This is a genomic window from Corallococcus sp. M7 (assembly GCF_054512695.1).
Window position 1 is genome coordinate 2567356 of the sequence record NZ_CM137252.1, and the last position, 114356, is coordinate 2681711.

Below are 114356 nucleotides of genomic sequence, written 5' to 3' on the forward strand. Positions count from 1 at the left end.
ACCGCGTAGCTGCCGTGGTCCGCCCACGTCTGGCCCGCGGCCTCCACGGCCGCCTTCGTCTCCTGGCGGATCTTCCGGGGCAGCGTCAGCGTCAATTCGTCCACCAACTGGAGCGGGGCGGCGGGGTAGCCCGCCTGGAGTCCCGCCTGCTCGATGGACGCGGGCGCGATGCCCTCGCCCACCATGGCGATGGCCTCGTTGAGGAACGTGCCAATCACGCGGCTGGTGAAGAAGCCCCGGCTGTCATTGACGACGATGGGCGTCTTGCCAATCTGCACCGCGATGTCGATGGCCTTCGCCAGCGTCGCGTCACTGGTCTGCTTGCCGGCGATGAGCTCCAAGAGCGGCATCTTGTCCACGGGGGAGAAGAAGTGCATGCCGACGAAGTCCGGCGGCCGGTTCACGCCCTCCGCGAGCAGGGTGATGGGCAGGGTGGAGGTGTTGGACCCCAGCACCGCGTCCGGAGCCACCACGCCTTGAATCTCCTGGAAGACCTTGTGCTTGAGCTTCACGTCCTCGAACACCGCTTCGATGACCAGGTCGCAGCCCGCGAGCGCGGCGGGGTCCTCCGCGGGGGTGATGCGCGCCAGGAGCGCGTCGCCCTTCTCCTTCGTGACGGAGCCCTTGGAGACGGCCTTCTCCACCAGCTTGACGGAGTAGCCCTTGCCCTTCTCCGCGGCGGCGAGCGTCACGTCCTTGAGCACCACGTCGATGCCGGCCTTGGCGCACACGTAGGCGATGCCCGCGCCCATCATGCCCGCGCCCAGCACGCCCACCTTCTTCGCGGTGTGCTTCGGGATGCCCTTGGGGCGGCCGCCGCCGGAGTTGATGTGCTGCATGTCGAAGAAGAACGCCTGGATCATGTTCTTCGCGACCTGGCCGACGACCAGCTCCGTGAAGTAGCGCGACTCGATGGTGAACGCGGTGTCCACGTCCACCTGCGTGCTCTCCACCGCCACCGCCATGATGGCGCGCGGCGCGGGCATGTTCGTGCCCTTGAGCTGCTTGCGCAGGTTGGCGGGGAACGCGGGCAGGTTCGCCGCGAACGCCGGGTGGGACGGCGTGCCGCCGGGGATCTTGTAGCCCTTCTGGTCCCAGGGCTGCTGCGCCTTCGGGTTCGCCTTCACCCACGCCTTCGCCGCGGGCAGGAGCGCGTCCACGGAGGGCACCACCTCATGCACCAGCCCCAGCTCCTTCGCCTCCTGGGGGCGGTACTTCTGGCCCTGGAGCAGCACCTTCATCAGCGCGTCCGTGATGCCCAGCATGCGCACGGTGCGCACCACGCCGCCGCCGCCGGGCAACAGGCCCAGCGTCACCTCGGGCAGGCCCACCTGCGCGCCCTTCACGTCCGCGAGGATGCGGTAATGGCACGCGAGGGCGATCTCCAGCCCGCCGCCCAGCGCCGCGCCGTTGATGGCCGCGACCACGGGCTTGCCCAGGGTCTCCAGCGTGCGCAGCTGCGCCTTGATCTCCTGGCCCAGGTCGAAGACCTGCTTCGCTTCGCTCTTCTTCACGTTGCGCAGGTCGTTCAGGTCGCCGCCCGCGAAGAAGGTCTTCTTCGCGGAGGTGATGACGACGCCGGTGATGCTGTCCTTCTCCTTCGCCAGCCGGTCCACCGCCGCGCGCATGGACTTCACGTAGGCGGCGTTCATCGTGTTGGCGGACTGGGAGGGGTCGTCCATCGTCAAGACGACGATGCCGTCCGCGTCCTGTTCCCAGCGCAGGGTGTTCTGTTCGCTCATGGTGTTCGCTCGAAAGTCTTTGAAAGGGGAGGGAAGGGTCAGACGCGCTCGACGAGGGTGGCCACACCCATGCCGCCGCCGACGCACAGGGTGACGACCGCGCGGCGCGCGTTGCGCCGCTCCAGCTCATCCACCACGGTTCCAAGGATCATGGCGCCGGTGGCACCCAGCGGGTGCCCCATGGCGATGGCGCCGCCGTTGACGTTGAGCTTCTCGTCCGGGATGTCCAGGTCCTTCTGGTACTTGAGGACCACGGAGGCGAAGGCCTCGTTGAGCTCGAAGAGGTCGATGTCCTTCACGGACAGGCCGGCGATGTCCAGCAGCTTGCGGGTGGCCGGCAGCGGGCCGGTCAGCATGATGGTGGGCTCCGCGCCGGACGTGGCCACGGCGGCGATGCGCGCGCGAGGCGTGAGGCCCAGCGTCTTGCCCACCTTCTCCGAGCCCACCAGCACCAGCGCCGCGCCGTCCACGATGCCGGAGGAGTTGCCCGGCGTGTGCACGTGGTTGATGCGCTCCACCGCGTGATACTTCTGGAGCGCCACCGCGTCGAAGCCGCCCATCTCACCCATGGTGGTGAAGGACGCGCTCAGCTGGCCCAGCGAGGCCACGGTGGAGTCCGGGCGCATGTGCTCGTCGCGGTCCAGGATGGTGAGCCCGTTCTGGTCCTTCACGGGGACGACGGACTTCTGGAAGTAGCCGTTCTTCCACGCGTGGGCGGCACGCTCCTGCGAGCGCACGGCGTAGCGGTCCACGTCCTCGCGAGTGAAGCCCTCCATGGTCGCGATGAGGTCCGCGGAGATGCCCTGCGGCACGAAGTAGGTGTCGTAGTTGGTGGCGGGGTCCATGGCCCACGCGCCGCCGTCGGAGCCCATGGGGACGCGGGACATGCTCTCCACGCCGCCCGCGATGACCAGGTGCTCCCAGCCGGAGCGCACCTGCTGCGCGGCCATGTTCACCGCCGTCAGGCCGGAGGCACAGAAGCGGTTGAGCTGCACGCCGCCGGTGGTCTCCGGCAGGCCCGCGGCCAGCACCAGCGTGCGCGCGATGTCCGCGCCCTGGTCACCCACGGGGGACACGACGCCCAGCACCACGTCGTCGATGTGCTTCGGGTCCAGGTTCGGGTGGCGCTGCTTGAGCGCGTCCACCAAGCCGACGAGCAGCGACACCGGCTTGGTGCCGTGCAGGGCGCCCTTCTTGCCCTTGCCGCGAGGGGTACGGACGGCGTCGAAGATGAATGCTTCCTGGCTCACGGGGAGCCTCCTTGTGAGAAGGGAGGGGGCTACAGGGACCGGGCGACGAGCTCCTTCATGACCTCGTTCGCGCCGGCGAAGATTCGCAGGACGCGGGTGTCCGCGAACAGATGGGCGATGGGGTATTCCTTCATATAACCGTACCCACCAAACAGCTGGAGGCAGCGGTCCACTACGAGGCAGGCCTGGTCGGACACCCAGTACTTCGCCATGGCCGCCGTTGTCACATCGAGTCCGCCTTCCAGGTGGGACGCAATGCAGTCATCCACGAAAGTGCGGCAAACCCGTTGGAGGGTGGCGCACTCCGCCAGCTCGAAGCGGGTGTTCTGCAGGGCGAAGAGCGGCTTGCCGAAGACGTGGCGCTGCTTCGTGTAATCGACCGTGAGCTGGACTGCGCGCTCCAGGCTCGCCACCGCGATGATGGCCGTGGTCAGCCGCTCCTGGGGGAGCTGCTGCATGAGCTGGGCGAAGCCCCGGCCCTCCTCTCCGCCCAGCAGGTTGACGGCGGGGACGCGCAGGTCGTCGAAGAAGAGCTCGGTGGTGTCCTGACCCTTGCCTCCCAGCTTGTCGAGGATGCGGCCACGCTGGAAGCCGGGCGTCGTGTCGGAGACCTCCGCGCACAAGAGGGAGATGCCCGCGTGGCCCGGCTGCCCCGTGCGCGCGACGATGATGATGAAGTCGCAGACGTGGCCATTGGAGATGAACGTCTTCGCGCCGCTCACCCGGTAGAAGTCGCCTTCACGCACCGCGCGGGTGGTGATGGCCTGGAGGTCGGAGCCCGTGCCCGGCTCCGTCATGGCGATGGCGCCCACCCATTCGCCGCTGGCCAGCCGGGGCAGCCACTTCTCCTTCTGGGCCTCCGAGGCGTAGGCCAGCAGGTAGTGCGCGACGATGGCGCAGTGGACGGGGAAGCCCATGGACGGGTCCCCGGCGCGGATCTGCTCCTCGATGAGGACCGCCTCGTGCGCGAACGTGCCGCCCGCGCCGCCGTAGGCCTCCGGGATGGACATGCACAGGAGGCCCAGCTCTCCGGCGCGGCGGTAGAGCGCCTTGTCCGGGTAGCCCTGCTCCACGTGCTTGGGGACGTTGGGGAGGACTTCCTTCGTGAAGTAGGTGGCCGCGAGCGTGCGCACCTGCTCCACGTCATCCGAGCTCCACCGGGGACGTGCCGTCGTCATGATGTCTGTCTCCTAGAGTCCGAAGGTCTTGCCGATGATGTCGCGCTGGATCTCGCTGGTGCCGCCGTAGACGGTGGAGATGACCGTGGCGCGCAGGTGCGACTCCATGTCGTATTCCGTGGCGTAGCCATAGCCGCCCATCATCTGCATGCCCTCCAGGGCCACGCGCTTGGCGGTCTCCGTCGTCTTGAGCTTCGCCATGGAGGCCTCGCGGGGGAGCATCCGGTCCGGGTGCTCGTCCGCCATGGCCGCCACGCGGTAGACGAGCAGCTCGCAGCAATCCAGTTCCGTGGCCAGGTCCGCGATGCGGTGCTTGAGCGCCTGGAAGGAGCCGATGGCGCGGCCGAACTGCTTGCGCTCCTTCACGTAGGCGACGGCGTCGTCGAACGCGCGCCGTCCCCGGCCCAGCATGGACGCGGCGAGCAGGAGCCGCTCGCTGTTGAGCCCCGACATCAACTGGGGCCAGGCCTGGTCCACGAGGCCGACCACGGAGGACTCCGGCAGGAAGCAGTCCGTGAAGAAGACGTCGTTGACCTCCTTGCCGCCCATCGTGGGGATGCCGCGGATCTCCATGCCGGGCGTGCCCGCGGGGACGCAGAACATGGTGAGGCCCTCATGCCGCGAGCCCACGGTGTTCGTGCGCGCCACGAGCAGCACGTGGTCCGCGAAGTGCGCGTTGGAGCACCAGGTCTTCTGTCCGTTGACGACGAAGCCCCCGTGCGTGCGGACCGCGCGGCAGGTGATGGCGGCGGCGTCGGAGCCGGCCCCGGGCTCGGAGATGGAGATGGCCTCCACCCGGCCGCGTGCGATGCCGCCGAGGATGGTCTCCTTCTGCGCCAGGGTCCCGAACTTCGCGTAGGGGCCCGCCGCCACCGCCGTGGTGATGTAGCCGCCCACGGGCGCGAGCCCATAGGCGGTCCGCTCCGCGAAGAGGCACATCTCGGACATGCCTCCGCCAGAACCGCCGTACTCCGAGGGGAGGCCCACGCCCAGCCAGCCCAGCTCGGCCATCTGGGCATAGAGGCCGGGGGCGTGTGCTTCCTTGCCGTCGTGGGTCAGCGCGTCCCGCTGCGCGCGCGTGCCCGTCCTGGCGCGGCAGAACGCGTCGATGGCATCCGCGAACGAGGCTTGCTCCGGGGTTCTCACGTGCATGGCTGTTCTCCGAAGGGGCGTCAGGTGTTCGCGTAGAGCGCGGCGATGCGTTCGGCGTACTGCGCGAGGATCACGCGGCGCTTGAGCTTGAGGGTGACCGTCAGCTCGCCCGTCACCGGGGACCACGCCTCCGGGACGACGTGGAAGCGTTTGATCTGCTCCGAGCGGGAGAGCCGGACGTTGGCCGCGGCGACGAGCGATTCCAGCTCGGCCTGGACGGTGGGGTCTCGCGAGAGGTCCTGGACCGACACGGAGGACAGGCCCCTGGCCCTGGCCCAGACGGGCGCGGCTTCTGGATCCAGGGAGACGAGCGCCGTCACGTAGGGGTGGCCGTCGCCAATCGCGATGGCCTGGGCCACCAGCGGATGGGCGCGCAGCATGCCTTCGAGCTTGGAGGGGGCGATGTTCTTCCCGCTCGACGTGATGATCAGCTCCTTCTTGCGGTCGGTGATGCTGAGGAAGCCGTCCGCGTCGAGCGTGCCGATGTCTCCGGTGGCGAGCCAGCCGTCCGCGTCCGTCGCGCGGACAATCTGGCCGTCCGGCGCGAGGTAGCCCATGAACACCACCGGGCCGCGCACGAAGATTTCGCCGTCCTCCGCCAGCTTGAGCTGGAGCCCGGGGATGGGCCGGCCCACGGAGCCGACGCGGAAGTCGGTGGGGATGTTGATGGTGGCGCAGCCGGTCGTCTCACTCATGCCCCAGACCTCCAGCACCTGGATGCCGAAGCCGCCCAGGTACTCGAGGATGTCCACGGGGATGGGCGCGGAGCCGCTGCTCGTCCAATGCAGCGCATCCAGCCCCATGGACTTGCGCAGCGGTTCGAGCACGCGCGCTTCGGCGTCCGCGGCCCTCTGCTGGACCTCCGGCGGCACGGGCCTGCCAGCGCCGCGCAGCCGGAAGGACTCCAGCGCGGCGGCGTGGGCGGCGAGCAGGGGCTCACGCTGCGCGGGCGGGAGCGCGTCCACCTTCAGGCGCAGGCTCGACGCGAGCTTCTCCCAGAGGCGCGGCACGCCGAAGAACGCGGGCGCGCGCGAACGGGCGAGCAGCGGCACCACGCCCGCCGGGTCCGTGCACAGGTGCATGTGCAGCGCCTTGTAGAGCGCGCGGTACAGCCCCAGCTCGCGCTCGGCCACGTGGGCCAGCGGGAGATAGGCGATGGAGGGGACCCGCATCGGGATGGGGACGCACTGGTCCACCGCGACGGCTTCATAGAAGGCGTTGAGGTGGCTCAGCACCACGCCCTTGGGGTCACCGGTGGTGCCGGACGTGTACATCATCGCCAGCGGATCCTCCGGGCGGATGTCCTTCCAGGCGTCCTCGAAGGCCTGGGGGTTGGCCTCGTGGAGGGCACGGCCTTCGGCTTCGAGCTCCGCGAAGGAGATGAACCGCGAGTCCCCGCGCGGGAGGGCGGACGCGTCCACCACGACGATGCGCTTGAGGGCAGGAAGAGATTCGAGCACCGGCCACCACCGGGTCAGCTCCTCCGCGCCCTCCAGCACCACCACCGTGGCCGCGCTGTGCCGGGCGACGTAGCCCACCTGTTCGGTGCTCAGGGTCTGGTACGCGGTACAGGAGATGGCGCCCAGGTGGGCCGCCGCATAGTCGATGATCCAATGCTCCGGCCGGGCGGACATCATGATCATCATCCGCTCGCCACGCTGGAGCCCCAGCACGCAGAGCCCCCGGGCCAGCGCGGCGGTGCGCTCGCGGAGTTGTCCCCAGGTGAGGGTGCTGTTCCCGGAGGTGAGGGCGGGCGCGTCCGCGTACTCCGTCGCGTTGCGCTGGAGGAGGCGCGGCAGCGTGAGCTGCGCCGCGAGGGACAGGCACTGCGCTTCCAGGTTCGCGTCGAACGCACCCATGGACACACCTCCGCCAAGGTCAAAGGTCAATCAAGCTGTCTGTCGTGCTTCCTCTTCAGGGGTCGACGTACAGGTCGAGCGCCACATCCGGGCCGCCGCCGTAGCGGCTGAAATCGGTGACTCCGTTCGCGCGCAGGACGTCCTCGTCGATGAAGGTCTGTCCGGTGCACTCGCGCGGCGAGCGCTGGAGGATGGCCACGGCCGCGTCCGCCATGATCTCCGGCGCGCGGGCCCGCTGCATCGAAGCCTCTCCCCCGAGCAGGTTCTTCACGGCGGCGGTGGCGATGAGCGTGCGCGGCCAGAGCGCGTTCGCGCCGATGCCAGCCTCCGCCAGCTCCGCCGCCCAGCCGAGCGTGAGCAGCGTCATGCCGTACTTGGCCATCGTGTACGCCGGGTGCAGGCCCATCCAGTGGGGCGCCAGGTTCACCGGCGGGGACAGCGAGAGGATGTGCGCATGGGACGAGCGCCGCAAGTGCGGCAGCGCCGTGCGCGTGAGCAGGAACGTCCCGCGCAGTTGAATCTGCTGCATCAGGTCGAAGCGCTTGAGCGGGAGCTCCTCGGTCTTGAGCGGGGCCAGGGCGCTCGCGTTGTTGACGCAGAAGTCGATGCCGCCGAAGCGCGCCACTGTTTCGTCCACGGCGCGCTGCACGTCCGCCTCTTCCCGCACGTCGCCCACCACCGCGAGCGCCTTGCCTCCCGCGGCTTCAATCTCCGCGGCGGCGGTGTGGACCGTGCCCGGGAGGCGCGGGTCCGGCGTGCCCGTCTTCGCCAGGAGCGCGACGTTGGCGCCCAGCCGTCCGGCCGCGACGCCGATGGCCAGCCCGATGCCACGGCTTCCCCCGGACATCAGCAGCGTGCGTCCGGTGAGCGGGCCCGGACCGGCCATGGGCCCCGTCACTTCTGGGCCTTCGGCTTCGCCGGGGTGGCGCGTCCGGGCGTGGCCGTCCGGGCGAGCTGGGGGAGCAGGTCGCGCACGATGAGCAGGAGCGACTCGCTCAGGAGCAGGTGCGTCTCCTCGCGGCTGAGCGTCCCGTCGCGGAGCCACTCACGGATGGAGGACTTCACCAGCCCGCCGTAGGAGCGGATCATCGCCCGCTGCCGCGAATCGTTGCCGACCTCGGCCTTGAGCCCCAGGAACTCCAGCGTCCGCGACGCGGCCACGTCGTCCGCCTCCGCGATGATGCGCTCGACGTCCGGATCCGCGCCGATGCCGCCGCTCCCGATGACGGCCAGGTATGTCTTGCCGTGGGTCGCCACGGTGTCCAGGTACCACTCGACGCTGCGCTCCACGCGCTCTCGCAGGGTTCCGGTCATGGGGACGCTCTTTTCGATGCCGGGCATGAGCAGCATTCGCTTCACGACCTTCAGGTAGAGATCCCGCTTCTGCCCGAAGTAGTGATTGAGGAGTCCCCGCGCGACACCCGCCTCCTTGGCGATGTCGGTGGTGGAGACCTCCGCGTACGGGCGCTCGCCGAACAGGCGCATGGCGCAATCGAGGATCTGCTGCCGGCGCTCATCTGGTTCCAGCCGCTTCCAGCGAGGGGCCACGGCGCTCATCGGCGGGCCTCCTGCCAGGGGAGGAACGTGGGCAGGTCCTGGGTCACCGTCCGGGAGAACCGCGCGGGTCGCTTTTGCATGAAGGCCATGACGCCTTCTAGCGCGTCCGGGCTCTCTCCGAGGCTCGCGATGAGCTGGCTGTCCAGGGCGAACGCGGGCTCTGGCGAGGGCAGGGCGCTCATCCGGTAGAGCGCCTGACGGATGACGGCCACGGACACCGGCGCGGTCGAGTCCACCAGCTCCTTCGCGAGCGCCTGCGCGGCGCCGGCCAGGGCCTCGGGTTCATGGAGGGATTGGACCAGCCCCGCGCCGAGCGCCTCTTCCGCTGGCACGAGCCGGCCACTCACCATCCAGTCCATCGCGCGGCCCAGGCCCACCAGCCGGGGCAGGAACCAGCTGGAGCCCGCTTCCGGGTAGATGCCCCGCCGGCTGAAGACAAATCCGAAACGGCTGTTCCTGGCCGCGAGCCGGAAGTCCGCGGGGAGGACCATCGTGGAGCCCACGCCCACCGCCGCGCCCTGGATGGCGGCGATGACAGGCTTTCTCAACATGAACAACTGGCGCGCGACGCGGGTCGCGGGTTCGACCCACGCGCCCCCGGGAATGTCTGTGTTGGTGACCTCCAGGGACTGGCCACTCAGGTCCGCCCCCACGCAGAAGTCCTTGCCAGCGCCCGACAGGATGACCACCCGCACCGCTTCGTCCGCGTCCGCCGCGGCGAGCGCGGCCGCCAGCTCGTCCGCCATGAGCACGGTGAAGCCATTGCGCGCTTCAGGCCGGTGCAGTTCCACATTGGCGACCCGGTCCGCATGGGAAACGCGGATGTGTTGGTAGCTCATGGTTGGAAATCCTGGCTCATGTGCTGGGTATAGTGGAGACTTGTTGGCGCGGCGTCAACAACAAGAATCGCCAGACATCCCCGGGAATTTTCGACGTTTCGCGTCATCGATTGCCTGCCCTGGAGCCGGTTCATGAGTGTGGTTGCGTTGGGTCTGGAGGGACGCCGTGCGCTGGTGACGGGCGCCTCCGGAGGGTTGGGTTTGCACTTCGCCGAGGTGCTGGCGCGGGCGGGAGCGGAGGTGGTGTTGGCGGCGCGCCGCGCGGACCGGCTGGCGGCGGAGGTGGCGCGCCTGCGGGAGCTGGGGCTGCGCGCCCACGCGGTGTCCATGGACGTGACGCTCGCGGCCTCCGTGCAGGAGGCCGTGGCCGAGGCGGAGGCGCTCACGGGGGGAGTGCTGGACGTGCTCGTCAACAACGCGGGCGTGTCCGGCGAGGGCTTCTTCCTCCAGGTGGAGGAGGCGGACTGGGACACGGTCATCGATACGAACCTCAAGGGGGCGTATCTCGTGTCGAGGACCGTGGCGCGGCGGCTGGTGGAGCAGGGCTCACCGGGCAGCATCATCCACATCGCGTCCATCCTGGGGTTGCGGGTGGCCGGTGGCGTGGCGCCGTACTCCGCCTCCAAGGCCGGGTTGATCCACCTGACCAAGGCCATGGCGTTGGAGCTGGCGCGGCACCGGATCCGCGTGAACGCGCTGGCTCCCGGCTACATCGAGACGGACTTCAACCGTGACTTCTTCGGGAGGGACGCGGGCCAGAAGCTGCTCGCTCGCATTCCCTTCCGGCGGCTCGGCCACATGCGGGAGCTGGACGGCCCGTTGCTGCTGCTGGCGTCGGAGGCCGGCAGCTACATGAGTGGTTCTGTCATCGAGGTGGATGGTGGCCACCTCTGCTCGACCCTGTAGTGCTCCAGGAGCCCCTGATGGACTTCTCTCTCTCCCCTGAAATCGAAGCGTACCGGCTGCGCGTGCGTGAGTTCGTGGCCACGCACGTGCTCCCGCTGGAGAAGCAGCCGGACGCGTTCGACGCGCACGAGAACCTCCGCGAGGAGGTGGTGGCTCGGGTGCGTGAGGTGGCCCGCGCGCAGGGGCTCTGGGCCTTCCAGATGCCGAAGGCGCGCGGAGGGCAGGGCCTGGGCGTGGTGGGCATGGCGGCCTGTTACGAGGAGGCCGCCCGTTCGCCCTTCGGGCCCGTGATGTTCAACGCCGCGCCTCCGGATGACGGGAACATGATCGTCCTGGAGAAGGTGCTCGCGACGGAGGCGCTCAAGCAGCGCTGGTTGCAGCCCATCATCGACGGCCGGGTGCGCTCCGCCTTCGCGATGACGGAGCCCGACGGCTGCGGCTCCGACCCGTCCCTCACCTATACGCGGGCGGAGAAGCAGGGCGATGAGTGGGTGCTCACGGGCCGCAAGTGGTTCATCACCGGCGCGCAGGGAGCGCAGCACTTCATCGTGGTGGCTCGCACCTCCGACGATGAGCGCAAGGGGCTGACCGCGTTCCTCTTCGATGCCAGCCAGCCGGGATGGCGCATCGAGCGGCGCATTCCCATCATGGGCCCCGAGGAGCACGGCGGCCATTGCGAGCTCGTCTTCGAGGGGCTGCGCATCCCGGATGAGCAGCGCCTGCTGGGCGTGGGGGATGGCCTCAAGGTGACGCAGATCCGCCTGGGCACGGCGCGCCTCACGCACTGCATGCGCTGGCTGGGACTGGCGAAGCGGTGCCTGGAGGAGGCGGGCGGTTACGTTTCACGGCGGATGAGCTTCGGGGAGACCCTGGCCCGGCACGAGGGCGTGCAGTGGATGCTGGGCGACGCGGCCAAGGACATCCACATCGGGCGGCTGCTGACCATGAGCGCCGCCTGGAAGCTGGACCAGGGGGACTTCGCGCGCACGGACATCTCCATCGCGAAGATCCACGTGGCGGATGCACTGCACAAGGCCGCGGACACGGCCATCCAGCTGATGGGCGCGCGGGGCTACTCCAAGGACACGATCGTCGAGTGGATCTACCGGTACGCGCGGCAGGCGCGGCTGGTGGATGGGGCCAGTGAGATCCACAAGATGGTGCTGTCGCGTGCGTACCTGGCGGAGGGCGCGGACTTCTTCCGGTGGGGCGTGGAATGACGATGCGCGAGGAACACAGGCGCGCGCTGGAGTCCTTCCTGGCCACGAAGGCGGAGTCCCGCGAGGTACGGCTCCGCGATGCGCGCCTGCTCTCCGGGGGCGCTATCCAGGAGAACTGGCTGCTGACGGCGGTGGTGAGCGGAGGGCCGCATGACGGCGTGCTGGAGTGCGTGCTGCGCTCCGACGCGGCGTCGGGCGTCTCCGTGTCGCACGGCCGTGCCCAGGAGTTCGCCCTGCTGCGAGAGGCCTTCCGGGCGGGCGTGACGGTGCCGGAGCCGCTGTGGCTGGGAGATGCTTCCGTGTTCGGGCGCGCGTTCTTCGTGATGCGCAAGGCCCGGGGGACCGCCGCCGGGCATCGCGTCGTGAAGGACCTGGGGCTGGGCGGAGACCGCGAGGCGCTGACCGAACGGCTGGGCGAGGAGCTTGCGCGGCTGCATGCCATCCGCCCTCCCGTGGAGGCCTTGTCATTCCTCCCGGTGCCGGCGCTGTCGCCCGCGCTGCGGGGCGTGAAGGAGTTCCAATCCTTCCTGGACGGCCACCACACGGCGTTCCCCGCGCTGGAGTGGGGCATCCGCTGGCTGGAGCGTCATGCGCCGCGGACGCAGGAGCTGGTGCTGACACACCGGGATTTCCGCACCGGCAATTACATGCTGGACGAGGCCGGCCTCACGGCCGTGCTGGATTGGGAGTTCGCGGCGTGGTCGGACCCGCTGGAGGACATCGGGTGGTTCTGCGCGCGGTGCTGGCGCTTCGGCCAGCTCGACAAGGAGGCGGGCGGCATCGGCTCCCGTGAGGCGTTGGCGCGGGGCTATGCGCGCGTGAGCGGACGCCGGTTGGACTGGGAGGCGGTGCGGTACTGGGAGGTCTTCGCCCACGCGCGTTGGGCGGTCATCGCCGTGCAACAGGGGGAGCGCCATGTGTCCGGACGGGAGCCCTCGCTGGAGCTGGCGCTGACAGCGCATGTCGTGCCGGAGCTGGAGCTGGAACTTCTTTCGATGACGGGAGGACGGAATGCGTGAACAGCCGGACGGGGCCGCGCTGCTGGCGATTGCCCGCGAGGTGCTGCTCCGGGAGCTGCTGCCCGGGCTGCCGGAGGACAAGGTCTACGCGGCGCGGATGATCGCCAACGCGATGGGCATCGCCGAGCGACAACTGCGCGCGGGTGAGGAGCCCCAGCGGGAGGAGGGCAGGGCGCTTGTGGCATTGCTCCACCGCGAAGGAGAGCTCGCGGAGCTGAACCGCGAGCTGGCGGCGCGGATCCGCCAGGGCGGGTTCGACGAGAACCGCGAGGCCTGGTCGCTGCTCTGGGACTCCACGATTCAGCGGGTGAGGGAGAGCGCACCGAAGGCACTGCCGCCGTCCGACCGGTTGGGGTAGAGGTCGGGCCATGAAGAAGAAGGCGTCCAAGTCTCCCGCCGTCGACCTGCCCTTTGAAATCCTCACCTGGTCCCAGGTTCGCGACGAGGTGAAGGCCCCCGGCAATCGCGAGGATGACTCGGACCTCGTGCTCGTCCTCACCGGGAATGTCGTCATGCCCCACGACCTGGGGCTGGACTTCCACCAGGGAATCTTCGCGCAGGATGACGAGGACGCGCCTCCGTTCACCGGCCTCATCGTGCGAGGCGACCTCACCGTCGAAGGCTGCGTGCTCAACTGGGAGAACGACTTCGGACCGTTCCTCCAGGTGCACGGCAACCTCGTCGCGAAGCGCATCGCCATTGGCGGTGCCCGGCTCCACGTCACCGGCGACGTGACGACCGAAGACCTGGTGGCGGTCTACAACCACGGCAGCGTCTTCGTGGGCGGCAACCTCAAGGCCCGCACGATCGCCTCGCATTACGCCTTCAGTGGGTCGGGTGCCGTGGATGCGCATCGCTACCTGGGCCAGGACTCGAAGGTGTTCAAGGTGGCCGGCGGGGTGGAGGACGTGAAGGACCCCTACGAAGGGAAGGGCGTCTTCGTCCCGGCGGTGGTGAGGGACGGCCGCGTCGATCTGGAGAAGGTGCGAGCCCGGCTGGCGGCGGGCAAGCCCGTTGCCCGCGACGCGTTCACCAGCATCCGGGAGGCGTTCCGTCAGCTCGTCGCGAAGAAGCTCGCGGAGCCCGACAAGGTCAAGAGCCTGACGCTGGAGGACAAGGGGCTCACGTCCCTGCCGGAGGAGCTCTTCCTGTTCCGCAAGTTGGAGAAGCTCAACCTGCGCCGCAATGAGCTCCGCGTGCTCCCGGAGGCGCTGGGGCAGCTCACGGAGCTGAGAGAGTTGGACCTGAGCAGCAACGGTCTGCTGGAGCTGCCGGAGTCCATCGGCGAGCTCAAGAAGCTGCGGGACCTGAACGTGGAGTACAACTGCCTCTGGCGGCTGCCGGAGTCATTGGCCGGATGTGTCGAATTGCGCAGGGTGAACCTGATCAACAACCCCTACGCCTACGTCCGGCGGGCCTTTGGGAGCTGGCGGCAGGTGAAGCTCATGTTCGACTTCCCGGAGGTCCTCACGCGGCTGCCGAAGCTGGAGGTGCTCACCTTCGAGGGAACTCCGCTGCGCACGCTGCCGGCGCGGCGTTTCGACAGCACGGCCTTGAGCAAGGCTACGGTCCTCAGGTCGCTGGTGACGCAGGTGGATCCGGAGCTGCACGCCCAGCTCCAACTGGACGTGGAGCGCAGCCGCGAGAAGGCGGCGGCCTATATCGGCTACTGGTTCAAGCCGGAGACCGTGCGCCTGGAGTCCTTCTACGACGCGAAGACGGACCGCTACGACTTCGCGGAGCTCCTCGCGCTGCTGGCGCTGCTCTTGCGCATCAACATCCCCACGGCGGCGCCCTACGAAGCGTCGCTGGCGAAGTTCCGGGTGCAGAGCCAGGAGATCGCCCGGCACCTGAACTGGGACGGCGACAAGCCCCGGCACGTCCACGCGCTCTTCGGAGCGCTGCGCGACGCGCTGGGGCCGCTGGGCGAGCCGTATCCCGGCGACGCGCTCATCGCGGGCCTGCGGGACGTCTTCGCGGCCCTCGCTGGCTGAAGCCCCCTGGTGACGCCAGACATCAACTGGTGAATGGCGTCATCGCGATGGGCGGGGCGTGCTCGGCCCAAGTGACTGATTTCACGGGGGCCGGGGGATGGCATGCGTCCTGCTCTTGGGCCCCGGCATGTCCATCTCCTCCCTGAACCGCGCGTCCTCCTTCCAGCCTTCCTCGAGCATCTCCCAGCTCAAGCCGGCCGCCGCGCCGACTCAGGGAGTGGAGGGCTCCCAGGCGCAGCAGCCTCGCAACGACCTGCGCCGGATGTTCATGGCCGACTCCTTCGAGGCGGGGCCGAGCCGGCTGGGCGGCGCCTCCGGGGACTTCCAGAAGCAGCTGTCGGAGGTCGTGGCCCAGCTCACGCAGTTGGTGAAGATGCTCCAGACGCAGTCGCCCGCGGCGCTGGGCCAGGGCGCCGAGGGTGCCGCGTCCGCGGTGGGCGGCGTGGGCGGTGCGGCTCCGGCGCAGCAGGCGGCTCCCGCGCCCTCCGCCTTCGAGGCTCCGGCGGCTTCCAGCGGGGCTGCTCCGGCGCACCCCACGTACAACAGTGATGCGGGCCCCGGCTTCGGTCCGCCGTCCGCCGGCTCCACGGAGCCCGCTCCCGCGAACGCGCCGTGGCTCGCGAAGAACAACGTCGGGTCGCCCTACAACAGCAACATGCAGCTCATCGACGAGAGCCAGAAGGGCCAGTTCAAGTACACGAACACCTTCACCAACAAGACGAACGAGCCGCGGACCATCACGCTCTGGAACAAGACGGGCGAGAACGGCAACCCGAACGACGGGCAGAACTTCGACAAGAGCACGCCCAAGACGTTCACGCTCCAGCCCGGCCAGTCGCAGGTGGTGGCGTTCGACAGCAACACCAGCGTGGCGTGGGCCGCGTCGAAGGACGGCACGGCGAAGCCCGGCGCGAACTCCGGTCAGACCTGGGGCGAGGCCACGTTCGCCAACTCCGGCACGGGCTGGAGCGGCTTCGACACGAGCCAGATTTCCCCCGCGGGCCACAACGGCAAGATGTCCATCACCAACGAGGCGACCGGCAAGACCGTGACGGAGGCCAACGCCTGGCAGACGGAGAAGGACGACCCCGCGCTCCACGACGTGGGCGTTCCGGCCGGTCCGCTGAACCTGCGCACGGAGATCGGCTGAGGGCCATCCAGCCCGCGCTGACTCAAAGGCCGAGCGCCGCCTTGCACGTCTTCACATACAGGTCCCGGAAGAGGTTGTCCGGGTCCGTGCGCTGCTTCACGGCCTGGTACGTCTCGCGGTTCCAGATGCTCCAGAAGGTCTCCTCGTCGTAGTAGTTGTAGGAGATGAGCGTCTTGGTGCCGTTGACGCGCTGGAGCTCGTCCTCCAGCTCCTTGTAGACGTTGCGCCCAGGAGGCTGCGGCATGCCGTACACGGCCAGGTCCAGGAACAGCGGGTCCTTCATCCCGGACCACCACTGGGGCGTCAGCCACTCGTAGTCCCGCGTCCGCCGGAAGGGCACGCACCAGACGGGGTAGTGCCGCATCTCGCGGTGGTACCAGTCCATGAACGCGGCCGTGCGCGAGAAGGGGACGAACACGTCCACGATGACCGGCGGGTCCTTCTTCGGCAGCAGCTGCGTGAAGCGGTTGGCGGTCCTCAGCACGCTGTCGGAGTGGATGAGCCTGCCGAACAGCGCCCTCGCGAGGAGGTTCTTCGGTCTGACGTGCGTGACGCCCCGGTTGTAGCGGAAGAGGTAGTCGTACGTCGTGAGGTAGTCCTCGCTCCGGCGCGGGATGCTCTCGCAGTACGCGGTGAGCCAGTCGTAGCGGTTCACGTACGGCGCCCGGTCCACGAAGTGGCCCACGCACAGCACGTGCTTCGTGGGAGAGAAGATCTGCCCGTCCAGGTAGTCCGCGCCCGGCTCCTGGAAGTGGTGCCAGATGCCCTCCTGGAAGGACTCCAGCGTCGAGTGCGTCTCGTTCGTCACCCGCACGTAGGGTGCGCAGCGCGTGAGCTTGAAGCGCACCCTGGACAGGATGCCCAGCGTCCCGAATGAGCCGTGCATCATCTGGAAGAGGAGCGGCTCCTCCGTCGGAGAGCAGCTCAGCACGTCTCCCTTGGCGGTGATGACCTCGTACTCCAGACACGTGTCGTGGAAGCCGCCCTGGCGGAAGGACATGGACTCGATGGAGCACCCCGCGATGGCGCCCCCGAGCGTGATGGTCTTGTGCTCGGGGACGATGAACGGGATGAGCCCGTGCGGCAGCGTCGCTCGGACGACCTCGTCGAAGGTGACCGCGGGCTCGGCGGTGCAGGTCATCCCCACGGGGTCGATGTCGAGGATGGCGTCCAGGTCTCCCAGGTCCACCTTCTCGTCGCGGCGCCGCGCATCGAACCGCTTGGGGACGCTGTGGGGTGGGGACTTCTTCTTGAAGGACGCAGGGCCCTTGCCCTTGCGCTGACGCAACTGCTGGCTGATGGCTTCGACCTTGGCTTCGTGAAGCGCCCTGGCCTGTGAGGGGAGATCCACCCGGGGACCGCCTGTGACTGACTCCGTGAGCATCCAGCTCCTCCGTTGGGGGAAGGGTGGGGATGCCGCGGCGCGTGGTGAGCCCTCACCTGTCGGAGCGGGGCCAACCCGGACGCCCACCCACCGGGCGGGCGTCCGGGCAAAGGGGACGGCTCAGGTGGCTTCGAGCCGGCGGCGCAGCTCGGTGGTGCTCACTTCTGGCGTACCGTCCCGGCCCATCAGGGATTGCCCATCCTCGGAGTAGAGCGCTGGACGCCGGTACAATGTGCGCAGGGCGTGCAGGTGCGGGTAGACGATGGATGCCCGGGGGCTCAGCTCGCGCAGGTGCTTGCGCAGCAGGGGGGCGTACTTCGGGCTCTGCGCTGGGAAGATATGATGCTCCTGGTGGTAGCTGAAGTTGAAGTGCATCCAGTTCATCAGCGGGTGGGTCTCCACGCTGGCGGTGTTCACGAAGGGGTTGTCCGTCTCCTCCGCCGCGGGCTGCATCCAGTGGTTGGTGGCGATGTAGATCATCAGCGTGACGTTCCCGATGAGCAGCGGGAGCACCAGCGCGTAGAACGCCGCGCGAGGCCCCAGGGCCCACCCGAGCCCCACCCAACCCGCGGTGACGAGCACCGTGAGCACCCGCTCCCGGGTCCGGTGCATGTGCACGTGCTGGAACGCCGGCAGCCGGCAGTGATGCCACAGGAAGGCCTGGCCCTGCGCGGTGAAGAAGACGCTGAAGCTGATGAAGCTCAGCCAGTGTCCGGAGCCGGGGGACATGGCGTGGAACAGCTTCGCGAACCCCTGGGTGTGCCAGTCCGTCCTGCGCGGGAGGATGTCGGGGTCGCGCACGAGGACATTGGCGGCGCTGTGGTGGGCCTGGACGTGCCAGGCCCTCCAGTTGCCCGGCGTCACCAGGAAGGGCGCGAAGCCCACCCAGCCCAGCAGGCTCTCCCACTTGCGGCCGTGGAACACCGAGTGGTGCAGGGCTTCATGCGCGGCGAGCCCCACGGCGGTGACGAGCTGGCCCAGCACGAAGGCGATGAGCAGACACGCCCAGTGGGGCAGCGTCCACGTGCCGAGCACCCAGATGAGCGCCGCCTCCACGGGCACCAGGCACAGCGCGACGATGCCGCGCAGGGGTTGTCGTTCGAAGGCCTCCGGGGGCAGCAAGCGGCGCAGCTCCGAGCGGAGCCGCTTGGCGTCATCCGGGGGCAGGGGAAGGGACGAAGAGAGGTCGGTCATGGCGGTTGCCTGAGCGGAAAGGGGTTCAAGCCATGGGGCGGGCGATGCCGCCTTCGACGAGCATCCGCAGGCGGCCGGCTTCGTCATGGGCCGCCACGGTGCCGCACTGGAGCAGGTCGCCCTCCACGCGAGGCGCGAGCGACTTCAGCGTGAGGCGGCGAGGAGCCCTGGCGTCATGCGCCACCAGGTCCCGGTCGAACGTGGCCCGCTGGACGCCCACGGGAGCGAACACGTCATTGGACACGCCCTCCACGTGCATCGCGCTCAGGCGCAGGGCCGCGTCCAGCACGAGCGCCGGCACGCCGTGGCCCGCTTGCAGTGGCACCTCCGGCAGCCCGAGCTTCGCGAAGCGCGCGTCCTGCTCCAGGCGGATCTCCTCCAGGCAGTCGAACATCCTGCGCAGCTCGATGGGCGAGCCCGAGGCGCAGTGCGGGTCGTGCACGGGCATGCCATGGCCCGAGGCGCGGGCCGCCTCCAGCCGGGGCGGGGGCCGAGGTGGTTCGGCCGTCAGCGTGAAGCGGGCCTCGGCGTAGACGAGGTCTTTCTCCAGCACCACGCCGGAGGCATGGACGATGTCGCCGGTGAGCTTCACCTGCACGCTGTGCTGTCCCGGGGCATCGGTGAGGGGAGTGCACTCGGCGCGCAGGGACTGCTGGCCTCCGGGCTTCACGCGGATGAAGCGGGAGAAGCGCACGTCCTCGATGGTGACGGTGCGCAGCTCGGGGCGCGTGTCGTCCAGGGCCGCCTGGAACATCAGGTCCAGGGCCCAGGCGCCGGGCAGGGTGGGCGTGCCTCGGACGAGGTGGTCCTCCAGGCATGGGACGCTCGCCGCGTCGACGGTGAGGTCCCTCCGCGTGGGACGCGGCGGTTCCGGAGTAGGCGAGGGCGGGGCGAGCACCTCCAGGCCGTAGAAGCCGCGCTCGCTCTCCGTGAGCTGGACGTTGATGGGCTGGACGGGCTGTCCGTCCACCAACTGGAGGAAGAGCGCCTCGCCCTCATCCGCGCGGATGCCGCGCAGGCGGCGGCTGGCTCCGAGCACGCGGTACTCCGAACCGCGCGTCATGCCGATGCCGTCCCAGGCGAGCCAGCCCACGCTGCACCACTGCACGTCCTGGCGCGCGTCGCTGACCCAGGCGCAGAGCCGGTCCAGCGCTTCGTTCGCCGCGCCGTAGTCCGCCTGTCCGTCGTTGCCGATGTAGCTGAACGCGGAGGTCAGGACATGGAAGGGCACGGGAGCCGTAAGGCGGCGAGCGCAGGCCTCGCGCAGGTTGCGCAGCCCCAGCAGCTTGGTGTCCAGCGTGCTCCGGAGCTCCGTGAGCCGGCGGCGGTGGAGCTTCTTGGAGACCTGCGTGCCCGCGCCATGGACCACCAGGTCGAGCCGCCCGTGTTCGCGGATCAGCTCCTCCACCACGCGGTCCACGTCCTCGGGACGCGTGACGTCCGCGGCGCGGTAGGTCATCTGACCGGGAAGCCGCATGAGTCCATCGAGCGTGGCCCGCAGCTCACGCACGGCCAGGTGACGCTCGAAGCGTGCACGCAGCGCGGGCATGCGCACCGTGTTGTCACGGGCGAGCTCGGATGCGTAGAACTCGCGCTCCACGGTGCCCAGTTCCTCGTCGCGCGCCTGGAGCACGCGCTCGGGAGCATCGGAAGGGTCGCTGCGGCCCAGGAGGATGACCTTGCAGCCGTACCGCTTGAGCAGCGCTCCGGCGAGGACGGCCGTCACGCCGCGTCCACCGCCCGTGAGCAGGACCACCGAGCGGGAGTCGAGCGTGACGGCGGGCCGTGCCGGGACGTCCGTGGGCTGGAGCAGCCGGACGCAGCGGACGGCTCCGTCGAAGCAGACCTCCACGGGCGAGGTGTCGTCACCGGTGCCCAGTTCGGAAGCGACATGGTCGAGCGCCGTGCGGAGCGGAAGCGGACCCGTGGCGATGGCACGGATGCCACGCGCAGGGACTTCGCGGCCCAGGGACTTGAGCAGGCCGGCGAAGAGGCCGGTGACAGGGTGCAGCGTCCGGCGCGCACCGACGCCGCCGACGCACAGGCTCGCGAGCGTCACGGTGCCGGAGGACAGACCCTCATAGGCGCGGCGGGCGGATAGGAAGAGCAGCTCCAGCGCCTCGTGGCGAAGGGCCGTGTCCGCGACGACGGAGGACTCGCTCTCCTTCGAGGGCATCCGGCACACCGCGACGATGACCTGAGGCGCGAAGCCCAGCGAATCCAGGCCCGCCTCCGCGGTCTCCTCCTGTGTCAGGTCGATGCCATGGATCCGCGCGCCCGCATCGGATGCGCCGGCGTGGAGGATGCGGAACTCAGGGCCGCAGACGTCGTGTGCCAGGGCCGAAAGCTCACGGGCCACGGCCTCGTCTTGAGCGATGAACAGCACCCGCTGGCCACGCAGCTGCGACGCTCCGGTCGTCAGGGCCGGACGCTCGACGAGCACAGGCGCGTGGTAGCGGATGGGCGCCGAGTGGTCGAAGCCGTCAGCGGCCTCCGGGATGGGAGCGGAGGCTGACGGCGAATGTCCCGCATCCGAACGACCCGCACTGGCCCGTGTTTGCACGGCACTGGTATCCCTGGCGGAAGACTCGGGGTCGGAACGCGAGGGGAGCGCAGCCCTGGCGCTTGGTGCAAACGGAGCGCCAGGCCCACGGACATCCAAGGCGCCCGCCGTCGGACCGGAGCGGCCCAAACCTGTCCGACTGTCGGACAAGTTTCCGCCGCTCGGCTGAAGGGGGAGCCCCTCGCGGTCGTGGCGCTCAAAACCTGTCCGACTGTCGGACAAGTTTCCGCGGCTCGGCTGAAGGGGGAGCCCCTCGCGGTCGTGGCTCTCAAAACCTGTCCGACTGTCCGACAGGTTCCCGTGGTTCGACTGGCGCGGGAGCCCCTCCTGGCCGTGGCTCTCCAAACCTGTCCGACTGTCGGACAAGTTTCCGTGGCCCGGCTCAAGGGGGAGCCCGTGCCGGCCAACAGGGTTCGCCAAACCGGTCCGACTGTCGGACAAGTTCCCTTGGCTCGACTGGAGCGGGAGCTCCTCCCTGCCGTGGTTCTTCAAACCTGTCCGACTGTCCGACAGGTTTTTGCGACTCGACTCAAGGGGGGGCCTCTCCCGGCCGGAGTCCTCCAAACCTGTCCGACTGTCCGACAGGTTCGTGCGGCTCGCCGCCACCGGGGCGGCCCCTTCTTGGTCTCGATTCTCAGCACTGGGGACCGAGGCCTTGGCCGAGGACGTGGCGAACATCTCCTGGGCGCTGCGGTTCGCGGACGGGGACCTTGCCGCCTCTGTTTGTTCCTTCGGTGCTCCAGCTCGGGCGCTGAGGCCAGGATGAAGCTGGAGAACCAGCCGGGTTCCGGTCGCGGCATCCGGATGGATGCGCAGCGTGATGGCCTGCCCTTCAGCGGCGGCCCGTACCGCGCTCAGTACCTCCTGTGCTTCCCGGGCGGAGTGGGGGGGCAACGTGACTCCCGGCCCCGCGCTGGAGCCCGCTTCTTCGGACATCCGCAGATGGCACAGGGGCTTCAGGCCTCGCGCTTCAGCCTTCGCGGCCGTGGTCACCGCCAGCATCGCCATGCCCTCTTCGGGCGTGGATGCAGCGGGGGCTTCCCCGGGCCTCTTCACGTGCGCGCTGCCTACGAGCACCAGCTCGAAGCCGCTGTCCAACAGGGCCCTTGATGCCCGCAGCGACGCGGCCAGCGTGCCTGCCCCCGCGTCCACCACGAAGTTCGGCCCCTTGGTGTCGAGCGCCCCCGCCACCCGCCCCGGCGTGACGTTGGGCATCATTCCCTGGAGCGTGTACGGCCCGGACGGCTTCAGCGCGCCCACCGCCGCGTGGAGCCGGTCCACCAGTGGCAGGAGCCGCGCGGCGTCCGGTGCCCGCTGGATGTGTTCGCGCAGCCTGCGCCTCGTGGAGTCCGCCATCACTCGCTGCGTGGCCTCCACGCCCCGGCGGGTCTTGCCCTCCAATCCCAGGACGATGGCCGTCCCCGTCCGCAGCGAATCGAACGCCCCGAGCTTCTTCACGACGTCACTCGCGACGATGAGCCCCAGGTGCTGCGTGAGGTCCATGTCCTCGGTGATGTCCGGAAGCAGCCGCACGGACGCGGGCAGACGCATCCCCTTCGCGTCGAATCGCACCTCCGGGAACATCCCCTCCGCGGCCACCACCACCAGCTCTTCGTGCGGAGAAGTCACGGCCCGGGCGTGTGTCGCCAGCGGACCTCCCCGGTACTCCTCCAACACCAGGTGCGCATTCGTGCCGCCAAAGCCGAAGCCGTTCGTGGCCGCCCGGCGCGGATGCTCCCCGTTCTCAGGCCATGGCTGCTCCCGCGTGCTCACCTCGAAGTCCGGCCCGAGTGCTCGCAGCCCCGCGCCTGGACGGTCGAAGTGGGACTGCGGCGGGAAGCTCCGGTGCTCCAGCGCCTTGCACAGCTTGATGACCGATGCCGCACCCGCGGCCCAGCCGACGTGGCCAATCAACGCCTTCACGCTGGCGAGCTGGAGACCCTTGCGCTTGCCGCCGAAGACACGGCCAATCGACTGCAACTCCGTGGTGTCTCCGGCCGGCGTGGCCGTTCCATGCGCTTCGATGTACTGGATGGACGCAGGTTCGACGCCCGCCGCCGCGTAGCACGCCTCCATCGCGGCCACCTGTCCGTCCGCTCGCGGAACATTGGCGGAGCTGCTGCGCCCGTCGCTGGAGAGCCCCGCGCCACGGATGACCGCGTGGACCTTCAGCCCCGCGGAGACGGCATCCTCCAGGCGCATCAGGCCGACCACTCCCGCGCCCTCGCCGAAGATGACGCCATCCGCGCGCTCGTCGAACGGCCGGCTCCCTGTCGCGGAGAGCCCCTTGAACTGGGAGAACAGGCAGCTGTTGCCCGGGCCCGGGGAGAACACTCCGCCCGCGAGCACCAGGTCGGCCTCGCGGCGCTCCAGTGCCTTCATTCCCAGCGCGATGGCGTAGAGCGAAGAGGCACATGCCGCGTCCAGCAGCACCGTGGACACGCTCGGGCCCACCACGTCCGTCACCACCGCCTGGAGGGTGGGGTGTGGTGCCAGTTCGGAGGACGTCGCGGTGATGCCCAGGGCCTCACGCATCAGCGTGGACAGCTCTCGCGCCGTTTCTCCGCGTGCACGCAGCAGGGCCTCTCCCGCCTCCACGCACAGCGCGTCGTCGTACTCGGGCGAACCGTCCGCGGTGGACCCGAGCAGACACTGGATGCGCCTGGACTCGCGCGGCGCGGTGGACCGCAAGGATTCCATCGCCTGGCTGAGCGCGATGGCCAGCAACCGCTGCTCACGGCCATAGCGCTGGAAGCGCTCCGGCGTGACTCCCGGAGGCGCAATGAGGTCGCTGTCCAGGACCCGCCCGGTGAGCAGCGTGTACGTGCGGTCCGGAGTCACCGCAGGACCCACGAAGTCCACGACCTGGTCCGGATGGCTCACACCCGTGTCGACGATGCCGCTGATGCCCCGCTGGATGTTCCGCCAGTACGTCTCCGGATCCTTCGCGCCACCTGGGAGCATGCAGCCCAGCGACACCACCGCGATGGCCGGAGCCATGGGCGCTGCCGCCTGCGCGACAGGCAGCGAATGGTCCACGGACGTCAGCGCCACGGACGTGTCCTTGGGGAGGATCCGCTGGACGATGCGCGTCAGCCGTCCCCCCGTGCCGCAGTCCACGAACCGCGCGCAGCCCGCGCCCACCAGCGTCTCCACCGCACCCGGGAAGTCGAAGGGACGCACCAGGTGGGACGCGAGCGCCCCCGCCAGCTCGGACCCGCCACGTCCGTACACCCGCCGCTCGATGGGCGAGTAGATGGGCCCACGTGCCGGATGCACGGCCAGGTCCGCGAGGCTCGCTCGGAACGCGGTGACCGCGGGCGCAAGGCTCGGGTGGTGGAACGGGTAGCGGCTGGAGATGAACGTGAAGCCCTTACCCTGCCGCTCCAGGAACGCGCGCAACCGCTCCAGTTCCTCACGAGGCCCCGCGACCACCGTCTGCCGCGAATGATTGCGGCCCGCGATCTCCAGCGTCCTGGCCCCACTCTCCGCCACGGCCCGGACGGTCTCCGGCTCCGACAGGGCGACCGCCGCGAGCGTGCCCAGGTCGTCCGGCACCGTCTGGAGCGCCCGGATGCGGCGGCACACCACCTCCGCGCCCGTGCGCAGGTCCATGGCTCCGGCCGCGGTCATCGCCGCGATCTCCCCGAAGCTGTGCCCCACGAACACATCCGGCCGGGTGCCCTGCCGCTCCATCCACCGCGCCCCCAGCACCCCGGACAGGAAGATGCCGAGCTGATCCAACAGCGGCGCCGCGTCCAACGCCCGGCCCACCTGGGCGACGTCCTCCGCCGCGAGCAGAGGACCCACGTCGATGCCCTGCGAACGGCAGGACTCCGACACCGCCAGCAGTTCGTCACGCAGCTCCGGCTGGAGCGCCTTCAACTGGAGGAAGAGCGCGGGCTCGAACGTGCCCTGTCCCGCGAACAGGAACGCGGTCGCACCGGCCGGCAGTTGAAGCGCCGGCACGCTCACCGGATCCGGAAGGGGCACCGTCCGCGCAACGCCGCGCGGAGCGGTTGTCTCGGCGGATGACCGGAGCTCCGGCGCGGAGCCTGACGCCACCTTCGAGGCCTCCGCGGACGCCGGCTCGGGAAGGCGAACCGTCCGCGAAACGCCGCGCGGAACGGTGTCCGCCAGCAGCGTCCGCGCCAGCTCGCGCACGGCCTCTGGGAACAGGGCCTGGACGCCTGCCCCTCCCTGCAAGGCGAGGTCTCGGAAGCTCTTCGGTCCCGTGGGCTCATGCAGTGCCGCCAGCGATTCGAAGCTGCGCTGGAAGGACGCCGGAAATGCGCGCAGCACTCCCTGCCGGTCCGCGCAGAGCACGGTCTGGTAGCCACAGGCCACCGGCGTTCCGTCGCTCTTCAGCGTGCGGAAGCAGAAGCGCAGGGACACCTCTCCGCGCTCCTCCAGCGACGTCAGGATGATCAGCCGGTCCCCCAGCGCCGCCGGGGCGAGGTTGCGCGAATAGCCCTCGTAGGTGAGCAGGAGCACCTGATCGAAGTCGCGCCGGAACTCGGGCTCCTCGAACGCGTGCGGGCTGAAGAGCAGGTGCTCCCGGCCGGCGCACTGGAACTTGAAGTTGGTGAGGAAGTGATGGCTCCCGTAGGCCATCGTGTCGTCGAAGTGGATGTCGTACGGGACGGCGAAGAAGTCCATGGTGATGGCTCCTGGAAGGTGAGGGGTCAGGACGCGCGCGCGGCCGGCAACAGGCCGTCCACGGTTCCAGAGAGGCCGGCGTCCACCACCCAGATGGCGCCATTCACGCGCTGGGTCTTCGGTCCCAGCAGCAGCTCGGTCACGTCCGCGACGTCATCCGCGGTGCACAGACGTCCACCGGGCGTCGCGGACTCCCAGCGCGCCACCCGCTCCGGCGCGTCCGGGAACATCCCCAGCAGGTCCCCGTGCACGGGACCCGCGGACACGCAGTTGGTGCGGATGCCATCCGGCGCCAGCTCCGCGGCCAGATAGCGCGTGAGGGACTCCACGCCCGCCTTCACCACGCCCTGGCAGCCCAGGTCGTGCATGTACCGCTGCGACATGGACGTGGACATGGTCACGATGCTCCCGCCCCCACGCGCGGCCATCAGCGGACGGGCGCGCATCGCGCACTCGTAGGTGCCGGTGATGCAGGTGCGGAACGCCTTGTCCCAATCCCGGGGCGCGATGCGATCGAACGGACCGATGAGCCCGTTGGACGCGTTGCACACCAGCAGGTCGAGCCCGCCCAGTTGCTCGCGGATCGCCGCGAACATCCGCTCCAGGTGCTCCTCCTGCGCGACGGAGCCCCACAGGTGGACCGCCTTGCCACCCGCGTCGACGATGTCCCTCGCCGTCTTCTCCCCGTCCTCACGGGAGTGGAACGAGTTGACGACCACCGTCGCGCCCGCGCGAGCCAGCCGCGTCGCGATGACCCGGCCGATGCCCTTCCCCGAGCCCGTGACGAGCGCGACCTTCCCCGCGAACGGCAGCTCCGTGCGCGACGGGGCAGGCGCGGGCACCGCGTGGACGACGGGAGCGCGAGGCCTGGCTTCCACGGCGGGCGGCGCGGCCGGCAGCAGCGCACGGGCCGCGTCGGCGATGGCGGCCATCGTGCGCAGGCGCTGCGATGGCTTCGGCGCGTCACCCAGCCCCAGTTCCTTCATGAGCACGGCCATCACCTCCGCCTGCTTCACGGAGTCGATGCCCAGCTCGTCCTCCAGGTCCGCGTGCGGCGTGAGCAGTTCCTCCGGGTAGCGCGTCACCCGCGCGAACACGGCGCGCACGCGTGGCAGGAGGTCCTGCGTGGCCGGAGCACCGGTGCTCGCCTTCACGTCACCGATGCTCGGCTTCGCATCACCGATGCTCAGCTTCGCATCACCGATGCTCAGCTTCGCTTCGACGACAGCGGGAACAGGCGCGACGTGGAGCGACGGAGCCGTGTCCAGCGCCTCCGCCACCGCCCCGGCGATGGCGCCGAGCGTGCGCGCCTTCCCGTTTCGCGGCAGCCGGTCCGGCGGCAACTGGAACTCGCGAGCGATGACTGCGGCGATCTCCGCGAGCTTCACGGAGTCGATGCCCAGCTCATCCTCGAGTTGCGCGTTCTCCGTCAGGATGTCGAGCGGATACCGCGTGACGGACGCGGCGCACTGCCGCACCTGCTCCAGGATGTTCGAAGGCGTGGATGTATGGGATTGGGAAGAACGCGCGGACATGATGGCCCCTGTCGGTTCAATGCGTGACGGGGCCGACTGTAATTGGGGGTCTGACACGTGCCGCGAAGCGACGTGCACAGCTCACAGCAATCAAGGAGGCAGTGAAGACTCCTCGCGCGCGGGAATACGCGCGTCCTGTTCGCGAGCCACTCGAGCACGCTTCCATCCCAGCCATAGAGGAATGAGCAGCGACGGCAGCGTGAGCAGATCCGTGATGTCCACCGTGTGCACCGTGAGACGGACCGAGGGAATGCGCGCACCCGCGAGCACCGCGCGCAGCGCGTAGAAGGGCCACTGCAGCGCGCCCAGCGCCCAGCGCCACGCATCCCCGGCGTCGGATGAGAGCTTCGTCGCGGCGAAGCACACCCCCGTCAGCACCACCGCTCCCACGAGCACCGGGAACGACGGACGGAATTCCCTCACGCGGCGCTGGAACGCCTGCTCCCACAGCGCCTGGAGGAGCACCGGGAACATCGCGAGCCCGGCGACGTCGGAGAGCTTCCCCGTCCACCACGACGGCCAGCGCGCCTTGAACACGTGGTCGTTCAGCACGAGCAGCACCACGGCCACGAGCACCGCCGGGTGTAGAAGTCCGCTGGCTGGAGAAGGCTTCGTCCCGGTGGAGGTCACGCCCGCGTACATGCGGGGCACTGTCACATTCGCGGCCGGGACATGGGAAGCCCCGTGATTGCGAGGGGTTGGAAGACCCGGCGGGAAAATAAAAAGGCCGTGTCGATTTTCCCCAGGCCCATTCGTTGCGTCCATGAAGGCAGGAGCAGCACACCCCCCGCGGCCCCAGGGCGCGCGGCAGGAGACACGACCGTGCGATTCATGATCATCCGCAGGGCGGACAAGGACACCGAGGCCGGCGTGATGCCGGACGAGAAGCTGCTGGCCGCCATGGGCGCCTACAACGAGGAGATGGTGAAGGCGGGCGTGATGCTCCAGGGCGAGGGCCTGCACCCCAGCCGCAATGGCGCGCGCGTGAAGTTCACGAACGGCAAGCCGGCCATCATCGACGGTCCCTTCACGGAGACGAAGGAGCTCATCGCCGGTTTCACCCTCATCCAGGTGAAGTCGCGGGAGGAGGCCCTGGAGTGGCTCAAGCGCTGGCCGTCCATCGACGCGGGCGGCAACGTGGAGCTGGAGCTGCGGCAGGTCTTCGAGGACGACGACTTCGGCGCCGAGTTCACGCCCGAGCTGAGGGAACAGGAAGCGCGCATCCGCGAACAGGGCGCGAAGAACCGCCGGTAGTCGCGATGGCGCCTCCGCGTGACATAGGCTGCCGCGCTTCCAGGGCCGGAGCGAAGGCAGGTGCAGTGATGTTCCAGCGGAGGGTGCTGCTGTGCGCGGTGTGGCTCATGGCGTGCGGAGGCAAGCGGGTGCCCACGGGTCCGGGCTCGCCGCCGGACCGGATTGATGATGGCTGGGCCGTGGCCTCTTTCGAGGACACGGGAGTGCAACGCCCCTGGTTCGACGCGCTGGAGCACGACGTGTCCGAGGGCTCGGTCGAAACGCCAGACGCGGTGCTCGTCGCGAAAGGGGGCCAGCTCGTCTACGAGCGCTACTGGAACGACTTCACGCGGGAGAAGGCGCACGACCTGAGGTCCGCCACGAAGAGCGTCACGTCGCTGCTGGTGGGCATGGCGCACGAGCGAGGCCTGCTGCCGGACCTGGACTCGCCGGTGCTCCCGCTCCTGCCGCACCTGGCGCCGGTGAAGAACGCGGATCCGCGCAAGGAGCGCATCACGCTGCGCCACCTGCTCCAGATGCGCTCCGGGCTGTCATGCGACGACTGGGACCCCGAGTCCCCCGGCAACGAAGAGCGGATGTACGACACGGACGACTGGGCCCGCTTCATCGTGGACGTGCCCATGCGGGACGAGCCCGGCACCGTGACCCGCTACTGCACGGGCGGCGTGGTGCTGCTGGGCGCGGTGCTGGAGCACGTCAGCGGCCGCTCCATCACGGACCTGTCGCGCGAGTGGCTGTTCACGCCCATGCAGGTCCAGGATGTCAGCTGGCAGCCCGCGGGCAAGAGGGGCACGGATACCGGCGGCCACCTGCGCCTGCGTCCGCGAGACTTCCTCAAGGTGGGGCAGCTCATGCTCGACGGTGGCGCGTGGCAGGGCGACCGCCGGGTCTCCGAGGCGTGGGTGGCGGAGTCCAGCAAGGCGCTGGGGCCGCTGGGCGACGTGAACTACGGGCTCCTGTGGTGGAGCGCCCGCTTCGTCATCCAGGGCACGCCGGTGGAGGTGTCCTTCGCGCGCGGCAACGGAGGGCAGTACGTCTTCGTCGCGCCCTCGCTGGGCCTCACCGCGGCCTTCACAGGCAGCCACTATAATGATGCGGGCTCGGCGCTCCCCCTGGTCCTGTTCGGACAGTACGTGCTGCCGGCGGCGCTCGGGCTGGAGCGGCCGGGGGCCCGGAGCTACCGGGACGCGCAGTAGCCCAGGGTTCGCCCTTCGCAGGCCTTCTGCTTCAACGTCCTGGCGCGCTCGACGTTCCGCTCCACCCCACGGCCCTTCTCATAAAGGTCGCCGAGCATCCCGCAGATCGCGGCCTCTCCCGAGTCACAGAGCGCGGTGATCAGCGCGGCGGCCCGGGGGGCGTCGGTCTGCACGCCGACGCCGCCCAGGAGCGCCTGCGCGAGGGAGAGGCAGCCTTCCGGCAGCTTGAGCGCGCAGGACTTCTCGAAGAGCCCGGCCGCCTTCGTCTTGTCATGCGTCACGACGCGGGAGGCTCCGTCGTAGGCCATGCCCAGCTCGAAACAGGCCCGGCCGTGGCCGCCGTCACAGCCCTGCTGGAGCAAGCGGTGGGCACGCGCGTCGTCCTGCTCCACGCCACGGCCCAGCGCGTAGAGGCCGGAGAGCGCGAAGCAACCCGAACCCGCCCCTTCCGTGCAGGCGCGTTCGAGCAGTTTGACGCCGCTGGCGAAGTCCGGCCCCTCACTGTTGCCCCCGACCTTCAGGACGCCCAGGGATGCGCAGCCGGAGGCGCTGCCGCCATCGCAGGCCTTCCGGGCGAACTCCTCCCCGCGCTCGTCGTTCCTGTCGTCGCCTTCGAGGTAGTACGCCGCGACCAGTGCGCAGCTGGGGGCGTGTGAGAGCTCGCAGCCCTTCTTGCCGAACTCCAGGAGCCGCCGGCGGTCGTGGAGCTTCCCGCCCACCTCCGCCGAGAGCTCCGCCACGCGGAAGCACGCCCCTGCGTGCCGTCCCTTGTTGCAGCCGCGCGCATAGAGCTCGGCCGCGCGGGTGAAGCTCTTCTGGGGGCTTGGATCCAGCTCCACCTTCCGGGCCTCCTCGAAGCACGCCGAGGGGTCGTCCCCGCAGGTCGCGGTGGCCGGTGCCACGGGAGCGGGGGACGTAGGGGCAGGCGGGGAGGCGCTCGGGCTGGAACAGGCCGCGAGCCAGCCCACGAGCGCACAGGTCGTGAACAGGGCGACGTGGCGAGGCGGAATTCGCTGTCCTCTGCCGAACGATGAAGGCATGGGACCCATCAAATCCCGACGGGCCCGCCGTGTCATGGATGACCGTGACCCGGGCAATGGGCAACGTCCGCCACGGCATGGCCACTCCGAAAGCACCCCGCACCCGCAAGACCCCCGACCCCACCGGCTTCGTCCGCGTTCGGGGCGCCCGCGAACACAACCTGAAGCACGTGGACGTGGACATCCCGCGCGACGCGCTGGTGGTCTTCACCGGCGTGTCCGGCTCCGGCAAATCGTCGCTGGCCTTCGGGACGCTCTACGCGGAGGCGCAGCGGCGCTACTTCGAATCCGTGGCCCCGTATGCCCGGCGCCTGATTGATCAGGTGGGCGTGCCGGAGGTGGACACCATCGATGGGCTGCCCCCGGCGGTGGCGCTCCAGCAGCACCGGGGCGCTCCGACGTCGCGTTCTTCGGTGGGCAGCGTGACGACGCTGTCGAACTCCGTGCGCATGCTGTACTCGCGCGCGGGCCACTATCCGCCGAAGCTGGAGCGGCTGGACTCGGATGCGTTCTCCCCGAACACGCCCGCGGGCGCGTGCCCCAAGTGCCACGGCATCGGCCGCGTGTTCGAAGTGACGGAGCGCTCCATGGTGCCGGACGACTCCTTGAGCATCCGCGAGCGCGCCGTCGCCGCGTGGCCGCCCGCGTGGCACGGCCAGAACCTGCGCGACATCCTGGTGACGCTCGGGTACGACATCGACAAGCCCTGGCGCGACCTGCCGAAGAAGGACCGCCAGTGGATCCTCTTCACGGATGAGCAGCCCACGGTCCCCGTCTACGCGGGCTTCACGTCCGCGGAGGTGAAGCGGGCCATGGCCCGTAAGGAGACGCCCAGCTACATGGGCACCTTCACGGGCGCGAAGCGCTACGTGATGACCACCTTCGCGACGACGCAGAGCGCGATGATGAAGAAGCGCGTCGCCCGGTACATGGTCGCCAGCGACTGCTCATTGTGCGAGGGCAAACGCCTGAAGCGCGAGTCCCTGTCCGTGACGTTCGCGGGCCGCGACATCGGCGAGCTGTCCCGCCTGCCGCTGGAGCAGGTCGCGGACCTCATCCGGCCCACGGCGGAAGGGAAGGGGAAGGACGCGGACGTCATGGCCCGCGAGCACCCGGAGAAGCTCATCGTCGCCCAGCGCATCACCAAGGACCTGCTCGCGCGCATCCAGGTGCTGACGGACCTGGGCCTGGGCTACCTGTCGCTGGAGCGCAGCACGCCCACGCTGTCACCGGGTGAGTTGCAGCGGCTGCGGCTGGCCACGCAGGTGCGCTCCAACCTCTTCGGCGTGGTGTACGTGATGGACGAGCCGTCCGCCGGCCTGCACCCCGCGGACACGGAGGCGCTGCTCACGGCGTTGGACCGGCTGAAGGAGGCGGGCAACTCGCTGTTCGTGGTGGAGCACGAGGTGGACGTCATCCGCCACGCGGATTGGATCGTCGACGTGGGGCCCGCCGCCGGTGAGCACGGCGGACGCGTGCTCTACAGCGGCACGCCGGAGGGGCTCGCGAAGGTGGAGGCGTCCCGGACGCGGCGCTACCTCTTCGAGGAGGAGGCCCTGCGCCGCCGCGAGCCCCGCAAGCCCACGGGGCGGCTGCGCCTGGAGGGCGTGAAGCGCAACAACCTGCGCGACCTGGACGTGGACTTCCCGCTGGGGATCTTCACCACGGTGACGGGCGTGTCCGGCTCCGGCAAGTCCAGCCTCGTGAGCCAGGCGCTGGTGGAGCTGGTGGCGGCGCGCCTGGGCCAGACGCTGGCGCCGGAAGAGGAGGAGGGCGAGCCGCTGGACCGCGAGCCGGTGATGGCGAGCGAGGGCCATATCAAGGAAGGGATGGAGGCCATCCGCCGGCTGGTGACGGTGGACCAGAAGCCCATCGGCCGCACGCCGCGCTCCAACCTGGCGACGTACACGGGCCTCTTCGACCACGTGCGCAAGCTGTTCGCGGCGACGCCGCTGGCGAAGTCGCGCAAGTACAGCGCGGGGCGCTTCTCCTTCAACACGGCGGGAGGCCGCTGCGACACGTGCGAGGGCGAGGGCTTCGTGAGCGTGGAGCTGCTCTTCCTGCCCAGCGTGTACGCGCCGTGCCCCACGTGCCACGGCACCCGCTACAACGCGAAGACGCTGGAGGTGCGCTACCGCGAGAAGAACATCGCGGACGTGCTGGGGCTGACGGTGGACGGCGCCTTCGACTTCTTCACCGAGGAGCCGCCGCTCCAGCGAGCGCTCAAGGTGCTGAAGGACGTGGGCCTGGGCTACCTGCGCCTGGGCCAGCCCGCGACGGAGCTGTCCGGAGGCGAGGCCCAGCGCATCAAGCTGGCCACGGAGCTCCAGCGCACGCAGCACGGCGACACGCTCTACGTGCTGGATGAGCCCACCACGGGCTTGCACCCGGCGGACGTGGACAAGCTGATGACGCAGTTGGAGGGGCTGGTGGACGCGGGCAACACGGTCATCGTCGTGGAGCACGACCTGCGCGTCATCGCCGCCAGCGACCATGTCATCGACGTGGGGCCCGGCGCGGGCAACGCCGGAGGCCGCGTGGTGGCTCAGGGCACGCCGGCGCAGGTGGCCAGGGTGAAGGAGAGCCGCACGGCGCCCTACCTGGCGCGGGTGCTCGCCAGATGAGCCTCACATTCGCCCGCGTTTCCCGTAAATAGGCGGGGTCCCGACCTCCTCCTTGCCCCACGAAGGTGACGACGTGAACGACCGACTCCTGCGCACGGCGCGCCGCCAGCCCACCGACACCACCCCCGTGTGGCTGATGCGTCAGGCGGGCCGCTACCTGCCCGAGTACCGCGCCATCCGCGGCAACATCGCGTTCCTGGACCTCTGCAAGGACCCGGACCTGGCCGCGGAGGTCACCGTCCAGCCCATCACCCGCCTGGGCGTGGACGCGGCCATCATCTTCTCCGACATCCTCATCCCCGTGGAGGCCATGGGCATCCACCTGGAGCTGGGCGACAAGGGCCCCCACTTCCCCAACCCGCTGCGCACGCCCGCGGACATCGACAAGCTCGGCGTCCCCGACCCCGTCGAAGGCACCGGCTTCGTCGCCGAGGCCATCCGCCGCACGCGCAAGGCCCTCAATGACTCCGTGCCCGTCATCGGCTTCGCGGGCGCGCCCTTCACCCTGGCCGCGTACATGGTCGAGGGCGGCGGCTCCAAGAGCTACATCCAGATCAAGCGCCTGCTCTTCGAGCAGCCCGAAGTGGCCCACCGCCTCTTCCAGAAGCTCACCGACACCCTCATCCCGTACCTCAAGATGCAGGTGGAGGCCGGCGCGAAGATTGTCCAAATCTTCGACTCCTGGGGCGGCGAGCTGTCCCCCTGGGACTTCGAGCGCTTCAGCCTCCCGTACCTCACCCGCATGGTGACGGAGCTCAAGGGCACCGGCGTCCCCGTCATCCTCTTCGGCGTGAACATGACGCCGCACCTGCCGCTCCTGAAGCGCACCGGCGCGGACGTCATCGGCTTGGACTGGCGCTGCCCCGTGGACGAGGGCCGCCGCATCCTCGGGCCGGATGTCGCCACCCAGGGCAACCTGGATCCGCTCCACCTCTTCCTGCCCCGCGAGGAACTGGACGGTCGCGTGAAGGACATCCTCCGCCGCGCCGGCCCCACCGGGCACATCTTCAACCTGGGCCACGGCATCCTCCCGCCCACCGACCCGGACGCCGCCAAGTTCCTCGTGGACGCCGTCCACAAGCACGGCGCCGCCCTCCGCCAGGGCACGCTCGACTGAACAAGTCCCCGCCCGGCCGACTGGCGAGCAGTTGACTCAAGAATCAATCCGACATTGACGCGGTGCATTGCCCGCCGTTAGAAGCGCCTCACTCGTTTCACAGAGGGTGAGGCACACATGGCAAGCGAGAAGCGCAACGGCCACCGGCGGGTGGCCATCGTCCGAGGGCTGCGGACGCCGTTCGCGAAGGCGGGCACCGTCTTCGCGAACCTGACGGCGCTGGACCTGGGCCGCATGGTGGTCCAGGAGCTGGTGCAGCGCAGCGACCTGGACCCCAACGAAATCAACCAGGTCGTCTTCGGACAGGTCATCCCCACGCTGACCGCGCCGTCCATCGCGCGCGAAGTGGTGCTGGCGGCGGGCCTGCCCAAGCGCATTGACGCCTTCACGGTGGCGCGCGCCTGCGCCACGTCCATCCAGTCCATGGTGGCGGGCGCCAACGCCATCGCGCTGGGTGACGCGGACGTCGTCATCGCCGGTGGCACGGAGTCCCTCTCGGACGCGCCCATCTTCACCAGCCGCCCGCTGGCCCACGCGCTCGCCGCGTCGTCCAAGGGCAAGAGCCTCCCGGACAAGCTCAAGCCCTTCCAGAAGCTCAAGGCCAAGGACCTCATCCCCGTGCCCCCCGCCATCGCCGAGTACTCCACCGGCGAGACGATGGGCGAGAGCGCGGAGAAGATGGCCAAGGAGAACGGCATCACCCGCGAGGAGCAGGACCTCATCGCGTTCAACTCGCACCAGAACGCGGCCCGCGCCTGGAAGGAGGGCCTGTTCGACGGCGAGGTGATGCACGTCACCGTGCCGCCCAAGTACGAGCAGACCGCCACCAAGGACAACATCGTGCGCGAGGACACCAGCCTGGAGGCGCTCGCCAGGCTCAAGCCGGTGTTCGACCGCCGCTATGGCAGCGTCACCGCCGGCAACGCGTCCCCGCTGACGGACGGCGCCGCGGCGCTGCTGCTGATGAGCGAGGAGAAGGCGAAGGCGCTGGGCTACGAGCCGCTGGGCTTCCTGCGCTCGCACGCCTTCGCGGCCACGGACCCGGGCGACCAGCTGCTCCAGGGCCCGGCCTACGCGGCGCCCGTGGCGCTCAAGCGCGCGGGGATGAAGCTTTCGGACATCGACCTGGTGGAGATGCACGAGGCCTTCGCCGCGCAGGTGGCGAGCAACCTCCAGGCGCTGGCGTCCAAGGAGTTCGCGAAGAAGGCGGGCTTCAACGCGCCGGTCGGTGAAGTGGACCGCTCGCGGCTGAACGTGACGGGCGGATCCATCTCCATCGGGCACCCGTTCGGTGCCACGGGCGCGCGCATCATCACGCAGGCCCTCAACGAGCTGAAGCGTCGGAACAAGAACACGGTGTTGTGCACCGTCTGCGCCGCGGGCGGCCTGGGCGCCGCGGTCATCCTGGAGCGTGCGTGATGGCGACCAAGCAAGAGGCAGTCGAAGCGAAGCAGGGCTTGAGCTACGACGTCACGAACGGCGTCGCGGTCATCACCGTGGACCAGCCGGGCGCGCCGGTGAACACGCTGTCCCCGGACGTGGGCACCGCGTTCTCGGACCTGCTGCTTCAGGCGGAGCGGGACCCGGAGGTGCGGGCCGTCGTCTTCATCTCCGGCAAGAAGGACAACTTCGTCGCCGGCGCGAACATCGACTTCCTCCAGACCCTGAAGACGCCCGCGGACGTGGAGGCCATCAGCCGCGGCGCGCACGAGCAGTTCGACCGGCTGGAGGCCTTCTCCAAGCCGGTGGTCGCGGCCATCCACGGCGCGTGCCTGGGCGGCGGCCTGGAGTGGGTGCTCGCATGCCACTACCGCATCGTCACGGACAGCCCCAAGTCGGTGGTGGGCCTGCCGGAGACGCAGCTGGGCCTCATCCCCGGCGCAGGCGGCACGCAGCGGCTGCCCGCGCTGATTGGCGCGGAGGCCGCGCTGGACCTCATCCTCACCGGCAAGAACGTCAAGCCGTCCAAGGCGAAGAAGCTGGGCATCGTGGATGAAGTCGTCCCCGTGCCCATGCTCAAGGACCTCGCGCTCAAGCGCGCGGCGGAGCTGGCGGCGGGCACGCTCAAGGTGGAGCGCTCGCACCAGGGCTTCAAGGCCGTGGCCCAGAGCGGCAAGAAGAAGGGCATCGCCGGCATCTTCCAGGGGCTCATCAACAAGGACCTCTGGAAGGAGGCGGCGCTGGAGGACAACCCGCTCGGCCGCAAGGTGATGTTCGACCAGGCGAAGAAGCAGCTCCTGAAGAAGACGCGCGGCAAGTACCCCGCGCAGGAGAAGGCGCTCCAGGTCATCCGCGTGGGCCTGGAGTCCGGCCGCAAGGCGGGCCTGGAGGCCGAAGCGAAGGCCTTTGGCGAGCTGGTGTTCACGGACGTGTCGCGGCGCCTGGTGGAGATCTTCTTCGCCACCACGGCGCTGAAGAAGGAGAACGGCACCGCCAACCCCAACCTGAAGCCGCGCGAGGTGAAGAAAGTGGGCGTGCTGGGCGGCGGCCTGATGGGCGGAGGCATCGCCTACGTGGCCGGCGTGCTCCAGGGCGTGCCCGTGCGCGTGAAGGACCGGGACGACGCGGGCGCGGGCCGCGCGCTCAAGCAGGTGCAGACGGTGCTGGATGAGCGCGTGAAGCGCCGCTCGCTCACGCGGCTGGAGTCCAACGCGAAGCTGTCCAACATCACCGCGGGCACGGACTACAGCGGCTTCAAGTCGGTGGACCTGGTCATCGAGGCCGTCTTCGAGGACCTGAAGCTCAAGCACCAGGTCATCGCGGAGGTGGAGGCCGTCACCGGCGAGAACACCATCTTCGCGTCCAACACCTCCAGCCTGCCCATTGGCGAGCTGGCGAAGGGCAGCAAGCGCCCCTCGCAGGTGATTGGCATGCACTACTTCAGCCCGGTCCACAAAATGCCGCTGCTGGAGATCATCACGCACCCGGGCACCGCGGAGTGGGTGACGGCCACCTGCGTGGACGTGGGCAAGAAGCAGGGCAAGACGGTCATCGTCGTCAACGACGGGCCGGGCTTCTACACGTCGCGCATCCTCGCGCCGTACATGAACGAGGCCGCGTACCTGCTGGCGGAAGGCGCGGACATCGTCCAGTTGGACAAGGCGCTGGTGGACTTCGGCTTCCCGGTGGGGCCCATCACGCTCTTGGACGAGGTCGGCATCGACGTGGCCCAGAAGGTGGGGCCCATCATGGAGGCCGCGTTCGGCAAGCGCATGGCGGCGCCCAAGGCGCTGGAGGGCGTGGTGTCCGACGGCCGCCTGGGCCGCAAGACGAACAAGGGCTTCTACCTGTACGAGAACGGGAAGAAGAAGGAGGTGGACCCGCAGGTCTACCTGCTGCTGCCGCACGGCAAGGACCGCAAGTCCCTGGACCCCGCGGAGATGGCCGAGCGCGTCGCGCTGCAGATGGTGAACGAGGCCATCCGCTGCCTGGGTGAAGGCATCCTGCGCAGCGCGCGCGACGGCGACGTGGGCGCCATCTTCGGCCTGGGCTTCCCGCCGTTCCTGGGCGGCCCGTTCCGCTACGCGGACGCCCTGGGCCCGGCCAACCTGCTGCGCAAGCTGGAGCACTACCAGGACAAGTACGGCGAGCGCTTCACGCCCGCGCCGCTGCTCGTGGAGAAGGTGCGCGCCGGCAAGGGCTTCTACGAGTCCTGAGCGCCTGACGCACCGGGGCAGGGGAGGGGAGGGCTCGCGGTCCTCTCCCCGTTTCCGGACCTGACTTGACGCGAGGGGCGGTTCTGGACCAAGGGCATGACCCGCATGGTCCGTTCCGCTCCTCGTGTTGTCCTGACCGCCGGGCTCGCCGCCCTGGCGGTATGCACCGCGCTGGTGACGCTGTCCGCGATGGCGTTCCCGCAGGGCTACAGCCCCGCGCGGCTGACGTGGCCGGGTGCGCCCCTCCTCCTGGGCTGGACGCACTTCGACGCCGGTTGGTACGCGCAGATCGCGCAGTCGGGCTACAGCTACACGCCCGGCCAGCAGAGCTCGGTGGCGTTCTTCCCGCTGTACCCGCTGGTGCTGCGCGGCCTGGGGCTCTTGCAGGTGGACACGTTCCTCGCGGGCGTGCTCGTCACCATGCTGTGCGGCCTGGGCGCGCTGTACGTCTTCACGCTGTGGGCGCGCACGCGGGCGGATGAAGAAGCGGCGAGGAACGCGGGGCTCTTGCTGGCGTTCTATCCGTTCGCGTTCTTCCTCTACGGGGCGATGTATTCGGACGCGCTGTTCCTGTTGCTCATCATCGGAGCGTTCCTGCTGTTGGAGCGGGGGCAATTGGGGTGGGCGGTGCTGCTCGCGGCGGTGGCCACGGCGGCGCGGCCGGTGGCGCCCGCGCTGGTGGTGGGGCTGCTGGCGCGGCGGCTGGAGTGGAAGCACGAGCGCGGCCTGAAGTGGAACCTGATGGACCTGTTGCCGGTGTTCGCGGCGGCGGGCTTCGTGCTGTACGTGCTCTACCAGTGGAAGGCGTTCGGAGAGCCGTTCGCGTTCGTGAAGGTGCAGTCCGCGCCGGGGTGGGACCAGAAGCCGGGCTGGCGCACGTGGGCGAAGCTGCGCTGGTTCCAGGGCTTCAGCCGGGACATGTCGCTGTCGGACGGCTTCCGGCTGGTGGGGCACGCGGCCGTCACGCTGGGGGCGCTGGCGCTGGTGTGGCCCACGGCGAAGCGGCTGGGGTGGGGCTATGGCGTGTACACGCTGGCCATCGTGGGATTGCCCGCCCTGTCCAGCAAGGACTTCATGGGCATGGGGCGCTACCTGCTGGCCGCCTTCCCGCTGTTCCTCACGCTGGCGCTGCTGCTCCAGGAACGGCCGCGCGTGAGATGGGGCGTGCTCGCGACCAGCGCCTGCGTGATGCTGGCGCTGGCGGCCGCGTACGGAGCGGCGGAGTACGTGTCATGAGCGGTCTCATGTCCCAGGCGCTGGAGCTCTACGCGCACCTGCCCGCGAGCGAGCGCTTCCACGTGCACGCGCGGGCGTCCTCGGCCCCGCTGCTCGCGGTGGCGTCGCGCCTGCCCTCCGGGACGGTGGCGGACATCGGTTGTGGGCACGGCCTGCTGTCCGCGGTGATGGCGCTCGCGGTGCCGGAGCGCCGGGTGCTCGGAGTGGACCTGGACGAGCGCAAGGTGCACTGGGCGAAGCACGCCCTGTCGGGGCTGCCCAACGTGACGCTCGACGTGGGCTCCGTGGAGGAGCTCGCGAAGACGCAGCCGCACACCCTGGACGCGGTGGTCGTCTGCGACGTGCTGTACCTGCTGCCCGAGGAGAAGTGGCCCGGCTTCCTCCAGTCCGTGCGGAGCCTGCTCAAGCCCGGAGGCCGCTTCCTCCTGAAGGAAGTCGAGGGCGACCGCTCCTGGAAGCACGCCAAGGCGCTCGCGCAGGAGTGGGTGATGGTGTCGCTCCTGGGGCGCACCAAGGCCAGCGGCGGCATGGTCCTCAAGCCGCGAGTCGACGGAGTCCGGCTCCTGCGCGACGCGGGCTTTGAAGTACGCGAAGTCGTGGGCCTGGGCGCGGGCTACACCACGCCCCACCTGCTCTACGACGCCGAGGCCCGCTGAAGAAGCCCACGCGTGCGTGGCGGGCCGCCTCCAAACCTGTCCGACTGTCGGACAGGTTTCCCGCGGCCCGTCAGCCCAGCTCGCCGTAGTTCGCGAGCGTGATGTCCCGCTCCACGAGCTTCGCCTTCACGCGGGGACTGGTGAGCGCGGCCAGCTCCGCCTCCCAGCCATAGGTCCACGCCGGATCCTCCGGCACCCGCGGAGCCCCCTCACCGGGGTGGCACCCCAGCTCGAAGTCCCCCGCCGGCAGCGAGTCCAGCACGGCGAGCAGCGCGGGCTCATTCAGCCGGCCCGCCTCGAACACGCCCCCAGCGCTGACCCGCCGCACGCCCGACCGGGCCCGAGGCGCCGTGCGCGCGAGCACCGCCAGCACCGTCGTCTTCAACGCCGGCCCGGGAGCCCGCAGCCACGACGCGCGAGGCAGCGCATCCGGCCACCGCAGGGGCAGGCCCTCGCGCGCGGCGATGCCCTCCACCACCGACCGAACCCCCGGCAACAGGTGCAGGTGCTGGTGCCCGTCCAGGTGGTCCACCTTCGCGCCCAGCTCCCGCGCGCGGGCGAGCTGCGCGGACAGCTCCCGCTCCAGCTCTTCTCTCCGCACCCGCCCCGTCATCCACGCCTTCGCGAACTCCGCCCAGTTGCCCATGAGCCGCCCGCCCGGCGCCACCGTCCGCACGGCCTCCGCGGGAGCAGCACACGGAAGCCGCGTGGACAGCGCCAGGTGCACGCCCACCGCCAACCCCTGCGCCTGCGCCAGGCCCACGGCCTCCGCAGCGGAAGGCCCCATGGCCAGCAGCGTCGCGCTGGTCACGATGCCCTCGCGGTGCGCCTTGAGGATGCCCGCGTCCAGCGACGGGTGCAGGCCCAGGTCGTCCGCGTTGACGATGAGGCGGGTGCGCATGGCGTCCTACCCGCGCCCCGCCTGGCCCGGCACCGAACGCAAGGGCTGCACGGACGGCGGCAGGCGCACCGGCCTGGCCGTCGGGGACGGCGAGCGCGTCTCCGGGTACAGGCTCACCAGCTCCTTCACCATCTTCAGGATGACGGACGGCGACGCCAGCGTGGAGACGCCGCGCGTGCGCGGGAAGTAGTCCACGCCCATCTGGAACACGCGGAAGCCCTTGCGGATGGCCTTCACCACCAGCTCCGCGTCGATGAACGAGCCCTGGCTCTTGAGCTCCATCGACTCCAGCACCTGGCGGCGCATCAGCTTGAAGCTGAAGTTCACGTCCTTGATCTGGATGTCGAACAGCGCCCGGATGAGCAGGTTGTAGACGAACGAGTACACGATGCGCTTGGCGCCCTCGCTCGTGCGGTCGAACCGGAAGGCGCAGATCATGTCCGCCTCCAGGTAGTCCATCAGGTGCAGCGCCCGCTCCAGCTCGCGCATGTCCCACGGCAGGTCGATGTCCGAGTACAGCACCAGGTCCTTCGTGCTCGCCGCGAGCCCCGTGCGCATCGCGCCGCCCAGCTTCAGGTTCACGGGGTGGGTGATGACCCGCAGCTGAGGCACCTTCGCCGCCAGCGCGTCGCAGACCTCCTGGGTCCGGTCCGTGGAGGCGTCATTGACGACGATGATCTCGAAGTCGTCGGTGAGCCTCGGCAGCACTTCCAGTGCGCGGCTCACCGCGCGCTCCACGTAGTCCTCTTCGTTCCAGGCGGGGAAGAAGAGGCTGATGCTCGGGTACTTGGCCACGGTCGTCATGTCGCGCGCGTTCCGTCAGGAAGGAAACGCGGGCTCGCTAGCAGAGGGCCCCCTCGCTGGCAAACCTCTTGGCCCTTCTTACGGGAAACCCTTATAGTACCGCGTAGCCATCATTTTATGGGGACACGGTGAAAACCCAGCCCTACACACTTCTGGTCGTGGATGATTCGCAGGCGCTGCTGCCGCAGCTGGTGCGCACACTCGGCCCGGAGGACTTCGCGCTCCGTGTCGCCCGGTCCGGGCCGGAGGCGCTGGGGCTGACCCAGGAGGTAGACGGCGTCCTGCTCTGCTCCGGCGGCCTCGACGGGGCGCAGGCCCAAGGCCTCCTGGAGGCCCTCACCCCACCACAACCGGCGCCCCGACCTGCCGTGGTGGTCCTTGCACCTCAAGAGGATCGCGCCCTGCGCCTGGCCGCGCTGCGGAGGGGGGCTGAGGTGATTTTGACCCCATGGGACGACGAAGAGCTGCGTTTGAGGCTCTACCGGAGCCTGGAGACGCACTCGCGGTTGAGGTCACTTCACTCCCAGGTGGAGGAGCTGCGGCGCCTGGCGGTGACGGACGGGCTGACCCAGGTGCACAACCACCGCTACTTCCAGGAGCGGCTGCGCGAGGAGTTCCGCCGCTCGCAGCGCTACGACGAGAGCCTGTCGCTCATCCTGGTGGACCTGGACCACTTCAAGAACATCAATGACGCCCACGGCCACGGGGCGGGGGACCGCGTCCTGCGAGAGGTGGCGGCCTCCCTCCAGCACAGCGTGCGTGAGACGGACCTCGTGGCCCGCTACGGCGGAGAGGAGTTCGCCATCCTCCTGCCCTGCACCCACCTGCCCGGCGCCCTCACCGTGGCGGAGCGAATCCGCAAGGGAATCAACGAGTTGCACGCGGGCCCGGAGGGCGCGCTGCGCGTCACCGCGTCCCTGGGCGTCTCCAGCTTCCCCCACCGCGCCATCCTCACCCCGGAGCAGCTGCTGCTCACCGCCGACGAGGCCCTCTACCGCGCCAAGCGGGAGGGTCGCGACCGCATCTGCCTGCACCCTCCCGCCCCCCTGTTTTCCACGCCGCCCTCAAGGGCCGGCTGACCCAGAGGGTCAAAAACCCGGGGTCGCATTTGACCCCATTGGGTCCGGTGGGTCTACAATGACCTTGCCCCTTTTTGTCATGCCATTGAAAAAGGGCGTGATTGCCGGGGTTTATCCAAATCTCCGGTTTGGCAAGGCCATTGCAAATGTCTATTCCCGGAAAGTTCATGGGAACCCTCGGAGCTCAAGCGCAGGCGCAGGACCCGGTCGCCCGCGGCCGGTTGCTGCTCGTGGACGACGAGGAGAACATCCTCAAGTCCATCCGGCGGGTGCTGCGGCGCGGTGAGTGGGACATCGAGACGGCGACGGACGCCGAAGCCGGCCTGCGCACGCTGGAGCGCTTCCAGCCGGAGGTCGTCATCTCCGACTTCCGCATGCCGGGGATGAACGGGGTGGAGTTCCTCACCCAGGTGAAGCTCCAGGCGCCGCGCGCCCAGCGCATCATGCTGACGGGGCAGGCGGATCAGCAGGCCATCGAAGAGGCCATCAACCGCTCGGAGATCTTCCGCTTCATCTCCAAGCCCTGGAACGACAGCCACCTGGTCCTCACGGTGAAGAGCGCCTTCGAGCAGTACGCGCTCCACGCGGAGAACGACCGGCTCTACCGCGTCACCCAGGAGCAGAACGCGGAGCTCAAGCACCTCAACGCGGACCTGGAGGAGCGCGTCGCGCTGCGCACGCGCCTGCTCTCCACGGCCAAGCGCGAGTGGGAGCTGTCCTTCGACTGCATGGAGACGCCGCTCGCGGTGGTGCGCGCGCGGGACTTCGCGGTGCGCCGGGCCAACGTGGCCTACGCGCAGGTGGCCCGCCGCTCCATCGAAGAAGTGCCTTCCGACGTCCCCTGCCACCAGTACCTCTTCGGCCGGGACACGCCGTGCACGGGCTGCCCGCTGCCCTCCGCCATGGAGACGGGCAAGGGCGCTCGCGGCGAGGTGCAGCAGGGCGGGCGCAGCTACGTGGTGGCCGCGTACCCGTTCGCGGGCGACGACCGCGCGGTGTGCACCTACCGCGACGTCACCGAGGAGCAGGCGATGACGCGCCGGCTCATCGAGACGGAGAAGATGGCCGCGGTGGGCCAGCTCGCGGGCGGCGTGGCGCACGAAATCAACAACCCGCTGGGCGGCATCCTCGCCTTCGCGCAGCTGATGTCCCGCGACGCGGGCCGCAGTGAGAGCGACCTGGAGTCGCTGAAGCTGATTGAAGAGAGCGCGCTGCGCTGCAAGCGCATCGTGGAGAGCCTGCTGAAGTTCAGCCGGCACAGCCGCGTGGAGGACCGCCGCCTCTTTGATCTGTCCAAGTGCGTGGAGGACGCCGCGGTGCTCTTCCGCGCGCAGCTCAAGTCCATGCCCAAGGTGGAGATGAAGCTGGGCCTGAAGGACGGGCTGCCCAAGGTGTACGGAGACCCCGGCACGCTCGCGCAGGTGGTGCTCAACCTGCTGCAGAACGGCCTCCAGGCGCTGCCCAACGCGGAGGGGCGCCTGTCCCTGGAGACGGGGCGCGAGGGCGACCGGACCTTCTTCGCGGTGACGGACACCGGCTCGGGCATCGAGGAGAAGCACCTGCCGCGCATCTTCGAGCCGTCCTTCACCACCAAGCCGCCCGGCGAGGGCACCGGCCTGGGGCTGTCCATCGCCTATCGCATCGTCCAGGACCACGGGGGCACCTTCCAGGTGGATACCCACGTGGGTCAGGGCTCCCGCTTCACCGTCTACCTGCCTATTCCCCTGCAGCTCGAGAGGTTGCCGTGAACCAAGTCAAGCGCGCCAAGGTCCTCGTTGTGGATGACGACTCCGTCGTCCTCAAGGCCGTCACCCAGATCCTCCAGCGGGAAGGCCACCCGGTCGTTGCCATCGACGACGCGGTGGAGGGGCTCGCGGCGGCCAAGGACCCGTCCATCGACGTGGTCGTGCTCGACATCAAGATGCCGCACCTGTCCGGCATGGACCTCTTGCGCGCCATCAAGGCGGACCGCCCGGACGTGGAGGTCATCATGATGACGGCCTTCGCCACCGTGGAGACGGCGGTGGAGGCGGTGAAGGCGGGCGCGTACGACTACCTCACCAAGCCCTTCGAGAACATCGACGAGGTCAGCCTCACGGTGGCCAAGGCCGCCGAGCGCAAGGCGCTGAAGGACCGCACCCGCGCGCTGGAGGAGGCGCTCACCGCGCGCAGCCAGTTCGAGGACCTCATCGGTCAGTCCTCGCAGATGCGCGCCGTGTTCAAGCTGGTGGAGACGGTCAGCCACTCCACCGCCACGGTGCTCATCCAGGGTGAGAGCGGCACGGGCAAGGAGCTCGTCGCCCGCGCCATCCACTACCGCAGCGCGCGCCGCGACAAGCCCTTCGTCGCCGTCAACTGTTCCGCCCTGACGGAGACGCTGCTGGAGAGCGAGCTCTTCGGCCACGTGAAGGGCAGCTTCACCGGCGCCACCGGCAACAAGAAGGGCCTCTTCGAGGCGGCCGACGGCGGCACCATCTTCCTGGACGAGATTGGCGACGTGCCCCCGGCCACCCAGGTGCGCCTCTTGCGCGTCCTGCAGGAGGGTGAAGTCAAGCGCGTGGGCGCCAACGAGCCCGTGAAGGTGGACGTGCGCGTCATCGCCGCCACGCACGTGGACCTGTCCCGCGCGAAGGAGCAGGGCAAGTTCCGCGAGGACCTCTTCTACCGCCTCAACGTCATCACCATCGACCTGCCGCCCCTGCGCGACCGCCCGGAGGACGTGCCGCTGCTCGCGCACCACTTCCTCAAGGTCTACGCCGCCAAGGCGGACAAGAAGGTCACCGGCATCAGCCCGCGCGCCATGGAGGCGCTCACCTGCAACCGGTGGACGGGCAACGTGCGCGAGCTGGAGAACGTCATCGAGCGTGCGGTGGTGCTGACGGCCAACGACGCCATTGACGTGGAGGACCTGCCGCCCGGCTTCCAGGCCGCGCCCCAGGCCGACTCGGCGGTGGAGGTGTTCAGCCTGGCGCACCTGCCGTACGCCCAGGCCAAGCGCCTGGCCATGCGCGCCTTCGAGCGCCGCTACCTCTCCGCGCTCCTGGAGAAGAACAACCACAACGTGTCCAGCGCGGCGCGCGCGGCCGGTGTGGACCGCTCCAACTTCCGCCGCCTGCTCAAGCAGTACGAGGTGGCCGGCCGCAGCATGAAGCCGCGCTCGCCCAAGGGCCCGGACTCGGACAGCGGCCCGGGCCCCGTCCTTGAAGCGGTGTCCTGAAGACGCCGTGTCCTGACGGGGCCCCTCGGGGAGTGACGACGCTTCAGCCGTCCTCCCCGGGCTCGCGCTCGCTGCGCCGTGCGGCGAGCTGCTGTTGGATGGCTTCGTAGCGCTCGGACAGCTCCGCCTCGAAGCCGTTGCGCGTCGGGGTGTAGAAGCAGCGCGAGCGCAGCGCCTCGGGCAGGTAGTCCTCCGGGACGTAGTTGCCCTCGAAGTTGTGCGGGTACTTGTACCCGCCGCCGTAGCCCAGCGACTTCATCAGCTTCGTGGGCGCGTTGCGCAGGTGCATGGGCACCGGCAGCGCGCCCTCCTTCGTCACGGCCTCGCGCACGGCCGCGTACGCGGCGATGACGGCGTTCGACTTGGGCGCGAGCGCCAGGTACGTCACGGCCTGGGTGAGGGGCAGGGTGCCCTCCGGCAGGCCCATGAGCTGGAAGGCCCTCAGCGCGTCCACCGCCACGCCCAGCGCGCGCGGGTCCGCGTTGCCCACGTCCTCCGACGCGAAGATGACCATGCGGCGGAAGATGAAGACGGGGTCCTCGCCCGCCTCCAGCATGCGCGTCATCCAGTACAGCGCGGCGTCCACGTCGCTGCCGCGCATGGATTTGATGAACGCGCTGACGACGTTGTAGTGCTCCTCGCCGCCCTTGTCGTAGAGCAGCATCTTCTGCTGGAGCGCCTCCTCCGCCACCTTGCGGTCCACCGCCGTGCGGCCGTACGCCGCCGCGGCCTCCAGCGCGGTGAGGGCCTTGCGCGCGTCGCCGCCCGCCGCGTCCGCGATGAACTCCAGCGCCGCGTCGTCCACCGTCACCTTGCCGCCCAGGCCCCGGGGGTCCGCGACGGCGTGGCGCATGACGGCGATGAGCTCCTCCTGCTCCAGCCCGCGCAGGGTGATGACGCGGCAGCGCGACAGGAGCGCGGCGTTCACCTCGAAGGACGGGTTCTCCGTGGTGGCGCCAATCAGCGTGACGGTGCCCTTCTCCACGTGGGGCAGCAGCGCGTCCTGCTGCGACTTGTTGAAGCGGTGGATCTCGTCGATGAAGAGCAGCGTGCGCTGACGCTGGAGCTTCCAGCGGTCCTGCGCGCGGGCCACCGTCTCGCGGATGTCCTTCACGCCCGCGAGCACGGCGGACATCGTTTCAAAGGCGGCGCCGGTGGAGCGCGCGATGAGCTGGGCGAGCGTCGTCTTGCCGGTGCCCGGCGGGCCCCAGAGGATGAGGCTGGGCACCTGGTCGCTCTCCAGCGCGCGGCGCAGGAAGCGGCCCTCTCCGGTGAGGTGCTCCTGGCCCAGGTACTCGCTGAGCGAGGTGGGGCGCATGCGCTCGGCGAGCGGCGCCAGGACGGCCTGTTCCTTCTGGCTGGCGTGGTCGAAGAGGTCCATGGGGCCTCCAAACCTAGCGCCCCGTCCGCCCTGTCGCGCCCCCTTGTGATGTCCAGGGCCGAGCAGGTGCGTCATTTTCCTGCGGAGGACGGTTGGCCGGCTGGACTAGAACCCGGGGGGCGTGCAGACCCTGGTCATCGTCGCGAAGCGAGACACCCCGCAGGCCGTGGCCCTGGCGGCGGAGATTCAACAGCGCCACCCGAACCTGACGGTGCTGGCGGACCGTGCCCTGGCGCATGCGCTGAACTGGCCGCGCATCGAGGACCGGGAACTGGCGGCCCGCGCGGACCTGGTGGTGGTGCTGGGCGGTGACGGCACGCTCATCTACGCGGCGCGCCTGTTGGGCGGACGCAACGTGCCCATCATCGGCGTGAACCTGGGCAGCCTGGGCTTCATGACGGAGGTGTCCGTGGAGGAGCTCTTCAGCCGGCTGGATGACGTGCTGGCGGGGAACTTCCACGTGGACTCGCGGATGAAGCTGTCCTGCCGGCTGCTGCGCGGGGGCAAGGTCCTCATCGAGGACGAAGTCCTCAACGACGTGGTCATCAACAAGGGCGCGCTCGCGCGCATCGCGGACCACGAGACGTCCATCGACGGGGTGCCCATCACCACGTACAAGGCGGACGGCATCATCCTGGCCACGCCCACCGGCTCCACGGCGTACTCGCTGTCCGCGGGCGGTCCCATCGTGCACCCGTCGGTGGACTGCACCATCCTGTCGCCCATCTGCTCGCACGCGCTGACCCAGCGGGCCATCGTGGTGCCGGCGGACCGCACCATCCGCGTCACGCTGAAGAGCGAGACGGCGGACACGTACCTCACGCTGGACGGGCAGACGGGCCACTCGCTCCAGGGCGGGGACTGCATCGAAGTGGTGCGCTCGCCCAACCGCGTGGGCCTGGTGCGCAACCCGCGCGTGGCCTTCTTCACCATCCTCCGGCAGAAGCTCCACTGGGGCGAGCGCTGAGCCTCCGGGCCCTTGGGGTGGGGCTCCCCTCGGGGGTGAGCGGTGGGGTAGCGTCCGGCCCGTGACAACGGGCGGGCACAGGACGCGTTTCGGCAAGTACGAGCTGCAGGAGCGCCTGGGCGCGGGCGGCATGGCCGTGGTGCACCGCGCGCGCTACACCGTGGCGGAGGGCGTGTCCCGGTCCGTGGTCATCAAGCGAGTGAGGGACCCGTACGCGCAGGACCCCGCCTTCGTGCGGATGTTCCTCAACGAAGCGCGCATCTCCATGGGGCTGTCGCACGGCAACATCGTCCAGGTCTTCGACTTCGGGCAGGAGGAGGGGGAGTACTTCCTCGCCATGGAGTGGGTGGACGGGCAGCCCCTGTCCAAGGTGCTCAAGCGCCTGAAGCTGAAGGGGGTGGCGCACCTGCCGGCGCCGCTGGCCGTGCAGCTGATGGTGGAGGTCTGCAAGGGCCTGCACCACGCGCACACGCGCCGCGACGACGAGGGCCGCTCGCTGGGGCTGGTGCACCGCGACGTGTCTCCGGACAACGTCCTGGTGAGCTACGAGGGCGAGGTGAAGCTCACCGACTTCGGCATCGCGAAGGCGCAGTGGGCCGGGCGGCAGGACACGGACGCGGGCGTGGTGCGCGGCAAGTTCCTCTACCTGTCACCGGAGCAGACGCGAGCGGAGGCGCTGGACGCGCGCTCGGACGTGTACACGGCGGGCGTCGTCCTCTTCGAACTGCTCACCGGCCGCAGGCCCGCGGAGGGAGACCAGGCCTCGGTGATGGAGCGCATCGCCACGGGTGACCTGACGCCCCCGCATGCGCACGTGCCGGACCTGGATCCATCGCTGGGGGCGCTGGTGTCCCGCGCGCTGGCGCTGAGGCGGGATGATCGCTTCACGAGCGCGGAGGACTTCCAGCGCGCGCTGGCGGAGTGGCTCGCGTACCGGGCGCCGCTGTTCCCCGCGTCCACGCTGCGCCACCTGATGGGCTGGCTGTTCGAGGAGGAGATGAAGCTCGCGGGTCAGCCGCCGCGGATTCCGGAGTCCTTCCTGCGCCAGGTGGCGGTGTGGACGGGGGAGGGTGGCCCGGCGGGAATGGACGAGCCGGAGCGGGCGTCCTCGGTGCACCGCGCGCACGCCGAGGCGTTCCCGGAGGAGCACGTGCCCGGGGCGCTGGTGGGCGGAAGCCCCGCGGCGGACATGGGCGCGGGAGTGCCCGGCTGGGTCTGGGCGGCCATCATCGCGGCGGCGGCGATCTTCTTCGTGGGGCGCGCGGTGCTGCCCGACATGTCGGAAGCGCCGGGGCGCGATCTCCAGGTGGTGTCGGTGCCTCCGGGCGCGGAGGTGCGCTGGGATGGCAAGTACGTCGGGATGACGCCGACGGTGCTGAAGGTCGCTCCAGGAGAGGACTCGCACCAGTTGGAGCTGCGCTACGTGGGGCACCATCCGTGGTCGACCACCGTGTCGCAGGCGGCGGTGCCGGAGCGCGTGCAGGTGACGCTGGAGCGGCTGCCGCCCCCGCCTCCTCCGCCGGAGCCGGTGGTGGACGCACGGGTGCCGGAGCCGCAGAAGGCGGGCAGCCGGAAGGGTGTGCCGAGCGTCAACGCCCAGAGCGAATCGCGGGAGGCGCTGGATTGGATCGCGCAGTCCCCGGGCGCGGGGGCGGAGTACACGCTGGGCGTGGAGCTGCTCGTGGCGGGCAAGCCGGGGCAGGCCAGCGGGAAGTTCGGGACGTGCCTGAGGCTGTTGGAGACGGCAGCGGAGTGCCATCTGGGGATGGGGCGGGTAGGAGCGCGGACGGCCCGGGCGGGCGTGGCCGTGGAGCACTACCGGCGCTACCTGCAGTTGCGGCCGCGAGGGGCCGGCGCGGCCGAGGCCCGGCAGTACCTCAAGTCCCGGTCGGGTCGGTAGCGGCGCGCTGCGATGTTCCTCGTCCTGTCGAAGGTGTTGGACCTGCTGCTGTCCCCGCTCACCTGGGCGCTGTTGTTCGGCGTGGCGGGGCTGCTGCTGCGCCGGTGGAAGCGCGTGTCGGTGGTGTCCCAGCTTCTGGCGCTGGCCGTGCTGTACGTGTTCTCCATCGAGCCGACGGTGGCGCTGCTGACGCGCGCGACGGAGGCGGACGCGGTGAGCACGTACCGGCCGGACACCGTCTACGACGCGGTCATCCTGCTGGGCGGAGGGCTGGACGCGGCGGCCACGGAGCGCTCGGGGCAGCCGGAGTACAACGCCGCGCCGGAGCGGATGATGCGCACCTTCGAGCTGCTGCGCGACGGCCGGGCACGTCAGGTGTTGATCACCGCCGGCAACCTGGACGCAAGGCCGGAGGCGGTGGTGGAGGCGGACGTGCTGGCCGCGCAACTGGAGCACTGGGGCATCGCGCCCGAGCGCATCGTGAAGGAGGGGCGCAGCCGCAACACCCGCGAGAACGCACTGGAGTCAGAGCCGCTGGTGCGCCAGCACGGCTGGAAGTCACTGCTCCTGGTGACAAGCGCCGCGCACCTGCCCAGGGCGGCCGGCTGCTTCGCGGCGGTGGGGCTGCGCGCGGACACCCTCGCGGTGGACCTCCGCTCCTCGACGATTCCCCCCGCGAAGCTGAGCTGGTTGCCGCGCTCGGGAGCGCTCAACCAGAGCACGGACATGCTGCGCGAACTGGCGGGACGCATCGTCTACCGGGCCCGAGGCTGGACCGCGCCCTGGCGGTAGCGCGGCAGGGGACTCGCGGACCCGCTGCGCTGCTGCCGGTGCCCCGCAGCGAAAACCTGTCCGACAGTCGGACTGGGTTGGCGCAAGGCGCCCGGTAAGCAGCTCCCGCACGGACTTGTCCGACAGTCGGACCGAGTTGGCGCAAGGTGGCTCCAACGAGCGCCACCAGCACGGACTTGTCCGACAGTCGGACCGAGTTGGCGCAAGGTGGCTCCAACGAGCGCCACCAGCACGGGCTTGTCCGACAGTCGGACCGAATCGGCGCAAGGCGGCCCCCGCGAGCGCCTTCATCACGAACTTGTCCAACAGTCGGACAGGTTTTGCAGCAGTCGCGTCCGGTGAGAGCCTCCAGCACGAATCTGTCCGACAGTCGGACAGGTTTCGCGGAAGTCGCGCCCGGGAGGGGAGCGTGCTCCAGCCCGCGAGCTACTTCATCGTCGGCTGCGCGCGCAGGCCGCCCTTGGGTGCTCCGATGACCGTGATGCGGCCCTGGGGCTTCGCGCGGGGCGCGGGCTTGCCGGTGCTGAAGGCCTTGCCGAGCGCATCCCACGGCGACACGGTCGTGCTCGCGGGCAGCACGGGCACGTCCTTGAACATCGCGTAGCCGTCGTTGCCCTGCGCCACGAAGCTCAGCGTGGCCAGCCGGTACTTCGCCGCGTCGTCCAGCGGCCTGCCCTTCACCTCCACCTTCGTCACCCGCGCGCCCGGCGCCTTGCGCAGGTCGTAGGTGAAGCGCAGGCCGGACACCTGCGGGAATCGGCCGGGCGGCTTGGCGTCCGGGCCGCTCAGGCTGACACCGTTCTCCAGCGCCGCGCGCAGCGTGGCCCCCGTCACCTCCAGGACGACCAACTCATTGCGGTAGGGCATGAGCGAGTACAGCTCGCGCCGGGTCATCGTCCCCGCGGGCAGCACCCGGTCCGCGCGGATGGCGCCCCCGTTCACGAGCGCCACGTCCGCGCCCATCGCCTCGCGGAACGCATCCGCCAGGAACGAGCCCAGGTTCGTCTCCCCCAGCCGGTTCTGCGCGCTGCGCGCATCCAGCGTCACCGGCGAGCGGCCCACCCGCTCCGCCAGCGTGGCCAGCAGCGGCGCGTAGGGCTTCATCTGCTCATCGAACGCCGCGTCGTCCGGCGTCTTCGCGGTGATGGGAATCACCTTCCACGCGAGCTTCTTCACCGCGCCCGTCTTCGCATCCAGGTCCAGCGTGACGCGGCCCAGGTCGATGGCGTCCTCGTCCAGCTTGAAGATGGGCGTGCCCGCGACGGTCTCCTCCACGCGGTCGTGGTCGTGCCCGCCGATGATGAGGTCCACGCGCACGCACTTCGCCAGCTCCCGGTCCTGGTCCACCGCCAGGTGCGTGAGCCCCACCACGAACTGCGCGCCCGCGGCCCGCAGCTCGTCCACGGAGCGCTTCGCCGCCTCGCAGTACGGCGTGATGCGCGTGTCCTTGCCCGGCTTGGACGAGGTCTGCGTCTCCGGCAGCACCACGCCGAAGATGCCCACCTTCACGCCGCCCACGTCGCGGAGGTCCCACGCCTTGAGCCCGTCGAACACCTGCCCCGACTTCACGCTCATCACGTTGGCGCCCAGCCACGGGAAGCGCGACTGCTGGAGGCGCGCGCGCAGCACGTCGTCCCCGAAGTCGAACTCGTGGTTGCCCACCGTGGAGTAGTCCAGACCGAGCGCGTTCCACGCGTCGATCATCTGCTTGCCCTTGAGCGCCTCGCCCGCCACCTCCGCGGAGGACTCCACCGAGGGTGAGATCGTGTCACCCGCCAGCAGCGTGAGGACGTGCGGCGACTCCTTCAGCGCCTGTTGCTTGAGCGTGGCCACGCGCGACAGGCCGCCCCGGTTCTGGGCGGTGGGCTGGAATTGATAGACGTCGTTGAGGTGGAGGATCGTGAGGCGGACGGTGTCGGCGGGAGGCGTCGGCTCGGCGGCCCCGGCTGAACGAGTGGCCAGCACCACTGCGAGCGGCAGCAGCACCGCCCAGGTGCTCACGGTCTTCTTCATCATCGGAAAGTCGTTCTCTTGCAGGGACACAGGGGGAGCGCCAACCCGTCTCGGCCTAGCGCACTCGGCGCATGAAGGCGAGCGGACCGGACATGGCGCAACGCGCAAGCCCCAAGCCCTTCTTCCCGGAGGATGAAGGGCATCCAGCCGGCCGCACGCTCCGTCCTCAGACGGTGTAGCGCCGGCCCTGCACCAGCGGCTCAATCACGCTGCCGCTCGAGTCGAACAGGTCCGGATAGTGGATGAGGCGCATCTTCGCGCGAGTCGCCTCCGGCAGCGCCGCCAGCTTCTCGTACGGGGTGTGCACGCCGTAGTTCGTCTCGTGGATGACCAGGTCCGCCTCGGACAACCAGGAGATGAGCCCCTCGTCGAAGGCCGTATCCGCGCTGTAGCCCAGGCACCGTCCCCCGGCGCGGATGCGGAACGCGGTGGTGGGCACGTGGTGGTAGGTGAAGCGGCACTCGACTTCGAACGGGCCGTGCTTCACCGCGCGCTCCAGGTGCAGCGGCGTGTGCGTGAAGTAGTCCTCGAAGTGCTTGTGGTTGGGCCCCGCGCCCTGCTGCTCGATGAGGCACTCCATGCCCGCGGCCAGGTGGCCCTCCCAGAGGCGGCGCGTGACGCTCGGATGCGCCAGCAGCTCCATCTTCCGCTGCAGCACGAAGAAGGAGAAGTACGCCAGGCTCTCCAATCCGGAGGCGTGGTCCGCGTGCAGGTGCGTGAGGGCCACGGCGCTGACGCGCTCCACGTCCAGGTGCACGCCGGAGGAGTCGGACGCCTCGCGCATCATCTTGCGGATGGGGTGCGGACAGTCGATGAGCAGCACCTGTCCTTCCGCCTCCAGGGCCAGGCACGACGAGTAGTGGAGCGCGGAGAAGGCATCACCGACGCCCAGGGGAATGAAGGACAGGCTCATGGATGGCTCCGGAGGGAAGGGGACAGCCGCTCGCGCAGCTTCGCGGCGACGGCGGGAGGGCAGAAGGCGGACACGTCCTCGCCACGCGTGAGGCGCTCTTTCAAGGCGCTGCTGGACACCTCCGCCAGGTGCGCCTCCGCGGGTAGGAAGAGGGTGGACAACTCAGGCGCGAGAGCGCGGTTCATCTGCGCCAGCTCCGTCTCGAACTGCGCGTCGGTGGCGCCGCGCACGCCGCGCAAGAGGACGCTCGCGCCAATCTCCCGCGCCAGCTCCACGATGAGCCCTTCGGTGAAGGTGACGGAGACGTTGGGGTGCTTCGCCACGGCCTCGCGGATGAGCGCCATGCGCTCCTCGGCGGTGAGCAGCGTGCGCTTGTTCGGGTTGACCGCGACCACCACGACGACGTGGCTGAAGAGGCGCGCCGCCTGCCGCACCACCGACAGGTGTCCCGCCGTCACGGGGTCGAAGCTGCCTGCATAGATGGCGATGGTCATCACGACACCTCACGGTCCGGTGAAGAAGAAGTCGCCGCGTCCAACAGGCCCGCCGCCATGCGCTTCACGGTGCCCGCCGCGGAGCCCGAGGGCACCAGTCCGGGTGCGCTCGCGGACAGCACGAAGTAACCCTGGATGGCGGCGAACAGGCCCGCGGCCAGCGCACGCGCGCGGCGCTTGCCCACCACCGCCGCGACCAGCGCCTCCAACTGCTCCAGGTCCGCGCGCACCACCTCTTCGTAGGCGGCGCGCACCTCCGGCTGCCGGATGGCCTCCGCGCTGATGGTGACCCAGCCCGCCACCGCCGCCACGTCCGCGTCCGGCCCGGTGGCGAGGAACGCGTCCACGAACGCCTCCACCCGCCCGCGCGCATCGTCCGCGGCCAGCTTCGTGGCGCGGGTGGCGAAGCGCTGCCGCGCGCGCGCGGCCAACGAGCGCACCAGGGTCAGCAAAATCTCCTGCTTGTCCTCGAAGTGGTAGTGCACCAGCCCCGCGCTCAGGCCCGCCGCCCGGGCGATCTCCGCCACGGAAGCGCCCTCGTAGCCGCGCTCGGCCATGGCCTTGAGCAGCCCGGCGACAATCTGTTCCCGGCGCGCTTCGGTATTGGAGGGACGAGGCATGGCGAGGTCTTGTTTCTAGGTTGTGTGACCAACTTATAAACAGGGCCGGCGCGGGCGTCAACCGGACCTGAAGTCCAGTGACGCCGGGCTTGAGGGCTAGAAGCGCAGGACGGACGTCACCTTGTCCGGCCCCAGCCGCTTCGCGCCTTCGAGGAAGTCGAGCGTGATGAGGAAGCTGTAGCCGACAATCTGCCCACCCAGCCGGCTGACGAGCCGGCCCGTGGCGTCGGCGGTGCCGCCGGTGGCGAGCACGTCATCCACCACGAGGACGCGCTCGTCCTTGAGGATGGCGTCCTCGTGCATCTCCACGCCGTCCGCGCCGTACTCCAGCGAGTAGCGCTCCACGATGCACTTGTGCGGCAGCTTGCCGGGCTTGCGCGCGGGCACGAAGCCCGCCTCCAGCGTCAGCGCCATGGGGGCGCCGAGCAGGAAGCCGCGCGACTCCACGCCCACCACCTTGGTGATGTGCTGTCCCCGGAAGGGCGCGGACATGGCGTTGACTACCCGGCCGAACAGGCGCGGGTCCGCCAGCATGGGGGTGATGTCCTTGAAGACGATGCCGGGCTTGGGGAAGTCCGGCACGTCCCGCAGGACGGCCTGGAGGTCGGAGACGAGCGTGGGGTCGAGGGACATGGGGTGGAGCTCCGAGGGGGACGGCGGCGTTTTTCAGCCCGGGGGGATGACACCCGGGGTGGACCTGGGACTCAAGGGTACCCGGCCCGGGTGACAGCCGGCCTGGCGGGCGCCCGGACGCGGAGTCCCAGGGCCAACGGCCGGAGGAGGGGCGGACTGGGACGGGACCGGGGCATGGCGGACGTTGATGATCTCACAGCTTCGCGCCGCCCGGCCGCATCGGCTGGCGGACGCCGTATTTTTTCCCGCGCGCGGGGATCCCCTCACTGTGTTAAGCGAGGCGGTTCCCCCCGACCAAGGAGTCTGGGGCCCTTGCAAGCCGTGCAAACCACCGCTGACACCCGAGACCCTCTCTCCCCCCAGGACGGACTCTGGCTCCGCGCCCTCAAGGCCGAGGTCGAGCCCGCCACGTTCAAGAAAGGCCGCGAGGTGGCCGAAGGCCGCCGCGTCTTCGGCCTCACGCGTGAACCCGAACGCATCCGCGCGCAGGTCGCGGGTCCGTCCGGCGAGCGCTACGACGTGGCCCTGATTCCAGGAGAGGGAAAAGTCGTTTCCTCCTGCACCTGCCCGGTGTGGAACACCACGGGCCCGCATTGCGAGCACGTGGTCGCCGTGGCACTCATCTACGCGGCCCGCTTCCGGCCACCGCCGCCACCGCAGAAAGCCGCGGCGCCGCCGCCTCCTCCGCCCGAACCCGAGGACATGGGGCCGGACGACGAGGAGATTCCCGGAGGCGGAGCGCCGGGGATGGAAGGCGTCAGCCTGCCCGCACTCGCCAAGGTGGAGAGCTGGCTGGGCCTGTCCTCACTGCCCGACTACGAGTTCCTCTACCGGCTCACCCCCGCGAGCACGGGGGCGGGCGGCTCCAACAACCGCCACTGGGTCGTGGACGTGCGCCGTCAGGACGCGCAGACCAAGGGCCCCGTGCACGTGAAGCGCCTGCTCCAGGCGGGCAGCCGCATCGCGCCTGCGGACGAGCGCATCTTCATGGTGCTGTCGCGCCACGAGCACCGCTACGACTCGCGCATCGTCCTCTCCGACGAGGACCTGTGCGAGGTGCTGGAGTTGCTGCGCCAGCGCCGGGTCATCTACCGGGGCACGCCGCTCGTCTACATGGACCAGCCCGTGCGGCCGCAGATCCACCTGGAGTCGCGTCCGGACGGCGCCACCGCGCAAATCGAGCTGCTGTTCCCGGATGGCGTGGGCTACCCGCTCAAGGACGTCATCGTGCTCGCGGGCCGGCGCACGTACGTCATCCAGGCGCAGAACCTCCACGCCGTGGAGCCGGACTTCCCGCCGCGCCTCCTGCGCAAGTGGCTGCTGGAACCGACCATGGCCTTCCCGTCCGGGCAACTGGACCGGGTGCTGACGTTCTTCGCCGCGCACCTGCCGCGCTTCCGCATGTCGTTGAAGGCGGACGACATCGAAGTGGACGAGTCGGTGGAGCCGCGCTTCGTGCTCACGCTGGAAGGCGCCGCCGAGCGCGTGAAGGTGCAACTGGCCGCGAGGTACGGCCAGACGACGGTGGCGGTGTCCCCCACGGCCACGCACCTGGGCTACGCCAGCGGCGTGGGCGAGGACGCGCGCAAGCTGTACCGCCGCCGCGACGAGGTGGAGCGCGCCGCGGGCAAGCTGCTGCTCGACCTGGGCCTGCGCTTTGATCAGGCCGCGCAGGCGTTCGACGCGACGGGCGACGTGGCCCTGGAGTTCTGGGCGCGGGGCCTGGCGAGCCTGCCCGCGGAGTGGGAGCGCTACGGCGTGCAGGCGCCCAAGGTGCGGCTGCGCCCGAAGCTCAAGCCGCGCATCCGCGTGGGCATGAGCGGCGTGCAGTGGTTCGACCTGGACGCGGAGTTCGTCACCGACGACCAGGCCGTGGACCTGGGCGCCGTGCGCATGTGGCTGGACTCCGGCCGCAAGTTCGTGCCGCTGAAGGACGGCTCCTTCGCGGAGGCGGACGTCGCGGAGATCAAGCGCGTGGCGGACCTCCTGGAGGAGGCCGGCGCCATGCCGGGCCGCACGCGCACGCGGCTGCCGCTGCACCAGGCCGTCGCCCTGGACCTGCTCGCGGACCTGGGTGAGTTCACCGAGGTGGAGGCCAAGGCCCGTCAGGCCATGCTCTCCCTGCGCGAGTCCTCCGGCGTGCCGAAGGTGGCCGTGCCGGAAGGGCTGCAGGCCACGCTGCGCCACTACCAGGAGGCGGGCCTGTCCTGGCTCTGGTTCCTCAGGCGCCACGGGCTGTCCGGCATCCTCGCGGACGACATGGGTCTCGGTAAGACCATCCAGTCCCTGAGCCTGATGCAGAAGGTGGCCAACGACGAGGGCCGCAAGCCTTCGCTGGTGGTCGCGCCCACGAGCGTGCTCGCCAACTGGGAGCGCGAGGCGGAGCGCTTCACGCCGGGCCTCAAGGCCATGGTGTGGCACGGGCAGGACCGCCGCGAGCGCGCGGAGGACCTGAAGGGCATGGACCTGGTGCTCACGTCGTACGCGCTGGTGCGCCGCGACCTGGAGCAACTGTCCCAGGTGGGCTTCCGCTACGTCATCCTGGACGAGGCGCAGAACATCAAGAACGCGGACAGCGCCACCGCGCAGGCGTGCAAGTCGCTGCCCAGCGAGACGCGCCTCGCGCTCACCGGTACGCCGCTGGAGAACCGCCTGTCGGAGCTCTGGAGCATCTTCGACTTCCTGATGCCCGGCTTCCTGGGCAGCGCGGAAGGCTTCAGCGACCGCTACGAGCAGCCCATCCAGGTGGCCAACGACGCCACCGCGAAGGACCGGCTGCGCCGCCGCATCCAGCCCTTCATCATGCGCCGCCTCAAGACGGAGGTGGCCAAGGACCTGCCGCCGAAGACGGAGAGCGTCGCGTGGTGCGAGATGGAGCCCGGCCAGGCCGCGCTCTACCGCGAGGTGCTGGAGGAGAGCCGCCGCAAGGTGAACGAGTCCATCGAGAAGGTGGGCTTCAAGCGAAGCCGCGTCTCCATCCTCGCCGCGCTGATGCGCCTGCGTCAGGTGTGCTGCGATCCGCGTCTGCTCAAGATGCCGCCCGGCACGCTGCTGCCGTCCAGCGCGAAGCTCGAGCGCTTCATGCAACTGGTGGACGACCTGGTGTCCGAGGGCCACCGCGCCCTCGTCTTCAGCCAGTTCACGGAGATGCTGGAGCTCTTGAAGCAGGAGGCGGACAAGAAGGGCCTGCGCTACCTCTACCTGGACGGCCGCACCAAGGACCGCATGGGCAAGGTGGACGAGTACAACCGCCCTGACGGCCCGCCGCTCTTCTTCATCAGCCTCAAGGCGGGCGGCACCGGCTTGAACCTCACCGCCGCGGACTACGTCATCCACTTCGATCCGTGGTGGAACCCCGCGGTGGAGGATCAAGCCACGGACCGTACGCACCGCATCGGCCAGACGCGCGCGGTCATCAGCTACAAGCTCATCACGCGCGGCACGGTGGAGGAGAAGATCTTGAGCCTCCAGCGCCGCAAGCGCGAACTCGCCGCCGGCGTGCTGGGCGCGGACGGGGACGACATGGGCCGCAACCTCACCGAACAGGACATCCAGGAGCTGTTCACCGAAATCTGATGTCGGCCTGAAGAGTGGGAGATGGTTGTGGCGCCAACAGGCCACGCCCTCCCACTCGCCCTCCCACCGTCCGCACGACCCGAACACCTGTGCAGTGTCAGCAAGACCTGCTAGGGTGTTCAGGTGTTGGGGCCGTCGTACGGACCGCGGAGGGCGCGCGTGCTGCTGGGTCTTCGGATTTCGAACGTAGCGGTGATTGAGGAGGTGGAGGTCGCGTTCGGCGCGGGCCTCACCGTCCTCACGGGTGAGACGGGGGCCGGCAAGTCCATTCTGGTGGACGCGCTGGGCCTCCTGCTCGGGGGCAGGGCGGATGCGGACGTCATCCGTGCGGGCTGCGAGGATGCGGCGGTGGAGGGCGTGTTCGCCCGCACTCCCATCCTGGCCGCCAGACTGGAGGAACTGGGCCTTCCGGACCTGGGAGAAGAGGTGCTCGTGCGCCGCGTGCTCGGGCGCACCGGGCGCGGCAAGGTCTACGTCAACGGCGCGCTGGTGACGCTGGGCGTGCTGGGCAAGCTCACGCGGGGCGCGGTGGACATCGCGGGCCAGCATGAGCACGTGAGCCTCTTCGACTCCGGGCTGCACCGGGTGCTGCTCGACAAGTACGGTGGCCTGGAGGAGACGCTGGCCGCCTACGGCCGCGAGTGGGCGAACCTGCGCGAAGTGGATTCGCGCATGGACGCGCTGGGCGGCGACGACGCCAAGGTGCGCGAGCGCGCGGAGTTCCTGCGCTTCCAACTGGACGAAATCACGCGCCTGGATCCGGAGTCCGGCGAGGACGTGAAGCTGGACGCGGAGCGCCGGCGGCTGGGCAGCGCGCAGAAGCTCAAGCGTCAGGGCGCGGAGGCCGAGCTGCTGGTGTCCGGCGAAGCGCCGTCCGCGGTGGAGATTGTCGGGCGCGCGCTGGGGCTCGTGCACGAGGGCGTCAAGTGCGACGCGACGCTCGCGCCGGTGGCGCAGTCGCTCTCCACGGCGCTGTCGGAACTGGAGGAGGCCTCGCGCCTGCTCAACCGCTACGTGGAGGGGCTGGAGTCCGACCCCGGGCGGCTGGGCGAGGTGGAGGAGCGGCTGGACGCGCTCAAGCGGCTGTGCCGCAAGCACGGCACGACGCTGGACGGCGTCCTCAAGAAGCGCGACGAGCTGGAGACGGAGCTGGGCACGCTGGAGAACCGGCGCGAAATCCTGGAGGAGCTGAACCAGGAGCGGAAGCGGGTGGAGGAGCGGGCGCGCAAGGCGGCGCTGACGCTGTCCCGCGCGCGCAAGACGTCCGCCGGGGCCTTCTCCCAGCAGGTGCGTGAGGGCCTGGGCGGGCTGGCCATGGGCAAGGCCGCCTTCGAGGTGCGCGTCACCGCCGGGGAGAGCTTGCGTCCGGACGGCCTGGATGAGGTGGAGTTCTTCTTCAGCGCCAACCCGGGTGAGCCGGCGCGGCCCCTGGCCAAGGTGGCCTCGGGGGGTGAGGCGAGCCGGCTCCTGCTCGCGCTCAAACGTGCACTGGCGGACAGTGACGCGTGCGGCTGCTACATCCTGGATGAGGCGGACGCGGGCGTCAGCGGCGCCATCGCGGACGTGGTGGGCCGGATGATTCGCGAGGTCAGCTCCCACCGCCAGGTGCTGTGCATCACGCACCTGCCCCAGGTCGCGGCCTACGCGGACGCGCACCTGCTCATCAAGAAGAGCGTGAAGGGCGAGCGCACCGTGTCCCAGGTGCTGCCCCTCTCGGCGGGCGCCGAGCGCACCCAGGAGCTGGCGCGCATGATGTCGGGCGTGGAGGTGACGCGCGAGGCGCTGGGCGCGGCGGAGGCGCTGGTGCGTTCGGCCCACCGGGCCACGCCCCGCGCGCGCCGGGAGTCCGGCCCGGAAGGCAATAGCCCCCGGGGCCGGCTGCGCCGGACGGCCTGAAATGGGGGCCTACAAGGTAGGGGTGACCCAGGGAGGGGGGCATGACGCACCGGGAGTTTTCGTCCGCGTCCTTGCCCCCACTTATGGGCTCACATAGCATCCGGCGCGTGTCCAGCACCGCAGGGCAGACCGCGGCCCCCCGCCATAAAGTCATCTCCGCTGGCCTGACGGACGTCGGGCGCAAGCGCAATCACAACGAGGACAGCTTCCTCATTGACGATGAGCTCCAGCTCTACGTCGTGGCGGACGGCATGGGTGGGCACGCGGGTGGCGGTACCGCGTCGCGCATCGCCGTCGAGACCATCGACAAGGAGCTGCGGCGCGCGCGTGAAGGGCGGGACAACCCCTTCGTCAGCGTTCCCAACCTCCAGGATTCGCCCATTCCGGAAGCGCTCCGGGGCGCGGTGGAGAAGGCCTGTCAGGCCATCTACCTCACCGCCCAGGATGACGCGCGCCTGTCCGGCATGGGCACGACAGTCATCTCCCTGGTGGTCCGCGACGAGCACGCCTTCTTCGCCCACGTGGGCGACAGCCGCGCGTACCTCATCCGCGGGGACCTCATCCAGCAGATCTCCGAGGACCACTCGCTGGTCAACGAGCAGATCAAGGCGGGGATGATCACACCGGAAGAGGCCAAGCACTCCCGGTACAAGAACATCATCACCCGCTCCGTCGGCTTCGAGGAGGAGGTCCAGGTGGATGTCATGGGGCTCGTGTCGGAGCCCGGTGACGTGTTCCTGCTCTGCTCGGACGGCCTCGCCAACATGCTGGAGGACCGGGAGATCCACGACACCGTCGCGCGCCACGCGAGCCTGGAGGAGGTGCCCAAGCACCTCATCGACCTGGCCAATGAGCGCGGCGGCGACGACAACATCAGCGTCATCGTCGTGCGCATGCAGGGTGGCTGAAAGAGGGCCGGACTCGGGGCGCGATTGGGGCGTGCCCCGGAGTCTGTTGACCTTGACACTCTTCAAATGCGGATGATAGCTGCCCCAACCTTTCCATCCACTGAGAATCGCCAGTGGGTGACGGTGCGGGAGGGGCGGCGGGTGGGGGAGGTGTTGCGAGCGCGGGGAGCGACTTAGCTTCTGGCGCCGGAAGTCCCACGTTGCGAAAGAGTTTCCCCAGGAGTGGTCCGTGGCCAAAAAGTCCTTCACGCTGATGGTCATCCCGGACCACGACGCTCCGGTGAAGCGGTACACCATCCAGCGCTCCTGGCTGGTTCAGGTGGGCATGGGCCTGATGCTGGTGGCGGGCCTGGGCGCCGGTGCGAGCATCCACTACCTCCAGGTGGCGGCGGACGCGTCGGAGAACCGCATCCTGCGTGAGGAGAACCTCACGCTGCGTTCGCAGCTCAAGTCGGTGCGTGAGCGCATCGAGCACATCGGTTCGACGCTGGACCGCGTGGAGCGTTTCGACCAGAAGCTGCGCGCGGTGACGTTGCTTTCCGACCCGCAGCGCAACCTGGCCATGGGCCCCACGGAGCCGGAGACCGGCACCACGGCGCCCGCGACGGACACGCAGTTCACCCAGCTGACCACCACGGACACGCCCAAGATGATGCTGGGCCGGCTGGACCGGCTCTCCGCGGAGGCGACCCGTCAGGAGCTGAGCCTCCAGGACCTGCAGGCCTACTTCCAGGACCAGAAGTCGCTCTTGGCCTCCACGCCGTCGGTGTGGCCGGCGCGCGGCTGGGTGACCAGCGATTTTGGTCAGCGCCTGGATCCGTACACGGCGGACCGCGTGACGCACGCGGGCCTGGACATCGCGGCGCCCCACGGCAAGGAGGTCACCGCGCCGTCTGACGGCACGGTGGTGTTCGCGGGTCTGGAGGGCGGGTACGGCAACGTGCTCGTCATCGACCACGGCTACGGCATCAAGACGCGCTACGGCCACCTGTCCAAGATCCTGGTGAAGGCCGGGGACCGGGTGAAGCGCGGCTCGCCCATCGCGGCGGTGGGCAACACCGGCCGCTCCACCGGCCCGCACCTGCACTACGAAGTGCGCGTGAACGGCGTGCCGCAGAACCCGCGCAAGTTCATCCTGGAGGAGTAGTCCTCAGGTTCCTTCCGGCTCTGGAAGGAACGCGTCCAGGCGCAGGCGCCGCCGCTGCAGGCCGTGCGTCCGCCCGGTGCGCTCCATGATGTAGGCCCGCTCCACCTCCGCCCACAGGAGCGGCCCCAGCACCTGCCAGTGTGACGGCTGGTGCACCGTCAGCTCCAGCAGCGCCACGGTGAAGCCCGGCACGTCGGTGTCGGAGGCACCCGGAGGCAGCGCGGGGCGCAGGTCCTCCGCCAGCTTCGCGCGCGTTGCTTCCGCGCTGTCCTCGCGCACGGTGAGCTGGGACGTGGGCAGCAGCAGCACCGCGAAGCCGTCCGGCTGGAAGCGCACGATGCGCGCGCCCGGGTACTGCGCGCCGAGCGACGCCACGACGCCCTTGAGCAGCGCGTCTCCGGCGGGGAAGCCGAAGCGCGCGTTGAAGTGGATCATCTCCTTCACGTCCACCATCAGCGCGCCCACGCGCCAGCCGTCATGGTGCGCGTGCGTGGACAGGTCGAACTCCTCCTTGAGGAGCGTGCCCTGCGTGAGCGCCAGCACGTGCATGGCCCCGGTGGCGTCCGGTTGGCCTCGCCGGCGCTGCTCGGCGGCGATGAGCTCCTGGGCTGCGGCCTGCGGCGCCTCCTGGGCGTGCCCCGGGCGCGCGGCCCGGGGATGGAGTGCGACGAGGGCGGTGGCGGTGGCGTCGTCGAGTGTGTAGGGCATCGTGTCCGCGTGTGTAGCGCGGACCGGCCCGGGGCGCAGGAAAGCTTCTTGCCCGCGCCCGCTCCGTCGCCCTCAGCGCATGCGATGCGCTGTCACGGTGACCTCGTCCCGGTCATGGTAGAGCTGGCGGACGGTGAGGCCCTCCCAGCCCCCGTCCTCCACGAGTATCTGGCGCACCCGCAGGAGCAGCGGGTTCTTGTCCTTCATGGGCAGCTTGATGTTCGCCACCAGGTTGCGCGCCCAGCGGCGCCGGCCCCACTTGGCCAGCAGCTGAGCCACTTCCAGGGGCCGCCACGCCATGTCGCAGAAGAGCCAGTCCGCGGACTCCTCCGGGGCGTAGGCGAAGGCGCTCTCCTGCACGTGCTGGACGCGCGGGTTCTTCGCCAGCTCCGGCATCAGCTTCGCCGGGTCCACCGCCACCACCCGCGCCCCTCGGGCCACCAGCCGCTGCGTCCAGCCGCCCGGCGCCGCGCCCAGGTCCACGCAGACGTCGCCGCGCCCGGGCTCATGCGCCAGCCCGTCCAGCGCCTCCTCCAGCTTCATGGCCGCGCGGGAAGGGGACTCGCCCGCGCGCTTCATCCGCCGCCGCCCGCCCGGCGCGAGCGACAGGGCCTCACGGGCGCTCACCGCGCCCAGGCTCAGCACGCCGTCCGGAGCGACGCACAGGCCCACCAGCAGGGCACCCGCCTCGCGAGCCCGTCCGTCGTCCTCCAGGACGCGACCCGCGGGGAGGGCGGCGCGCACCGCCGCCTCCAGGGCCTCCGCGCGGCCCGCCTGCGTGTTGCCCTTCGCGCTGTCCGGCGTGTAGGCCCTCAGGAGCCACGGCACCCGCGAGGGCAGGCCGGACATCGCCGCCACGATGTCCTCCACCGGCACCTGGGCTCCACCCGGGGGCGCCCAGGTCGAGACGACCCTCTCTACGGCCCGGCCGAAGGCGGGAGGGACTTCAGGGCGTTGCTCGGACTCCACCAGGGCCGGCCCCAGGAGGCGGGGACCCGCTCCCGCCCAGGTCAGCTCCTCGAAGAGGTGCGACTCGAAGCCCTCCCGGCACGTCCACAGCCACCGGCCCGGTTGGGCCGCCAGCGTCTGTGCGGGCATGGAAGGCACGCGCGCCCGAGGTGGGATGCGCGGCGCGGGCGAGGCGATGGGGGCCGGGGCGGAGCGTCCGGGGCCACCGGCACGGGGCGTGGGGGCGGGCTTGCCGCCGGGCTTGGGGCCGGATTTGGGGCCGGGCTTGCCGCCCGCGCGGGGGCCGGGCTTCGGGCCCCCCTTGCCGTTAGAGGGAGGACCGGCGCGACCGGGCTTGCCGGGCCGGGAGGGGGTGCCTGGCCGGCGGGGGCCCGGGGAGGAGCGGCCGGAGGAGGTCTTCGCGGCGCGGGGACGGTGAATCTGTTTAGGGGACATTGCGTGGACTCGGTTCCGCTTTACTCTGGGCCACCGCGCGCCGGGCGGCCAGCCGAGAGGAAGTTTCGGGGGGCGCGCGTGGTTTTGGTCTGGTTCTCCCTTACATCTCCTGGGAATTCCCTTCACTCGCCGCGCTCCTTCGAGGATCCTCCGGCGAGAGAGCCAACATGATTGAATGGACGCTAAAGAAGCTCATCGGGACGAAGAATGAGCGCGAGCTCAAGAAAGCCCGCGTGAAGGTCGCCCGCATCAACGAACTGGAGGGCAAGATGAAAGCCCTCGAGGACGGGGATTTCGCGCGCGAAACCGCCCGGATGAAGCAGGAGATCGCGAACGGCCGGCCGCTCGACGAGCTGCTGTTCGACGCCTTCGCCCTCACCCGTGAAGCGGCGCGCCGGGTCATCGGCCAGCGCCACTATGACGTGCAGCTCATCGGCGGCATGTTCCTCCACGAGGGCTGCATCGCGGAGATGCGCACCGGTGAAGGCAAGACGCTCACCGCGACGCTGCCCTCCTACCTCAACGCCCTGTCCGGCCGAGGCGTTCACGTCGTCACCGTGAACGACTACCTCGCCCGCCGCGACGCGGAGTGGATGGGCCGCGTCTACAAGTTCCTGGGCATGACGACGGGCTGCGTGCTCCACGAGCTGTCCGACAAGCAGCGCCAGGAGGCGTACCGCTCGGACATCACGTACGGCCAGAACAACGAGTTCGGCTTCGACTACCTGCGCGACAACATGAAGTTCCGTCTGCAGGACTACGTCCAGCGCGAGCTCAACTACGCCATCGTCGACGAGGTGGACTCCATCCTCATCGACGAGGCCCGCACGCCGCTCATCATCTCCGGCCCCACCGAGGACAGCACCGACAAGTACTACCGGGTGGATCAGGTCATCCCGGGCCTCGTGCCGGACCAGGACTACACCCTGGATGAGAAGCACCGCTCGGTGGCCCTCACCGACGACGGCATCGACAAGCTCCAGAAGCGCCTCAACGTCGGCAACCTCTACGACCCGGGCGAGATTGAGACCCTCCACCACGTCGAGCAGGCCCTGCGCGCGCACACGCTCTACAAGCGCGACAAGGACTACGTGGTGAAGGACGGCGAGGTGCAGATCGTCGACGAGTTCACCGGCCGCCTCATGCAGGGCCGCCGCTGGTCCGACGGCCTCCACCAGGCCATCGAGGCCAAGGAGGGCGTGAAGATCGAGAACGAGAACCAGACGCTCGCCACGGTCTCGTTCCAGAACTACTTCCGCATGTACTCCAAGCTGTCCGGCATGACGGGCACCGCGGACACGGAAGCCGAAGAGTTCGCGAAGATCTACAACCTGGACGTGCGCGTCATCCCGACCAACCGTCCGCCGCAGCGCCGCGACGACCAGGACGTGGTCTACAAGACGGAGCGCGAGAAGTTCGAGGCCGTCGCCGCCCAGATCGAAGAGCTGCACAAGGCCGGTCAGCCGGTGCTCGTGGGCACGGTGTCCATCGCCAAGAGCGAGGTGGTGTCCAACTTCCTCAAGAAGCGCGGCGTGGCCCACAGCGTCCTCAACGCCAAGGCGCACCAGCGCGAGGCGGACATCGTCGCGCAGGCGGGCCGCAAGGGCGCGGTCACCATCTCCACCAACATGGCCGGCCGCGGCACGGACATCCTCCTGGGCGGCAACGCGGAGGTCATGACTAAGGGCGAGATGGGTCCGCCGCCGGAGCCGCCCGAAGCCGTGGACGGTCAGCCCCTGGATCTCACCGCCTACCAGGCGGCCCTGGCGGACTACGAGAAGCGCTTCGCGGAAGTGAAGGCGAACAACGAGGAGCTCACCAAGCGCGAGCGTGAAGAGGTCATGGCCGCCGGCGGCCTTTACATCATCGGCACGGAGCGCCACGAGTCCCGCCGCGTGGACAACCAGCTGCGTGGCCGCGCCGGCCGCCAGGGTGACCCGGGCGCCAGCCGCTTCTTCCTGTCCCTCGAAGACGACCTGATGCGCATCTTCGGGTCCGAGCGCATCCAGATGCTGATGGAGCGCCTGGGCATGGAGGAGGGCGAGGTCATCGAGCACGTGTGGCTCTCTCGCGCCATCGAGAGCGCGCAGAAGCGGGTCGAAGGCCACAACTTCGACATCCGCAAGAACCTGCTCGAGTACGACGACGTGATGAACCAGCAGCGGCGCACCATCTACAAGCTGCGCCGCCAGGTGCTCGCGTCGGGCGCGGGCATCCCCCTCGTGGAGTACGAGGAGGACCTCAAGACGCGCGTGAAGACGCGCTCCGAGCGCGTCATCTCCTGGGCGGACTTCCGGGAGATGGTGCTGGACGCAGTGGAGGACGTCGTCGTGTCCATGACGGACACCTACGCCCCCACGCGCAGCTCCGACACCTGGGACATCGCCTCGCTCTCCAACTCCGTGAAGGAGTCGCTGAACCTGGAGATGAACTTCGAGGGCGTCGGCAACCGCGACGAGCTCCAGGAGCAGATCTACGCGGCGGCGGAGAAGGTCTTCACCGCCCGCGAGCAGGAGTTCGGCGAGGACTTCATGCGCTTCCTGCAGTACCGCTACCTGGCCACCATCGACCAGCTGTGGAAGGACCACCTGCTGGCCATGGACCACCTGCGCCAGGGCATCGGCCTGCGCGGCTACGGCCAGAAGGACCCGAAGCAGGAGTACAAGAAGGAAGGCTACACGGGCTTCATCCAGATGCTGGGCGCCATCAAGACGCAGTTCGTCAGCCAGATGATGCGCGTCCAGGTCCGCTCCGCCTCCAACGCCGCGGAGGAGACCGCCCGCATCCAGCGCCAGCTGGCCCAGCAGCAGAAGAAGGCCGTGGAGGGCCGCGCGGACGCCGAGGGGAAGATCGAGGAGGCCACCGCCACCCCGGTCGCCCAGCGCGAGGCCGCGGCGGGTCCCAAGCCCGTGGGCCGCAACGAGCCCTGCCCCTGCGGCAGCGGCCGCAAGTACAAGAAGTGCCACGGCGCCAACGAAGCGAACCCGTAGGCCGCTGAACACCTGACGGAAGCGCCCTCCGGCGCGGTCGCCCTCCCTGGAAAAGGGGAGCGGGGGCCGCGCCGGTCGTCTTCCTGGCTGACTGGAGGGGAGGGGAGCGGCCTCCGGACGGTGGGACCCGGACGGACGGTGTGCCGAAGCTTGCGCCCCTCTCGAGCGTTCTGCTAAGGACGCCGCGCCCCGTTATGTAGAGGGGCCGGGCTTCACCGCCCGAGGCAGTCGGCAGCACCGCGGCACCCACTACTCACACGCGTGTCACCGGTCCCCGGTGCCCCTCCACGGTGGAAGGGCCAGGACTGGCAGCTGTCTTAAACGCGCGTGGCGGAACAACCGGAAGGTACACGCACCATGGACATCCAGCAGGATACGCAGACCCAGGCCCAGGCGATGGCCGCCGCGAGCGGCATCACGATGCGCCAGCTCCTCGAGGCCGGCGTTCACTTCGGCCACCAGACCAAGCGCTGGAACCCGAAGATGAAGCCCTACATCTTCGGTGCCCGCAACGGCATCTACATCATCGACCTGCAGAAGACCGTGACCATGGCCCGCGCGGCCTTCCGCTTCGTGGCGGACATCACGGCGCGCGGCGGGTCCGTGCTCTTCGTCGGCACCAAGAAGCAGGCCCAGGACGTCATCCACGAGGAGGCCGGCCGCGCCGGTCAGTTCTTCGTCACCAGCCGCTGGCTGGGTGGCACGCTGACGAACTTCAAGACCATCAAGCAGGGCATCGACCGCCTGAAGACGCTCGAGAAGATGGCCGAGGACGGCACGTTCGAAGTGCTGCCCAAGAAGGAAGTCGCCCAGCTGGAGCGCGAGCGCGAGAAGCTGGAGAAGAACCTGGGCGGCGTGAAGAACATGGCGAAGCTGCCCCGCTGCGTGTTCGTCATCGACCCGAAGAAGGAGCACATCGCCATCCACGAGGCCACCCGCCTGGGCATCCCGGTGATCGGCCTGGTGGACACCAACTGCGATCCGGACGGCATCGACTTCGTCATCCCGGGCAACGACGACGCCATCCGCTCCATCAAGCTCTTCACGTCCAAGATCGCGGACGCGTGCCTCGAGGGTGCGGCGCGCTACCGTGCGTCCGGCGCCGCCGAGCGCGACGAGCAGGAGGAGCGCGAGGGCCGTGACGACCGCGGCGACCGCCGTGACGACCGTCGTGGTCCCCGCCGTGGCGACCGCGGCGACCGCCGTGACGACCGCCGGGGCGGTGGTGACCGTGGCGGTGACCGCCGCGGCCCCGTCGTGGAGATGAAGGGTGGCGCGGCCTCCTCCACGGAGCAGGCGCCCGAGGGCGGCGGCGAGGGCACGGCGGCGGAGTAACCGCCCGGCCTCTTCGCTTCCCAACGCGGTATCCGGAGTTCGGCCGGGCGGCACCTCTCAAGGCCCGCTGTCCGGCCGTCTCCATTTTCTACGTCCCAGGCTTCAGTACCCCAGAGAACCCCAGTCCTCCGCCCCCTGCGCACGCCGCCGGGCTCGGAGCCGATGAAGAAAGAGATACGACATGGCTGAGATCACCGCCCAGATGGTGAAGGACCTCCGCGAGCGCACCAACGCGGGCATGATGGACTGCAAGAAGGCGCTGGCCGAGTCCGGTGGCGACTTCGAGAAGGCCGCGGAGTGGCTGCGCAAGAAGGGCATCTCCAAGGCCGAGGGCAAGGCCGGCCGCGTCGCCGCCGAAGGCATCGTGACCTCCTACATCCACGGCGGCCGCATCGGCGTCATCGTGGAGGTCAACTGCGAGACGGACTTCGTCGCCCGCAACCCGGACTTCCAGGACCTGGCGAAGGAAGTGGCGATGCAGATCGCCGCGGCCAACCCCAAGTACGTCCGCCGCGAGGAGGTCCCCTCCGACGCGATGGACAAGGAGAAGGAGATCCAGCGCGAGCTGCTCAAGCAGCAGGGCAAGCCCGAGGCGATGCTGGAGAAGATCCTCGTGGGCAAGATGGAGAAGTACTACGAGGGCGTCTGCCTGGTGGACCAGCTCTGGGTGAAGGACGACAAGAAGAAGGTCGGCGAGATGATCAACGAGCGCGCCGCCAAGATTGGCGAGAAGGTCTCCGTGCGCCGCTTCGTCCGCTACGAGGTGGGTGAGGGCATCGAGAAGAAGAAGGACGACCTGGCCGCCGAAGTGGCCAAGACGCTGGGCCAGGCCTAAGCGCCTTCCCGCCGCACCGCAGTGCCTCTCAGGGCCGCGTGCCTGGGGCTCTTCCTCACACAGGAAGGGCGCCGGGAACGCGGCCCTTGGTATTCCAGGACCTGTTTTCTTCGCGTCCGTCCGCCCGGCATCTGACGGTGCGGCGCGCGTCACGACTTCCGTCGTTGCCTGGGCGCGGGGCGGGGGATAGAAGCGGTCGCGTATGTCCGAATCCACCTCTCCCTACAAGCGCATCCTCCTCAAACTGTCGGGCGAAGCCCTGATGGGCGAGGGGAAGTACGGCATCCACCCGCCCACCCTCACGCGCATCGCGGAGGAAGTGGCCGAGCTGTCGCGGACGGGCTTGGAGATCGCCCTCGTGATTGGCGGCGGCAACATCTTCCGCGGCGTCGCGGGCGCCACGGAGGGCATGGACCGCGCGAGCGCGGACTACATGGGCATGCTCGCCACCTGCATCAACTCCATGGCGCTGCAGGACGCGCTGGAGAAGCAGGGGCTGAAGACGCGCGTGCAGTCCGCCATCAAGATGGAGCAGATCGCCGAGCCCTATATCCGCCGGCGCGCGGTGCGGCACCTGGAGAAGGGCCGCGTCGTCATCTTCGCTGCGGGCACGGGCAACCCCTACTTCACCACCGACACGGCCGCGTCGCTGCGCGCGATGGAAATCAACGCGCAGGTCATCCTCAAGGCCACCAAGGTGGACGGCGTCTACAACGCGGACCCGAAGAAGGACCCGACCGCGAAGCGCTACCGGACGCTCACGTACATGGACGTCCTCAAGCAGAACCTCAACGTGATGGACTCCACGGCCATCTCGCTGTGCATGGACAACAAGCTGCCCATCATCGTGTTCGACCTGGGCACGCGCGGGAACATCCAGCGCGCCGTCACGGGCCACGGTGAGTTCGGCACCGTCGTCGGCGCGGCCGAGACGGCCTGGGCCTAGCGGCACCACGGACGGGACTCCAACAACCCCACTTCTGACAGGAGACGCACAATGGCTGACGCGGCGGATCTGAAGAGCCGTATCGACAAGTCGGTGGAAGACCTCAAGCGGGAGCTGGCCAAGGCGCGCACCGGCCGCGCGAACACCAACATCCTGGACGGCATCAAGGTGAACCAGTACGGGACGCCCACGCCGCTCAATGGCGTGGCCAGCATCAGCGCCCCGGAGCCCCGCCTCATCGTCATCAAGCCCTGGGACAAGGGCGTGCTGAAGGACATCGAGAAGGCCCTGCGTGAGGCGAACCTCGACGTCAACCCGATGAACGACGGCGAGATGATCCGCCTGCCCTTCCCGCCCCTCACCGAGGAGACGCGCAAGAAGATCGCGAAGCAGGTGAAGGAGAAGGGCGAGGAGCACAAGGTCGCCATCCGCAACATCCGCCGCGACGCGAACGAGGCCCTCAAGGCTCAGCTGAAGGACAAGAAGATCACCGAGGACGACCTCAAGCGCCGCACGGACGAGGTCCAGAAGGCGACCGACGCCGGCATCAAGGCGGTGGACGACCTGGTCTCCAAGAAGGAGAAGGAAGTGATGACGGTTTGAGCCGTCTCACCCCTGGAAGCCCGTGGCCCTCGAGCCACGGGCCTTCAGGACGGCCTCTTCAGGACGGCCTCAGGACGGATGGACGAGCGGCTCGCCGGTGAGGTGCCGCACCACGTCCGAGACGAACGCGAACAGCTCCAGCCCCTTGCCCTTGTCGTCCTTCCAGGCGCGGGTGGCGTCGTCGTGACTGAAGTGGATGCCCTGGCCCTGGCCGGCCACCCAGATCTGCCAGACGGCGCGCTGGGTGTTGATGATGCACTTCTCGCCGGACGCGGCCGTGAGCGTCACCTTGTCACCGGTGGCTTCGGCTTCCAGCACGTCCGGGTCGAAGGTGTCCGCGGCCGCCAGGATGCGCTTGAACGCGGCGGCCACGAGGGAGTTGTAGCGGGCTTCGTCCATCATGGCCGCGCTCCCGGACGTCACTGGATGACGTCGAGGACCTGCTGGCCGGGGGCGGCGTAGAACAGGAACTTCAGGTGCTGCGCCGGGGGGTTCTCCCCCTTCTCGCCGGGCACCTGGTCTTCCGTGCTGGTGGGCGTGTCCGGCCACTCCATGGCGATGACCGTGCCCGGGTTCACCGGCTTGGGGAAGGACTGCATCCCCAACAGGTGCGCCGCGAGCGCGCCCATGGAGGGCTGGTGGCCCACCAGGACGAGGTTCTCGTCGGAGTACTCCTTGAGCACGGGCTCCACCGCGCCCACCGGCATGTCCGGCAGCAGGCAGCGGTGCACGCGCAGGAGGCCTTCATGCTTCACGGAGTTGGAGAGGATCTGCGCCGTCTGTACCGTGCGCACCAGCGGGCTGGTGAGGATGAGGCTGATGGGCCCCATGCGCTCCGACAGCGACGCGAAATGCGCTGCGACGTTCGTACGGGCCTTCGCGGTCAGCGCGCGCGCCTCGTCGCCGAGACCCTCGGGGATCTCCGCGTCCGCATCGCCGTGCCTTACCAGGAAAATCCTCAAAGTCCCTCCACCGATCGCGACAGGACCGCGGTTCGTACATGACCGTGGCCCGGTTGGTCAAAGGTAATGAGTCGAATGTTCAGTGCCCGGAACAGCCTGCCCATCGCGGGCGTTCGGGAACCGCCGTTCGTGGGGGCCAGCCGGAGCATACACTGGGCACCCACTGGCGTTCACGGGAGGTGGCATGCGCAAGTTGTTGGGGTGTCTGGCCGTCGTCCTGGCCCTGTCCGCCTGCCGCAAGGATGCGGCGGAAGGGGGGCCGGGAGGGGACGGTGACACCCGGGAGACGGTTGCCCGCCTGGAAGGCGGGGAGGCCGGTGAGGGCGCCGAGGACGCGCCGTCCGGCCCCTACACCCTGACGAAGGAGAAGCTGGAGGCGTACGTCGGCTATCAGCGCAAGATGCTGGAGGTGTACGGGTCGCTGATGCGCAGCCTGCAGGACATGGGGCCGCTCCTGGACGCGGGCACGCCCCAGGCGATGGAGAAGGCCAAGAGCGGCCTGAAGCTCATCGAGCGCAAGGCGCAGGCGGAGGCCGACGCGCGCCAGGCGGCCGGCCTGTCCACGGACGAGGTCAACCGCATCGCGGAGGTCGTCACCGCCGTCATCAGCCAGCGGCAGATGGGGCGCACGCTCCAGTACGAAGAGGAGCTCAAGAAGCTGGAGGCGCTCCAGGCCCGCATGCCGGAGGAGCAGCAGAAGGAGCTGGCGCCGCAGGTGGAGTCCATGCGCCAGCAGGTGGAGACCTTCCAGAAGCTCCCCGAGGCGCGCCGGGAGTTCGGCGACGCCAACGTGGACGTGGTGCTGTCCCGCGAGGCCGACCTGACGAAGAACTACCAGGACATGCTCAAGGCCTTCGCGGGCGTGCGCCGGTAGCTACACGCGCTTGAGCCCGGGCGCCTTCTTCAACAGCTGCGCGAGGAAGGCGTCGCCCTGCTTCTCCAGCACGGTGTTGCCGCGCAGGCGCTGGTTCAGGTTGACGAAGTCCACGTGGTCCAACCGCTGGTCCTGGTTGTAGCAGGAGAAGACCCACGTCTCCTTGCCGGTGACGGGGTCCACGTGCCGCTGGAGGCACTGGGCGCAGATCTCCTTCATCATGCACTGCATGGGGGAGTTGATGGACCCGATGGCCTCGTGGCCCGGCTTGAGGAACGGCTGGAGCACGCCGTGCCGCGCCTCCGCCACCGCGCGCATCATCCGGTCCGAGCCGATGGCGATGATGCGGTCCACCTCGCTCAAGGAGACGACGGGCTTCACGCCCAGCTTTCCTTCCGCGTAGGCCACCATGGCCTGCACCACGTTGCCCCGGAAGGCCGCGTCCTGTGGGCGGCGCACGTCCAGGAGCTCTCCTGAGTCCACGGACCAGATGACCTGGTCGGTGCCGGCTTCAATCTCGTCCTGCTTGAACGAGTCCGACTTCAGCCGGTAGCCCGCGAAGTACACCACGCGGCAGCCCGCGGCCTTGAGAGAGCGCGCGATGGAGAAGAGCACCGCGTTGCCCAGGCCGCCGCCCACCAGCACCACCGTCTCGTTGTGGCCAATCTCCGTGGGCGCGCCCGTGGGGCCCATCAGCACGACGGGCTCGCCGGGCTTGAGCGCCGCGCACAGGCGGGAGGAGGAGCCCATCTCCAGCACGATGGTGCCCATCAGCCCCTTCTCCTTGTCCACCCATGCGCCCGTGAGGGCCAGGCCCTCCATGGTGAGGCGCACGCCGTCCACGAGCGGCGCGTTCCGCTCGAAGTTCTGGAGCCGGTAGAACTGGCCGGGGGAGAAGTGGCTGGCGGCGAAGGGCGCCTTCACCACCACCTCCACGATGGTGGGCGTGAGCCGGTTCACCCCGACGACGGTGGCGAGGAAGGCCTCGTCCAGCTTCGCGAAGTGGGCGGCGCGCTGCGACTCGCGCGCGGCCTGCGCGGCCGTGTCGTGGAAGTCCAGGCCCGCGACCTCCTTGGCGAACAGGCGCGCCACCTGCGGGTGGCCGTCCTTCGCGCTGGCCATGGCCTTCACCACGTTGCCCGCGTAGGTCGGGTGGTTGTCGCCGTAGAAGGACACGAAGCGGCCATCGCGCTGGTAGGACGTGAAGAAGCCCACCTTCGCCTCGGGGTCCTCCTGGGCCTCCACCGGTTGGAGCGTGAAGCCGCTGCCGTCCTCCACCAGCTCGTGGCCCTGGAAGTACTCCTTCGCCTCGTCGAGCTGGAAGGTGCCCGGGTACTCCTTCTCGTAGGTGACGTTGGGGGACGTGCCCGCGGCCACGCAGACCGTCTTCGCGGGCAGCTCGAAGAACTGGCCGCTTCCCTTGAGCTTGCCGTCCACCGTCACCATGCGCTCGAAGCGGATGGCGCGCACCGCGCCCGTGTCGTCCGGCAGCGCCTCCGTGGGGCTCATCCGTTCGATGAAGCGGATGCCTTCCTCCAGCGCCTTGGACACCTCTTCGTGGTTGAGGCGGTACGCGGGGGACTCCGTGAGGCCCCGGCGGTACACCAGGCTCACGCCGCCCCATGCGCGCACCAGGTGGATGAAGTCCGGAGCGCGGCCTTCCGCGTGGGCCTTCTGCCGCTCAGCGCGGACGGCGCGGCCGTGCTCCAGGAAGGTCTGGTAGGTGGCGCGCTCTTCTGTGTCCAGGCGCGCGAGGACCGTGGCCTCGCCCAGGTCCGCGACCAGCTTCTCGTGGCGCTCCAGCGTCTTCTCCACCTGCACCGGGTAGTACGCCATCAGCTCCGTGGCGGTGTCGATGCCGGTGAGGCCGCCGCCGATGACGATGGCGGGCAGCTGCACCTGGAGGTTCGCCAGCGAGTCGCGCTTGAAGGCGCCCGTGAGCTGTAGCGCCATCAGGAAGTCGGACGCCTTGCGGATGCCCCGGATGAGGTTGTTCTTCATTCCGATGATGGTGGGGCGGCCCGCGCCCGCGGCGATGGCCACGTGGTCGAAGCCCAGCGCCCACGCATCCTCCACCGTCAGCGTGCCGCCGAAGCGGATGCCGCCGTAGATGCGCATGCCCTCGCGGCGCGCGAGCGTCAGGTGGATGAGCGTGAGGAAGTTCTTGTCCCAGCGCACGGTGATTCCGTACTCAGAGACGCCGCCGAAGCCTTCCAGTACGCGCTCATCCAGCTCACGCGTCAGCTTGCTCCAGTCGTGGATGGGCTGGAGCGCGTGGCCGTTCCGGCCCACCAACTCGTCGGGGAACGGCTCAATCTTGAGGCCGTCCACGCCGGTGACGGCGAAGCCTTCGTTGAGCAGGTAGTGCGACAGCGTGTAGCCGGCGGGGCCCAGGCCCACCACCATCACGTTGCGGCCCACGTAGGGCAGGGCGTACGGGCGGCGGACGTTGAGCGGGTTCCAGCGCGTGAGCAGGCCGTGGATTTCGAAGCCCCACGGCAGCGCCAGCACGTCCGTGAGCGTGGCCGTCTCCGCCAGCGGGATGTTCACCGGCTCCTGCTTCTGGAAGATGCAGGCCTTCATGCAGTCGTTGCAGATGCGGTGGCCGGTGCCCGCGCACATGGGGTTGTCCAGCGTCACCATGGCCAGCGCGGCCACGGAGTCACCCTCGCGCTTGAGCGCGTGTGCTTCGGAGATGCGCTCGTCCAGCGGACAGCCGGTGAGCGGGATGCCCAGCGGGTTCTTCTTGAACGAGTGCCCCTCCGCCACCGGATCCTTCGCGGGGAAGCCCTTGCTGCACGAGTCCTTCTGGCGCTCGTGGCAGATGACGCAGTAGTCCACCTCGTTCATCACGTCGCGCGGGGTGCCCCGGCGGTCGGTGAGCTTGAAGCCGTCGCGGTGGCGCAGGTGGTGCTCCAGCCCTTCCGTCTTCTCCTCCATCTGGGCGTCCGGGCGCTGCAACTGCACGAGCTGGTCGAACACCAGGGGCTTGGGCAGCCGCAGCGTGGGCCAGGTGTGGAAGAGGGCCTTGGTCTCCGGGTGCAGCGCGCGGGCGTACGTCCACCGGTCCGCCAGCGACAGCAGCGCGCGCACGGCCTGGAGCTCCGCCGCGTCGTCGCCCTTCGTCACCAGGCTGGAGCCGAACGCGTCCGTGCCCTCGGGCGTGGCGGTGAGCGCGGCGCGCAGGGTGGTCCAGCGCTCGCGCAGGGCGGGGGCGCGCTCCTGGTTCGCGGGAGGCAGGTTGCCGGAGTAGAGCCGCTCCAAATCGAGCAGCGTGAGGATGGACTCCGCGAGGCCCCGCTCCAAGTCGCCGTGCGCGAGCGCGTCCGGGAAGCCCAGCCGCATGAGCAGGCGCATGCGCTCGTCCAGCGACGGGAACTCCGCGAGCGTCGGGCGGTCCTGCGCGCCCTTCTTGAAGACGCGGCGCGTGATGAACTCGCGCTTGAAGTCGAAGAGGGGCAGCTCGTCGCGCAGGTGGCGGGCCAGCCGCTCGGACTCCGGCGTGATGCCGAAGAGCGTGGCGACGAAGCGCGAGACGTGGCGGGCCACCTGGATGAGCAGCTCGGACTCCGCCGGGCCGGAGAGGCTGGTGCCGCCGGACCCGCGGTAGGCGTCGAATGCCTGGAACAGGTCGGGCGCGTCGCCCTGGAGTCGCGCGTCGAAGCGCTCCGCCAGCCGGCGCAGGCCGCTGGGGCGGTACAGGTCTTCGAAGGAGAAGCCCGGGAGGCCCAACTGGAGCGCCGGGGCAGGGGAGGCGGGGTCGTTCAATGCGCGCATGTCACGGGACTTCGGGGAGGCTGGGAGGCAGGGAGCTTAGGGCCTGGAGGCTGCCTGGTGCGATGGACGTCATGGGCTGGATTTGCCCTGCCCGACGTGTTGAGGCGGTGGGCCTCTGCGGCTACGGTGCGCCGCCATGATGGACAACGCCGCCCGTCGCGCCTCCGAACCGCACCTGGCCCCCGTGCCGGATGCCTGTTACCTGTGCAAGGGAGGGCGCCTGCGGCTGCGTCACCGGGCGCGCGGCGGAACCCAGGCCCAGGGCGCCGCGGCCTACAACTGCACGTCCTTCGGCCACCGCAGCCACCCGCCCATCTGGGGCTGCGAGGACTGCGGGATGATGTTCCAGTGGCCCCTCCTGTCCCCGGACACGCTGCTCCAGGCGTACCAGGACGTGGAGGACCCGCTCTACGTCGCGGAGAAGGACAACCGCTACCACACCTTCCGCCGCGTGCTGCGCGAGCTGGGCCGGCCCAGGACCGCACGCTGCTGGATGTGGGCGCCTACTGCGGCTACTTCCTGGACGTGGCGCGCGAGGAGGGCTTCCGCCCGGAGGGGCTGGAGCTGTCGCGCTGGGCGGCCGGTAACGCGCGGAGCCTGGGCTTCACGGTGCACGGCGTCCCCCTGAGGGAGCTGGCGGCGAAGGGCCTTCAGTACGACGTGGTGACGTTGTGGGACGTGGTGGAGCACTTCGCGGATCCGCGCGAGGAGCTCAAGGCGGCGCTCAAGCTGGTTCGCCCCGGCGGCCGCATCTACTTGTCCACCATCGACGCGGGCAGCCTGCTGGCGCGCCTCATGGGCGGGCAGTGGCCGTGGCTGATGGACATGCACCTCTTCTATTTCGGCCGCCGCACCCTGGCGATGCTGCTGGAGGAGGTGGGCTTCCGCGTCACGGACGTCCGGACGTACACGCACATCATCTCCGCGGACTACCTGCTGCGGAAGGTGGGCGCGAGCTTCACGCCCGCGGCGCCGGTGCTGGAGTTGGTGCGGCGGGGCGTGCCGTCCAGTTGGTCCATTCCGTTCAACCTGGGCGACAACATGCTGATGGCCGCTGAGAAGCCCCTCTGAGCCGTTCCTCGCGCCTATGTCCCCCATGATGCGGCGGGTGCTGCACCCGCTGGTGCTGCTCACGTTCTTCGCGCTGTCGGCGTTCCACACCTGGCCGCTCGTGTCCCAGATGAAGGGATACGTGATGGGCGGACGCGAAGACGTCTACATGAACATGTGGCACCTGTGGTGGATGCGGCAGTCCCTCTGGGTGCAGCCGCAGAACCCCTACTTCGTGCCCTTCCTCCACTGGCCCCTGGGCGCGGAGCTGTACTGGCACACGCTCGCGCCCGCGAAGACGCTGTGGGGCGTGGTGCTGCTGCCGTTCATGTCCGTGGAGACTGCGTACAACGTGGTGCTGTTCGGCTCGTTCGTGCTCACGGGCTACACGTCGTGGCTGCTGCTTCGCTACCTGCTGGAGCGCGCGGGCCATGGGCCGTGGCTTGCTGCCGCCGCGGCGCTGGCGGGCGCGTGCGTGTTCAACTTCTCGCGCTACCACCTCACCCACGCGACGGCGCACTTGAACCTCACCGCGCTGGAGGGGCTGCCGCTCTACCTGCTCTGCTTCTTCCGCTGGCTGGACGAGGGCAAGCGCAAGTGGCTGGTGGGGCTGGCGCTGTGCGCGTTGTACGTGCTGCTGTGTGACTACTACTACCTCGTCTACATCGCGCTCTTCTCGCTGTTGTGGGTGGTGGCGGAGCGGTGGAAGCGGGGGCCGCTCTTGTCCCTGGACACGTGGAGGGATCCGCTCGTGCGCCGGGCGGCGGTGGCGGGAATCGCGGCGGGGCTCGCGTGCGTGCCGCCCATGGTGCCGCTGCTCCTGCATGCGTTCCCCGCGCCTTTGCAGATCCACCACGGGGACTCCGACTACTTCACGGACCTGTACGCGTTCTTCATCCCGGACACGCGCTCGGCCTGGATGACGGACCTGCCCGCGAAGGCGCGGGAGTTCTCCCTGAACGTCATGCGCATGAAGATGTCGACCAACCTGGAGGAGACCGGCACGTTCCTGGGCTGGTTGACGCCGCTGTTGGCCATTTTCGCGCTGTGGCGGGGCGTGCCGGAGGGGCGCCGTTGGCTGGGGCTGGGGCTGGGCTTCGCGGTGCTGTCCATGGGTACGGTGCTCAACATCGGCCTGGAGGACCGGGTGTCGCCGGTGGTGCTGCTCATCGCCACCTTCCTCGTGGTGGCGCTGGTGCCCGCGTGGCGGGAGCGGGTGTGGCGGCGGGACGTGTTGCTGCTCCTGGGGCTGGCCGTCTACCTGGCGCTGTCGGAGCCGCTGACGGCGTTCAACGTGCCGCTCAAGGTCCAGATCCCGATGCCGTACGTCGTCTTCAAGCACGTGGTGCCGCTGTTCTCACGCGGCGGCATGCCGGTGCGCTTCATCCTGCTCACGCTCCTGTCGCTGTCGGTGCTGGTGGCGTTCGCGGCGGCGCACGCGGGCGCGTGGGCGTCCCGGCGGGATGCGCGGCTGGGCGTGGCGGTGGCGCTCGCGGTGGCGTTGGTGCCGAACGTGGAGTACCGGGGTCTCCAGATGGTGATGCCGGCCATTCCCCGGTTGCCGCCGGTGTTCGACGAGATTCGCGACGCGCCCATGCCCGCGGCGGTGCTGACGGACAACGTGCAGGGGCAGTGGGAGCAGATGTTCCACGGCAAGCCGGTGTCCTACGCGCGGGTGTCCCGGCTGCCGGTGCGGGAGTCGGCGCTGGTGAACTCGCGGCTCATCCGCGCGGCGGAAGGGATGCGCAACGCGTTCGGCACCGTCACGCCGGAGGAGCGCGAGGAGATGCGGCGCTACCTGAAGGAGCACCACTTCAAGTGGTACGTGACGCACTTCTTCCACCCCGTCCGCCACCAGTTCATCACGGACGAACTGGGTGGCGAGATGGTGCACCAGGACGGCTACGTCACCGTGTACCGCTTCCCCTGAGGGCGGCGGTCAGTCGCATTCGGCGTACTGGACGTCCGTGCGCTCCATGGGGCTCGCGGACACGGCGCCGTCGCCCACGGTGACGGTGACGCTCTCGTCCGCGGACAGCATGGAGCCGCACTCGGCGGAGGCGTTGGCGGAGCAGTGGCGGGTGAGGACCATCTTGTCGTCGTCCTTCTGCGTTTCGATGCTCGCGCCCGTGCAGCGATAGGAGATGGGACCCGAGCCCGGGTCGTTTCCGCTGACGTCCAGGTCGCCCTCGGCGTCCGCCGTGGCGAGGACCTCGCCGTCCTTGCCGAAGAGGACGAAGTGGAACCGGGTCCGCGAGATGGATTCTCCGCGTCCCTCCTCGTCGGGGGACTCGGACTCCTCCTGGGTGAACACGCGCAGGGTCTCACCCGAGGAGCGCTTGAGGACCTCGTCCCGGGCCTGCGGCGGATCGGCCGGCGGCTTGGGACAGGCGAGCTTCTTCGCGGCGAGCTTCACGGGGCGGGAGTAGGTCCCCGGGGCGAGCAGTTTGAGGTGTTCGAGGACGGGAGCCGCGTCGTCGGACGGGCACGTGCCCAGGAGCCAGACCCAGAAGCCGGGCTTGAGGCCCGGGACGGTCTTGCTCTCGACGAGCTTGGGGTGGCCCTCCGCAAGGGAGAGGCCCGTCTTCTCAAGCAGCCCGGCGAGGCCGTCCCAGTTGTCCCCCTGGGCTTCGGCCTCGGCCTTGTCCTTGGAGCCCTTCCAGATGAGCGCGACGGGCTTGCCCGCGGCTTCGGCTTGGAGTGCTCCGGTGAAGGCCATCAGGCCCAGGACGAGAATGCATGAACGCATGGCGGTTCCCCCTCGCGGTGCATGGCCGCACCGCCCGCGATGCTACTGCTTCTTCGGTACTCCGCGTTTGGTGCGCGAGCCGCGCGGGGCAGGGGAGGCAGGGGGAGTCGTGCCTTCCGTTCGGGGCGCCTGCTCGCGGGGGGCCTTCGGGGCCTGCGCCTTCTTGGACCGGGAGGGCTTCGCCGGACGGCGGCGCTCGTTCTTCGTCGCAGGCTTCGGCGGACGCCCGTATTCGATATCCGGTGGGGGCTTGGGCGGACGGGCTTGCTCGGCATGCGGCGGCTTCGAAGGGCGGCCGTGCTCCTCGTGCGTGGGCTTGGGCGGACGGGCCTGCTCGGCATGCGGCGGCTTCGAAGGGCGGCCGTGCTCCTCATGTGACGGCTTGGGCGGACGGCTCTGCTCGGCATGCGGTGGCTTCGCAGGGCGGCCGTAGTCGATGGTCGGCAGGGGCCTCTCCCTGGGCGCGCGGCCTTCAGCCTCCCCATCGGGAGGAGGCCGGGGCGCGGGCCGACCGTGGCTGATGGCCGGGGGCGGCGGCTTCGGCGGCCTGGGGGCTTCTGGCTGCTGGACCTTCGCGGCCTGGGCCCTCAGCGTGTCCACCTCCTTGCGCAGCCGGAGGACCTCCGCGGAGAGCTGGGCGTAGGAGTCGCGCACCAGCCCGTTGAACACGCGCTGCCGGCCCAGGGTCTCGTTGATCAACACCTGGCACGTCTTGCGGAAGGCCCACTTGGCCAGCAGCACCGCCTGCCCCATGCCGGCGCGGTGCGTGTGCAGCGGCAGGGCCCGCGTCGTGTCCGCGTTCTCCTCCAGCGCGTGCATGTTGAACGTCAGCGGATCCACGCGTGGCTCCACGCCGTCCTCCGGCACCTCCGCCGGTTCCGACGTGGGCAGCCCGCGCACGCGCAGGCGCTCCTCGATGCGGGCCACCAGGGTCCCCGTGGGAATGTCCCGTCCGAGCAGCTTCATCGGTGTGTCTCCTCCACGATGCGCGCCATCTCTTCCCGGTACGCCGCGACCACCTGGGGCCACGTGTGCCGTTGCGCGTAGATGCGGGCCCGCTGGCCCATCGCGTCCCGGGCCTCGCCCACCTCGCGCAGCCCTTCGACGAACGACGCGAGCCCCCGGTACACCCGGCCCGCGCCACTGCGCTCCACCTGTCCCACGAGCACCTCCGAGTGCCCGTTCACCAGCACCGGCGTCCCCTGCGCGAACGCCTCCAGTGTCAGGAGCGACAGGCTCTCGAACTTCGACGGCACCACCACCGCCAGCGCTCCCGCCAGTGCGTCGTGCTTGTCCTGTTCAGAAATGCGCCCCACGTGCCGCACGCCCTCGCCGCTCACGTCCATGTGCGCCTCGCCCGCGAGCACCAGCTCCGGCGCGTCCTGGTAGCGCTCCCGCAACTGGCGGTGGAACTTCAGCAGGTCCGGCACGCCCTTGCCCGGCTCCAGCCGGCCCACGTAGAGCAGGTAGCGGCCGTGCACGCCGTACTTCGCCCGGAAGCGGTCGGGCACCGCCGGCAGCGCGTCCACGCCCACGCCCACCACGCGCGCCCGCGCATGGTTCGGGTGGAAGCGCCCGAGCATCTCCACCTCCTCCGGCGTGTTGCACATCAGCACCCGGGGGCGGTTGAACACGTCCCCGTAGACGCCGAAGCGGATGGGCGGCTCGTCATGCGCGGTGGGCACCAGCATCGCGCGGTCCGACACCAGCGGCAGCCCCCACGCGGTGGGCGCGTAGAGGTACGTGAAGAAGAGATAGCCGTCGTACGCGTCCTGCGTGGTGGCCAGGTGCTCCAGCAGCCCGGGGCTCAGCGGGCCCTGCTCGGCCACCCACTGCTCCTCGCGCAGCCGCTCGTTGCCGTGGCCGAACACGTGGCGCGACATGTCGTTGAACGCGTGGATGTTGCGCGTGCGCGTCACCGGGAAGCGCAGCACCTTCGTGCGGCCAAAGCGGTCCTCGCCGGGCGGGAAGGTGTTCTCCCACGTCAGGTGGTTCTTCGCGCAGGTCGTCACCACCGTGACGTCCCAGTGCGGCGCCAGGTGCTCGGCCACCTGCGCGGCGTGGCTCTCCGCGCCGCCCGTCACCTCGCCATAGCGCTGCACCACCAGCGCCACGCGCGGCCGCTTCGCCGGGGCCTTGCGCGGACGGGGCGGCGGCGCCACCAGGCCCTCCAGCGCGCGCGTCAGCGACACCTGCGCGGCGGTGGGGGAGAAGTGCTGAAGCCGGCGCGCCTGGCCGTCGAGCACCGCCTTGCGCAGGTCGCGGTCCTCGGTCAGGTCCACCGCCAGCTCCGCGAGGAACGCGAAGCGCTTCTGGTCGAACGCGATGCCCGCGCCGCCCAGCGTCTCCGGCACCGCCGCCGCCGCGTACGCGAGCACCGGCACTTCGGCGGCCATGGCCTCGATGATGGGGACGCTGAAGCCCTCGTGCTCGCTCATGGAGACGAACACGGACGCGGAGCGGTACACGGCCACCAGCTCCGGATGCGACAGGCGCCCCAGGAAGTGCACCCCGGTGAGGTCCTTCATCTCGCGCTGGAGCGACTTGAAGTAGCGGCTGCCCGCCTCGTAGCCGCCGACGATGAGCAGGCGCGCCTGGGGACGGATGCGCAAGAGCTCCCGGTGCAGCGCGAGCAGGTCCTCGAAGCGCTTGTGCGGCATCACCCGGCTCACCGACACCAGGGTGGGGCCGGGGCCGGAGAGCTCCGCGAGCTTCGCCGTGTCCGCCACGGACGCGGCGAAGCGCTCCTTCTCGATGAAGAGCTGCACGGTGTGCACGTTGCGGTGGCCCGCGACGCGCAGCTCCGCGCTGTTGTAGTCCGAGTCCCCGATGGACACGTCCAGGAAGGGCGCCATCGCGGCCACCTGCGCGCGGCCGGCCACCAGCGCGTGCTCCAGCGGCGTGTCCCGGTAGAAGCGCGCGGGGCTGATGTTGTGGAACACCACGCCGCGCTTGCAGTCCATGTGCATCAGCCGCCCGCTCAGCGGGGACGCGATGCCGTGGTGATACAGCACCAGGTCATCCGGCTTCGGCTTCAGCGTGAAGACGTGACGGGCCAGGCCCTGCAGCCCTCCGGCGACCTCTTCCGCGTAGATGTCTCCCACGTGCCCCATGCGGCGCAGCAGGAGTTGCAGGTGGAGCGCGGCCTGACCGGAAGCGTCGCCGGGGCCGAAGCTTGGGATCAACTGATGGACTGCCATGGAGGGCCGTGTGTAGCACACGGGCATGGTATGAGGCGGCCCGTGTCGACCCCCGGACCCATCGCCTTCGACGCCACCCTGTGGGACGAGCCCACCACCGGCATCGGCCTGTACACCCGTTGCCTCGCGGAGGCGCTCGAAGCCCAGGGCATCCGCCTGGACCGGATGGGGGCGCGCAAGTCCGGCGAGCACCCGCGAGGCGTCCAGAAGCGAACGCCGTGGACGCTGGCCACGCTGCCCCGGCTGCTCAAGGCCACGCCGCCGCCCGTCTACCACGCGCTCAGCAACTTCAACCTGCCGCTCAGGCGCACGCCGGGCACGGCCTACGTGCTCACCGTGCACGACCTGGTGCCGTTGGATTTGCCGCACACCGTCTCCGCGCCGTACCGCTGGCAGTTCCGGCTGTGGCTCGCGCGCAGCCTGATGCTCGCGGACCGGCTGGTGTGCATCAGCGAGAGCACGCGCCAGGACCTGGTGCGCCGCTTCCCCCAGGTGGAGCCGCGCACCGTGGTGGTGCACAACGGCGTGGACCACGTGAACGCGGCTCCCTTGAGCGATGCGGACGAGGAGTTCCTCCACGCGCTCAACCTGCCGAAGGACTACGTGCTGTACGCGGGCTCGCTCGATGTGCGCAAGAACGTGGAGCTGGTGCTGGAGGCGCAGGAGCGTCTGCACGCGCGCGGCCGGCCCTTCACGCTCGTGCTCGCGGGGCAGGCCTGGTACGGCTCCGGCAAGGTGGAGACGCGCATCGACCGGCTGCGCTCGGAGGGCCTGGACGTGCGGCCCCTGGGCTACCAGACCCCCGCCATCTTCTACGCGCTGATGCGCCGCGCGGCGCTGTTCGTCTTCCCCTCGCGCTACGAGGGCTTCGGCCTTCCGCCCCTGGAGGCCATGCGCCTGGGCACGCCCACGGTGGTGTCCACGGCGGGCTCGCTGCCGGAGGTGTGTGGCGGCGCCGCGCCCGCGGTGGATCCGGACGACGCGGAAGGGCTGGCGGCGGTCATCGACCGGCTGATGCGTTCGCCGGAGGAGCGCCGGGCGCTGTCGGAGGCGGGCCAGCGTCAGGCCGCGAAGTTCACCTGGGCCCGCGCCGCGGAAGGCACGCGGGCCGCTTACGATGCGGCGCTGCGCCACCGGTAGGCGACAAGGCGCCCGTGCTCAACCGGCCCGTGACGGGCCCCCCTGGAGGAACATGCGACTGCTCGTGTGGAGTGGAATCGTCTGCGGAATGCTGCTCGGGTGCGCGGGGTCGAACGCGGCGCGCAAGGACGAGGCCCAGGAGCCTGCCCCCACCGCCCAGCAGGAGGAGGCGCCGCCCACCCCCGTGACGCCCCCGGAGAAGAAGGCGGAGTCGCCCGCGGCGCAGGCGGAGAATCAGGAGGCGCCCATCGTCATGCCCCTGGAGATCACGGAGACGCCCGCGCCCCGCGACCCCATTGGCATCGAGTCGCAGAGCGTGAAGGGCAACGTGCTCACAATCAACGTCCGCCACGGCGGCGGCTGCAAGGAGCACCGCTACGGCCTCGCGTGGGACGGGCGCTTCACGAAGACGGCGGCGGGCGAGCCGCGCGCGGAGCTCACGCTCATCCACGACGCGAACAACGACCGGTGCAAGGCGATGGTCTACAAGGAGCTGGCGTTCGACCTGTCCACGCTGAAGCAGGAGTGGAGCGAGAAGGGCCACGGCGACCACGCCACGCTCCACCTGGACTTCAACGGCGTGGAGGACCAGTCCGCCAGCTTCAAGTTCTGACGGGTGCATGCTCCTGCGCGAGGAGATCCTCGCGCAGGCGCGTCAGCACCTTGCCCAGCAGGTTCAGCCCCCGCCACGTGGACGGGTCCTGGATGCGCGGATCCTCCGCGGACAGCCCCACGCCCCAGATGCGGTCCAGGGGACTGGCCTCCACCAGCTCCGTGCCCGCGGTGGCGAGCAGCGCCTCCAGCAGGTGCCGGTGCTGCGTGAACTTCGCGTGGTTGCCCTCGTAGACGATGCGCTCACGTTCGCGCTCCCAGAGGGCCGCGTCGAACGGGCTCACCTTGCGGCCCAGCGCCTTGTGCTGCTTGGGCGTGGCGGCGCGCAGCACCTGGTCCAGCACCCGCGTGTCTCCGAACAGGCGCGCCTTGCCCGCCATCATGTACTGCTCCGCGCAGGTGTAGCGCACACCGTCCACCGTGAAGACGGACGGGTGCCACTGCGAGAAGAAGGAGTCCTCCTTCCAGAAGAACGTGAACCGCCCTGACGCCGTCGTGCCCATCCCAGGCCTCCTCGAAATCTTCGTGTAATAATGACACGAACGTGCGGCGATGGAGGAACCTGACGCAGGCGCCTACAATGGCCGCCCGCCCCTCATGCGACTTCAAGAAGCCCAGAAGCTGTTGGACCGCTGTTTCACCGGCACGCGGGAGGGCGCGCCGCGCCTCCACGAGCCCTCGGACCCTCGCTTCGCGGAGCGGGGCGGGGCGGTGTGGCTGGAATACCGCTGGTACGTGCGCGAGCGCGGCATGGCGGAGGTGTTCCTCAAGTGGGACCGGGGGCCGCCCGGCAACGAGAAGACGGTGGAGGCCACGGTGCTGCGCACGCACCTGCTGGGCCAGTCCCCCATGCTGTCCCAGCGCGCGCTGCGCACGGTGGAGGGCGGCACGCCCGCGCCGGAGCGGGTGCTGGCCGTGCTCAAGAACGACGGCATCCGCCGCGAGTGCGTGGCGAAGGGGCGCACCACCGTGACGGTGGAGCACTGGGAGAGCCATCGTCCCGCGGCGCTGCTGGACGAGGCGCGCTTCGCGGAGTTGGCCGCGCCGCTGGAGGCGGAGGACTCCACGCCGGAGTCCCGTCACGAGGCCGTGCAGCGGCTGGCGGACGCGGAGCGGAGCCCGCGCGTGCAGGACGTGCTCCTGCGGCTGGTGGCGCGCAAGCCGTCGCTGATGGCCCTGCGCATCCTGTCGGAGTGGGGCGAGGTGAAGGCCCGCGAGTACCTCCAGCGGGACCTGGCCGCCGTGAAGCCGGGCAACGCGGCGGAGCTGTGGGCCCTCACCGCGTTGGACCGGCGCCTGGAGGCGTGGCAGTCGCTGGCGCGCACCCCGTGAGACGCGCGCCAGCGGTGCGTCAGTTCGAGCCCACCCGGGGGCCCAGCACGTCGCGCAGCGCGTCCGCGACGGTGAGCCTGGGGGCCCAGCCCAGCGCGCGCAGCTTGCCGGTGTCGGCCACGAGGCTGGGGATGTCCGAGGGGCGCAGCCGCGCGGGGTCCAGCTCGATGCGCGCCTGCACGCCGGACAGCTGGAGCATCTCCTCCAGCAGGCTGCGGATGGTGCGGCCCTCGCCGCTGCCCACGTTGTAGGCCTGGCCCGCCTCGCCCTTGAGCAGCAGCAGCCGGTACGCGTCCACCACGTCCTTCACGTGGGAGAAGTCCCGGATGGCGTCCAGGTTGCCCGTGCGCAGGACGGGGTCCACCGTGCCCAGCGCGATGGCGCGGATCTGCGCCGCGAACGACGGCACCACGAAGGTGGGGTCCTGCCCCGCGCCCAGGTGGTTGAAGGGCCGGGCGAGGATGACCTCCATGCCGTAGCTGCGGAAGAACTGCTCGCCGGCCAGCTCCCCCGCGGACTTCGACGCCGCGTAGGGGCTGAGGGGCACGTGCCGGTGGTCTTCTTGCGCGCGCGTGCCTTCCGCGACGGGGCCGTACACCTCACCGGAGCCCACCAGCAGCACGCGCGCCTTGGGGGCGCTCTCACGCAGGGCGGTGAGCAGGTGCACCACGCCCATGGTGTTCACCGCGAAGACGCGCGCGGGGTTCTGGTGGCTCTTGGCCACCGAGCTGAAGCCGGCCAGGTGCAGCACCGAGTCCGGCTTCACCTCGGAGACCGCCGCCTTGACCTTCGCCTCGTCGGCGATGTCGAAGTGCAACGCGGTGCTGCTGATGCCCTCGCCGCGGGGCCCGTGCACCTCCACCACCTCGTCGCCGGCCGCGCGAAGCGCAGCGCACGCATGACGGCCGACGAATCCATCCGCTCCCGTGACGAGGACGCGCATCTTACCGCTGTCCTGCCTTCACGCGCTCCAGGTCCGCGTCGACCATCATCTCCACGAGCTGCTTGAAGCGCACCGTGGGCTCCCAGCCCAGCTTCTCCTTGGCCTTGTCGTACTTGCCGATGAGCAGGTCGACTTCCGCCGGGCGCACGAACGCGGGGTCGATGACCACGTGCTTCTGCCAGTCCAGGTCCACGCGCGCGAAGGCGATCTCCACCAGCTCCCGCACGGTGTGCGTCTCGTTGGTGGCGACGACGAAGTCCTCCGGCGTGTCCTGCTGGAGCATGCGCCACATGGCGTCCACGTAGTCGCCCGCGAAGCCCCAGTCGCGCTTGGCGTCCAGGTTGCCCATGGGCAGCTTCTCCTGGAGGCCCATCTTGATGCGCGCCACGTTGTACGTGACCTTGCGCGTGACGAACTCCAGGCCGCGGCGGGGCGACTCGTGGTTGAAGAGGATGCCGCTCACCGCGAAGAGCTTGAAGGACTCGCGGTAGTTCACGGTGATGTGGTGGCCGTACGCCTTCGCCACGCCGTACGGGCTGCGCGGGTAGAAGGGCGTGTCCTCCGACTGGGGCACCTCCAGCACCTTGCCGAACATCTCGCTGGAGGACGCCTGGTAGAAGCGCACCTGCGGGCGGGTGTGGCGGATGGCCTCCAGCATCTTCGTCACGCCCAGCGCGGTGAACTCACCGGTGAGCACCGGCTGGTTCCAGCTGGTGGGCACGAAGGACTGCGCCGCCAGGTTGTAGACCTCGTCCGGCTGGGTGAGGTTCAAGAGGGCCGCCAGCGAGAACTGATCCAACAGGTCGCCCTGGTGCAGCGTCACCTTGCCCTGCAGGTGCGCGATGCGCTCGAACTTCTCCTCGGAAGAGCGGCGCACCATGCCGTGCACCTCGTAGCCCTTCTTGAGGAGCAGCTCCGCCAGATAGCTGCCGTCCTGCCCCGTGATGCCCGTAATGAGTGCGCGCTTGGCCATGGCCCTTGTCTGTTCGCTGGAAGACGCTGGTCGTTGTACCCGAGGCTTTCGCCATCTGCCAACAGTCCCAGGGTTTCAGGGAACTTGAACGGGAACGCGCCCATGCCTAGGTAGGGAGCGACCTGCCCAGGAGCCGCCCATGCGCAACCTCTCCCTCCCTGCATTGACGGCCGTGCTCCTGAGCACGGCGGCGGGGGCCCAGACGGCTCCCGTGGCGGTGCCCTACACCGTGCAGACCCAGCCCGGGGCGCGCTCCGGCGGCGGGACCGTGAACGACGTGGCGCTGTGGGTGAATCCGGCCAATCCGTCCGCGAGCCGACTCATCACGGCGGACCAGAACAACGGCCTGTTCACCTACGCCCTGGACGGCGGGGAGGTGCAGGCCGTCACCGAGGGCACCTCCGCGAGCGTGGACGTGCTGGGCGGCTTCCCGCTGGCGGGCGGTACGTCCGCGGCGCTGGTGCTCAGCGCCAACCCGACCCTGTCGGGGCTGGTGCCCTACGTGCTGGATTCCACGGTGGATGGCGGCGGACTCACCCGCCTGGCCCCCAACGCCGCCCCGCTGGATGTGGGCGTCAGCTACGGGACGGTGCGGCTGGCCCGTGGGGCGGATGGGACCATCCAGGCCTTCGGTGGCCTTTCGTCCGGAGGCCTGCGGCAGTTCGCGCTGACGCCCACGGACGGTGGCGTCACGGCGACCCCGGTGCGCGACATCCCGGCCGGCGCGGTGCTGGGGCTGGCGGTGGACCCGGCGTATCGCGCGCTCTACGTGGCGCAGCAGGGGCAGGGGCTCTACCGCTACGGCGCGGACGCGGACGCGGGCATCACGGGCACGCAGGTGGCGGGCTTGGGGGACGCCGGCCTGACGTCCGTGGGGCGCATCGCGCTGTACGAGGCGTCCGGGTTGGACGGCTACCTCGTGGTGTCGGATCCGAACGCGAACACCTTCGTCGTCTTCGACCGGCGCACGCTGGGCCGGGTGGGCGCGTTCCAACTGGGACAGGACGCCGGCACGGACCCCGTGGAGTCCTCGCGCGGGCTGGTGGCCTGGTCGGGCGCGCTGGGCACGACGCTTCCCGGAGGGGCTCTTCGTCGCGCATGACGGCTTCAGCAGCAGCACGCTGGGTGACAACCTGAAGCTCACCTCGTGGGGCAACGTGGCGCGGGCGTTCTCGCCGCCGCTCATCATCGCGCAGCAGCCGCAGACGGACGCGGGCGTCGCGGACGGCGGCACCGGCAAGGACGGCGGTGGCGGCGTCATCATCGATCCGGGCGGCAATCCGAATGGCGGTGGCGGCGGGACCGACGACGACAGCGGCTGCGGGTGCACCACCACGCCGGTGTCGGCCATCGCGACGCTGGGGCTGCTGGCCCTGTCGCTCCTGGGCCGCCGGCGCCGGAGCTGACACTCGAAGCGGGTTGAAAGCGACAGGGGGGCGGGATGAAGTGCGCGCCCCATGCGCACCTTTCGTTCCTCCGTCCTGGCGCTCGCGGTGCTTGTCGCCGCCTGCAAGGGCGGCCCGACGCCCGCTCCCGTCACTCCGCCCCCCGCGCCCGCCCCGGCCGAGCCCGTGCGGCTCACGCTGGTGGGCACCAACGACTTCCACGGCTGGGTGATGCCCCACCGCGCCACGCTGCCGGACGGGCAGAAGGTGGAGCAGGGGGGCGCGGCGCTCTTCGCGTCCTACGTGGCGCGGCTGCGCGAGGACAACCCGGGCGGCGTGCTGCTGGTGGACGGCGGTGACCTGTTCCAGGGGACGCTGGCGTCCAACCTGGGCGAGGGCGCCATCGTCGTCGACGTGTACAACCTGCTGGGCTACACGGCGGTCGCCATCGGCAACCACGAGTTCGACTACGGGCCGGTGGGCCCGGGGCCGGTGGCCACGCGTCCGGACGAGGATCCGCTGGGCGCGCTCAAGGCCCGCGTGGCGCAGGCCCGGTTCCCCTTCCTGTCCGCCAACGTGCGCGAGAAGGACGGCCGCCCCCCGGCGTGGCTGGGCAATGACGGCACCACCGTCGTCACCGTGAAGGGCGTGAAGGTGGGCCTGCTGGGGCTGACGACGCTGTCGACGCCGCAGACGACCAACCCCGTCAACGTCGCCAGCCTCGAGTTCGAGTCCCTGGCCGACGCCGCGAAGCAGGCCGCGAAGTCGCTGCGCGAGCAGGGCGCGGAGGTGGTGGTCGCCGTCGCGCACGCGGGCGGCAAGTGCACGGACCTGGCGAACCCGCGCGACACGTCCGGGTGCGAGCGCGACGACGGCGAAATCTACGCGGTGCTGGAGGCGCTGCCCAAGGGCTCGGTGGACGCGGTGGTGGCGGGCCACACGCACCAGGTCATGGGGCACTTCTTCGGCGACGTTCCGGTCATCGAGACGACGGGGCTGGCGCGCTCGTTCGGCGTGGTGGACCTCTTCGTGGATCCGGTGACCCACCGCGTGCTGCCCGAGCGCACGCGCATCCAGGCCGCCATCCCGGTGTGCGGCGCCGTGGACGCCACGCTGAAGAGCTGTGATCCGCTGAAGCTGAAGGACGCGAAGGACGTGCGGATGGTGCCGGCCACGTTCCTGGGCCAGCCGGTGACGCCGGACGCCCGAGTGGAGGCGCTGGTGGTCCCCGCGGAGGCGCGCGTGGAGGAGGAGCAGCGCCGGCCGGTGGGCGTGGAGACCCAGGCCCGCATGCCCCAGGTCTACGAGGGCGAGAGCGCGCTGGGCAACCTCATCGCGGACGCGATGCGGGAGGCGGCCCGCTCCGACGCGGCGGTGATGAACGCGGGTGGCATCCGGGCGGACCTGCCGCAGGGGCCGCTCACCTTCGGCAAGCTCTACGAAATCCTGCCCTTCGACAACACGCTCGCGGTGCTGGACCTGAGCGCGGACGAACTGCGCCGCTTCCTGTCGCTGGCCTACGGCGGCCGCAAGGGCGTCTTCGCCGTGTCCGGCCTGGAGGTGACGCTGGGCGCGTGCCCGGGCCCGGAGCGCTTCCAGGGCGTGACGCTGCCCGGAGGCAAGCCGCTGAAGGCGAAGGCGACCTACCGGGTCGCGGTGCCGGACTTCCTCCTGCGTGGCGGTGACGGGGTGGGGCCGCTGACGTCCACGCTGCCTCGGGAACGTATCAACCTGTTGCAGGCGCAGGACCTGCGCGAGGTGCTCACCGCGTACGGCCGCGCCCACGGCAACACGCTGAAGCCCCCGGCGCTCGGGCGCGTGCACCTAGTCAATGCGGCGGGGCCCTGCGCGGACGTAAAGCCCTGAAAAAAGGGCGCCCGCCGTTGGAAATTTTCCCTCCGCGCTGATCCGCTGGGGCTGGATCGCGGTGCAACCCAGCGGAAGATCAGCGGAAGGCGTCCCGGGCCGAATTTTCGGCCTGGGATCAGTTTCCAACGGAGGGAAACCTCCCTACTCTAGGGCACGCGAGATCCCTTGCAGGCGCGGCGCAAAGCCAGCGCGAGCAAGTGGGCGCTCGTGCGTGGGAGGGACAGAAGAGATGCTCTACAAAGTGACCCCGATGATGGTCCCCGCCGTGCCTGAGAAGAAAGAGGCACGCGAGCCGGACCAGCCGCGCAAGCGGCGCAAGTCCTCCGTCTACGACGCCGACGGCCACGAGGTGTTGATCTCGCTGATGTGCTTGAAGTGCAAGACGCTCAAGCCGCTGGCGCAGTTCGGGCTGCGGAAGATGGCGGACGGCGCCATCCGCAACCAGCCGTGGTGCCGGGGCTGCCGCTCGGGCGCGGGCACGAAGAAGCCGAAGAAGGACGAGTCCCAGGCCGCCACCGTCGAGGTGCCCGCCGTCGCCGCCACGGAGCCCGTGCTCCAGGTCGTCGCCGCCGTGCCGCTCGACGCCGCGCCCGTGGCTCCGACGCTCGTCGACGCCCCGGTCGCGGACGACGCGGCCACCCCGCTGGTCTGATCCACCGCCCGGGATGATCCGCCCTGCAGGGGCGCGCACGTTCGCGCCCCGCATGTGACGGATCTGCCCGGAGTTCCCGCTCGAAGCGCCCAGGCAGGTCGTTCTCCGCCAGCGAATGATCCGCCCCGCAGGATGAGCAGGGCGTGCCTCCCACCGAGGAGATGATCCGCCCTGCCGGGGCGGCCCGCCTCCTGCCTCAGGACAGCCGCAGGCCCGCAGGCAGCGTGTCTCCGAGCGCCCGGGCTTCGTCCGCGGCCTCCAGCGCGACGACCTCGCGCACCATCCGCACCCAGGTGTCCGCGGCCTTCGCGGCCACCAGCGCCTGGGCCGTGCGCTCGCGCAGGGCCGGATCCAGATCGCGCGTGCGGTCGCCGGTGAGGCGCGCCAACTGGGCGGCGGCGAAGGGCGCGCCGTCCACCTTGCGCAGGTCCAGGGACAAGAGCAGCTCCAGCCACGCCTCCGCCGTCTCCACGTCCACGACCTTGTGGCTGCTGCCGTACAGCGGCACGCGCGCGCCCAGCCGGCCCAGGGCCCACGCCCACGGGCCGCCCGCGCGGGACTCGGCCTTCAGCCGCGCGGCGATCCACCGGCCCACCTCCGCCTTGTCGCCCGGCGCCAGGTGCTCCAGCGAGGCGGCGGTGCGGATCATCTCGTCCAACCCCTCCGGTTGGATGCCCTTCAGCTTGCCACCCTGCGTGGGCGCGTCCGGCGGCACGCGCCGGGCCAGATGCGGCTGGAGGTAGCCGTACAGCTTCTGCTGCTGCGCCTCCGTGAGGCCACCGGCGATGCGGCGCCACATCACCCAGAACTCCGTCCACACCGCCTTGTCCTGGTGGTGCTGCACCAGCGCGTCGAACAGGCTGAAGGTCTGCTCCGCGCGCCAGCCGTCCAGCGGGTAGCCGAAGCCGGGGCGCAGGCAGAAGCCAGTGAGGCTGTAGAAGACGCGCTCGTGGTCATCCGAGCGGCGGCGCTTGCTCGCGCCCGCGTAGAGCGTGCTCCACAGCTCGCGCAGCACGGGCACGCGCCACGTCTCGCGCGAGCCCAGTACCTTTTCCAGCGTGCGCGACAGCTGCTTCACGTCCTTGGGGCCCAGGGGCAACGGCTTGTTGCCGTAGACGCGCTCCACGTTGTCCTTCGCCTCGGCGAAGCGCGCGGGCATGGACTCGGTGACGGTCAGCTCGTGCGAACCGCCGGTGCCGCGCAGCTCGAACTCCAGGCGCCAGCGCTCGTCCGCGACGTCCGACACGCAGAACAGCTCCAGCGTGCCAATCTCCGTGAGCGCCGCCTGGAGGTGCACCGGCACCTCGCTGACCTTGCCGGACGCGCCCTTGAGCAGCGTGTGGATGGGCGGCAGCGGCTTCAGGTCCTCCGCCAGCGGCACCAGGTCTCCTGGCTTGTCGATGCGGTCGCTCGTCGTGGAGTAGAGCGCGAACTGCACCGGCCGGCCCAGGGTGAGCGTGAAGGGGCGCTCGCCCAGGTCCACCTTCTGGCCCTCCTCGAAGCCGCGCGGAATGAGGCACAGCGTGGGCTGCTCCGCGCTGTCCGGGCCGCGCTGCAATCCCACGTAGTACGCGCGCGCCGCGCCACCGCCGATGCGCAGGCCGTGCCCGCGCCGCACCAGCCCGTAGTACGCGGCTCCACGCGCCACCGCGAGCTCCAGCGACTCGTGCTTGAGCAGCGGAATGCGCGGCGCCTGCGGCCACCACGCGGACAGCGCGTCAATGAGCCGCGCCGAAATCTGCGGCGAGTTGAAGACGCCGCCGTTGAGCAGGATGGCGTCCGGGCGGGGCAGGGCGCCTTCGTGCGACGGCGTCTCGCCCAGCGCCGCGAAGCCCGCCGCCGCGTGCTGCGCGAGGAAGGCCGCCAGGTGCCGCGTGACGGCCGGGTCCTGCACGTACGGCAGGCCCAACTCCTGGAGCGCCATGCGCGCCGAGCGCCGGGGCCGGTCCCCGGGAGAGGACATGGGGAAGAAGCCATCCAGCACCAGCGCGTGCGCCTCGTCGCGGCCCAGCTCCGTGGACAGCGTGCCGCCCAACAGCCGGCTGCCCTCGCCGATGAGTGACACGCCGTACTTCTCCGGCGGCGTTCGCCCCAGCAGCTCCTCCTTCGCGGTGCGCGCGGCCTGGATGGCCTGCGTCCACTGCGTCGCGGACAGGCGCCGGCCATTCTGGGTGAGCTTCTCCTCCATGCGCCGGGCGAGCGCCGCGTCCATGTTGTCGCCGCCCAGCATCAGGTGATCACCCACGGCCAGGCGCCGCAGCATGGGGCCTTCCGGCGACACGCCCGCGTGCACCAGCGTGAAGTCCGTGGTGCCGCCGCCCACGTCCACCACCAGCACCAGCCGCACCTGCGACAGCGTCTGCTCCAGGTCCGAACGGTGCCGCGCGGTGTAGTCGTAGAAGGCCGCCTGCGGCTCCTCCAGCAGCGTGAACTTCTCCAGCCCGGCCTTGCGCGCCGCGCTCACCGTGAGGGCGCGCGCCGCCTCGTCGAAGGAAGCGGGGACGGTGATGACCACCTCCTGCTTGGAGAGCGGCTCGGCCGGGTGCGCGAAGTCCCACGCCCGGGCCATGTGCGTGAGCAGCAGGGCGGACGCGTCCACCGGCGACAGCTTCTGCACGTCCGCGGGCGCGCCCCACGGGAGGATGGGCGCGGAGCGGTCCACGCCCGGGTGGCACAGCCAGCTCTTGGCGGAGGCCACCAGCCGGCCCGGCACGCGCGCGCCCTGCCAGCGGGCCAGCTCGCCCACCACATAGGGACCGCCGTCATCGCCCCAGGGCAGGCGCAGCACCTCCGGGGCCAGCTCGTGGCCGGCGGGGACGTAGACGGTGGACGGCAGCAGGGCGCGGGGGGCCACCTCGCCCTGGCGGACGAGCTGGGGCAGGGGGAAGTCCTCGACGGGTGCCCCCGAGCCCTTGCCTGGATCCACGGATGCCACCGCGCAATGGGTGGTGCCCAGGTCGATGCCGACGATTCGCATACGCCTCCGGTGTGCGGGGCCCCTTCTACTCCTTCATGCGCACGTTGAGCTCCAGCTTCCAGCGTCCGGAGCCGTTCTTCTCCAGGCACCGCAGCTCCAGCGTGCCCACCTCCGTCACCGCCGCCTGGAGGTTCACCGGCGTCAGGTCGCCAAAGGGCGTGGGCTGTCCGGGCAGCGTCGTCTCGATGGGCGCCACCTCCTCCAGCCCTCCGGACGCCAGCTCCGACTCCACGTCCTCCACCATCTCGCCCACGCGGTCATCGCGCCGCACGGACGACGCGAAGAAGCGGAAGCTGGTGGGCTCGCCGGTGACGAGCCCGAACTCCTGGGGCGGCACGTCCGCCTGCGTCCCTTCCTCCATGCCGAAGGGCGCCACGCACAGCGCCTTCACCGGCGGCTCCATGCCCGGCACCGCCGGCATCGCCGTCTCCACGCCCACGTAGTAGGCGCGCGCCGTGCCGCCGCGGATGCGCAGGCCGTGGCCCTGACGCACCCAGCCGTAGTACGCAGCGCCGCGGGCCACCGCGAGGTCCAGGTCCGCGCCCTCCAGCTCCTTCGCCGGGGGCGCCCCTTCCGCGGCGAGCCACTGGTTGAGGACCTCCATCACGCGGCCCTTCAGCGGCCCGACCTTGAAGACGCCGCCGTTGAAGAGCACCGCGGTGGGGTGCAGGAAGCCCTTGCCCGCCACGTCCACCGGCGAGTCCGCGCTGGCCGCCAGCGCCTGCGCCTGCCGGGTGAGGAAGGCCGCCAGGTGCTTCGTCACCGCCGGATCCTGCGCGTACGGCAGCGCCATCTGCGCCAGGCCCGTGCGCCGGGCGGTGCGAGGCAGGTCCGCCACCTGCGTCACGGGGAAGAAGCCGTCCGTGAGGACGCGGTCCAGCTCCTCGCGCGTCAACTCCGTGCGCAGCGTGCCGCCGATGAGCGATGAGCCCCGGCCCGGAATCGCGATGGGCACCCGGTCCACGGACGGATCCGCGTACAGCGTCTCCTTCGCCTGCCGGCATCCATAGGTGAGGCCGTTGAACTGCCACGCGTCCAGCTTGCGCCCGTCCGCCGCCATCCGCTGGTTGAGCGTGTGCGCCAGGGCGAGGTCCATGTTGTCGCCGCCCAACAGGATGTGGTCGCCCACCGCCACGCGCAAAAGCTCCAGGTCGCCCTCGCGGTCCTTCACGGTGATGACGGAGAAGTCGGACGTGCCGCCGCCCACGTCCACCACGAGGATGACTTCCCCGGGCTTCACCTGCTTGCGGAAGTTCTCCCCCATCGCCTCCAGCCACGCGTACAGCGCGGCCTGCGGCTCCTCCAAGAGGGTGATGTGCTCGATGCCCGCCGCCTTCGCGGCCTCCAGCGTCAGGTCGCGCGCCGCCGCGTCGAAGGACGCCGGGACGGTGACGATGACCTCCTGCTTCGACAGCGCGTTGCCGGACTCCTCCTGCGCGCGGGCGAAGGTGTGGTCCCACGCCTCCTTCAGGTGGCGCAGGTAGCGCGCGGACGCATCCAGCGGCGACACGCGCTGCACCTCCGGCGGCGCCTGCCAGGGCAACAGCGCCGAGCGCCGGTCCACGCCCGGGTGCGACAGCCAGCTCTTCGCGGACGACACCAGCCGCGTGGGCACCTTCGCCCCGTGCGAGCGGGCGAAGTCACCCACGATGACGCCCGGCTCGCTGTTCCACGGCAGCCCGAGGCTGCCCTCCGGGAACTCCTGCGCGCTGGGGAGATAGAGGAAGGAGGGGAGCAGCGGGCGCGCTTCCACGGTGCCGGGCGCCGTCACCTGCGGCACGGGCAGCATGGACTGCGAGGGGCCGCGCGGCTTGCCGTCCTCGAGGTTGAAGTAGGACACCGCGGAGTGCGTGGTGCCCAGGTCGATGCCGATTGCGTATCGGGCCATATCGGTCAGGAACCCCGGGAAGGGGCCTTGTGGTTCCTCGAAGGGAAGGGGACTTCACAAGATGCGCCGCCTGCTGCCCGGGCGGGCGTCAGGCGAGCTCGACTTCCGCCGGCGCCAGCACGCGCGGCTCCATGGCGGGGGAGACGGTCGGGAACTTCACCTCCGTGGTCACCCAGCCGTGGTGCCGGAGCGTGCCACCATAAGGAGGTTCACCGGCGACGTTGCCGGTCAGCCGGATGCGCTGCGCGTCGAAGCCCGGCGGCACCGTCACCTTGTCGCCCTCGCCCTGCGGCAGCACCGGCTGGAGCGTCAGGTATTGGTGCACCACCTTGCGGCAGCCCTCATGGACGATGCGGGCCGCCGCGCCCACGTCCGCGTCCGGGAAGGCCGCGACGTTCTCCTGCACGAAGTCCAGGAAGCGGCCCTCGCGCTGGAGCATGGCCAGCAGCGACAGGGCGCTGGCGTGCTCGCGCTCGGGGGGCAGGGGCGCGGGGGCGACGGGCGCCTGCACGGCGGGCGTCTTCACCGGCGGTGGGGCCTGCGTGTCCCCGGACGGAAGCTCCTTGAGCTGGCCGGCGTCATAGGCGCGGCTGGTCGGCAGCACGGCCTGCGCGAATTCGCGGGACACGAGGCAGCGCCAGAAGCACAGCCAGGCGAGCCAGAAGCGGGCGAAGAACGACAGGGAGGCGGACGGGTCGGTCATCGGCCCCGGATAACAAAGCCGGAAGCCTTTGCAATTCGCCAATGGCCTGAAATGCAAAGGGCCTCACGGTTTCCCGTGAGGCCCTTCGGTTCTTCATGGTGGAGGTGGACGGGATCGAACCGACGACCTTCGCATTGCGAACGCGACGCTCTCCCAACTGAGCTACACCCCCATATGGGGACTGCTTGCTGCCTGCTGCGCCTCGCGGGGGTTGGGTCCCGCGAAGTGAGTGGGCTAGTACCGGAGCCTCACCTTGCTGTCAAGCAGCTCGTTTCCGGCACCAACCCTGCGATTGACGTGCCGCACTGTGGATGCCATAAAAACCGCCTTCCGGTAGCGCATCCTTCCCGGCCCATCCGGACACCTTCTGGTTCATGTCCACCTCCCCATCGAAGACGTTGAGCCCCACCGAGCTCGCGAAGCTTGAGCATTCGTTCGCTTCCGACCCCTCGTCGGATGCCTACAAGCCCCTGGCGGAGGCGTACCTGGACCTGGGTCGCTTCATGGAGGCGATGGTCGTCTGCAAGAAGGGCGTCAAGGCGCACCCGACCGCGGCCGATCCCCGCCTCCTCCTGGCGCGCGTCTACGCGGCGCAGAACAAGGACAAGAAGGCGCTCGAAGAAGTGATGGGCGCCCTCCAGGTGCAGCCGGAGGACAAGGCTGCCCTGCGCATGGCGGGCGTGCTGCAGATCAAGGGCGGCGAGCAGGACGTCGGCCGCGCCAACCTGCTCAAGGCCTATCAGGCGGACCCCGGCGATCCGGAGACCGTCACGCTCCTCCAGCAGTACAAGGTGGAGCTCCCCCGCCCCGCGGCCCCCACGCCGGTGCTCGCGCCTGTCGCCGCGCCGCCCCCGGCCGCCGCGGAAGCGCCCGCCGCGGCGACCGTCCCCGTGACGGCCCCGCCCGCCGCCGAGGCGCCCGCCGCCACGCCCGTGGGCCGCATCAACGCTCCTTCCCAGCAGGCGGCCCGCACGGCGCGCCCCGCGTCGGACTCCGCTCAGCGCCCCGCCCAGCGCCGCCCGCAGGTGGTGGTGGAAGAGGTCGAGGACGACGACGACGAGCCGGCGTCGCGCCGCAAGGGCCCGGCCAAGAGCAACGGCAGCAAGATGCTGTCGCTGGTCCTGCTCATCCTCATCCCGCTGTTCGCGGGTGGATACGGCTTCTACTCGGCGCAGGCCAAGAAGCGCGGCCGCGAGCTCAAGAAGAACCTGGACGTCGCCACCGAGCAGCTCAAGCACGACTCGTTCGCCAGCTACAAGAAGGCGTGCGAGGCGGCGGACCTGGCGCTGGAGGTGGACCCCGACTCCACCGCGGCCCACGGCTACCTTGCGTACGCGTACGCCATCCGCTGGGGTGAGCACGGCGGCGGCGACGACGCCCGCCGGCAGGCCGAGGAGCACCTGGCCGCGGCCCAGAAGGGCAAGGAGCTGTCCAGCCACCTCATCGCCGCGCAGGCGCTGATCAAGACGTACAGCGGCGACGGCAAGGGCGCGCTGGCCTCGCTGGAGACGCAGGTCAAGGAGCTCAACGACCAGAACAAGGCGTCCTCGCTCCTGTACCTCACGCTGGGCCTCATCCAGATGAACGCGGGCGACCTGGAGCGCGCGCGTGACAGCCTGGAGCGCGCGCAGGCGCTGGCGCCGGATGATCCGCGCGTCTACGCGGGCCTGGGCGCGGTGTACCGCCGGCTGGGCCAGGACAACACCGCCTGGAAGAACTACGACTTCGCCCTGCGCTACGAGAAGGACCACCCGGAGTCGCTGCTGGGCCGCTCGCTCCTGATGCTGGAGCAGGACGCGCCGAACTACGCGGTGGCCAGCCGGGACATCAAGAAGCTGCTGGAGGCGGAGCCCCCGCCGAGCCCCCGTCAGCTCGCCACCGCGCAGCTCGCGCGCTCGCTGCTCATCGCCCGCGTGGCGCTGGCCATGCCCACGCTCAAGCCGGACCAGCAGCAGCTGCTGACCGAGGCCACGGGCGTGCCGGCGGAGCCCGCCAAGGCAAAGCAGGAGGTCACGAAGGCGGAGGAGACCGGCTTCGCGCTCGACAAGCAGAACCCGGAGCTCAACCTCATCAAGGGCCGCCGCCTGCTGGCGGAGGGCAACTACGACGCGGCCGCGGAGGAGATCCGCAAGGCCATCCGCGTGGACGGCAGCCGCGCGCAGTTCTACGTCGAGCTGGCCAAGGCCCTCATGGGCAAGCCGGGCGGTGAGAAGGAGGCCTCCGAGGCGCTCGTCACCGCGCTCAAGACGATGGGCGACAGCCCCAAGCTGGTGGTGATGCTGGGCAACGCCTACCGCCGCCAGAACAAGCTGGAGGACGCGCTCGCGCAGTACCAGCGCGCGGTGAAGGACCCCAAGGCGAAGAACCCGGAGGCCCGGCTCGCCATGGGCGCCATCTACCGGGAGCGCTCGGAGTGGGACAAGGCGAAGGATCAGCTGGAGAAGGCCAGCCAGGAGTTCTTCGGCCAGCCGGACCGCGTCGCCAACGCGCTCACGGAGCTGGGCCGCGTCTACCAGGGCAAGGGCGACGCCGCGAAGGCGGACGAGACCTACCAGCGCGCGCTGCAGGCCGACGAGAACTACTCGCCGGTGTACTACTTCTACGCGCAGCTGCTCTCCAAGGACGCCAAGCAGTCGGGCAAGGTCAAGACGCTGGCGGCCGAGTACGTGCGGCGCGAGCCCAAGGGCGAGTACCTCGCCGACGCGCAGCGGCTCGCGGGCAACTAGCGCCCCGCCTTCCGCTGTCCCCACACGCCGCGAGGCCCCCTTGAAGGGCTTCGCGGCGTTTCGTTTTTGACGGGGGGCGACAAGGCAGGCTGATGTGGCGGGGAGCCCCAGCCTTGCCACCCCTCCCGGGTGACGGTATGGGAGGGTCCACCCCACCACACCCCCTTGACCGGTAGCCGGGAGCGACCGCGGTCCAGGGGCCACCTGCTGGAGTCCGCTTGAGCGCGCGTGCCCTGTCCCAGTCGTCCACCGCGTCCGACCTGATCTCCCTCACGAAGCCGAGGCTGTCGTCGCTGGTGCTCATCACCGCGGCGGGCGGCATGTTCATGGCTCCGGGGCACTTCACGCCGGTGCGGACGCTGGTGACGCTGCTGGCGACGGCCGGGACGGTGGGCGCGGCGAACGCGTTCAACTGCTACTGGGAGCGCCACAGCGACCAGTTCATGGCGCGCACGCGCAACCGGCCGCTGCCCGCCGGGCGCATGGACCCCAACACGGCGCTGTGGTTCGGCCTGTCCCTGGCGGCGGTGTCGCTTCCCGCGCTGGTGATGGGGGCCAATCTGCTCACCGGCGTGCTGGGGCTCATCGCGCTGCTCAGCTACGTGCTGGCCTACACACCGCTCAAGGCCCGCACGTCCGCGGCGATGCTGGTGGGCGCCATCCCCGGCGCGCTGCCGCCCTTGATGGGCTGGACGGCCGTGACGAACCAGGTGGACGCGGGCGGCTTCGCGCTGTTCGCCATCATGTTCCTCTGGCAGATGCCGCACTTCATCGCCATCGCGCTGTTCCGCAAGGACGAGTACGCCGCCGCGGGCCTCAAGTCCGTGCCGCTGGAGCGCGGGGACGAGTCCAGCCGCGCGCAGGTGGTGCTCTACCTGGTGGCGCTGGTGCCCATGACGCTGTTGCCGTTCCAGCTGCACATCGCCGGCACGTGGTACCTGGCCGCGGCGGTGGTGCTGGGGCTGGGCTTCCTGGGCCTGGGGGCGTGGGGCTTCTTCAAGCACCTGGGAAAGCCCTGGGCGCGCCAGACGTTCCTGTATTCGCTCGTGTATCTCACCGGCCTGTTCGCCGTGATGGCGCTGGACCGCATCCCCCGCGGCTAGCGCCCCCTCGCGGCGTCCGGGTGCGAGGCCGCCCTTCGCATGCCTGACACCTCCGTTCCGACCCCGCCCCCGCCGCTCTTGCGCATCGAGGGGCTCACGCGCCGCTTCGGCGGGCGCACCGCCGTGGACGGGCTGTCGCTGTCCGTGCAGCCGGGCGAGATCCTGGGACTCCTGGGGCCCAACGGCGCCGGCAAGTCCACCACCTTCCAACTGCTCGCGGGCCTGCTCGCGCCGGACGCGGGGCAGGTGCACTTCGCCGGCAAGGTGCTGTCCCTGAGCGACCCGGCGCTGCGGCGCCAGATGGGCATCATCTTCCAGAAGAGCAGCCTGGATGACCTGCTCACCGCCCGGGAGAACCTGCTCCTGGGCGCGCGGCTGTACGGCCTCACGGGCGCGGACGCGAAGGCGCGCGTGGAGACGATGCTGTCGCTCATCGGCCTGCAGGACCGGGGCGATGAGAAGGTGGGCACCTGGTCGGGCGGCATGCGCCGGCGGCTGGAGCTGGCGCGGGCGCTGGTGCACCAGCCGCGCGTGGTGCTGATGGATGAGCCCACGCAGGGCCTGGACGAGGCGGCCTTCCGCACCTTCTGGACGCACCTCAAGAGGCTGCGCGACGCGCAGGGCGTCACCGTGCTGCTCACCACCCACCGCGCGGACGAAGCGGAAGGGTGTGACCGGCTGGCGGTGCTGGACGCCGGGAAGCTGGTGGCGTGCGACACGCCCCGGGCGCTCGCCTCGCGCATGGGCGGGGACATCCTCTCGCTGGAGGGCCCGGAGCCGGAGGCGCTGGCCGCGCAGGTGACGGAGCGGCTGGGGCTTGGGGCGACGGTGGTGGAGGGGCGGGTGCAGGTGGAGGCTTCGCAGGGACATGCGCTGGTGCCGCGACTGGTGGAGGCCTTCCCCCCGGGACGGTTCGCCTCCGTGTCGCTGCGCCGGCCCACGCTGGCGGACGTGTTCCTCCAGCTCACCGGGAAGGCCCTGGGGGCGGATGCCCCCTCGCCCACGCCCGCGCCGAGGAAACGCCGATGAGCGCCGACATCCCCGTGCCTGTTCCGTCCTCTTCACTGGACGCGCCCGCCGCTCCGGTCCACCGCCGGGCGCCGGGGACGCTGGCGTTGCAGTGGGCCACCGTCTGGGTGCTGCTGTCGCGCGACGTGGTGCGCTTCTTCCGGCAGCCCAGCCGGGTGGTGGGCGCGCTGGCGCAGCCCATCCTGTTCTGGTTCGTCATCGGCTCCGGCTTCGCGGGCTCGTTCCGCGTGGAGGGCGCGCAGGGGCTGGGCTACCAGCAGTTCTTCTTCCCGGGCGTCGTCACCATGGTGGTGCTCTTCAGCGCCATCTTCGCCACCATCACCGTCATCGAGGACCGCAAGGAGGGCTTCCTCCAGGCGGTGCTGGCGGGGCCGGGCTCGCGGCTGGCGGTGGTGCTGGGCAAGGCGCTGGGGTCGTCCAGCATCGCGCTGATGCAGGCGTCGCTGTTCCTGCTCTTCGCGCCGCTGGCGGGCGTGGACGTGAAGGCGGTGGACTACCCGCTGCTCGCGGCGGTGATGGTGCTGTCCGCGCTGGCGCTCACCGGCATGGGCATGGCGCTCGCGTGGTGGGTGAAGTCGAGCGCGGGCTACCACGCGGTGATGAGCCTGGTGATGCTGCCCATGTGGGTGCTCTCCGGGGCCATGTTCCCGGTGAAGGGCGCGGGGCCGGTGCTGTCGTGGGTGATGACGCTCAACCCGATGCGCTTCTCCGTGGAGGGCGTGCGCCGCGCGCTGTACGGGGCGCAGGCATCGCTGGCGGTGGGCTCGCAGGGTGGGGCGACGGTGGGGTGGGAGGTGCCCGCGCTGCTGGCGTTCGCGGCGGTGTTCGTGGGGCTGGCCGCGTTCAGCGTGAGCCGCCGCGAGTAGCCTCAGCGCCGTGTGTCGGTGGACTTGCCCGGTGCCTTCCACTACGACGGCGGGCACCGCATCACGAAGAATCCTCCAGAGGAGACCGCCTCATGAAGCTGCGTCTGTTTGGCTTGTCGATGGTCGGTGTCGCGGGGCTGCTGGCCCTGCCCGCGTGCAAGAAGGAGGAGGCGCCCGCGCCCCCCGCCGCAGCTCCGGCGGCCCCCACGCAGCAGGCCGTGCCTCCGGCTCCCACGGCGGGAGCGGGGACGGGCGAGGCGGCGGCCCCGGCGGCGCCCGCGGGCAACGGCGTGGTGAAGGGCACGGTGTCGTTCACCGGCACGCCGCCGGTGATGGCGGACCTGGCGCCCAGCGCGGACCCCGCGTGTGACGGCCGGCCGGAGAAGGAGGAGACCGTGCTGGTGAAGGACGGCAAGCTCCAGAACGTGCTGGTGCGCGTGAAGGGGCCGGTCGCCGGTGCGCCCGCGGCGCCGTCCACGCCGGTGGTGGTGGACCAGTCCAAGTGCACCTACGTGCCGCGCGTGCAGGGCGCGGTGGCGGGCCAGCAGGTGGTGTTCAAGAACAGCGACGGCACGCTGCACAACGTGCGCGGCGTGGTGGGCACCAAGCCCCTGTTCAACGTGGCGCAGCCGCCCTCGGGGGCGCCGGTGCAGAAGCCGATGCCCACGGACTCGGAGGTGCTGCGCCTCAAGTGCGACGTGCACCCGTGGATGACGGCCTACGTGGTGAGCAACCCCAACCCGTACTTCACCACCACGGGCGCGGACGGCTCCTTCACGCTGACGGGCCTGCCCGCGGGCACGTACACGCTGGAGGCGTGGCACGAGACGTTGGGCACGAAGACGGCGGAAGTCACCGTGAAGGACGGCACGCCCGCGGAGGCGACGTTCTCCTTCGCCGCGACGGACGCGCAGGCGAAGCAGTAGGCCGTGCGGAGGACGGAGACGGCGCATGCGCGCGGTCTCCGACCTGGCGGGAGGCTTCGCGACGAAGCCTCCCGCGCGCCCCGTCCCGGACGCCATGCGCGAGGGGCGCAGTGGCCCGGAAGCGGGCCGCTCACCGGCTGTCAGGCGTGCGTGCTGGACGGAGGCCCTGGCGGTCCGGCCTTGCGCACCGTGAAGCCCACGCGTGCGCCTCCGGCGGGCCGGTTCTCCGCGAAGGTCTCTCCGCCGTGGGCCTTGGCGATGCGCTGCACCAGCGCGAGCCCCAGCCCCAGTGAGCCGGCCTCGCGCGCCTCTCCGCCCCGGTCCTTCCGGTAGAACGGCTGGAAGATGCGCTTCTCCTCGCCGGGCAACAGGCCCGGCTCCCGGTCCTCCACGCTGAAGGCCAGGTGCTCCTTCCCGTGCTCCTGGATGCGCAGCGCCTCCACGCCCACGCCATGCTTGCGCGCGTTGTCCAGCAGGTTCACCAGAGCCCGGCCCAGCAGCGTCGCGTCCGCCATCAGCGCCACGTCGTCCGTCTCCGGCTGGAGCAGCGTCGCGGACAGCCCCACGCGCTCCAGCGCCTGCGCCGCGAGCACGCCCGCCTCCAGCGCCTTGGGCGTGAGCTGCCCGAAGTCCAGGCGGGAGCTGGCCAGCAGCTCGCCCACCAGCGCGTCCAGCTCCACCACCTCGCGGTCCACCTGGTCCAACGTGCGCGGGTTGCCCCCGCCGTCGCGCAAGAGCTCCGTCAGCACCCGCAGCCGCGCCAGGGGCGTGCGCAGCTCGTGCGACACCGCCGCCAGCAGCTCGCGCTGATCCGCCAGCTGCTTCTCGATGCGCGCCGCCATGTCGTTGAAGGACTCGGCGAGCACCGCGAACTCACCGGTGGCGTGGTGGTCCAGGCTCGCTCGCGCGCCCAGCCGGCCCTCGCCCAGCTCCTGCGTGGCCTTCACCAGCGTGTCCACCGGCCGCGCCAGCCGGAACGAGATGCCGCCCGCCGCCGTCCACAGCACCAGCACCGCGATGCCCAGCGGCAGCACGGCGCGCCAGGGTCCCCGCGATCGGCTCTGCAGGTAGCAGGCCTGCAACGACCCCAGCTGCGTGTCCTGCCGCATCACCGGCAGCGTCGCGTCCGGCTTCGAGCACGGAGCGCCGCCCCGGGCCACCACCGCGCCGGACAGGTCCGTCAGCACGACATCCACGTCCAGGTCGTCGGAGATGCTCCGCATCAGGGCGTCGCGCTCGGCGGGGGCGTCCCACACGTCCGCGAACTGGTGGCCCACGAACGAGCGGATGCGGTCCGTCTCCTGCCGCCAGCTGTTGCCGCCCGTCAGGTTCATGACCCACGACACCACCAACACCGTCACCAGGATGGTGAGCCCGAACATGACGAACAGCCGCCGCCGCAGCCGCGCCTGTACATAGGAGCCCAGCCGGCCCAGGTGGAACATGCGCCGGCGGCGGGCATGGGCCTGGGCATGGCGTCCGAACCTCCGCCGCAGCTCCGGCCCGCAAGGCTCGTCCTCGGCGTGAGGCGGCCAGTGGCGGTGGCCCCAGCCCATGTCAGGCGCCCTCCTTGGCGAAGACGTAGCCCACGCCGCGCACCGTCTTGATGAGGCGCGTGCCCACGTCCCCCAGCTTCTGGCGCAGGTGGGAGATGTGCACGTCCACCGTGCGCTCGCTCACCACCGTGTCGTTGCGGCCCGCCTCGCCCAACAGCGCGTCGCGGGGAATCACCCGGCCCGCCCTGCGCACCAGCGCGAGCAGCAGGTCGAACTCCAGGCCCGTCAGCTCCACCGCTCTCCCCTCCACCCTCACCTCGCGCCCGGACACGTCGATGGAGACCCCGCTCGATTCAATCCGGTCCGCCACCGCCGCCGGCTGCGCCCGCCGCAGCACCGCGCGCAGGCGGGCGAGCAGCTCGCGCGGGCCGAAGGGCTTGGGCAGGTAGTCGTCCGCGCCCAGCTCCAACCCCACCACGCGGTCCGTCTCGTCGCCCTTGGCGGTGAGCATCAGCACCGGGATGCGGCTCTTGGCCCGGATGCGCTTGCACACCTCCAGACCGTCCATGCCCGGCATCATCACGTCCAGGAGCACGGCGTCGTAGGCGTTGGCCTCCAACGCCGCCAGCCCCCGGCCTCCGTCGGGCGCGTGGCTGACGGTGATGCCGTTCTGCCCGAGGTACTCCGCGAGCAACTCGAACATCCGGGTGTCGTCATCGATGAGCAGGACGCGGGTGGGCATGGGCGGGGGCGAATCCTAACGCGCTCCCGGTGCGCCGGCGGTGTCCTGCGGCCTGGGCGCGTGCCAGTCCCAGTACGGAGGCATCCCGTTGCGGTAGGCGGGGCCACCCCAGTCCCCCCGGTGGCAATGGGAGCGGTGGTGGCGGGCGAGGCTCGCGAAGCCGGAGGCATAGCCTCCGATGGCACCCGCGGCGAGGAGGACGACGAGCAGACGGTGGCGCATGGGCAATCTCCAGGAAGAGGGCAGGGGACTCAGACGAAGGACGCGGGGCCGTCATCGTTGTGGGGGCGGCCACCCCAGCGGCCGTACCCGCCGCAGCGCCGGCCGTGCCAGCCGCGGCCCTCGCCGCGCCAGCCGTGGCCCCAGCCGTGCTCGATGATGTCCGCGAGCTCGCGGCGCTGGGTGGGCTCCAGCGCCTCGTGCACCTGGGACAGGGCGTCCTGCACGGCGTTGCGCAGCGTCTCCAGCGCCACGTCGTGGCGGCTGAACAGCTCGCGCAGCATGGCGCCGTCGAAGTGCTCCCCGCGCAGCGAGCCCGCGAGCGACGTGCGGCTGGGGCCCCACTGGTCCTTCACCTTGGCGAAGGCCTCACGCACGTTCTCCACGGCCTTGACGATGACCTTCTCCTGGCCGGGGGACGTCTCCAGCCGCTCGAAGAGCCAGCGCAGCCGGGGGCGCATGCCAAAGCGGCCTCCGCGGCCGTAGGCGTAGGCGTGGTGGCCGTAGCGCCCTCGGCGCAGGGTGGCGAAGAGACCGGCGAGGCAGGCGGTACCGAAGATGAATCCGAACATGGTCTTGGCTCCAGGAAGCAGGCGAGCGCCGAACCGGCGGGCCCGTGTCGTTGCTGACGGAGCTCAAGGTAGAAAACGGGTGTGAAGCCCACGCCCGGCGGCGGTGAAGAAGTGTGAAGGCCTCCGGAGGGGTGTCCGGAATGCCCGGCGGGGCATGGGATGTTCCAATGCCGGGCCTCGACTGCAGCCGCTGTGTCGGATGTAGGACGACTGCCGGTAGGATTCCACCCTCCGGAGTGGAGTTCCCGCTGGAAGTGGGTAGAGTGCCCGGCGTGCCGGGGCGGTGTTCGTTCCGGCACCGGTGGAAGGCGCGAGCCTCTCACCTGTACAGAGCAGAGAAAGAGAAGAGACTCACAATGGCATCTGGTACCGTGAAGTGGTTCAACGACGCGAAGGGTTTCGGCTTCATCGCGCAGGACAATGGCGAAGACGTTTTCTGCCACCACACTGCGATCAACATGGATGGCTTCCGCACCCTGGCCGAGGGCCAGAAGGTGGAGTTCGAAGTCACCAAGGGCCCCAAGGGCCTGCAGGCGCAGAACGTTCGCGCGGTCTGAGCGAGCTGAACCTTCGGCTCACCCCCTGAGGTGAGTCTTCGAAGCCCAGTCTCCCCAATGGAGGCTGGGCTTTCGTCTTTCTGGACGCAGGGCAAGCGGGCGGCCATCGCGACGCGGTCCGCCACGGTCCGGGGTCTTCCCTACCTTCTCCCAGGAGGAGCGCGGCGCCGGACGCCGCCCCCCAAGGAGAGGCGAACATGGGCGACACCAGCGTGAAGAAGGTCGAGAGCCGCCATTCCCCCAAGGGGGAGATGGGCCAGAAGTACCTCGCATCCGGCGTCCGTGTGGCCATGCGGCTGTGGGAGGACGAACCGCCCGCCGAGGCCAAGCCCGCCAGCACGCGCGACTACGAGACCGTGGGCTTCGTGCTCAAGGGCCGCGCGGAGCTGCACCTGGAGGGGCAGATCATCCTGCTGAACCCCGGTGACTCCTGGCTCGTGCCGCGCGGGGCCAGCCACACGTACAAGATCCTGGAGACCTTCTCCGCCGTGGAGGCCACCAGCCCCGTCTCCTCCGCGCACGGCCGCGACGAGCACGAGGCCCCGAAGGGCGCCAAGGCCTGACGTGAGGTGATGCGAAGGCGCGGGGCTTTTCCATCCGGGAGGCCCCGCTCCTGTCAGCCCCACGGCGAGGACGCGTCCGGGGCGCATGCGAATCCTATCGGTTGAAGAGAAGCCACTTCATGAATGGTGGTACCTGAACGCGTCGCCCCGCGGAGGCACCCGTGCGGAGCGGCTCCCCTTGCTGCGCGGCCAGGTGGACGCCCTTCCCGGGGACCTGGACGCGGTCATCGCGCTCTCGGACCTCCAGGGGATGGCGCCGCATGCCTTGAAGGGCGGGGCGGCGGCGCTCCTGGGCGAAGTCGTGGCCGACGAGCTGGCGATGATGTGCAAGGCGGGCGACCTCCCTCCGGCGAACCGCACCGGCATCATCCTGGCGGGAGACCTCTTCTCCAACGACGCCGCGGATGAGCGGGGCGCCTCCGGCGACGTGCGGAGCGTCTGGACCGCCTTCGCCAGGTACTTCCGCTGGGTCGTCGGCGTGGCGGGAAATCACGACACCTTCGGCGGTCCCCAGGAGCGCGAGCGCTTCTTCCGCCAACCCGGGAAGGAGCTGCTGGACGGCGAAGTCGTCGCGCCGGACGGACTCCCGGTGGGCGGGGTGAGCTACATCATCGGGCGCCCGGACAAGCTCAACCGTCGCGAGCAGTCCGCGCAGTTGGACCGGATTGAAGCGGTGCTCGTCCAGGATCCGGAGGTGCTCGTCCTCCACGAAGGCCCGGACGCCCCGGGGATGCGACTGCGCGGCAACGCCGTCATCCGCGAGGCGGTGGAGCCCTGGAGCAGGCTGCTCGTCATCTGCGGCCACTGTCATTGGGACGTGCCGCTCGTCACGCTCGCGAGCGGGACCCAGGTCCTCAACGTGGATGCGCGCGTGGTGATTCTCAGGCGTGCCGGGGCCTGATGGGCGCGCGCTTCCAGCGCCCCCAGAAGACGAAGAGCGACAGCGCGACCAGGAAGAAGTTGAACGGCGTGTTCGCCGCCTCGCCGCGAGAGAAGTGGAAGCCGATGGCGCTGACCTGGAGCAGCGCGCAGCCCAGGGCCGCGAGGACCGTCAGGCCCGGTTGGATCCGCGTGAGCGAGGGCAGCACGACGCCCAGCCCGCCCGCCAGGTCCACCGCGACGATGAAGGACAGGAACGCGGGAGGCACCTGGCCCGCCCACGGAATCATCGCGGCGAGCTCCGGCAGGGGCGTGAGCGCCTTCCAGATGCCCGAGCCGACGAAGGTGAGGCCCAGCAGCGCCTGGACGATCCACAGGCCCACGTGGAGGGCCTTGGACGGCTTCGCTGAAACGCCAACAGGAGGGGAGAGCGTATCCATGCGTGGCTCCGGGGTTACTTCCGTGTGCCTGGTTACGGATGATGACCACGTCTCTCTGGCATACCGTGCACGGGCCGCACAAGGAGGCACATTGAAGTCACCAGGGTACGGAAAGATGACCGGGCGCTATGACGACGACTGCGTCGCGACGCGCGAAATCCTGAGCCTCATCGGGGACAAGTGGAGCGTGATGGTCATCGTCAACCTGGGCGAAGGCCCCGTGCGCTTCAGCGAGCTCAAGCGCGCCATCGAGGGCATCTCCCAGCGCATGCTGACCCTCACGCTGCGCAACCTGGAGCGGGACGGACTGCTGACGCGCACCGTGCACCCCACGACGCCGCCGAGCGTGGACTACGCGCTCACGAAGCTGGGGCGCACGCTGCTCGAACCGGTGTCCGTGCTCGCGATGTGGGCGCAGCAGCACCGGCCGGAGCTCGAGCGCGCCCGCGAGGCCTTCGCACGCTCCGCCCGGGCGAAGTGAGCTCCCCCTTTCCCGGCGCGAGAAGCCAGGCCCGGCCACCGTGCCGCCTGGCATGGGCCCGGTAGCGGCCAGCCTGGCAACGAGTCCTTCTCTTGGCTCGAGGACCGGCACAGGATGACGGGAGGATGCCTCCCCGTGCTGCCCGTCCACCCCGCTGTTCGCGTTGCAACCTGGCGAAACACCTGTGCCTGTGCACGGAGGTTCCCCGGGTGGAGACCCGGACCCGCTTCGTCTTCCTCCAGCACGTGATGGAGGTGTCGAAGCGGAGCAACACCGGTGGCATGGCCGCGCTCGCCCTCGCGAACGCGAAGCTGCTCATCCACGGCTCGATGGCGGGGACCTTCGACATGGAGGTCCTCTCCGAGCCGGGGACCTGGCTGCTCTTCCCGGACGGCCCCACCGCGCCGCCGGACGCGCCTCCTCCCAGGCAGGTGGTGGTGCTGGACGCGAACTGGTCGCAGGCGCGGAGGATGACCCAGCGGCTCCCGGAACTGCGCGCACTGCCCCGGCTGGTGCTGCCTCCGCCGGAGCCGGGCCTGCTCATGCTTCGCGAGCCCTCGCACCCCGCCGGGATGTCCACCCTGGACGCCGTGGCCCGCGCGGTGGCCCTGCTGGAGGGGCCGGAGGTGGCGGCGCCACTGGCGCGGCTGGCCGCGCTCCGGGTCCAGCGCATCGCCGACTGTGGGACGCTGAACTGAGGCCTCCATGGGATACCGACTGATCATCTTCGACTTCGACGGGACGCTCGCGGACAGCGCGGACTGGTTTCGCGGCATCTTCAACGACGTGGCCCTGCGCTATGGCTTTCGCACCGTCAGCGCGGAGGAGCTGGAGTCGCTGCGCGGACAGGACACGCGGACCCTCATCGCGCGGCTCGGCGTGCCCATGTGGAAGATGCCCTTCATCGCTTCCCACATGCGCAAGCTCGTCGCGCGTGACGCGCACCGCATCCCGACCTTCCCGGGCGTGGAGGCGATGCTGGAGCAACTGGAGGCGCGGGGCCTCATCCTGGCCGTGGTGAGCTCCAACGCGGAGGAGAACGTGCGGCGCGTGCTGGGTCCGGTGGCGTCCGCGCGCATCCGTCACTACGCCTGCGGCGCGGGCCTCTTCGGCAAGCAGGCGAAGTTCCGGAAGGTGCTGAAGGCCGCGGGCGTGCGTCCCGGCGAGGCCCTCTCCGTGGGCGACGAGGTGCGCGACATCGAGGCCGCGGCGGCCGAGGGCATCGCCACCGCCGCGGTGACGTGGGGCTACGCGACGGAGGAGTTGCTGCGCTCGCGCGCGCCCACCGTCGTCTTCACCCGCCTCGAAGAACTGCTGCGCACCGTCGCGGCGGAGGGCACGCCCCGCTAGCGCGTGCTGTTGCGCAGGTACTGCGCATAGAAGCGGATGGCGGCGGCGTGCTCCTCCACGGAGAGCCGCTCGTCGCGGCCGTGCATCCGGGTGAGGTCCTCGCGCGTCATCCGCACCGGCACGAAGCGGTAGACGCTGTCGCTCAGGGAATGGAAGTAGCGCGCGTCCGTGGCCGCCACGGTGAGGAAGGGCGCCACCAGCACGTCCGGGAACACCTGCCGGATGCTGCGCTGCAACCGCGCCCAGCCCTCCGTGTCCAGGCGCGACACCGGCGAGGCCTCGTCGCCCTCGGCGGTCAGCTCCACGCGCGCGTCATCCACCACGTCGCGCACGTGGGTGCGCACGTCCTCCAGGCTGTCTCCCGGCAGCAGGCGGACGTTGAGCACCGCGCGCGCCTGCGAGGGCAGCACGTTGGGCTTGGGGCTGCCTTCGAGCATGGTGGCCGCGAAGGTGGTGCGGATGCTGGCGTTCGTGGAGGGCGTCCCGGCCATCCGCCGCTCGATGAGCGGCGCGAAGAGCCAGGTGTTGGCGAAGAGCAGGCGCATGCCGAAGTCCATCTCCGGCCCCACGTACTCGAAGAGCGCCCGCGTCCCGCCGCGCAGCTCGGGCTTGAACGGGTGCTCCTCCAGCCGCACGAGCGCCCGCGCCAGGGTGTTCGCGGCGGTCTGCGGGGGCGGCATGGACGCGTGTCCTCCCGCGCTGCGCACCACCAGCTCCACGCGCGCCGAGCCCTTCTCCGCCACGCCCACCAGCGCCACCGGCGCGGCCACGCCGGGCACGAGCCCCACGCCAATGGGGCCGCCCTCGTCCAGCACCGACTCCAGGCTCACGCCCCGCTCGCGCAGCAGCGCGGCCACGCGAGCCGCCCCGTCATGCCCGCCCACCTCCTCGTCCGCGCCGAACGCGAGCATCACCGTGCGGCGGGGGCGGTAGCCCTCGGCGAGCAGGCCCTCCACGGCCTCGAGGATGGCCATCACGCTGCCCTTGTCGTCCAGCGTCCCGCGCCCATACACGTAGCCATCCGCCACGACGCCCTCGAAGGGCGGGTGGCTCCAGGTGGCCTCCACCTCCGCGGGCACCACGTCCAGGTGGCCCATCAGCAGGACGGGCCGCAGGCCGGGCTCCGAACCCTTCCACGTGTAGAGGTGCGCATGCGCGCCCACGGCCTCGTGCGCGAGCTCCGCGTGCACGCGGGGAAACCGGGCGACGAACCCGGCGTGCAGCGCCTGGAAGGCGGCGTCCTCCGCTGCCATGCCGTCTGAAGCGGCGATGGTGCGGT

The 114356-nt window shown here is 70.1% G+C and carries 93 protein-coding genes and 1 tRNA gene (2 of these 94 only partly in view); 51 read left to right on the forward strand and 43 right to left on the reverse strand.

Annotation, left to right across the window (positions count from 1 at the left end):
* The 8 genes in view from ACX114_RS10760 to ACX114_RS10795 are tightly spaced (at most 55 nt apart) and all read right to left on the reverse strand, a layout consistent with a single transcriptional unit that may run on beyond the window.
* A protein-coding gene (locus ACX114_RS10760) for a 3-hydroxyacyl-CoA dehydrogenase NAD-binding domain-containing protein (RefSeq protein ID WP_459297285.1) crosses the window boundary here: on the reverse strand, window positions 1-1742 show its 5' portion. Its footprint begins 436 nt before the window's first position; only the first 1742 of its 2178 coding nucleotides appear in the window; its start codon is at window positions 1740-1742; its stop codon lies beyond the left edge, outside the window.
* Between the two features lie 38 nt (window positions 1743-1780).
* A complete protein-coding gene (locus tag ACX114_RS10765) occupies window positions 1781-2992 on the reverse strand; it encodes an acetyl-CoA C-acetyltransferase (protein ID WP_459297287.1) in 1212 nt (403 codons plus the stop codon).
* Window positions 2993-3021: 29 nt separating this feature from the next.
* Window positions 3022-4170: an acyl-CoA dehydrogenase family protein gene (locus ACX114_RS10770; RefSeq protein ID WP_459297289.1), complete on the reverse strand. Its 1149-nt coding sequence runs from the start codon at window positions 4168-4170 to the stop codon at window positions 3022-3024.
* A 12-nt stretch (window positions 4171-4182) separates the two neighbouring features.
* The gene (locus ACX114_RS10775) at window positions 4183-5322 is read right to left on the reverse strand and encodes an acyl-CoA dehydrogenase family protein (protein WP_459297291.1); all 1140 of its coding nucleotides are present in this window, start codon (window positions 5320-5322) and stop codon (window positions 4183-4185) included.
* 20 nt (window positions 5323-5342) lie between these two features.
* On the reverse strand, window positions 5343-7181 hold the full coding sequence (locus ACX114_RS10780) for an AMP-dependent synthetase/ligase (protein ID WP_459297293.1): 1839 nt from the start codon (window positions 7179-7181) through the stop codon (window positions 5343-5345).
* Window positions 7182-7236: 55 nt separating this feature from the next.
* The gene (locus ACX114_RS10785) at window positions 7237-8067 is read right to left on the reverse strand and encodes an SDR family oxidoreductase (RefSeq protein ID WP_459297295.1); all 831 of its coding nucleotides are present in this window, start codon (window positions 8065-8067) and stop codon (window positions 7237-7239) included.
* A gap of 8 nt (window positions 8068-8075) precedes the next feature.
* On the reverse strand, window positions 8076-8738 hold the full coding sequence (locus ACX114_RS10790) for a TetR/AcrR family transcriptional regulator (RefSeq protein ID WP_459297297.1): 663 nt from the start codon (window positions 8736-8738) through the stop codon (window positions 8076-8078).
* Window positions 8735-9577: an enoyl-CoA hydratase-related protein gene (locus tag ACX114_RS10795; RefSeq protein WP_459297299.1), complete on the reverse strand. Its 843-nt coding sequence runs from the start codon at window positions 9575-9577 to the stop codon at window positions 8735-8737. Before ACX114_RS10795 ends, ACX114_RS10790 begins: the two co-directional genes overlap by 4 nt.
* 132 nt (window positions 9578-9709) lie before the next feature.
* On the opposite strand from ACX114_RS10795, the gene ACX114_RS10800 reads away from it, so the two are divergent.
* The 6 genes from ACX114_RS10800 (at window position 9710) to ACX114_RS10825 (ending at window position 15866) form a co-directional block, all read left to right on the forward strand.
* On the forward strand, window positions 9710-10483 hold the full coding sequence (locus ACX114_RS10800; RefSeq protein WP_459297301.1) for an SDR family NAD(P)-dependent oxidoreductase: 774 nt from the start codon (window positions 9710-9712) through the stop codon (window positions 10481-10483).
* Between the two features lie 17 nt (window positions 10484-10500).
* Window positions 10501-11703 carry an acyl-CoA dehydrogenase family protein gene (locus ACX114_RS10805; protein ID WP_459297303.1) on the forward strand — a complete coding sequence of 401 codons (1203 nt, stop codon included), beginning with the start codon at window positions 10501-10503 and terminating at the stop codon, window positions 11701-11703.
* Between the two features lie 2 nt (window positions 11704-11705).
* Window positions 11706-12722: a phosphotransferase family protein gene (locus ACX114_RS10810; protein ID WP_459297305.1), complete on the forward strand. Its 1017-nt coding sequence runs from the start codon at window positions 11706-11708 to the stop codon at window positions 12720-12722.
* Window positions 12715-13080, forward strand: a complete 366-nt coding sequence (locus ACX114_RS10815) for a DUF6285 domain-containing protein (RefSeq protein ID WP_459297307.1) — start codon at window positions 12715-12717, stop codon at window positions 13078-13080. The genes ACX114_RS10810 and ACX114_RS10815 overlap by 8 nt, the downstream gene beginning before the upstream one ends.
* A 10-nt stretch (window positions 13081-13090) precedes the next feature.
* Complete coding sequence (locus ACX114_RS10820) at window positions 13091-14716, forward strand: leucine-rich repeat domain-containing protein (RefSeq protein WP_459297309.1); 1626 nt, start codon at window positions 13091-13093, stop codon at window positions 14714-14716.
* 127 nt (window positions 14717-14843) lie between these two features.
* Window positions 14844-15866 carry a hypothetical protein gene (locus ACX114_RS10825; protein WP_459297310.1) on the forward strand — a complete coding sequence of 341 codons (1023 nt, stop codon included), beginning with the start codon at window positions 14844-14846 and terminating at the stop codon, window positions 15864-15866.
* A gap of 22 nt (window positions 15867-15888) precedes the next feature.
* Here ACX114_RS10825 and ACX114_RS10830 read toward each other — a convergent pair whose 3' ends face one another.
* The 5 genes from ACX114_RS10830 to ACX114_RS10850 all read right to left on the reverse strand — a co-directional run bounded on the left by ACX114_RS10830 (window position 15889) and on the right by ACX114_RS10850 (window position 27843).
* Window positions 15889-17217, reverse strand: a complete 1329-nt coding sequence (locus ACX114_RS10830) for an FAD-binding oxidoreductase (RefSeq protein ID WP_459297312.1) — start codon at window positions 17215-17217, stop codon at window positions 15889-15891.
* 153 nt (window positions 17218-17370) lie between these two features.
* A complete protein-coding gene (locus ACX114_RS10835; protein ID WP_459297314.1) occupies window positions 17371-18444 on the reverse strand; it encodes a fatty acid desaturase family protein in 1074 nt (357 codons plus the stop codon).
* Window positions 18445-18469: 25 nt separating this feature from the next.
* Window positions 18470-25666, reverse strand: coding sequence for an SDR family NAD(P)-dependent oxidoreductase (locus ACX114_RS10840; protein WP_459297316.1), 7197 nt, complete (start codon window positions 25664-25666; stop codon window positions 18470-18472).
* Between the two features lie 26 nt (window positions 25667-25692).
* Window positions 25693-27201 carry an SDR family oxidoreductase gene (locus ACX114_RS10845; RefSeq protein WP_459297318.1) on the reverse strand — a complete coding sequence of 503 codons (1509 nt, stop codon included), beginning with the start codon at window positions 27199-27201 and terminating at the stop codon, window positions 25693-25695.
* A 90-nt stretch (window positions 27202-27291) separates the two neighbouring features.
* Window positions 27292-27843 carry a hypothetical protein gene (locus tag ACX114_RS10850; RefSeq protein WP_459300116.1) on the reverse strand — a complete coding sequence of 184 codons (552 nt, stop codon included), beginning with the start codon at window positions 27841-27843 and terminating at the stop codon, window positions 27292-27294.
* Window positions 27844-28023: 180 nt separating this feature from the next.
* On the opposite strand from ACX114_RS10850, the gene ACX114_RS10855 reads away from it, so the two are divergent.
* Together ACX114_RS10855 and ACX114_RS10860 are read left to right on the forward strand one after the other, a co-directional pair.
* The gene (locus tag ACX114_RS10855; protein ID WP_206798329.1) at window positions 28024-28455 is read left to right on the forward strand and encodes a YciI family protein; all 432 of its coding nucleotides are present in this window, start codon (window positions 28024-28026) and stop codon (window positions 28453-28455) included.
* A 68-nt stretch (window positions 28456-28523) separates the two neighbouring features.
* Window positions 28524-29651, forward strand: a complete 1128-nt coding sequence (locus ACX114_RS10860) for a serine hydrolase domain-containing protein (RefSeq protein ID WP_459297320.1) — start codon at window positions 28524-28526, stop codon at window positions 29649-29651.
* Here the strand turns inward: ACX114_RS10860 and ACX114_RS10865 are convergent.
* Window positions 29633-30490 carry a tetratricopeptide repeat protein gene (locus ACX114_RS10865; RefSeq protein ID WP_459297322.1) on the reverse strand — a complete coding sequence of 286 codons (858 nt, stop codon included), beginning with the start codon at window positions 30488-30490 and terminating at the stop codon, window positions 29633-29635. The genes ACX114_RS10860 and ACX114_RS10865 overlap by 19 nt on opposite strands.
* A 278-nt stretch (window positions 30491-30768) precedes the next feature.
* On the opposite strand from ACX114_RS10865, the gene uvrA reads away from it, so the two are divergent.
* From uvrA to ACX114_RS10895, 6 genes are all read left to right on the forward strand, one after another.
* Window positions 30769-33315 (forward strand): excinuclease ABC subunit UvrA, encoded by a 2547-nt coding sequence (gene uvrA, locus ACX114_RS10870; protein WP_459300118.1) that lies wholly within the window; start codon window positions 30769-30771, stop codon window positions 33313-33315.
* A 73-nt stretch (window positions 33316-33388) separates the two neighbouring features.
* Entirely contained in the window at window positions 33389-34432 is a 1044-nt protein-coding gene (gene hemE / locus ACX114_RS10875) for a uroporphyrinogen decarboxylase (RefSeq protein WP_459297324.1), read from the forward strand.
* A gap of 117 nt (window positions 34433-34549) precedes the next feature.
* Window positions 34550-35851 carry an acetyl-CoA C-acyltransferase FadI gene (fadI, locus tag ACX114_RS10880; RefSeq protein WP_459297326.1) on the forward strand — a complete coding sequence of 434 codons (1302 nt, stop codon included), beginning with the start codon at window positions 34550-34552 and terminating at the stop codon, window positions 35849-35851.
* Window positions 35851-38088, forward strand: a complete 2238-nt coding sequence (gene fadJ / locus ACX114_RS10885; protein ID WP_459297328.1) for a fatty acid oxidation complex subunit alpha FadJ — start codon at window positions 35851-35853, stop codon at window positions 38086-38088. The genes fadI and fadJ overlap by 1 nt, the downstream gene beginning before the upstream one ends.
* 96 nt (window positions 38089-38184) lie before the next feature.
* Window positions 38185-39324 (forward strand): mannosyltransferase family protein, encoded by a 1140-nt coding sequence (locus ACX114_RS10890; RefSeq protein WP_459297330.1) that lies wholly within the window; start codon window positions 38185-38187, stop codon window positions 39322-39324.
* Window positions 39321-39980 carry a class I SAM-dependent methyltransferase gene (locus ACX114_RS10895; protein WP_459297332.1) on the forward strand — a complete coding sequence of 220 codons (660 nt, stop codon included), beginning with the start codon at window positions 39321-39323 and terminating at the stop codon, window positions 39978-39980. Before ACX114_RS10890 ends, ACX114_RS10895 begins: the two co-directional genes overlap by 4 nt.
* Window positions 39981-40050: 70 nt before the next feature.
* On the opposite strand, the gene ACX114_RS10900 is transcribed toward ACX114_RS10895, so the two are convergent.
* Together ACX114_RS10900 and ACX114_RS10905 are read right to left on the reverse strand one after the other, a co-directional pair.
* The gene (locus ACX114_RS10900) at window positions 40051-40881 is read right to left on the reverse strand and encodes a ChbG/HpnK family deacetylase (RefSeq protein ID WP_459297334.1); all 831 of its coding nucleotides are present in this window, start codon (window positions 40879-40881) and stop codon (window positions 40051-40053) included.
* A gap of 6 nt (window positions 40882-40887) precedes the next feature.
* Window positions 40888-41676, reverse strand: coding sequence for a glycosyltransferase family 2 protein (locus ACX114_RS10905; RefSeq protein ID WP_459300120.1), 789 nt, complete (start codon window positions 41674-41676; stop codon window positions 40888-40890).
* Between the two features lie 137 nt (window positions 41677-41813).
* Between ACX114_RS10905 and ACX114_RS10910 the strand changes: the two genes are divergently transcribed.
* The 3 genes from ACX114_RS10910 (at window position 41814) to ACX114_RS10920 (ending at window position 45981) form a co-directional block, all read left to right on the forward strand.
* Window positions 41814-42764, forward strand: coding sequence for a GGDEF domain-containing response regulator (locus tag ACX114_RS10910; protein WP_459297336.1), 951 nt, complete (start codon window positions 41814-41816; stop codon window positions 42762-42764).
* A gap of 167 nt (window positions 42765-42931) precedes the next feature.
* Complete coding sequence (locus ACX114_RS10915) at window positions 42932-44512, forward strand: ATP-binding protein (RefSeq protein ID WP_459297338.1); 1581 nt, start codon at window positions 42932-42934, stop codon at window positions 44510-44512.
* Window positions 44509-45981, forward strand: coding sequence for a sigma-54-dependent transcriptional regulator (locus ACX114_RS10920; protein WP_206798313.1), 1473 nt, complete (start codon window positions 44509-44511; stop codon window positions 45979-45981). The genes ACX114_RS10915 and ACX114_RS10920 overlap by 4 nt, the downstream gene beginning before the upstream one ends.
* Window positions 45982-46024: 43 nt before the next feature.
* Here the strand turns inward: ACX114_RS10920 and ACX114_RS10925 are convergent, their stop codons facing one another.
* Window positions 46025-47362: a replication-associated recombination protein A gene (locus ACX114_RS10925; protein WP_459297341.1), complete on the reverse strand. Its 1338-nt coding sequence runs from the start codon at window positions 47360-47362 to the stop codon at window positions 46025-46027.
* A gap of 121 nt (window positions 47363-47483) precedes the next feature.
* Between ACX114_RS10925 and ACX114_RS10930 the strand changes: the two genes are divergently transcribed.
* The 3 genes from ACX114_RS10930 to ACX114_RS10940 all read left to right on the forward strand — a co-directional run bounded on the left by ACX114_RS10930 (window position 47484) and on the right by ACX114_RS10940 (window position 51021).
* On the forward strand, window positions 47484-48329 hold the full coding sequence (locus ACX114_RS10930) for an NAD(+)/NADH kinase (RefSeq protein WP_459297343.1): 846 nt from the start codon (window positions 47484-47486) through the stop codon (window positions 48327-48329).
* A 61-nt stretch (window positions 48330-48390) separates the two neighbouring features.
* A complete protein-coding gene (locus ACX114_RS10935) occupies window positions 48391-50229 on the forward strand; it encodes a serine/threonine protein kinase (protein ID WP_459297345.1) in 1839 nt (612 codons plus the stop codon).
* Window positions 50230-50241: 12 nt separating this feature from the next.
* Window positions 50242-51021 (forward strand): YdcF family protein, encoded by a 780-nt coding sequence (locus ACX114_RS10940; RefSeq protein WP_459297347.1) that lies wholly within the window; start codon window positions 50242-50244, stop codon window positions 51019-51021.
* A 426-nt stretch (window positions 51022-51447) separates the two neighbouring features.
* Here ACX114_RS10940 and ACX114_RS10945 read toward each other — a convergent pair whose 3' ends face one another.
* The 5 genes from ACX114_RS10945 to ACX114_RS10965 all read right to left on the reverse strand — a co-directional run bounded on the left by ACX114_RS10945 (window position 51448) and on the right by ACX114_RS10965 (window position 55694).
* Entirely contained in the window at window positions 51448-53037 is a 1590-nt protein-coding gene (locus ACX114_RS10945; protein ID WP_459297349.1) for a bifunctional metallophosphatase/5'-nucleotidase, read from the reverse strand.
* Window positions 53038-53200: 163 nt separating this feature from the next.
* On the reverse strand, window positions 53201-53947 hold the full coding sequence (locus ACX114_RS10950; protein ID WP_459297351.1) for an MBL fold metallo-hydrolase: 747 nt from the start codon (window positions 53945-53947) through the stop codon (window positions 53201-53203).
* On the reverse strand, window positions 53944-54441 hold the full coding sequence (gene coaD, locus ACX114_RS10955; protein WP_459297353.1) for a pantetheine-phosphate adenylyltransferase: 498 nt from the start codon (window positions 54439-54441) through the stop codon (window positions 53944-53946). The genes ACX114_RS10950 and coaD overlap by 4 nt, the downstream gene beginning before the upstream one ends.
* On the reverse strand, window positions 54441-55061 hold the full coding sequence (locus ACX114_RS10960) for a TetR/AcrR family transcriptional regulator (protein WP_459297355.1): 621 nt from the start codon (window positions 55059-55061) through the stop codon (window positions 54441-54443). The genes coaD and ACX114_RS10960 overlap by 1 nt, the downstream gene beginning before the upstream one ends.
* 96 nt (window positions 55062-55157) lie before the next feature.
* Complete coding sequence (locus ACX114_RS10965; protein ID WP_459297356.1) at window positions 55158-55694, reverse strand: adenine phosphoribosyltransferase; 537 nt, start codon at window positions 55692-55694, stop codon at window positions 55158-55160.
* Window positions 55695-56015: 321 nt separating this feature from the next.
* Between ACX114_RS10965 and ACX114_RS10970 the strand changes: the two genes are divergently transcribed.
* From ACX114_RS10970 to ACX114_RS10985, 4 genes are all read left to right on the forward strand, one after another.
* Window positions 56016-59270, forward strand: a complete 3255-nt coding sequence (locus ACX114_RS10970; protein ID WP_459300122.1) for a DEAD/DEAH box helicase — start codon at window positions 56016-56018, stop codon at window positions 59268-59270.
* Window positions 59271-59429: 159 nt separating this feature from the next.
* A complete protein-coding gene (recN, locus tag ACX114_RS10975; RefSeq protein ID WP_459297357.1) occupies window positions 59430-61166 on the forward strand; it encodes a DNA repair protein RecN in 1737 nt (578 codons plus the stop codon).
* Window positions 61167-61273: 107 nt separating this feature from the next.
* Window positions 61274-62074: a Stp1/IreP family PP2C-type Ser/Thr phosphatase gene (locus ACX114_RS10980; protein ID WP_043322847.1), complete on the forward strand. Its 801-nt coding sequence runs from the start codon at window positions 61274-61276 to the stop codon at window positions 62072-62074.
* Between the two features lie 229 nt (window positions 62075-62303).
* Window positions 62304-63221, forward strand: coding sequence for a M23 family metallopeptidase (locus ACX114_RS10985; protein WP_459297360.1), 918 nt, complete (start codon window positions 62304-62306; stop codon window positions 63219-63221).
* A 3-nt stretch (window positions 63222-63224) separates the two neighbouring features.
* On the opposite strand, the gene ACX114_RS10990 is transcribed toward ACX114_RS10985, so the two are convergent.
* Both ACX114_RS10990 and rlmM read right to left on the reverse strand, forming a co-directional pair.
* Window positions 63225-63929: a diguanylate cyclase domain-containing protein gene (locus ACX114_RS10990; RefSeq protein ID WP_459297362.1), complete on the reverse strand. Its 705-nt coding sequence runs from the start codon at window positions 63927-63929 to the stop codon at window positions 63225-63227.
* Window positions 63930-64001: 72 nt separating this feature from the next.
* Entirely contained in the window at window positions 64002-65027 is a 1026-nt protein-coding gene (rlmM, locus tag ACX114_RS10995) for a 23S rRNA (cytidine(2498)-2'-O)-methyltransferase RlmM (protein WP_459297364.1), read from the reverse strand.
* Window positions 65028-65500: 473 nt separating this feature from the next.
* Between rlmM and secA the strand changes: the two genes are divergently transcribed.
* The 5 genes from secA to frr all read left to right on the forward strand — a co-directional run bounded on the left by secA (window position 65501) and on the right by frr (window position 72042).
* A complete protein-coding gene (gene secA, locus ACX114_RS11000; protein ID WP_459297366.1) occupies window positions 65501-68323 on the forward strand; it encodes a preprotein translocase subunit SecA in 2823 nt (940 codons plus the stop codon).
* Between the two features lie 396 nt (window positions 68324-68719).
* Window positions 68720-69658 carry a 30S ribosomal protein S2 gene (rpsB, locus tag ACX114_RS11005; RefSeq protein ID WP_459300124.1) on the forward strand — a complete coding sequence of 313 codons (939 nt, stop codon included), beginning with the start codon at window positions 68720-68722 and terminating at the stop codon, window positions 69656-69658.
* Window positions 69659-69839: 181 nt separating this feature from the next.
* Window positions 69840-70493, forward strand: a complete 654-nt coding sequence (tsf, locus tag ACX114_RS11010; RefSeq protein WP_223738689.1) for a translation elongation factor Ts — start codon at window positions 69840-69842, stop codon at window positions 70491-70493.
* Window positions 70494-70695: 202 nt separating this feature from the next.
* A complete protein-coding gene (gene pyrH, locus ACX114_RS11015) occupies window positions 70696-71439 on the forward strand; it encodes a UMP kinase (protein ID WP_223738690.1) in 744 nt (247 codons plus the stop codon).
* A 51-nt stretch (window positions 71440-71490) separates the two neighbouring features.
* The gene (frr, locus tag ACX114_RS11020; RefSeq protein ID WP_375757661.1) at window positions 71491-72042 is read left to right on the forward strand and encodes a ribosome recycling factor; all 552 of its coding nucleotides are present in this window, start codon (window positions 71491-71493) and stop codon (window positions 72040-72042) included.
* Window positions 72043-72111: 69 nt separating this feature from the next.
* On the opposite strand, the gene cyaY is transcribed toward frr, so the two are convergent.
* Window positions 72112-72444: an iron donor protein CyaY gene (gene cyaY, locus ACX114_RS11025; protein ID WP_459297370.1), complete on the reverse strand. Its 333-nt coding sequence runs from the start codon at window positions 72442-72444 to the stop codon at window positions 72112-72114.
* A 17-nt stretch (window positions 72445-72461) separates the two neighbouring features.
* A complete protein-coding gene (locus ACX114_RS11030; protein ID WP_014395059.1) occupies window positions 72462-73004 on the reverse strand; it encodes a SixA phosphatase family protein in 543 nt (180 codons plus the stop codon).
* A gap of 184 nt (window positions 73005-73188) precedes the next feature.
* On the opposite strand from ACX114_RS11030, the gene ACX114_RS11035 reads away from it, so the two are divergent.
* Window positions 73189-73878: a hypothetical protein gene (locus ACX114_RS11035; protein ID WP_459297372.1), complete on the forward strand. Its 690-nt coding sequence runs from the start codon at window positions 73189-73191 to the stop codon at window positions 73876-73878.
* On the opposite strand, the gene ACX114_RS11040 is transcribed toward ACX114_RS11035, so the two are convergent.
* Window positions 73879-77655: an FAD-dependent oxidoreductase gene (locus ACX114_RS11040; RefSeq protein WP_459297374.1), complete on the reverse strand. Its 3777-nt coding sequence runs from the start codon at window positions 77653-77655 to the stop codon at window positions 73879-73881. It lies immediately after the preceding gene.
* Between the two features lie 136 nt (window positions 77656-77791).
* Here ACX114_RS11040 and ACX114_RS11045 point away from each other — a divergent pair, with 136 nt between their 5' ends.
* The 3 genes from ACX114_RS11045 to ACX114_RS11055 are packed head-to-tail and all read left to right on the forward strand — an operon-like array spanning window position 77792 to window position 80635.
* A complete protein-coding gene (locus ACX114_RS11045; RefSeq protein ID WP_459297376.1) occupies window positions 77792-78283 on the forward strand; it encodes a hypothetical protein in 492 nt (163 codons plus the stop codon).
* Window positions 78175-78726 carry a class I SAM-dependent methyltransferase gene (locus ACX114_RS11050; RefSeq protein ID WP_459300126.1) on the forward strand — a complete coding sequence of 184 codons (552 nt, stop codon included), beginning with the start codon at window positions 78175-78177 and terminating at the stop codon, window positions 78724-78726. Before ACX114_RS11045 ends, ACX114_RS11050 begins: the two co-directional genes overlap by 109 nt.
* Window positions 78727-78742: 16 nt before the next feature.
* Window positions 78743-80635 carry a hypothetical protein gene (locus tag ACX114_RS11055; RefSeq protein ID WP_459297378.1) on the forward strand — a complete coding sequence of 631 codons (1893 nt, stop codon included), beginning with the start codon at window positions 78743-78745 and terminating at the stop codon, window positions 80633-80635.
* Between the two features lie 9 nt (window positions 80636-80644).
* Here the strand turns inward: ACX114_RS11055 and ACX114_RS11060 are convergent, their stop codons facing one another.
* The 3 genes from ACX114_RS11060 to ACX114_RS11070 are packed head-to-tail and all read right to left on the reverse strand — an operon-like array spanning window position 80645 to window position 84654.
* Entirely contained in the window at window positions 80645-81454 is an 810-nt protein-coding gene (locus ACX114_RS11060) for a hypothetical protein (RefSeq protein WP_459297380.1), read from the reverse strand.
* Between the two features lie 42 nt (window positions 81455-81496).
* On the reverse strand, window positions 81497-82420 hold the full coding sequence (locus ACX114_RS11065; RefSeq protein ID WP_459297382.1) for a hypothetical protein: 924 nt from the start codon (window positions 82418-82420) through the stop codon (window positions 81497-81499).
* On the reverse strand, window positions 82417-84654 hold the full coding sequence (locus ACX114_RS11070) for a glycosyltransferase family 4 protein (RefSeq protein WP_459297384.1): 2238 nt from the start codon (window positions 84652-84654) through the stop codon (window positions 82417-82419). Before ACX114_RS11070 ends, ACX114_RS11065 begins: the two co-directional genes overlap by 4 nt.
* 30 nt (window positions 84655-84684) lie before the next feature.
* Here ACX114_RS11070 and ACX114_RS11075 point away from each other — a divergent pair, with 30 nt between their 5' ends.
* Together ACX114_RS11075 and ACX114_RS11080 are read left to right on the forward strand one after the other, a co-directional pair.
* Window positions 84685-85794, forward strand: coding sequence for a glycosyltransferase family 4 protein (locus ACX114_RS11075; protein WP_459297386.1), 1110 nt, complete (start codon window positions 84685-84687; stop codon window positions 85792-85794).
* A 52-nt stretch (window positions 85795-85846) separates the two neighbouring features.
* Window positions 85847-86407 (forward strand): hypothetical protein, encoded by a 561-nt coding sequence (locus ACX114_RS11080; protein ID WP_459297388.1) that lies wholly within the window; start codon window positions 85847-85849, stop codon window positions 86405-86407.
* On the opposite strand, the gene ACX114_RS11085 is transcribed toward ACX114_RS11080, so the two are convergent.
* A complete protein-coding gene (locus ACX114_RS11085) occupies window positions 86397-86909 on the reverse strand; it encodes an NADAR family protein (protein ID WP_459297390.1) in 513 nt (170 codons plus the stop codon). The genes ACX114_RS11080 and ACX114_RS11085 overlap by 11 nt on opposite strands.
* Window positions 86910-87003: 94 nt before the next feature.
* Here ACX114_RS11085 and ACX114_RS11090 point away from each other — a divergent pair, with 94 nt between their 5' ends.
* Window positions 87004-87738 (forward strand): hypothetical protein, encoded by a 735-nt coding sequence (locus tag ACX114_RS11090; protein ID WP_459297392.1) that lies wholly within the window; start codon window positions 87004-87006, stop codon window positions 87736-87738.
* Between the two features lie 19 nt (window positions 87739-87757).
* Here the strand turns inward: ACX114_RS11090 and ACX114_RS11095 are convergent, their stop codons facing one another.
* The gene (locus ACX114_RS11095) at window positions 87758-88681 is read right to left on the reverse strand and encodes a GDP-mannose 4,6-dehydratase (RefSeq protein ID WP_459297394.1); all 924 of its coding nucleotides are present in this window, start codon (window positions 88679-88681) and stop codon (window positions 87758-87760) included.
* A gap of 1 nt (window position 88682) precedes the next feature.
* A complete protein-coding gene (gene gmd / locus ACX114_RS11100; protein ID WP_459297396.1) occupies window positions 88683-89654 on the reverse strand; it encodes a GDP-mannose 4,6-dehydratase in 972 nt (323 codons plus the stop codon).
* Window positions 89655-89793: 139 nt separating this feature from the next.
* Between gmd and ACX114_RS11105 the strand changes: the two genes are divergently transcribed.
* The 4 genes from ACX114_RS11105 (at window position 89794) to ACX114_RS11120 (ending at window position 93560) form a co-directional block, all read left to right on the forward strand.
* The gene (locus tag ACX114_RS11105) at window positions 89794-90756 is read left to right on the forward strand and encodes a phytase (protein ID WP_459297398.1); all 963 of its coding nucleotides are present in this window, start codon (window positions 89794-89796) and stop codon (window positions 90754-90756) included.
* Between the two features lie 55 nt (window positions 90757-90811).
* Window positions 90812-91060 (forward strand): MYXO-CTERM sorting domain-containing protein, encoded by a 249-nt coding sequence (locus tag ACX114_RS11110; RefSeq protein ID WP_459297400.1) that lies wholly within the window; start codon window positions 90812-90814, stop codon window positions 91058-91060.
* Window positions 91061-91111: 51 nt separating this feature from the next.
* Window positions 91112-92905, forward strand: a complete 1794-nt coding sequence (locus ACX114_RS11115) for a bifunctional metallophosphatase/5'-nucleotidase (RefSeq protein ID WP_459297402.1) — start codon at window positions 91112-91114, stop codon at window positions 92903-92905.
* A 232-nt stretch (window positions 92906-93137) separates the two neighbouring features.
* Window positions 93138-93560, forward strand: a complete 423-nt coding sequence (locus tag ACX114_RS11120; protein WP_459297404.1) for a hypothetical protein — start codon at window positions 93138-93140, stop codon at window positions 93558-93560.
* Between the two features lie 196 nt (window positions 93561-93756).
* Here ACX114_RS11120 and ACX114_RS11125 read toward each other — a convergent pair whose 3' ends face one another.
* From ACX114_RS11125 to ACX114_RS11140, 4 genes are all read right to left on the reverse strand, one after another.
* Complete coding sequence (locus ACX114_RS11125; protein WP_459297406.1) at window positions 93757-96537, reverse strand: Hsp70 family protein; 2781 nt, start codon at window positions 96535-96537, stop codon at window positions 93757-93759.
* A 25-nt stretch (window positions 96538-96562) separates the two neighbouring features.
* Window positions 96563-98425: an Hsp70 family protein gene (locus ACX114_RS11130; RefSeq protein WP_459297408.1), complete on the reverse strand. Its 1863-nt coding sequence runs from the start codon at window positions 98423-98425 to the stop codon at window positions 96563-96565.
* 88 nt (window positions 98426-98513) lie between these two features.
* Window positions 98514-99128, reverse strand: coding sequence for a DUF2760 domain-containing protein (locus tag ACX114_RS11135; RefSeq protein WP_120563864.1), 615 nt, complete (start codon window positions 99126-99128; stop codon window positions 98514-98516).
* Between the two features lie 96 nt (window positions 99129-99224).
* Window positions 99225-99300: transfer RNA gene (locus ACX114_RS11140), tRNA-Ala, on the reverse strand.
* A 202-nt stretch (window positions 99301-99502) separates the two neighbouring features.
* Here ACX114_RS11140 and ACX114_RS11145 point away from each other — a divergent pair.
* The 5 genes from ACX114_RS11145 (at window position 99503) to ACX114_RS11165 (ending at window position 105778) form a co-directional block, all read left to right on the forward strand.
* Window positions 99503-101854: a tetratricopeptide repeat protein gene (locus ACX114_RS11145; RefSeq protein WP_459297411.1), complete on the forward strand. Its 2352-nt coding sequence runs from the start codon at window positions 99503-99505 to the stop codon at window positions 101852-101854.
* A gap of 218 nt (window positions 101855-102072) precedes the next feature.
* Complete coding sequence (gene cyoE / locus ACX114_RS11150; protein ID WP_459297413.1) at window positions 102073-102957, forward strand: heme o synthase; 885 nt, start codon at window positions 102073-102075, stop codon at window positions 102955-102957.
* A 39-nt stretch (window positions 102958-102996) separates the two neighbouring features.
* Entirely contained in the window at window positions 102997-103986 is a 990-nt protein-coding gene (locus ACX114_RS11155; RefSeq protein ID WP_459297415.1) for an ABC transporter ATP-binding protein, read from the forward strand.
* Window positions 103983-104852, forward strand: coding sequence for an ABC transporter permease (locus ACX114_RS11160; RefSeq protein WP_459297417.1), 870 nt, complete (start codon window positions 103983-103985; stop codon window positions 104850-104852). The genes ACX114_RS11155 and ACX114_RS11160 overlap by 4 nt, the downstream gene beginning before the upstream one ends.
* Before the next feature lie 92 nt (window positions 104853-104944).
* Window positions 104945-105778 carry a carboxypeptidase regulatory-like domain-containing protein gene (locus ACX114_RS11165; protein ID WP_459297419.1) on the forward strand — a complete coding sequence of 278 codons (834 nt, stop codon included), beginning with the start codon at window positions 104945-104947 and terminating at the stop codon, window positions 105776-105778.
* Between the two features lie 140 nt (window positions 105779-105918).
* Here ACX114_RS11165 and ACX114_RS11170 read toward each other — a convergent pair whose 3' ends face one another.
* From ACX114_RS11170 to ACX114_RS11185, 4 genes are read right to left on the reverse strand one after another with little or no spacing between them, the layout of a single operon-like run.
* Window positions 105919-107334: a HAMP domain-containing sensor histidine kinase gene (locus ACX114_RS11170; protein ID WP_459297421.1), complete on the reverse strand. Its 1416-nt coding sequence runs from the start codon at window positions 107332-107334 to the stop codon at window positions 105919-105921.
* A gap of 1 nt (window position 107335) precedes the next feature.
* Window positions 107336-108016: a response regulator transcription factor gene (locus ACX114_RS11175; RefSeq protein ID WP_459297423.1), complete on the reverse strand. Its 681-nt coding sequence runs from the start codon at window positions 108014-108016 to the stop codon at window positions 107336-107338.
* Between the two features lie 15 nt (window positions 108017-108031).
* The gene (locus tag ACX114_RS11180; RefSeq protein ID WP_459297425.1) at window positions 108032-108238 is read right to left on the reverse strand and encodes a hypothetical protein; all 207 of its coding nucleotides are present in this window, start codon (window positions 108236-108238) and stop codon (window positions 108032-108034) included.
* A gap of 29 nt (window positions 108239-108267) precedes the next feature.
* Window positions 108268-108807, reverse strand: a complete 540-nt coding sequence (locus ACX114_RS11185) for a Spy/CpxP family protein refolding chaperone (protein WP_459297427.1) — start codon at window positions 108805-108807, stop codon at window positions 108268-108270.
* Window positions 108808-109163: 356 nt separating this feature from the next.
* Between ACX114_RS11185 and ACX114_RS11190 the strand changes: the two genes are divergently transcribed.
* The 3 genes from ACX114_RS11190 (at window position 109164) to ACX114_RS11200 (ending at window position 110828) form a co-directional block, all read left to right on the forward strand.
* Window positions 109164-109364, forward strand: a complete 201-nt coding sequence (locus ACX114_RS11190) for a cold-shock protein (protein WP_459297429.1) — start codon at window positions 109164-109166, stop codon at window positions 109362-109364.
* A gap of 197 nt (window positions 109365-109561) precedes the next feature.
* Window positions 109562-109927: a cupin domain-containing protein gene (locus ACX114_RS11195; protein WP_459297431.1), complete on the forward strand. Its 366-nt coding sequence runs from the start codon at window positions 109562-109564 to the stop codon at window positions 109925-109927.
* An 85-nt stretch (window positions 109928-110012) separates the two neighbouring features.
* Window positions 110013-110828, forward strand: coding sequence for a metallophosphoesterase family protein (locus tag ACX114_RS11200; RefSeq protein ID WP_459297433.1), 816 nt, complete (start codon window positions 110013-110015; stop codon window positions 110826-110828).
* On the opposite strand, the gene ACX114_RS11205 is transcribed toward ACX114_RS11200, so the two are convergent.
* Window positions 110809-111246 (reverse strand): DoxX family protein, encoded by a 438-nt coding sequence (locus ACX114_RS11205; protein WP_459297435.1) that lies wholly within the window; start codon window positions 111244-111246, stop codon window positions 110809-110811. The two genes, ACX114_RS11200 and ACX114_RS11205, sit on opposite strands and share 20 nt — an antisense overlap.
* A 115-nt stretch (window positions 111247-111361) precedes the next feature.
* Between ACX114_RS11205 and ACX114_RS11210 the strand changes: the two genes are divergently transcribed.
* From ACX114_RS11210 to ACX114_RS11220, 3 genes are all read left to right on the forward strand, one after another.
* Complete coding sequence (locus ACX114_RS11210; protein ID WP_459297437.1) at window positions 111362-111727, forward strand: winged helix-turn-helix transcriptional regulator; 366 nt, start codon at window positions 111362-111364, stop codon at window positions 111725-111727.
* A gap of 125 nt (window positions 111728-111852) precedes the next feature.
* Window positions 111853-112425 carry a tRNA-uridine aminocarboxypropyltransferase gene (locus ACX114_RS11215; protein ID WP_459297439.1) on the forward strand — a complete coding sequence of 191 codons (573 nt, stop codon included), beginning with the start codon at window positions 111853-111855 and terminating at the stop codon, window positions 112423-112425.
* 7 nt (window positions 112426-112432) lie between these two features.
* Window positions 112433-113077: an HAD hydrolase-like protein gene (locus ACX114_RS11220; protein WP_459297441.1), complete on the forward strand. Its 645-nt coding sequence runs from the start codon at window positions 112433-112435 to the stop codon at window positions 113075-113077.
* On the opposite strand, the gene ACX114_RS11225 is transcribed toward ACX114_RS11220, so the two are convergent.
* On the reverse strand, window positions 113074-114356 hold the 3' portion of the coding sequence (locus tag ACX114_RS11225; RefSeq protein WP_459297443.1) for a M20 family peptidase. It continues 166 nt past the right edge of the window; only the last 1283 of its 1449 coding nucleotides appear in the window; its start codon lies off the right edge, out of view; it ends in the stop codon at window positions 113074-113076. The genes ACX114_RS11220 and ACX114_RS11225 overlap by 4 nt on opposite strands.

What these genes read in the sequence shown, in the direction of transcription:
- uvrA (WP_459300118.1), top strand. Translation starts at nt 30,769, where the DNA reads ATGGCCACTCCGAAAGCACCCCGCACCCGCAAGACCCCCGACCCCACC.
- secA (WP_459297366.1), top strand. Translation starts at nt 65,501, where the DNA reads ATGATTGAATGGACGCTAAAGAAGCTCATCGGGACGAAGAATGAGCGC.
- ACX114_RS11060 (WP_459297380.1), bottom strand. Translation starts at nt 81,454, where the DNA reads ATGCGTTCATGCATTCTCGTCCTGGGCCTGATGGCCTTCACCGGAGCA.
- ACX114_RS11155 (WP_459297415.1), top strand. Translation starts at nt 102,997, where the DNA reads ATGCCTGACACCTCCGTTCCGACCCCGCCCCCGCCGCTCTTGCGCATC.
- ACX114_RS10825 (WP_459297310.1), top strand. Translation starts at nt 14,844, where the DNA reads ATGTCCATCTCCTCCCTGAACCGCGCGTCCTCCTTCCAGCCTTCCTCG.
- tsf (WP_223738689.1), top strand. Translation starts at nt 69,840, where the DNA reads ATGGCTGAGATCACCGCCCAGATGGTGAAGGACCTCCGCGAGCGCACC.
- ACX114_RS11170 (WP_459297421.1), bottom strand. Translation starts at nt 107,334, where the DNA reads ATGGGCTGGGGCCACCGCCACTGGCCGCCTCACGCCGAGGACGAGCCT.
- ACX114_RS11185 (WP_459297427.1), bottom strand. Translation starts at nt 108,807, where the DNA reads ATGTTCGGATTCATCTTCGGTACCGCCTGCCTCGCCGGTCTCTTCGCC.
- ACX114_RS11145 (WP_459297411.1), top strand. Translation starts at nt 99,503, where the DNA reads ATGTCCACCTCCCCATCGAAGACGTTGAGCCCCACCGAGCTCGCGAAG.
- ACX114_RS10795 (WP_459297299.1), bottom strand. Translation starts at nt 9,577, where the DNA reads ATGAGCTACCAACACATCCGCGTTTCCCATGCGGACCGGGTCGCCAAT.
- rlmM (WP_459297364.1), bottom strand. Translation starts at nt 65,027, where the DNA reads ATGCCCGCACAGACGCTGGCGGCCCAACCGGGCCGGTGGCTGTGGACG.
- ACX114_RS11180 (WP_459297425.1), bottom strand. Translation starts at nt 108,238, where the DNA reads ATGCGCCACCGTCTGCTCGTCGTCCTCCTCGCCGCGGGTGCCATCGGA.
- ACX114_RS11035 (WP_459297372.1), top strand. Translation starts at nt 73,189, where the DNA reads ATGCGCAAGTTGTTGGGGTGTCTGGCCGTCGTCCTGGCCCTGTCCGCC.
- ACX114_RS10890 (WP_459297330.1), top strand. Translation starts at nt 38,185, where the DNA reads ATGACCCGCATGGTCCGTTCCGCTCCTCGTGTTGTCCTGACCGCCGGG.
- ACX114_RS11160 (WP_459297417.1), top strand. Translation starts at nt 103,983, where the DNA reads ATGAGCGCCGACATCCCCGTGCCTGTTCCGTCCTCTTCACTGGACGCG.
- ACX114_RS11085 (WP_459297390.1), bottom strand. Translation starts at nt 86,909, where the DNA reads ATGGGCACGACGGCGTCAGGGCGGTTCACGTTCTTCTGGAAGGAGGAC.
- cyaY (WP_459297370.1), bottom strand. Translation starts at nt 72,444, where the DNA reads ATGATGGACGAAGCCCGCTACAACTCCCTCGTGGCCGCCGCGTTCAAG.
- ACX114_RS10775 (WP_459297291.1), bottom strand. Translation starts at nt 5,322, where the DNA reads ATGCACGTGAGAACCCCGGAGCAAGCCTCGTTCGCGGATGCCATCGAC.
- ACX114_RS11195 (WP_459297431.1), top strand. Translation starts at nt 109,562, where the DNA reads ATGGGCGACACCAGCGTGAAGAAGGTCGAGAGCCGCCATTCCCCCAAG.
- ACX114_RS10960 (WP_459297355.1), bottom strand. Translation starts at nt 55,061, where the DNA reads ATGCCTCGTCCCTCCAATACCGAAGCGCGCCGGGAACAGATTGTCGCC.
- ACX114_RS10805 (WP_459297303.1), top strand. Translation starts at nt 10,501, where the DNA reads ATGGACTTCTCTCTCTCCCCTGAAATCGAAGCGTACCGGCTGCGCGTG.
- ACX114_RS11095 (WP_459297394.1), bottom strand. Translation starts at nt 88,681, where the DNA reads ATGCGCGTCCTCGTCACGGGAGCGGATGGATTCGTCGGCCGTCATGCG.
- ACX114_RS10790 (WP_459297297.1), bottom strand. Translation starts at nt 8,738, where the DNA reads ATGAGCGCCGTGGCCCCTCGCTGGAAGCGGCTGGAACCAGATGAGCGC.
- ACX114_RS10860 (WP_459297320.1), top strand. Translation starts at nt 28,524, where the DNA reads ATGTTCCAGCGGAGGGTGCTGCTGTGCGCGGTGTGGCTCATGGCGTGC.
- ACX114_RS11115 (WP_459297402.1), top strand. Translation starts at nt 91,112, where the DNA reads ATGCGCACCTTTCGTTCCTCCGTCCTGGCGCTCGCGGTGCTTGTCGCC.
- fadI (WP_459297326.1), top strand. Translation starts at nt 34,550, where the DNA reads ATGGCAAGCGAGAAGCGCAACGGCCACCGGCGGGTGGCCATCGTCCGA.
- ACX114_RS11175 (WP_459297423.1), bottom strand. Translation starts at nt 108,016, where the DNA reads ATGCCCACCCGCGTCCTGCTCATCGATGACGACACCCGGATGTTCGAG.
- ACX114_RS10770 (WP_459297289.1), bottom strand. Translation starts at nt 4,170, where the DNA reads ATGACGACGGCACGTCCCCGGTGGAGCTCGGATGACGTGGAGCAGGTG.
- ACX114_RS11080 (WP_459297388.1), top strand. Translation starts at nt 85,847, where the DNA reads ATGCGACTGCTCGTGTGGAGTGGAATCGTCTGCGGAATGCTGCTCGGG.
- ACX114_RS11200 (WP_459297433.1), top strand. Translation starts at nt 110,013, where the DNA reads ATGCGAATCCTATCGGTTGAAGAGAAGCCACTTCATGAATGGTGGTAC.
- ACX114_RS11040 (WP_459297374.1), bottom strand. Translation starts at nt 77,655, where the DNA reads ATGCGCGCATTGAACGACCCCGCCTCCCCTGCCCCGGCGCTCCAGTTG.
- ACX114_RS10800 (WP_459297301.1), top strand. Translation starts at nt 9,710, where the DNA reads ATGAGTGTGGTTGCGTTGGGTCTGGAGGGACGCCGTGCGCTGGTGACG.
- ACX114_RS10950 (WP_459297351.1), bottom strand. Translation starts at nt 53,947, where the DNA reads ATGAGCCTGTCCTTCATTCCCCTGGGCGTCGGTGATGCCTTCTCCGCG.
- coaD (WP_459297353.1), bottom strand. Translation starts at nt 54,441, where the DNA reads ATGACCATCGCCATCTATGCAGGCAGCTTCGACCCCGTGACGGCGGGA.
- ACX114_RS10940 (WP_459297347.1), top strand. Translation starts at nt 50,242, where the DNA reads ATGTTCCTCGTCCTGTCGAAGGTGTTGGACCTGCTGCTGTCCCCGCTC.
- fadJ (WP_459297328.1), top strand. Translation starts at nt 35,851, where the DNA reads ATGGCGACCAAGCAAGAGGCAGTCGAAGCGAAGCAGGGCTTGAGCTAC.
- ACX114_RS10925 (WP_459297341.1), bottom strand. Translation starts at nt 47,362, where the DNA reads ATGGACCTCTTCGACCACGCCAGCCAGAAGGAACAGGCCGTCCTGGCG.
- pyrH (WP_223738690.1), top strand. Translation starts at nt 70,696, where the DNA reads ATGTCCGAATCCACCTCTCCCTACAAGCGCATCCTCCTCAAACTGTCG.
- ACX114_RS11215 (WP_459297439.1), top strand. Translation starts at nt 111,853, where the DNA reads ATGCCTCCCCGTGCTGCCCGTCCACCCCGCTGTTCGCGTTGCAACCTG.
- ACX114_RS10915 (WP_459297338.1), top strand. Translation starts at nt 42,932, where the DNA reads ATGGGAACCCTCGGAGCTCAAGCGCAGGCGCAGGACCCGGTCGCCCGC.
- ACX114_RS10840 (WP_459297316.1), bottom strand. Translation starts at nt 25,666, where the DNA reads ATGGACTTCTTCGCCGTCCCGTACGACATCCACTTCGACGACACGATG.
- ACX114_RS10835 (WP_459297314.1), bottom strand. Translation starts at nt 18,444, where the DNA reads ATGACCGACCTCTCTTCGTCCCTTCCCCTGCCCCCGGATGACGCCAAG.
- ACX114_RS11190 (WP_459297429.1), top strand. Translation starts at nt 109,164, where the DNA reads ATGGCATCTGGTACCGTGAAGTGGTTCAACGACGCGAAGGGTTTCGGC.
- ACX114_RS11165 (WP_459297419.1), top strand. Translation starts at nt 104,945, where the DNA reads ATGAAGCTGCGTCTGTTTGGCTTGTCGATGGTCGGTGTCGCGGGGCTG.
- ACX114_RS11125 (WP_459297406.1), bottom strand. Translation starts at nt 96,537, where the DNA reads ATGCGAATCGTCGGCATCGACCTGGGCACCACCCATTGCGCGGTGGCA.
- ACX114_RS10785 (WP_459297295.1), bottom strand. Translation starts at nt 8,067, where the DNA reads ATGGCCGGTCCGGGCCCGCTCACCGGACGCACGCTGCTGATGTCCGGG.
- ACX114_RS11090 (WP_459297392.1), top strand. Translation starts at nt 87,004, where the DNA reads ATGCGACTTCAAGAAGCCCAGAAGCTGTTGGACCGCTGTTTCACCGGC.
- ACX114_RS10810 (WP_459297305.1), top strand. Translation starts at nt 11,706, where the DNA reads ATGCGCGAGGAACACAGGCGCGCGCTGGAGTCCTTCCTGGCCACGAAG.
- ACX114_RS11075 (WP_459297386.1), top strand. Translation starts at nt 84,685, where the DNA reads ATGAGGCGGCCCGTGTCGACCCCCGGACCCATCGCCTTCGACGCCACC.
- ACX114_RS11210 (WP_459297437.1), top strand. Translation starts at nt 111,362, where the DNA reads ATGACCGGGCGCTATGACGACGACTGCGTCGCGACGCGCGAAATCCTG.
- ACX114_RS10945 (WP_459297349.1), bottom strand. Translation starts at nt 53,037, where the DNA reads ATGATGAAGAAGACCGTGAGCACCTGGGCGGTGCTGCTGCCGCTCGCA.
- ACX114_RS10815 (WP_459297307.1), top strand. Translation starts at nt 12,715, where the DNA reads ATGCGTGAACAGCCGGACGGGGCCGCGCTGCTGGCGATTGCCCGCGAG.
- ACX114_RS11220 (WP_459297441.1), top strand. Translation starts at nt 112,433, where the DNA reads ATGGGATACCGACTGATCATCTTCGACTTCGACGGGACGCTCGCGGAC.
- ACX114_RS11135 (WP_120563864.1), bottom strand. Translation starts at nt 99,128, where the DNA reads ATGACCGACCCGTCCGCCTCCCTGTCGTTCTTCGCCCGCTTCTGGCTC.
- ACX114_RS11130 (WP_459297408.1), bottom strand. Translation starts at nt 98,425, where the DNA reads ATGGCCCGATACGCAATCGGCATCGACCTGGGCACCACGCACTCCGCG.
- ACX114_RS11055 (WP_459297378.1), top strand. Translation starts at nt 78,743, where the DNA reads ATGTCCCCCATGATGCGGCGGGTGCTGCACCCGCTGGTGCTGCTCACG.
- rpsB (WP_459300124.1), top strand. Translation starts at nt 68,720, where the DNA reads ATGGCCGCCGCGAGCGGCATCACGATGCGCCAGCTCCTCGAGGCCGGC.
- ACX114_RS11070 (WP_459297384.1), bottom strand. Translation starts at nt 84,654, where the DNA reads ATGGCAGTCCATCAGTTGATCCCAAGCTTCGGCCCCGGCGACGCTTCC.
- ACX114_RS11065 (WP_459297382.1), bottom strand. Translation starts at nt 82,420, where the DNA reads ATGAAGCTGCTCGGACGGGACATTCCCACGGGGACCCTGGTGGCCCGC.
- ACX114_RS10895 (WP_459297332.1), top strand. Translation starts at nt 39,321, where the DNA reads ATGAGCGGTCTCATGTCCCAGGCGCTGGAGCTCTACGCGCACCTGCCC.
- ACX114_RS11105 (WP_459297398.1), top strand. Translation starts at nt 89,794, where the DNA reads ATGCGCAACCTCTCCCTCCCTGCATTGACGGCCGTGCTCCTGAGCACG.
- ACX114_RS10820 (WP_459297309.1), top strand. Translation starts at nt 13,091, where the DNA reads ATGAAGAAGAAGGCGTCCAAGTCTCCCGCCGTCGACCTGCCCTTTGAA.
- gmd (WP_459297396.1), bottom strand. Translation starts at nt 89,654, where the DNA reads ATGGCCAAGCGCGCACTCATTACGGGCATCACGGGGCAGGACGGCAGC.
- ACX114_RS10900 (WP_459297334.1), bottom strand. Translation starts at nt 40,881, where the DNA reads ATGCGCACCCGCCTCATCGTCAACGCGGACGACCTGGGCCTGCACCCG.
- ACX114_RS10845 (WP_459297318.1), bottom strand. Translation starts at nt 27,201, where the DNA reads ATGTCCGCGCGTTCTTCCCAATCCCATACATCCACGCCTTCGAACATC.
- ACX114_RS10965 (WP_459297356.1), bottom strand. Translation starts at nt 55,694, where the DNA reads ATGTCCCTCGACCCCACGCTCGTCTCCGACCTCCAGGCCGTCCTGCGG.
- ACX114_RS11045 (WP_459297376.1), top strand. Translation starts at nt 77,792, where the DNA reads ATGATGGACAACGCCGCCCGTCGCGCCTCCGAACCGCACCTGGCCCCC.
- ACX114_RS10990 (WP_459297362.1), bottom strand. Translation starts at nt 63,929, where the DNA reads ATGCCCTACACACTCGACGACGCCACCGCCACCGCCCTCGTCGCACTC.
- ACX114_RS10780 (WP_459297293.1), bottom strand. Translation starts at nt 7,181, where the DNA reads ATGGGTGCGTTCGACGCGAACCTGGAAGCGCAGTGCCTGTCCCTCGCG.
- frr (WP_375757661.1), top strand. Translation starts at nt 71,491, where the DNA reads ATGGCTGACGCGGCGGATCTGAAGAGCCGTATCGACAAGTCGGTGGAA.
- ACX114_RS10850 (WP_459300116.1), bottom strand. Translation starts at nt 27,843, where the DNA reads ATGTACGCGGGCGTGACCTCCACCGGGACGAAGCCTTCTCCAGCCAGC.
- ACX114_RS11205 (WP_459297435.1), bottom strand. Translation starts at nt 111,246, where the DNA reads ATGGATACGCTCTCCCCTCCTGTTGGCGTTTCAGCGAAGCCGTCCAAG.
- ACX114_RS11120 (WP_459297404.1), top strand. Translation starts at nt 93,138, where the DNA reads ATGCTCTACAAAGTGACCCCGATGATGGTCCCCGCCGTGCCTGAGAAG.